The sequence below is a fragment of the Caulobacter radicis genome (assembly GCF_003094615.1).
Lineage (GTDB): Bacteria > Pseudomonadota > Alphaproteobacteria > Caulobacterales > Caulobacteraceae > Caulobacter > Caulobacter radicis.
The window spans coordinates 505,016-614,362 of the sequence record NZ_QDKO01000009.1; the positions used below are offsets into that span (position 1 = coordinate 505,016).

Genomic DNA, 109,347 nt, shown 5'->3' on the forward strand with positions numbered 1-109,347 from the left:
CCGGCAAGATGGGCGCCCAGCTGGCCATCGAGAGCGCCTCGGGCAAGGGCACGACCATAGCGCTCAGCGTCGCCGGCTCGATCGCCTATCCAACCCAGCCGTGGTTCGCGCGACTGGGCAGGAAGAAGTAGGGCTCAGGCCTTCAGCCACACCGCCACGGCCGACAGGGTCACGCAGGCGATGGCGGTGGTCAGGGCCACGGTGCGGGCGCCGCCGCGGGCGAAGACGCCGTAGGCGCGGGTCTGGATGAAGACGTTGACCGCCGTCGGGGTGGCTGCCAGCAGGGTCGCGGCCAGGTGGAAGGTCGCCGGCGCGGGCGTCAGGCCGACCACGAACCAGACCAGCACCGGCAGGACCAGCAGCTTGGCGATGGCGGCCACGGCGACGGGGCTCCAGCGCGGCGGGGCCGCGTCGGCTTCGGCCGGCAGGCCCAGGACCACGCCCAGCGCGACCAGCGCCACCGGGCTGCCCGAGGCGGCGGCCGCGCCGACCGCGCGGTCGAGCACGCCGGGCAGTTGCAGGCCCAGCAGCGCCAGGGCCGTGCCGAACAGGGCGGCGGCGACGATCGGATTACGGAACGCCTGCATGGTCGAGCGCCACACCGAGCGGCCGCCGGCCCAGCCCAGCAGGGCGACGCCCAGGGCGGTGGCGAGCACGAAGTCGATGGCGACCATGCCGGCGCCGACGCGGGCCACTTCGGGTCCGAACACGGCGGCCGCCACGGGCAGTCCCAGGAAGGCGCTGTTGCCGACGCCGGCGGCCATGGCCGCGCCGGCGCGCTCGCCCCGGTTCCAGCGCAGGGCCAGGCCGACGCCGATCATCAGGGCCATGATCGCCGCCAGGCAGCCGGCATAGGCCGCCAGGCCCAGGGTCAGGTCGTGGTCGGGACGGCCCATCCGCGAAAGGGAATGCACCAGCAGGGCCGGAAAACCGATCCAGTAGACATAGGCCGACAGCCCCTGGGCCATGCGGCCGTCCAGCAGCATCAGCCGCGCCAGGGTCACGCCGGCCCCGACCAGCAGGAAGAACGGCAGGGCGCGCGCCAGCACCTCCAGCGTCAGGGCGATCACGCCGGATACGCCTTGGCGGGCGAGGGAAGGGTCATGCGCGGGGGCCTCGGCGGAAAACGCGGGTCGCTGGATAGCACCGCCTTCGCGCCGGGGTCAAAAGCGGCGCTGGGCGGCGAGATCGGCGGGCAGGGTCAGGCGGTAGACCAGCACCAGGCTGTCGTTGTCGGCGGTCGGCGCGCCTTCGGGCGTCTTGGGGGCGGCGTCGAAGGCCAGGTCGCCGACCTTGCCCCTGGCGGTCTGGAAGTCGTTGTCGCTGCCGACCAGCAGGAAGACGTCGTTGGGCGCGGCCGGGTCGAGGGCCGGCACGATGGCCAGGGATTCCAGCTTCTCGGGCAGGGTGGAGGCGTTTGGCGTCGCGTTGTCGAGGTTGACGCCTACGCGCGCCAGGCTCGCGCGGTCGGCGAGGTTGACGAGCTGGGCCTGGCCGGCGGGGACGACGCCCTGGACCAGGACGCCGCCGGGGGCGATGGCCGCGCCCGTCGCGTCGCTCTCGGCGCCGGCGAGGTTGGTGGCGCCGGCGGTGTCGACCAGCAGCACCGAGCGGTAGACGGTGGGCCTGGCCGAGCCGGACCCCAGGCCGGCGCCGTCGCGGGCCAGCACCAGGAACTGGTGGTCGGAAAGCGCCAGGAGTTCGGACTGGGCGGCCACCTTGTCGGGCGCGCCGCCGTCGCCCTTGGCGCGCAGCACCGGCAGCTCGACCGCGTATTCGGCGATCGGGGCGGCGGGCGTCGGGTCCTTCTCGATGTCGTAGACGAACAGGCGGGTGACGGCGCGCTCGGCGTCGCCCTCGCCGCTGTCCTGCACGGCCGCGCTTTGCAGCAGGGCGAACAGCCGCTTGCCGTCGGGCGAGACGGCCACGCCCTCGAAGCCCTGGTTGGGGCGGCGGCCGGACTGGGGCTTGATCTCGCTGGAGAGGGCCGGGCGGCCGTCCTTGCGCGGGGACACGGCCGCCACCGGCGCGATGACGCCCTTCAGCGCGCCGTGGGCGTCGAAGCGGTAGATGTTGGCCGCGTACTCGTCGCCGACATAGAAGCCGCCGTCCGGCAGCCGGGCCAGGGCCTCGCCGTCGAGGCTGATGCGGAAGCCGCCGGGGCCGGTCAGGGCGCTGGGGCAGGCGGCCTGGCCGCAGAACACGACGCCGTCGCCCGGATCCATGCCGGTGAAGGCGTGGCCCTTGTCGTCCTTCAGCAGGAAGCCGCCGGTCGGCGTCAAGGTCAGCTGGTCCGCGCCGCCCGAAGCGCCGTCGGCCAGCGGCCGGAAGGCGAGGTCGAAGGCGTGGATGCGATTGTCGTAAGGCGTGGTGCCGGCCACCGTGCCCACGCCGTTGGGGCCGCGGTCGGGCAGGGTCAGGAGCTTGCCTTCGTAGCCGCCGTCGGCCGTCCGACGCCATTCGGTCACGGCCATGCCCGAGAACGAGCCGAGGGTGTCGCCCTGGAAGTCGCGAGCGCTGGCCGCCAGCCGGCCGGCGCCGACCAGACCGTGATTGACGAAGCCGGCGCCGCCGAGGGTCACCGTCTTCGGGCTGGCCGTATCGGGCGTCAGGTAGACGGCGGGCGCGGCGAAGGACGGCGCGGCGAGCGACAGGGCCAGCAGCGACGCGGCGCAGGCGAACGGTTTCATGACGGCTTCCCCCAGACCATCCGGAACGTGGCGCACGCCGAGCCGCTCCAGACGCTGGGCGGTGCCTAGCAGCGACGTTTGAAGGTTCGGTGACAGCGTTGCGCGGCCGGCGAAAAGCGGATCAGGATGGGTCATGAGCGACGCTATCCGCTTCCTCCGCGCCGTCCCGGTCCTGCGCAGCCCTTCGGCAGGCTGAACGCGTCTCCGTCGATTCTCTACTTACAGAACTTTCAGTTGCGGCGATCCCGCCTGTGCGGTTGAAGTAGCGCTTCATTGCAAGTGAGGGTCGTTTCCATGCTGCATCGTCGTCGCCTGCTCACGCTCGCCGCCGTGACCGGGAGCGCGCCGTCGGCGGCGCTGGCCCGGCAGATCATGGCCCTGCCGACGGTCGATCCGGCGGCGGTGCTGGCCGAGACGGGCGCGCCGGCCGTGGCCGGCCTGGTCGCAGACCCCGAAAAGGTGATCGTGCAGAAGCAGGCCGGCGTGCGCCGCGCGGGCGCGCCCGATCTGGTCGAGGGCTCGGATCCCTGGCACATCGGCTCCAACACCAAGGCCATGACCGCGGCCGTCTACGCCCGGCTGGTCGAGGCCGGCAAGGCCAAGTGGGGGGCGACCTTGGGGTCGCTGTTCCCCGGGGTGAAGCTCGATCCGGCGTGGAGCGACACGACGATCGAGCGGCTGATGAGCCACGTGTCGGGGATCAGCGACAAGCCGGTGATGGCCGGCGGCTGGCTGCCGCGCGCCCATGCCGACAAGCGGCCGCTGACCGTGCAGCGGGCCGAGCTCGCCGCGCAGATCCTGTCCGCGCCGCCCGCCGCCAAGCCCGGCAAGTACGAGTACGCCAACCTCAACTATGTGCTGGTCGGTTCCGCGATCGAGACCATTACCGGCAAGCCTTGGGAGCAGGTGATCGACGCCCAGCTCTTCAAGCCCCTGGGGATCACTACGGCCGGGTTCGGCGCGCCGAAGGGCGCCGCGCCCTGGGGGCACCTGCCCAGGCCGGGCGGCGGCCTCACGCCGGTGGATCCGGCCGGTCCGTCCGACAACCCGCCCGCGATGGGGCCGGCCGGCACGGTGCACATGAGCCTGGCCGACCACGCCCGCTTCGCGCGGCTGTTCCTGAAGGACAACGCCTTCCTCAGCGCCGACAGCATCAAGCACATGACCACGCCGGTCGGCGACGCGATCTATGCGCTGGGCTGGCTGGCGGTGCCGGGACGCCCATGGAGCCGTGGGAAGCTCCTGGTCCACGAGGGCTCCAACACCATGTGGCACGAGGTGATCATGATCGCCCCGGGGCGCGGGGTGGCGATCATCGCCGCCAGCAACGCCGGGCCCGAGGCCTCGAAGGGCGCGGCGACCAAGCTGCTGCAGCAGTTCCAGGGCGCCTACGTCGCCTGAGGCCTTGGGGTCCTACCGCTCGTCGGCCGGCAGGCGGATGTGCACCAGCTTCCAGGTGAAAAGCTCACGGCGCTGGAAGGTGAAGATCGTGGCCTTGGCCTTGTCGCCCGGACGGCGTACGGCGATGCGCACGCGGTTGGGGTCCCAGTAGGCGATGGTCGGATAGGGGCCGCGCACCACGGCCTGCATCCGGCCCAGCACCGTCTCGGGACGGGCCGCCGGCGGCGGGGCCGCGCCGGGGGCGTAGCCGCGGGTCAGCGCCGACAGGCCCTGGACGGTGAGGTAGCGGTCGACCTTGGGCTCGGGCGGGGCGATCGGCTCGATGGCGCGCTTGAAGACGCCCATCGGGTTGGTCCACAGCGACGGGGCCTCGGGCTTGGCGGCGGGGGCTTCCTCGTCCAGCTGGCCGGTCAGGCTGCGGCGCACGACCGGAAAGTCGACCAGCTCGCCCAGCGCCTGCACGTCCTCGTACTGGGCCGCGGCCTTCAGGGCGCGGAAGGCGAACCAGGGCGCTGTGGCGAAGGCGGCGGCGAAGATGAAGATCGCCAGGACCAAGAGGTCCCAGATCCGCTTCTGCAAAGTCATTGCGCCCCCGCACGGTTAACGCCGCCTAGAATGGGCATTCATGCCCCCACTGCAAGGGCGTTCGCTCAGGAAGAGTTCCGTGAGTGGAATCCGCTTTCCCGGAAGGCCTGGCGGCTTTATGGGGTCGCCGCTTACGGCGTGGCCTTAAGCCTTCGCCGCCCCTGAGGAATTCCCGGAGCGCCCATGGCCGGCTCGCGCATCGCCGATCTCTTTCGCTGCAAGCCCGTCGGGGCGATCGCGGCCGAGGGCGACGACAATCCCAACGAGCTGCCGCATGAACTCGAGCGTTCGATCGGCCTGTTCCAACTGACCATGCTGGGCGTCGGCGCCACCATCGGCACCGGCATCTTCGTGGCCCTGACCACGGCCGTGCCCCTGGCCGGGCCGGCGGTCATCGTCTCGTTCGTCATCGCCGGGATCACCGCGGCCCTGACGGCCCTGTGCTACGCCGAGCTCGGCTCGACCATCCCGGTGTCGGGTTCGTCCTATTCCTACGCCTACGCCACGCTGGGCGAGTTCGTGGCCTTTCTCGTCGGCGCCTGCCTGCTCTTGGAATACGCCGTCTCGGCCTCGGCCATCGCCGTGGGCTGGGGGCAGTACCTGAACGAGCTGTTCGTCGACCTGTTCGGCTGGCGCCTGCCCGACGCCCTGGCCAAGCCGCCGGGGGCGGGCGGGGTGTTCAACCTGCCGGCCGTGGTGCTGGTGGGCTCGTGCATGGTGCTGCTGCTGCGCGGGGCCAAGGAGTCGACCACGATCAACGCCGTGCTGGTGGTGGCCAAGCTGCTGGTGCTGCTGTTCTTCGTGGTCATCGCCTTCACCGGCTTCAACTCCGAGAACCTGGCCCCGTTCGCGCCGATGGGCGTGGCCGGGATCGGGGCGGCGGCCTCGTCGATCTTCTTCTCCTACATCGGCATCGACGCGGTCTCGACCGCCGGGGACGAGGTCAAGAACCCGCGCCGTAACCTGCCGCTGGGCGTGGTGCTGAGCCTGCTGATCGTCACCGCCGTCTACGTGCTGGTCGCGATCGCCGCCGTCGGCGCCCAGCCGTGGACGGCCTTTGCCGGCCAGGAGGCGGGCCTGGCGGTGATTCTGCGCAACCTGACCGGCGCGGGCTGGACCTCGCTCGTCTTGTGCCTGGGCGCGATCATCTCGATCTTCAGCGTCACGCTGGTGGTGATGTACGGCCAGACGCGGATCCTGTTCGCCATGAGCCGCGACGGCCTGTTGCCGCGCATCTTCCAGAAGACCGACCCGCGCACCCGCGTGCCGACCTGGAACACGGCCATCGTCGCGGCCTTCATCGCCTTCCTGGCCGCCTTCGTGCCGCTGGACGTGCTGGTCAACCTGACCAGCATGGGCACGCTGATCGCCTTCGCCATCGTCTCGGCCGGGGTGATCATCCTGCGTCGCACCCGGCCCGACCTGCCGCGCGGCTACAAGGTTCCGCTCTATCCGGTGCTGCCGATCGCCAGCGTCGCTTTCTGCGGCTACCTGATCATCGGCCTGCCGTGGGACACCTTCGCCCTGTTCGGCGTCTGGGCGGTGGCCGCCTGCCTGATCTATTTCGGCTATTCGCGGAAGCACTCGAAGCTGGGCTGAGGACGCTCGGGCGGTCCATTCTGGGTCAGGATCGAACACTCGGCCGCCTTCCTGGGGACGGAAGGGCCTGGCGCCTTGCCCGGCCTTCGCGACGCCCCCTAGGGTCGCTGGCGACGTCTCGCGCACGATTGCGCGATCGTTTGGCCCGAGTCGGGTTTAGGATCGCCGCGATGACCCAGATCGAAGTCCAGGGAATGGAAAAGCGCGCCTACCGTCGCTATCCCGCCTCGCGCAAAGCCTACCTCGTGGTGGGCGGCGAGCCCCTGCGCTGCCGGCTGATCGACATCGCCAAGGGCGGGGCGCGCATCGCCGCGCCGGAGTTCGCCGTGCCGCCGGACCTGCTGCACCTCGTGGACCCGGCCCGCCGCATGATCCACCTGACGCGCATGGTCTGGCAGGGCGACGGCCAGATGGGCCTGCAGTTCATCGAGTCGCGGGCCTTCACCGAACCGCTGGGCGGCGCCGAGGGCGCGGGCCGGGTGGTCGAGATGGTCGGCCCCTGGCCGAAGGAACCCCGCGGAAACTAGGTTTTTCGGCTTCCGTAGCGGCAAGCTGAGCCAACCGGAATTGAAGTCGCGCGTTGCTGGCTCTGTCGGAATTCGACAGACGCCAAGGTGAGCGCGTGAACGCGATACTTCGTGCGGCGGCCCTGAGCGCCGCCTTGCTGCTGGCCGGTTGCGGCACGATGGCGAGGCCGCCCGAGGGCGTGGTCCGGGTCGCGCCCGGCGCGGTGATCCCGACGGCCGATCCGCGCATCGTGGCCAGCGACGCAGCCCCCGTGCGGCTGCTCGAACGCCAGATCATGGGCGAGCAGGGCCAGGGGCCGACGGCGATCCTCGCCCTGTCGGGCGGCGGGGCCAACGGGGCCTATGGCGCGGGCGTGCTGGTGGGCTGGACGCAGAGCGGCCGGCGGCCCGACTTCCGCATCGTCACGGGGGTGAGCACCGGGGCCCTGGCCGCGCCCTTCGCCTTCCTCGGCTCGTCCTGGGATCCGCAGCTGGCGGCCGCCTATTCCGACGGCGGGGCCAAGGACATCCTGGCCTGGCGGCAATTGGCCACCTTCGCCTCGCCCAGCCTCTACAGCAGCTCGGCCCTGCGCAAGCTGGTCGACAAGGCCGTGACGCCCCAGATGCTGACGGCCATCGCCGCTGAACACGACAAGGGCCGGCGGCTGCTGGTGGCGACCACCAATCTCGACAGCGAGGAGACGGTGATCTGGGACATGGGCCTGATCGCCAGGCAGGGCGGTGAGCAGGGACTGAAGCTGTTCAAGGACGTGCTGACCGCCTCGGCCAGCATTCCGGGCGTGTTTCCGCCGGTGCTGATCGCCGGCCGGGCCAAGGACGGGCGGATCATCCAGGAGATGCACGTCGACGGCGGGGTCAACACGCCGTTCCTGGCCGTGCCCGAGAGCCTGGTCCTGTGGAGCCGCCCCGTCGGCGCCGTGGGCGGGGGCTCGATCTACGTGCTGGTCAACGGCCAGCTGGGCCGGCGCGACGCGGTCACCGCCGGCAAGCTGACGGCCATCCTCAAGCGCAGCTACGACAGCGGCAGCAAGGCCTCGACCCGCGCGCACCTGGCCGCCAACGCCGCCTTCGCCCAGCGCAACGGCCTGGCCTTCCGCGTCGCCGCCGTGCCCGACGAGGCGCAGGCCAACAGCCTGGACTTCAGCGACGCGGCCATGCGCCGACTGTTCGAGCTTGGCCGCGAGCAGGGCCGTTCGGGCAAGGCCTGGGGCGACTGGAAGCCCGCCGAGGCCGAGAAGGCCGCCGCGACCGGCCTCATCGTCATCGACGCTCCGCCGGCGCGGCGATAGCGCTCAGGCCGTCTCGTGGCGCATGGCCTCCGCGGCCAGCGCCGCGTGTTCGGCGATGCGGCCGCCCGCCTTGCGCTCGCTGTAGCGGTCGACGAGGTAATCGGCGCGGTCGCGGGTCAGCAGGGTGAACTTGACCAGCTCCTCCATCACGTCGACCACGCGGTCGTAGTAGCTGGACGGCTTCATGCGGTCGTTCTCGTCGAACTCCCGGTAGGCCATGGCCACGGACGACTGGTTGGGAATGGTGAGCATCCGCATCCAGCGGCCCAGCAGGCGCAGGGTGTTGACCGCATTGAACGACTGCGAGCCGCCGCTGACCTGCATCACGGCCAGGGTCTTGCCCTGGGTCGGGCGCACGCTGCCGATCTCCAGCGGGATCCAGTCGATCTGCGACTTGATCACGCCGGTGATCGCGCCGTGCCGTTCGGGACTGCACCAGACCTGGCCCTCGGACCATTCCGACAGGGCGCGCAGTTCCTGGACCTTGGGGTGATCGGGCCCCTCGGCGTCGGGCAGCGGCAAGCCGCGCGGGTCGAAGATCCGGGTCTCGCAGCCCAGGGCCTGGAGTATGCGCGCGGCTTCCTCGACCAGCAGGCGGCTGAACGAGCGTTCGCGCAGCGATCCGTAGAGCAGCAGGATACGCGGCGCATGCGACGCGGGCGCTGACGGTTCGAGGCGGGCGGCGTCGATCCTGGCGAGGAACGGGGCGTCGAGGGCGGGGAACTCGGTCACGGGCGTCTCCGGAGGGGCTATTCAAAAGCTCATATTTCGAGAATAATGGAAATATGGAATCGATGTCCGCTGTCAACATGCTCTCGGCCCTGGGCCACGACGGGCGCCTGGCGATCTTCCGGCTGCTGGTGAAGGCCGGGCCGCAGGGCGTGGCGGCCGGCCAGATCGCGCGGGCGCTGGACGTGCTGCCCAACAGCCTGTCGGCCAACCTGAACATCCTGGCGCACGCCGGCCTGATCGCGTCGCGGCGCGAGGGCCGCTCGATCATCTATTCGGCCGACTACGGCGCGATGAGCGGCCTGCTGGGCTTCCTGATGGAGGACTGCTGCAACGGCGCGCCCGAGATCTGCTCGCCCCTGACCGCCGTGCTGGCCCGCGTCGAGGGCTGCGGCCCGGCCTGTGCGCCCAAGGCGCCGGCCTGACCATGGCCGCCTTCGACCTGCGCCGCCGTCTCGTCGCCGAGGGACTGGGCACGGCCCTGCTGCTGGCGGTGGTGGTCGGCTCGGGGATCATGGGCGAGCGGCTGGCGGGCGGGAACGTCGCCATAGCGCTGCTGGGCAACACCCTGGCCACCGGCGCGGCGCTGGTCGTGCTGATCGGGGTGTTCGGTCCGATCTCGGGCGCGCATTTCAATCCGGCCGTCACGCTGGTGGCGGCGCTGCGGCGGGAGCTGTCCTGGCGGCATGCGGCCCTGTATCCGCTGGTGCAGGTCATCGGCGCGGTCCTGGGCGTCTGGGCGGCGCACGCCATGTTCGGCGAGGCGATCGTCCAGGTCTCGACCAAGTCGCGGGCCGGGAGCTCCCAGGCCTTCGCCGAGGTCGTGGCGACCTTCGGCCTGCTGGCCACGATCCTCGGGACGGTGCGGTTCAAGCCGGACAGCACGCCCATGGCGGTGGGGCTCTATATCACCGCCGCCTACTGGTTCACGGCCTCGACCTCGTTCGCCAATCCGGCCGTGACGCTCGCGCGCAGCCTGTCGGACACCTTCGCCGGGATCGCGCCGTCCAGCGCGCCGGCCTTCATCCTGGCCCAGCTGATCGGGGCGCTGCTCGCGGCGGGTCTGTTCGGCTGGCTGCTGAAACCGGAGACCGCCTCGTGACCGACTTTCCGATCACCATCTTCCACAACCCCGCCTGCGGCACCTCGCGCAACGTCGTGGCCATGGTCGAGGCGGCCGGCTATGCGCCGACGGTCGTCGAGTATCTGCAAGCGGGGTGGACGCGGGAGCGGTTGCTCGACCTGTCCGCGCGCGCCGGCCTGCCGCTGCGCGACCTGATCCGCGACAAGGGAACGCCGGCCGAAGCCTTGGGCCTGCTGGCGGCGGACGTGTCCGACGAGCGCATCCTCGAGGCCATGGTCGCCGATCCTATCCTGGTGAACCGGCCGATCGTGGTCACGCCCAAGGGCGTGGCGCTGTGCCGGCCGTCCGAGGCGGTGCTCGACCTGCTGGAGCAGCGTCCCGCCGGCTTCACCAAGGAGGACGGCGAGGTCGTCATCCCCTAGAGGGCGGCCGCGTTCCCGGCGCGAACAGCAGGTCCGACCAGCGCCAGGAGGCGTCGCCCAGCGCCAGGCGCGGGGCGCCGGGGCCGTCGGCCAGGCTGACGACGACGAGGCCGCGCATTGGATCGGCGCGACAGGCGGCCGGCGCGAAGCCGACCTCCATGATGATCGCCTCGCGAACGCCGGCCAGGCCGCGGCCGACCTGGTTGGGACTCTGAAGCCACTTGCCGTTCCAGATCAGGACCGCCTTGCCCGAGGCCGCGGCCTCGCCGTGGGCCGAGGCCAGGGCGCTGCGGACGCGGGGATTGCGGCGCAGGGCGGCCTGCAGCCGGCGGACCATGTCGCAGCTGGCGCCGTCGCCAGAACCGTTCCCCGATCCCGTGCCGACCGTGGTGGCGCCGGCGAGCTCGGCCTCGCCCAGTTCGGCGGCCATCATCGTGGTGTCGGCGGGCGTGGCGGGCAGGGGCTCGACGTCGGGCGGGCGCACGGCGGGGCGGGCGGTGCGGGTCGGCGGCTTCGGGTCCGGTTTCGGCGGGGCGGGCGAGGGCGGCCGCGCGGGCTTGGAGTCGGGTTTCGGCTCCGGCGCGGGCGGCTTGGGCTCCGGCGGCGGGGGAGGCGGCGGCTGGACGAGGTCGACCGCGAAGGGCTCCGGCTCGGGCGGACGCGGCTCGCCCTGAGACAGCATCACGGCGGCCAGCACGGCCGCGTGGGCCCCGACGCTGAACAGGCCGGCCGCCAGCTTCGTCGCGCGCGAGGTGCGGCGTCGCGGAGGGTCGATCAGCGGTCGTGGCATCGGGCGTCCGTCACGGGCGCCGGGACGCCGGCGCAGCGTGCAGGTGAGCACTTCAGCGCGTCAGGATCGTGGCGGGCGCCGCCCCGATGCGGCCACGGGCGCTAACGGGGCGGCGTCGGCGTCAGCCGGAGACGACCTCGATGCCCAGCGGGGCGCCGCCGGCGGCGATGGCCAGCAGGCGGTCGACATTGGGATGGGCGCCGGGGTTCTCACGGGCGTCGGCCGTGTGCTCGGCGAAGACGGCCAGGCCGTGCTCGGCCGCCTTGGCGTCGAGGGCGCCGAAGGCCTGCTTCAGGTACTGGTAGACGGCGACGGAGCCCTTCTTGCCCGGCTGGTTCTCGATGCTGGCGACCACGGTCCCTTCGGAATCGACCAGATCGACGCGGGCCACGCCGTCGATGGCCGGCAGTTGCTGAAGGTTGTCCTTGAAGGTCGCGCTGGGCTGAATCATCGCCGGCTTTCTTGAATTCCAGAGTGGGGCGGGCCTTTAGCACTCCCGGGATGTGCGCCCAAGAAAAAGGCCGTTGGCGTCGGCGGATCTTCTCCTCCCTCGCGTAGCGGGGGAGAGGGACCGCGAAGCGGTGGAGGGGGCGAGACTGGGCGAGGCAGCGGCGGTCGCCCCCTCCGTCACGGCGCGTATCCGCACCGCGCCACTTCCCCCGTTCCACGGGGTAGGAGCCTGTTCGCCACAGCCCGCCCAAAGAAAAAGGCCCTCCCGCGAGGGAGGGCCTTCGTCCTTACCGGAAGGTCGGTCGCCTTAGGCGGCCATGGCCTTCTGCAGGTTCTCGTCGATCTTGTCGAGGAAGCCTTCGGTGGTCAGCCAGCCTTGCTTGTCGCCGACGAGCAGGGCCAGGTCCTTGGTCATGAAGCCGCTTTCGACGGTGTCGATGCAGACCTTTTCCAGGGTGGCGGCGAACTTGGCCAGTTCCTGGTTGTCGTCGAGCTTGGCGCGGTGGGCCAGGCCACGGGTCCAGGCGAAGATCGAGGCGATCGAGTTGGTCGAGGTCGACTCGCCCTTCTGGTGCTGGCGGTAGTGACGGGTCACCGTGCCGTGGGCGGCTTCGGCTTCCACGGTCTTGCCGTCCGGCGTCATCAGCACCGAGGTCATCAGGCCCAGCGAGCCGAAGCCTTGAGCCACGATGTCCGACTGCACGTCGCCGTCGTAGTTCTTGCAGGCCCAGACGTAGCCGCCCGACCACTTCAGCGCCGAGGCGACCATGTCGTCGATCAGGCGGTGTTCGTAGTGGATGCCCAGCGCCTTGAACTGCTCGGCGTAGTGCTCGTCGTAGACCTCTTGGAACAGGTCCTTGAAGCGGCCGTCATAGGCCTTGAGGATCGTGTTCTTGGTCGACAGGTAGACCGGGTATTTGCGGTTCAGGCCGTAGGCGAACGAGGCGTGGGCGAACTCGCGGATCGACTCGTCGATGTTGTACATGGCCATGGCCACGCCCGAACCCGGAGCCTTGTAGACTTCGTGCTCGATGGTCTCGCCGTCTTCGCCGACGAACTTGATCGTCAGGGTGCCCTTGCCGGGGAACTTGAAGTCGGTGGCGCGGTATTGGTCGCCGAAGGCGTGGCGGCCGACGATGATCGGCTGGGTCCAGCCCGGCACCAGGCGCGGCACGTTCTGGCAGATGATCGGCTCACGGAAGATCACGCCGCCCAGGATGTTGCGGATCGTGCCGTTCGGCGACTTCCACATCTTCTTGAGGTTGAACTCGGTGACGCGCTGCTCATCGGGGGTGATGGTGGCGCACTTCACGGCCACGCCGTGCTTCTTGGTGGCCTCGGCGGCGTCGATCGTCACCTGGTCGTTGGTGGCGTCGCGGTTCTCGACCGACAGGTCGTAGTAGTCCAGTTCCAGGTCCAGATACGGGAAGATCAGCTTATCCTTGATGAGCTTCCAGATGATCCGGGTCATTTCGTCGCCGTCCATGTCGACGACGGGATTGGCGACTTTGATCTTGGCCATTGCGGGGTCTTCCTCTCGCGGTGGCGCGCTCTGACGCTCGGCGCACAGGGCCGAAACGTGGCGCGGACGGCGAGCCCTATAGACTGTTGCGGCCGTTGGGGAAAGGCTGCGTGGTGCGGCGTCCGAAGGTCGAGCGCGGCATTCCACCGCAGGCGACATGGACCCCGCGCCGCCCTAATGGGTTGTGGCTGCGCTGGCCGTCCCGCGTGGGGACGAGAGTGGGGAGCGGGTTTGGACACCTTGTGGCGTCATACGGACGTGATGTCGCCCCTGGCCCGTCGCCTGCTGGCCTTCGCCGCCCTGCTGTCGATCGCCGTGACGGGCCTCGTCACGGCCGTGACCTTCTATTTCGTGCAGCAGAGCGCCGCCGAGACCCAGATGCGGCACCTGGCCGAGTATGTCGGAGAGCGGGTCAAGACCGAGGACCGCCTGTTCTCGGACCTGGTGAAGGTGCACGACGCCGCCAGCCTGGCCCTGCTGCGCCGCCTGCGCGAGATCGAGCCCGACATCGACGGCCAGTTCGACCTGCTGTTCCCCGAGTTCGGCGACGGCACCCGCCGCACGGCGCCGCGCCTCTATGACGGCGGCCGAACGGGCAATCACTACGTCTACGGCATCGGCGGCTTCGTGCCGCAGGCCCGGGAGCTGACCCGCGAGGACAAGGCGCTGATGGTGGCGGCCATGGAGGTCGTCGCCAACGCCGGCGAGACCGAGATCGGCCACTACGACAACTTCTACTTCTTCACGCCGCAGACCCGGCTGGTGATGTTCGGACCCAAGCGCAAGGACCGGCTGCTCTACTACCGCCAGGACGCGCCGCCGAGCCTGGACATCTCCAAGGAGGAGATGAGCCAGCTCACCCTGCCGGCCAACAATCCGCAGCGGGTGATGAAGTGCACCAAGCTGCGCAAGCTGATCTCCAATCCCAGCGGGCGGGGGCTGAACGCGGCCTGCGTGACGCCGTTCGACATCGGCGAGCGGCATGTCGGCGCCTGGGGCACCAGCCTGTCGCTGGACTCCTTTCTGCTGCGGGCCGTCGGCGACGCGCTGCCGGGCGGGCAGAACATGATCGTCTCGTCCGACGGCGACCTGATCGCCGCGCCGGGCCTTGCCGCCGATGGGGTGGTCGACGCGGCCCAGCTGGCCAAGGTGCAGTCCCGCGAGCGGGTGTCCGACCTGGTCGCCCAGATCCGCCGGAATGGCGGCGACGTCGGGGCCCTGCGCGACCGCAGCGGCGACCGCGTGGTGGCCTACGGCCGGATGAAGGAGCCCGACTGGTACTTCCTGATGACCTTCCGCTCGGACCAGATCGTCTGGAACGCGGTCAAGACGGCCTCCTGGGTGCTGCTGTTCGGCGTGGTCGGGGTCGTCGCCCAGCTCTTCCTGCTCTACCGCCTGATGGCCCGCGAGGTGGTCGCGCCCCTGCGCGGCCTGGGCGAGGCGCACCGCGCCGACGACGGCGAGGCGGCCGCCCGCATCGAGGCCCGCGGCGACGAGATCGGCGCCCTGGCCCGCGCTCTGCGCAAGCAGCGGGAGGTGCACGAGGACCTGCTGCGTTCGCTGGAAGTGCGCGTGGCCGAACGCACCCGCGAGCTGGAAAAGGCCAACCAGGCCAAGTCGGTGTTCCTGGCCAATATGAGCCACGAATTGCGCACGCCGCTGAACGGGGTCATCGCCGTCGGCGACCGCCTGGCCGAGGAGAACGATCCGGCCCGCCGGCGCGAGCTGGCCGCGCTGGTGGCCTCGTCGGGCCGCCTGCTGGAGCAGGTGCTGGGCGACATCCTCGACGTCTCCAAGATCGAGGCCGGTGAGTTCCAGCTGACCTTCGCGCCCTTCGACCTGGAGGGACTGGTGGCCGGCATGGCCGAGCTGCACCGCGCCTCGGCCGAGGCCAAGGGCCTGGCCTTCTCGTGGTCGGTCGCCCCGGACGCCGTCGGCCGCTACGACGGCGACGCCGGCCGCATCAGCCAGATCCTGTCGAACCTCTTGGGCAACGCGGTGAAGTTCACCAGCGTCGGCGGCGTCGACCTGTCGGTGGAGAAGGTGGGCGAGCTGGTCCGCTTCAGCATCAGCGACACCGGGGTCGGCTTCGACGACGCGGTGCGCGAGCGGCTGTTCAAGCGCTTCGTCCAGGCCGACCAGTCGATCACCCGCCAGTTCGGCGGCACGGGCCTTGGCCTGTCGATCTGCGCGGCCCTGGCCGAGATGATGGGCGGCTCGATCGACGCGCGGGCGGTGGTCGGGCGCGGGGCGACCTTCATCGTCGAGCTGCCGTTGCAGCCCTCGACCGAGAGCCTCGACCACGACCATGCCGACGACGAGGGCCCGGTGTCGCTGGAAGGCATGCGGGTGCTGGTGGCCGAGGACCATCCGGGCAACCGCAAGGTGGTCGAGATCGTGCTGGAGCCGTTCGGGGTCGACCTGACCATGGTCGAGGACGGCGAGGCGGCGCTGCGGGCGCTGGAGGCCCAGCCGTTCGACGCCGTGCTGATGGACATGCAGATGCCGGTGATGGACGGCCTGACCGCCACCCGGGAACTGCGCGCCCGCGAGGCGGCGGCCGACGCCGACCCGATCCTGGTGATCATGCTGACCGCCAACGCCATGGACGAGCACGTCGCCGCCGCCCACGCCGCCGGGGCCGACCTGCACGTGGCCAAGCCGCTCAATCCGGGCCTGCTGGTCCAGGCCCTGGCCTCGGCGCGGCATCGCGCCGCCGCCCACGAGGTCGCCTCCAGGCTTGAAGGCTGAGGCCTTAGCGACTATCTGACCGGCCACAACCGAGCGAGGCCACGTCCTCCACCGTCTTTCCAGGCGGGTTTAAGTCCGGGACGGCCCGGCGTTCTTGCAAAGGGACGCCGTCATGGCTTGGATATTCCTCATCATCGCTGGCCTGCTGGAAGTGGTCTGGGCCTTCTTCATGAAGGCCTCGGAGGGCTTCTCGAAGCCCTGGCCGAGCATCGCCACGATCGTCTTCATGATCGCCAGCTTCGGCCTTTTGTCGCTGTCGATGAAGTCGCTGCCGCTGGGCACGGCCTACACCATCTGGACCGGCATCGGCGCGGTCGGCGCCTTCGTGGTCGGCGTGGCGGTGCTGGGCGAGCAGCTCAGCGTCATGCGCGTGATCGCCGCGGTGCTGATCGTCAGCGGCCTCGTCCTGATGAAGCTGTCGTCGTCGCACTGAGTTCGAAGCCCCGCCTTCCATCCGGCCGCGACCGCGTGCAGATGGAAGGCGCGGAGCTTTGGGGGCGCCATGAAACTGCAGATGGTCGGCTTGACGCTGATGGGCGTCGGCATCGCTTCGACGGTCTTCACCGTTCCGGCGGGCCTGGAGTTGCTTTCCGTAGCGCTGTTCTTCTTCGGCCTGGCGATCCAGTACCTGGCGGGCTTCCTGTTGGTCGGGCGTCTGCTGTGGCCGTGGGTCCGTCGCCTGCCCGCACGGGCGCTGGATTTCGCGCGCCATGTCCGGTGGGCGTTCGACATCGACGTTGGTCCGGCCGCGAAGGCGGACCACGACGCTAGCGACCCGCCTTCTCGGCCGCCTGCAGCACCGTCCGCGTGACCTCGAGCATCAGGGCGTCGCGATCGGCTTCTTCCAGCGGCGAGGCCTTGAGCAGGATCGCCAGGGCGAAGCGCCGGCCGTCCTTCAGGCGGACCATGGCCAGCACGTTGTCGGCCGCCGTCTGGCCCAGGTCCCACGGCGTAGCCGAGGTGATCGCCGCCAGTCGCGCGCCGGCCGGCAGGGCGGGACGCAGGCGCTCGCCGGCCGCCGCTTCCATCATCCGCAGCATCCGGCGGCGACCGTCCTGGCTGGTCAGTTCGGCCTGGTTCAGGGCCTCCAGGAAGCGCACGGCGGCCAGGGGCGTGGTGGAGTCGTGCGGGTCGGCCAGATAGTCCCGCCAGGCTTTGCGGCGGGTCGCCTCGGGCGTGGCCAGCACCGCCTTGCGCCAGGCCTGGCCGCGCCACTCGGCCCGGAACGAGGCCGCGCCCGTCTGTTCGGGCAGCAGCTGGCGGGCGTAGCGGTCGACCCGCAGGTTCTCGACCTTCTTCAGGTCCAGCCAGGCGGTGACCGCGCCAGGACCTCCGATGCGCTTCATCAACACGTCGGCGGCGGTGTTGTCGCCGCCGGCCACGGCGTGCTTGAGCAGTTCCTCGACCGTCCAGCGTCGCCGGCTGGGCCAGGCGTCGGCCACGCCGCTGGGCGGCGGCGACAGGTCGACGTCCTCGATCGTGATCGTCTCGCGCAGCGATAGGGCCTTGGCCTCGACCTCGGCCAGCACCGCCGCGCCCAGCGCCGCCGTCCAGATCCCGGCCAGCGGGAACAGGTGGTCGCCCGCCACCGTGGCCCGTTGGGCGGTGGTCAGGTCCTGCACCGCCACGCCCAGGTCGCCGGGGCGGGCGCGCTCGGCGATGGCGGTCAGCTTCAGGCTCATGGTCTCGTGGTCGAAGGTCGGGTCCTCCTGGCCGGCCAGCGGCGGCTCGCGGCAGGCCGAGAGCGCCGCCGGCAGGGCGGGCATGGCGAGGGCGGCGAGCAGGGCGCGGCGATGCATCGGGGTCGAAAGCCTCCAAGCGTGAGTGGAGGCTAAACGCGCCAGACGACGGTTCGGACTTGCGTCAAAGTGTGGCTCGACGGCAAAGGGACGCCCATGACCGCCGACACGCCTTCAGAAATCGTCCGCACGCCCCCCTGCGTGATCCTCAACGCCCCGCAACTGGCCGAGAACATCGGCTCGGTGGCCCGCGTCATGGCCAATTTCGGCCTCTACGAACTGCGGCTGGTCAATCCGCGCGACGGCTGGCCGCAGGAGCGAGCCTGGGCCAGCGCCTCGGGCGCCAGCTGGCCGCTGGACGACGCCAAGGTGTTCGACACGCTCGCCGAGGCGATCGCCGACCTGCATCTGGTCTACGCCACCACGGCCCGCCCGCGCGAGACGCGCCTGCCGGTCTACACCCCGCGCGAGTCCGCTGGTCACCTGGCGCAGGAAGTCGAGCAGGGCCGCAAGGTCGGCCTGCTGTTCGGTGGCGAGCGCGCCGGCCTGGAAACCGACGACATCGCCCTGTGCCAGGCCATCGTCTCGATCCCGATCGACGAGCGCTTCCGTTCGCTGAACCTGGCGCAGGCCGTGTCGATCAACGCCTACGAATGGAAGATGACGGTCGACGACCGCCCCTGGAAGAAGTTCGAGCTGAACGTCGAGGGGCCGGCCGACCAGGCGGCGATGATGGGCCTGTACGAGCACCTGGAGAACGAGCTCGACAAAGCCGGCTTCTATCATCCGCCCGAGAAGAAGCCGTCGATGGTGCGCAACCTGCGCGTCCCGCTGGCCCGCGCCCGCCTGACCGACCAGGAAGTGCGCACCTTCCGCGGCGTGATCACCGCCCTGTCGAAGGGGCGCGGCCGGGTGCTGGCCAAGCTGGCCCAGAAGGCGGCGGACAAGGGCGAGGACTGACGGCGAAGGGCGAGCATCGAAAGGGCTCGCCGCAGTAACCGGTGTCTCACCTTACGGCGCTTTAATTTCCGCGCTGGCGCAAACGCCGCTATCCAGCCAAAATCTGCAACCATGGTCCAGGTTGTGGGATAGCCGGCGGTTGAACGCCGGGGCTTGGGATAGGGGGCATGGTGATGGCGCTGGGCGGCGTGCTTCTGCAGGGTTTCGCGGCGGCGATGACGGTCGGGACGGTTTCGCCGTCGGAGGCCAAGCCCGCCGAGATCAAGGCTCCCGAGGTCAAGGCTCCTGAAGCCAAGTCAGAAGATCTCAAGCCCGCCCTCATTCCCGTCGTCGAGGCCGAGGACGCCGTCGTTGAGGGCGTGACCGTGCAGTCGGCGCCGCGCGGCAAGACCGAAGGCCCGGTCGAGCCGGAGATCTCGCTCGACGAGGAGGCCATCAAGGCCTACGGCGCGGGCAGCGTCGCCGAACTGATGACCCTGCTGGAGCCGCTGACCGTCAGCTCGCGCGGACGCGGCGGCGAGGGGCCGGTGACCCTGGTCAACGGCCAGCGCATCTCGGGCTTCCAGGAGATCGCCGGCCTGCCGCCCGAGGCGATCCAGCGCCTGGACATCCTGCGCGAGGAAGCCGCGCTGGCCTACGGCTACCGAGCCGACCAGCGGGTGGTGAACCTGGTTCTGAAGAAGGACTTCCGCTCGCTGACCCTGGAGGACGAGTTCCGCTTCGCCACCGAGGGCGGGCGCACCTTCAACGAGCAGAAGGGCAACCTCTTCAAGGTCGACGCCGACGCCCGCTGGACCGTCAATGTCCGCTATCGCCGCGAGACGCCGCTTTACGAGTCCGAGCGCGACATCGTCCGCACCAGCAGCACGCCTTACGACATCCAGGGCAATATCGGCACGCCGACAGGGCCGGAGCTCGATCCGGCCCTGTCGGACCTCGTCGGTTCGGTGGTCACGGTGGCGTCCGTACCGACCCTGGCGGCGGGCGCTGCGCCCAGCCTGGCCGACTTCGTGGCCGGCGCCGGGACGGCGGCCACCGACGACCTGACCGCCTCGCGCACCCTGCTGGCGCGTGGCGAGGAGGGCGCGATCCAGGGCGCCTATACCCGCAACCTGGTGCTGGGCGCGCTCGGCAACGTGACCACCACCGTCAGCGGCAATATCGAGAGCACCAGCCGCATCAGCTTCAACGGCCTGACCGGCGTCAACCTGGCGCTGAAGGCCGACAGCCCGTTCTCGCCCTTCGCCCGGGACGTGACGCTCTATCGCTATCTCGACGTGCCCGACGGCCTGCGCCGCAAGACCGACACCGACAAGATCGAGCTGGGCATGACCGCGCTGGGCATGATGGCCGGCTGGCGCTGGACCTTCACCGGCAACTACGACCTGACCGACAGCGCCACCCGCACCGGCCGGGGCCTCGACACCACGGCCTATCGCGCGGCGGTGGCGGCCAGCGATCCCGACGTCAATCCGTTCGACCCGATCCCGCGCAGCCTGCTGCGCTACGCCGCCCAGGACACGGCCGACTCCATCACCACCAACGTCAAGGCCGAGCTGACCATGAACGGTACGGTGACGGAGCTGCCGGCCGGCCGCTTGCGCGCCACGGTCAAGGGCGGCGTCGACAGCCGTAAGGTCGAGGCCGAGAGCGTGCGCTCCGGCGCCTTCACCCGCCGGACCCTGACGCGCGACCGCGCGACGATCCAGGCCAGCGCCGACGCGCCGATCGCCGAGCGCGACGGGGTGCTGGGCTTCCTGGGCGGCGTGTCGGTGAACGGCAATGTGCTCTACGAACAGTTCTCCGACATCGGCGGCCTGATGACGGCCGGCGGGGGCCTGTCGTGGTCGCCGGTCAAGCGCATGAACCTGTCGCTGAACTACAGCACCGAGGAGGGCGAACCCTCGCCCCAGCAGGTCAACGACCCCGTGCTGCTGACGCCCAACGTGGCGATGTACGACTTCGCCACCAGCCAGACGGTCAACGTCACCCGCATCGAGGGCGGCAATCCCAACCTTAACGCCGACAGCCGCCAGGTCGTGAAGCTCGGCTTCAACTACCGGCCGTTCGAGAAGCGCGAGCTGTCGCTGTGGGGCAACTACACGGCCAGCCGCGTCGAGGACCAGATCGCCAGCTTCCCGGCCGTGTCGCCGGAGCTGGAGGCCGCCTTCCCCAGCCGCTTCGTGCGCGACGCCACGGGCCGCCTCACCTCGGTCGACACCCGGCCGGTGAACTTCGCCCACGCCGATCGCCAGGAGCTGCGCTGGGGCCTGAACTACAATCTGCGCTGGGGCGGCCCGCCGCCCGCCGCGCCTGGCGCGGCCCGACCGTCCGGCGCGCCTCGTCCTGGCGGCGGTGGCGTGCAGGTCAGCGGTCCGGGCGGCATGATGCGATCGGGCGGCCCGCCTGGACAGGCGATCTTCAACGTCTCGCTGAACCACCTGTGGCGATTGCAGGACGAGGTGGTGATCCGCGACGGCATGACGCCGCTGGACCTGCTGGACGGCGCCTCGTTGGGCCGGCGGGGCGGCACCCCGCGCCACGAGGTGAACCTGCAGGCCAATCTGGCCAAGGACGGGCTGGGTTGCGGCCTGCGCAGCGCCTGGCGCTCGGCCACCTGGGTCGACGGCGGCCCGCGCGGCGACGACCTGTTCTTCGCCGACATCCCGACGGTCAGCCTGTTGGGGTTCGCGGATCTGGGGCAGCGCAAGGACTTGGTGAAACGCTACGACTGGCTGAAGGGCTCGCGCGTGACGCTGGCGGTCGACAACCTGTTCGACGAGAAGCAGCAGGTCCGCGACGACCAGGGCCGCACGCCGCAGGCCTATCAGGAGGATTACATGGACGCCATGGGGCGGACCGTGCGCCTGAGCCTGCGCAAGCTGCTGTAAGGAAAGATCCTCCCCCTCTGGGGGAGGTGGCCCAAAGGGCCGGAGGGGGGACGTTTTCAGCTTTCCGGGTGTCGGCCGAATTCGCGGCCACTCCCCCCTCAGTCGCTCCGCGACAGCTCCCCCAGAGGGGGAGCATCTTGCGGCTACCCCAGCCCTCGCTCCAGATGCTCGACCAGCAGCCGCACCTTGGCCGGCAGCAGGCGCAGGTGCGGATAGACCGCCCAGACGCCTTCGTCGGCGGGCGTGTTGTCCTCCAGCAGCGGGACCAGCCCGCCGTTGGCGATGGCCGGGTCGACGTAGAAGTTGGGCAGCTGGCAGATCCCCAGCCCCTGCAGCGTCGCGTCCAGCACCGCCTGGCCGCTGTTGCAGCGAAAGCGGCCCTGGGGCTTGAAGGCGATCTCGCGCTCGCCCTCCCGGAACGGCCAGGTGTCGGATGCGCCCAGGACGCCGGCGTGGGCTTCGAGGTCGGCGATGGTCGTCGGCGTTCCGGCCCGCGCCAGGTAGTCTGGCGAGGCGCACAGGCGGCGCGTGCGCGAGGCCAGGCGCTTGGCGATCAGGCGGCTGTCGGTCAGGCGGCCGAAGCGGATGGCAAGATCGAAGCCCTCGCTGACGATGTCGCGCACCGTGTCGTCCAGCTCGATGTGCAGAGACAGCTTGGGGTGGGCCAGGGCGAAGGCGTTGACCGCCGGCACGACGTAGCGCTCGCCATAGGCCGACGAGCAGGTCATGCGCAGCAGGCCCTTGACCTCGCCGTCCTCCTCGCCGACCGCGGCCAGGGCTTCGTCACGATCGTGGATCAGCTCGCGGCAGCGGGCCAGGAAGGCCCGGCCGGCGTCGGTCAGGCTGACGCGGCGGGTGGTGCGATAGAGCAGGCGGGTCTGCAGCCGCTCCTCCAGCCGGGCCACCTCTCGGCTGACGCCGGAGGTCGACAGCCCAAGGCGCCGCGCGGCCTGCGAGAAGCTCTCGGCCTCGGCCGTCGCCACGAACTCGTCGATCCCGTCCCAGCGGCTCATGGCGCGGTGGTGCGCTCATTGTCCCTGCATGGCAACAATGTTTTGCCTTGTGGGGGATTATCGCCGGGCGCGCATCGGCGTACCACAGGGACCAAGAACCCATCGGAGCCTGCCATGAAGACCCGCGCCGCCGTCGCTTTCGAAGCCAAGAAGCCGCTGGAGATCGTCGAGGTCGATCTGGAAGGTCCCAAGGCCGGCGAGGTCCTGATCGAGATCAAGGCCACCGGCGTCTGCCACACCGACGCCTACACCCTGGACGGCCTGGACAGCGAAGGCCTGTTCCCGTCGATCCTGGGCCACGAGGGCGCGGGCGTGGTGGTCGAGGTCGGCCCGGGCGTCACCAGCCTGGCGGTCGGCGACCACGTGATCCCGCTCTACACGCCCGAATGCCGCCAGTGCAAAAGCTGCCTGTCGGGCAAGACCAACCTCTGCACGGCCATACGCGCCACCCAAGGAAAGGGCCTGATGCCGGACGGCACCAGCCGCTTCTCCTACAAGGGCCAGACCATCCACCACTACATGGGTTGCTCGACCTTCTCGAACTACACCGTGCTGCCCGAGATCGCCGTGGCCCGCATCCGCAAGGACGCGCCGTTCAAGACCGCCTGCTATTGCGGCTGCGGCGTGACGACGGGCGTGGGCGCGGTGACCAACACCGCCAAGGTCGAGCCGGGCGCCAACGCCATCGTCTTCGGCCTGGGCGGCATCGGCCTCAACGTCATCCAGGGCCTGAAGCTCGTCGGCGCCAACATGATCGTCGGCGTCGACCTGAACCCGGACCGCGAGGAATGGGGCCGCAAGTTCGGCATGACCCACTTCGTCAATCCCAAGGACGTGTCGGGCGACCTGGTCGCCCACCTGGTGGCCCTGACCGACGGCGGCGCGGACTACACCTTCGACGCCACCGGCAACACCACGGTCATGCGCCAGGCGCTGGAGGCCTGCCACCGCGGCTGGGGCGAGAGCATCATCATCGGCGTGGCCGAGGCCGGCAAGGAGATCGCCACCCGTCCGTTCCAGCTGGTCACCGGCCGGGTCTGGAAGGGCACGGCCTTCGGCGGCGCCCGCGGCCGCACCGACACGCCCAAGATCGTCGACTGGTACATGGACGGCAAGATCCAGATCGACCCGATGATCACCCACGTCCTGCCGCTGGAACGCATCAACGAGGCCTTCGACCTGATGCACAAGGGCGAGAGCATCCGGACCGTGGTGACGTTCTAAAATCCCTCTCCCAGAGGGAGAGGGAGGGGCCCGCGCGAAGCGTGGGAGGGTGAGGGGTTAAACCCGTCGACGTCTTACCCCCTCATCCTCCCATCCCGACTTCGTCGTGACGGGCCCCTCCTTCTCCCCATGGGAGAAGGTTCAGTTTCGCGAGCCGCCCATGTCCCATGTCGAAACCCTCGCCACCCACCGCACCCAGGGCGGAACGCTGCGCTACTGCCGGCACGACAGCGCCAGCACCGGCACGCCGATGAAGTTCAGCATCTGGACGCCTGATGGGGAGGGGCCTTTCCCCTACCTCGTCTGGCTGTCGGGCCTGACCTGCACGGAAGACAACTTCACCACCAAGGCCGGGGCCTATGCCTGGGCGGCGAAACACGGCGTGGCCATCGTCGCGCCCGACACTTCGCCGCGCGGTGAGGGCGTCGCCGACGATCCGGCCTATGACCTGGGTCAGGGCGCGGGCTTCTACGTCGACGCCACGGAAGAGCCCTGGGCGCCGCACTTCAACATGTATTCCTACGTCACCAAGGACCTGCTGGAAGCCGTCGACGCAGCCTTCCCGCTGGACCCGGCGCGGCGCGGGATTTTCGGCCACTCGATGGGCGGCCACGGCGCGCTGACCATCGCCCTGCGCAATCCGCGGCTCTTCAAGTCGGTCAGCGCCTTTTCGCCGATCGTCTCGCCGCTGAACTGCCCGTGGGGCGACAAGGCCCTGACCGCCTATCTCGGCCCTGACCGCGCCAAGTGGCGGGCCCACGACGCCTGCGCCCTGATCGAGGACGGCTTTGGCGGCGACTTCGACGAAATCCTGGTCGACCAGGGCCTGGCCGACAATTTCCTTGAAAGCCAGCTGAAGCCGCAGCTGCTGGAAGAGGCCGGCGCCGAGGCCCGGCTGAAGGTCACGGTCCGCCGCCAGGAAGGCTACGACCACAGCTACTTCTTCATCGCCAGCTTCATCGGCGACCATATCGACTGGCACGCGGCGCGGCTCTAGCCGCGCCGTCTAGAACTGGCCGGTGAAGTCGAACAGCTGGCCGTTGATCCAGCCCTTGCGGAAGGCCAGCGCGCCCTTGCGGTTCATCACCACGCCCCGGGCCTTGGCGGTGCTGAGCGAGGCGCGCAGGTAGCTGAGCACGAACAGCTCCAGGTCGGCGGCTGCGACCTTGTCGCGCCACAGGCCGGCGTTCTTGATGCAGTCGACACGGCCCCACCAGGCCGCCGGCGCGGCCAGCAGCCAGTCGCACACCACGTCGTCGGCCTTGCCGGGCGTCGAGGTCTTGATGAACTGCTTGACGTCGTCGTGGTCGACGCCCTTGAGGCTGCCGTTCTGGGTGACGAGGTCGAAGAACCAGATCAGCTCCTGCAGGCTGCGCGCGGCCCGGCCCGCCGCCAGGGCCCAGGTCGTGGCCAGGGCGTCGGCCTTGTTGGCCACCGTGCGGATGCGGGCAAGCTGCTGAGCTTTCATTTCGGGCGAGCCCATCAGGTTGGCCAGCTCCTTCTTGGGCGTCACCTTGAGCTGGCTGCCGGTCTGCCACTGGCGCACGATCGTCAGGCCCTGGGAGACGCCGCCGTTGCTGGCCTGCCAGAGCTGGGCCCCGATCGTCGGCGCCTCGCGCAGCACCACCGGCTTGCCCTCGGCCAGCACCATGGGCTGTAGCGAGGCCGAGCCGATGTTCCACTGCAGCACGCCGCAGGAGATGCCCATGCCGTCAAAGTCGCCGGTGACGCCGCGCCATGGATCGCCGGCGTTCTCGAAGCGCCCTGTGACGGCCACGGCCGCGTTGATCTCGGCGTCGGTGACGGCCATGTCGTGATCTCCCCCTCGGCGATAATTCAGAAATACACGTATAAAGGGATTTTGTCATCTGGCGACGCCCCGCGTGCAACGCGCCCCGGTTGTGAACTTTCGGTAATTCATCCCGGGTTCAGCCGCCGGCCGCTCCTCTGCGCCAAGGCCAAGTTCGGCCTCTGAGGGGTGCTCAAACATGCAGAAGAAACTGGCCGTCATGGCCCTGGTCGTCGCCGCGGGCCTGTCGACCTCGGCCTGCGTCATCATCGACGCCGACGACGGCGGCAAGCGCGACGTCTCGGTGAAGATCAACGATGGCAATGATACGCTGGAGCCCCTGTACGGCGTCGCTCTGGAGAAGGGCGAACTGGTGGCGCGGGTGTCGTCGAACGGCTGCACCAAGGCCGAGGACTTCAAGGTCGTGGCCGACCGTCGCGAAAGCGGCGTCGCCGTCACCCTGACCCGCGAACGCCCCGACCTCTGCCGCGCGCTGGCGCCGGAAGGCAAGGAACTGCGCTTCGACCTCGACGCCATGGGCGTGCAGCGCACCGACAAGGTCCGCGTACGCAATCCGCTGCAGGGGGCCTGAAAGGGGCGCGAGCCTGACGGGCGCGTCTTGGCGGCGCGCCCGCGCCGGTTGTAGGGTGACCGCATGACGACGTCGGCGACGCGGCAACCACCCGTGGGAAAGCAGCCACCGTCCTTGGGGACGAGGTGTCTTCGCCTCCTCGAGGCGATCGTCTGGCCGGCGCTGGCCTTGGTGCTGCTGGACTGGACCAGCCTGGCCGCGCCGCTCTGCCTGTTCGTCATCGGCGTCGCGATCGCCGCGCCCATAGGCAGGCCGTGGATCGACGAAGTCCCGCGCGCGGTCACGGCGGGGGCCAGTTGCGTCCTGTTCGTGGGCCTGACGTCCGGAGGGCTCACGACCGGTGGGAGCTGGCATCGAATCCTCGTGGTCTTCGCGCTTTGCCTGGCCGTGGCCAAGGCCGGCGGGTTCAGTTTCCATGCGCGTCCGCGCTGGGGCTGGATCGCCGTCGCCTTCGCCGCGACGCTGGCCCTGTTCGCGCTGGACCATCAGCGGGCGGCCGCGCAAGCCGCCTCGGAGATCCCGCTGGTGGCCGATAACCTGGCCGCCGCCGTCGCCGACGGCAGGACCGACGGGCAGGCGATCTACGCAGAACTGCTCGCCCACTTGCGCCAGCCTGACCGCCTTTGGTGGGTTTGGCCGGTTCTGCTCGCCGGGCTTTTGCCTGTCGGTCGCTTGGTCGCCTGGCATGGCCTGGCCTTCATCCGTCGCCGCGACGTCGGCCGGTCCCGCAAGGCCTGGTTCCCCCATCCGGCCAACCTGTCGTCGGAGTGAAGGGGAGGGCGCATGGCCAGCCGGTTCATGACGAAGTTCGAGGCCAGGCCGCTGTCGACGCCCAATCTCGCGCCGATGATCGGCGTGCTGCTGGCGCTGTTCGGCGGCGTGGCCGGCTTGTCCGGCGCGGCCGGGGCGACGACGCCGCTCGAACTGCCACCCATCGCCTCGATCTATTGCGGGCCCCCGCGCCACGCGACCGTGGCGGTGGTGCTGGCCGACGGATCCCTGACCCTCGACGGACGCCTGATCCGTCCTGACCAGTTGGACGCGGCGTTGGCAGGCTTGGCCGCCGCCGATCGAGACCTTTCCGTGTGGGCCCGCTCCGACGTCGACTACGGCTTCATCGCGCCGTTGGTCGCGGCCGCGGGCAGGGCTGGTGTCGGCGTCGAGCTGATCGACGAGCGATCCTACGCCGAGGCGCCCAACCGCACCGTCCGTTGACTCTCCGGCGCCCCTCCGTCATAAACCGCGCCTTCACGCCGCCGGCTCGCCGCGCGGCGCGATAGCTTCATGACGGATTGACCCGACGCCGCCGTTGAGATCGTCCTCCTTCCGGAGGTCCGGCCCGGATCGACATAAAGAGTGACCTATGTCCAAGCGCCATAGCGCCAAGTACAAGATCGACCGCCGTATGGGCGAGAACCTCTGGGGCCGGCCCAAATCGCCGGTCAACCAGCGGTCCTACGGCCCCGGCCAGCACGGCCAACGCCGCAAGCAGAAGGTTTCGGACTTCGGCCTGCAGCTGCGCGCCAAGCAAAAGCTGAAGGGCTACTACGGCAACCTGACCGAGAAGCAATTCTCGCGCACCTACGAGGAAGCCGCCCGCCGCAAGGGCAACACCTCGGAGAACCTGATCGCTCTGCTCGAATCGCGCCTGGACGCCATCGTCTACCGCGCCAAGTTCGTGCCGACCGTGTTCGCCGCCCGCCAGTTCGTGAACCACGGCCACGTGACCGTGAACGGCAAGCGCGTGAACATCCCGTCGTACCGCTGCAAGCCGGGCGACGTGATCGCGGTCCGCGAAAAGTCGCGCAACATGGCTCTCGTCCTGGAAGCCGTCGCCTCGAACGAGCGTGACTTCGCCGAGTACGTCTCGGTCGACGCCAAGGGCCTGTCGGCCACCTTCGTCCGCGCTCCGGAACTCTCGGAAGTTCCGTACCCGGTGAAGATGGAACCGAACCTCGTCGTCGAATTCTACGCTTCGTAAGACGCGTCGAACTCGCAAGAGATCGGAAAAGGCCCCGGAGCGATCCGGGGCCTTTTTTGTTCATGGCCCTCTCCCCGTGGGAGAGGTGTCGGCCCCCGGGTCCGGCCAAAGGCCGGCCCGAGGATAAACTCCGCCGACGGAGAGGGGAGGACCTGGCGCCCCTTGAAACCCTAAAACCCGCTCCTATCTCCAATGAGCGGGCCGGGCCCCTCTGGCGCAGCGTCTTCACCTCCCCTCTGAAGGACGCGCGTGATGTCGGACCGCATCGGGTGTTCTCGATGTCTGGGTCCGGGTGTCCCTCCCCCTCGTGCCGGATCCGACATCGGGAACCCCGTCTCCATTCTTGGACCAGGGACCCGAACGACCCATGCCTCTCCTGATGTGCCCCAACTGCGATGGCTCCATGCAGGCCGTGCAGCGCGCCGGCGTCGAGTTCGACATGTGCCCCAAGTGCCGGGGCGTGTGGCTTGATCGCGGCGAACTTGAAAAGCTGATGGCGATGGAGCGCGAGGACGCGCAAGGCGCCACGCCGCCGCCGCCGTCCGGTGCTTCGCCGTTCAACCGTCCGCAGCCGACTTATGAGCAGCGGCCCGAACCGCGCCGCTACGACGACAGCTGGCGCAGCGACCACAAGCGCCACGACGACCGCAAGCACTACGACCGCGACGACGACTATCGCCGTCACGGCCACCACAAGAAGAAGCGCTTCGATCTCTTCGACATCTTCGACTGACGATCCCCGCGCCAGAGGACCATGAACCAATTCAAGACCTTCGCCCTGCTGGCCGGCCTGACGGCCCTGTTCGTCGGGGCCGGCTACATGATCGGCGGCCCGACCGGCATGCTGATCGCCTTCGTGCTGGCCGCCGGCATGAACGTGTTCTCGTACTGGAACGCCGACAAGATCGTGCTGCGGGCCTACGGCGCCGTCGAGGTCGACGAGAGCCACCCCGAGCCGCTGGTCAGGAACTACGCCCGCGACGTGGCCGACCTGGCGCAGCGCGCCGGTCTGCCCATGCCGCGCGTCTGCATCATCGACAGCGACCAGCCCAACGCCTTCGCCACCGGCCGCAACCCGCAGAACGCCGCCGTGGCCGCCACCACGGGCCTGTTGGCCATGCTCGACCGCGACGAGATCCGCGGCGTCATGGCCCACGAACTGGCCCACGTGAAGAACCGCGACACCCTGACCATGACCGTGACGGCGACCATCGCCGGCGCGATCTCGGCCCTGGCCAACTTCGCCTTCTTCTTCGGCGGCTCTCGCGAGGACGATGAGCGGCCGGGCGGGATCATCGGGGCCATCGCCCTGGCCATCCTGGCGCCGATCGCCGCCATGCTGGTGCAGATGGCCATCAGCCGCTCGCGCGAGTACGAGGCCGACCGGGTGGGGGCGCAGATCGCCGGCGACAACCGGGGCCTGGCCCGCGCGCTGGAGAAGATCGACGCCTATGCCCGCGGCGGCGTGGTCAACCACGAGGCCGAGCGCAATCCGGCCACGGCGCACATGTTCATCATCAATCCGCTGGCCGGTCGCGGGGCTGACAACCTGTTCTCGACCCACCCGGCCACCCACAACCGCGTCGAGGCGCTGATGAAACTGGCGATCGGGCAGGGGACGCGTCAGCGGCTGGGGACGGCCGTGCCGACCAGTGGTCCGAGCCGCCAGCCGGGGCCCTGGAGCTAGGAACGAAGAAGGCGGCGGGGACATCCCCGCCGCCTTTTCTGTTGCCGATCAAAACACAGCCGTCATCCCGGCCGTAGCGAAGCGGAGAGCCGGGACCCAGGAGACTGGGCGCGGCGCTGGCGCTCCCGCCCACGCAGTCGCTACCGCTCTGCGCCGGCCCCTGGGTCCAGGATAAGCCTTGCGGGCTTTCCGGGATGACGGCCTTTAGTGACCTCAAGACGTGGAGCGTCTAGCGCGCCGTCGCCGGGGCGGTTCCGCGCGCCGGCTCATCGTCCTCGTCCTCGTTGAGGGCGCCCAGTTCGCCGCTCAGCCGCGCCTTGCGGCCATAGACGATCTCGAACAGCGGGCTGGCCATCAGCGTGGTGATGATGGCCATGACCACCAGCATCGAGAACAGGGCCGGGCCGATGATGCCCTTCTGCAGGCCGATGTTAATGATGATCAGCTCCATCAGGCCACGGGCGTTCATCAGGGCCCCGATGCCCATGGCCGTGGCGTTGTCCTGGCCGGTGAGGCGGGCGGCGGCCCAGCAGGCCAGGCCCTTGGCGGCGATCGAGCCGGCCAGGATGACCAGGGCGATGCCGGCCAGGGCCCAGCTGTTGACCATGGTCAGCTGGGTGTTGAGGCCCGAGAAGGTGAAGAACATCGGCACCAGCAGCGCCAGCGCGAACGGCTCCAGCTGCTTCTTCAGCTCGCGGGTCAGGAGGCCGCGCGGCATGGCCGCGCCGAGGATGAAGCCGCCAAACACCGAGTGCAGGCCGGCCGCGTCCATCGCCCAGGCGCTGAGCATGAACAGCACCACGATCACGCCCAGCAGCGTGGGGGTGACCTTGCCTTCGCGCTCGGCCCAGCGACCCAGCGGGGCCAGGAGCTTGGGGCCCACGGTCAGCATGAACAGGGCGAACAGGCCGCCGCCGATGATCGCCTTCAGGGCCACGGCCGCGCCGCCGCCCAGGCTGGCCAGAACGATGGCCAGCACCGTCCAGGCGCCGGCGTCGTCGATCGCGCCCGCCGACAACGACAGCGAGCCGAGCGGGGTCTTGGTCAGGCCGCGCTCCTGGATGATCCGGGCCAGCACCGGGAAGGCGGTGATCGAGATCGCCGCGCCCATGAACAGCGTGGCCTGGAAGGGCTGCACGCCCTTGCCGAACAGGTTCAGGCTCATCAGCCACGGCGTCAGCAGGATCGCCACCAGGAACGGCGCGGTCATGCCCGACAGCGACACGGCCATGGCGCTCTTGGCGTTGGCCTTGAAGTGGTCGCTGCGGAAGCCGACGCCGACCAGGAACATGTAGAGGCCAACGCCCAGCTGGGCGCCGACATAGAGGATCGACTTGGTCTCCTTGGGGAACAGCATGTGCTGGATGTCGGGCGCCAGGAGGCCCAGCAGCGATGGGCCCAGGATCACGCCGGCGATCATCTCGCCCACGACCTGCGGCTGGTCGAAGAACCGCTTCACCACCCAGCCCATCGCGCGGCAGGCCGCCACGATCACCGCCATCTGCAGGAAAAAGGCTACGCTCAACTCAGCCGTCGTCATGCGGCCGTCCCCCTTCGATACGCCGCGTGACGCGGTCGCGTTTCATCCCTGCGCCGACGCTAGCAGCGAACATGGTTCCGGACAACGTTGTCAGAATTGAATGTTACCGCTCACTGTGGAGGCTGGGCCAGAAGCATTCGCGTGGGAGGCCCGATGATGATCCGGAACCTGGCGGCGGCCGTCGCGGCCCTGGCCCTGACGGCGGGCGCGGCGCCCTACACCGTGGCCCCAGGCCTGTTCCGGGCGGGCGAGCCTGACCTGGGCCTGAAGCCCGCGCCGGGGACCGAAACCTTCACGGTCTTCGCGCCGACGGAAGGTTCCGACAAGTTCAGCAACGGCGTGGTGCTGATCCCCTTCAAGGGCCGCCTCTACTCCCAGTGGCAGAGCTCGGCCCGCGACGAGGACACAGCCGACACCTGGGTCGCCTACGCCGTCAGCGACGACGGCCGGACCTGGAGCGCGCCCAAGATGCTGGCGCCGGCCGGGCAGGGCGGGGTCATGCGCTCCAGCGGCGGCTGGTGGACGAACGGCGAGACGCTGGTCGCCTACGCCAATGTCTGGCCCGACGGCTTCCAGTCTGGTGCGGGCGGCTACGCCGAATACCGCACCAGCCGCGACGGCGTGACCTGGAGCCAGCCTCGGCGGGTGACAGGCGCCGACGGCGCGCCGGTCGAGGGCGTGATCGAGCAGGATCCGCACCTCGTCGACGGCCGGGTTATGACCGCCTTCCACCTGCGGCCGGGCATGATCGCCAAGCCGTTCTTCACCGACGACCCGCTGGGCGTCTCGGGCTGGACGGAGGGGCGGCTGGAAAGCCTGCCGCGCGACGCCTCGAACGCCGCGGCCGCGCACGAGCGTCGCCTCAGCCGCGAGATCGAGCCCAGCCTGTTCCGCCGCGCCGACGGCTGCGCGGTGATGGTGTTCCGCGACGAGGAACTGAGTTTTCGGCAACTGGCGTCGGAAAGCTGCGACCGGGGCGCCTCGTGGACGACGCCGGCCCTGACCGCCATGCCCGACGCCCGCGCCAAGCAGAGCGCCGGCAACCTGCCGGGCGGAACGGCCTATCTGGTCAACGCGCCCAACAGCGACCGGCCGCGCCTGCCGCTGGCGGTGACTCTGTCCGCCGACGGTCGGACCTTCGACCGAAGCTTTCGCCTGCGCGGCCAGGGCGACCTGCAGCCGCTGCGTTTCGAGGGCAAGTACAAGCGGCCGGGCTACCACTATCCCAAGAGCGTGGTGTGGAGCGGAGCGCTGTGGGTGGGCTACGCCGCCAACAAGGAGGACGTGCAGGTCACCCGCGTTCCGCTGCCGGCGCTGGAGGGCCGCTGAGATCGGGCGCTAAGGCAGCCTCACCGCGGTGGGCGGCGGAAACTCATCGAGCTGCCAGACCGACGCGCCGGACCGGTCGAGCATGTAGGGAGGCGGCTGGGTCCACTGCGGCTCGTAGCCGTGACTGAGGCGCTGCATCGGGGCCCGTGTCGGCGGCAAGGGGGGCTCATACACCCAACCGACGCGCACCCCGCAGGCCCGGAAGTCGGAGGCGCTGTCGGCGCGGCAGCGGAAGCCGTCGGCGGTCGCCTGGCAGTCGTCGACCCTGACGGCCGGCTTGAAGCAGGTTCCCTTGCGCTTGGCCGTGGCCTGGGCCTTGTCGGTGGCCAGGCGTATGGCTTCTTCCCGAGTGGGGGCCTTGGCCCAGTGCCAGCTCGACGCGACAGCGCCGCCGGCCGCCAGCGACACCGCCAGTCCGATCACGATGATCCGCGCCTTCATGTCGTGTCCTCCCGCGCTTCAGAGGATTTCGACAGGCGAGCTGGAAAGCGTCAACAATCTTCGCGGGCAATTGATGGTGCGTTCCACCTTTGGGGTCACTCCACCAGCGGCGCGCGCGAAGGATCCTGGCGCACGATCTCGCGTATGCCGACCAGGGTGGTGAACGAGCGCACCCGGCGGTCGTCGTTCAGCACCTCGTTGGTGAAGGCCTCGTAGGCCTCCATGGTCGGCACGGTGACCAGCAGGACGAAGTCGGTGCTGCCGGTGACGTGCCAGGCGCTGAGCACCTCCTTGCGCGCGGCCACCCCGGCGGCGAAGGCGTTGTAGATCGCGCTGCCCTCGCGCTCCATCTGCACCAGCACGTGCATGGTCAGGCCGGCGTTGAGGCGGGCGGGATCGACGATGGCCACGTCGGCGACGATCACGCCTTCCTTGCGCAGCCGCCGCAGCCGGCGCAGCACCGCGCTCTCGGAAAGCCCGACCTTCTCGGCCAGGCTGCGGGCCGGTTCCAGGTTGTCGCGGCGGACCAGTTCCAGCAGGCGACGGTCGAAGTTGTCGAGGGTGACGGATTTCGTCATCTGATCTACTCATATCGCCTGTTTTGGGCGGTATACGACGAATTTCGGCGAGAAGCGCCAGTCATCCGGTATTAGGTTGCGCCCATGTCCGCCGCCGCCATCCGCCGTCCCGCGCTCGACGCGCTGTTGCCCTATGCGGCCCTGTTCGGCGGCATGGTGACGCTGGCCGGCGGCACGTCGTTCGCCAAGACCCTGTTCCCGGCGGTGGGGGCCCAGGGCGTTTCGGCCTATCGCGTCGGTTTCGCGGCCGTGCTGCTGCTGCTGCTGTGGCGGCCTTGGCGGTTCCGCCTGACGCGCCAGGACCTCCTGGGCGTCGCCTTCTACGGCGCGGCGACCGGCGTGATGAACCTCTGTTTCTACATGTCGCTGCGGACCATCCCGCTGGGCGTGGCCATCGCCATCGAGTTCCTGGGCCCGCTGACCCTGTCGCTGCTGCATGCGCGCAAGGTCAGCCATTTCCTCTGCATCGGCCTGGCCGCCTTCGGCTTGCTGCTGCTGTTGCCGCTGAAGCTGGGCGGACCGGCGCTCGACCCGGTCGGCGTGGGCTTCGCCCTGGCGGCGGCCGTCTGCTGGGCGCTCTACATCATCGCCGGCAAGCGCATCGGCCACCTGCACGGCGGCCGCTCGGTGGCCATGGGCATGAGCGTGGCGGCGATGATCGTCGTGCCGTTCGGCGTCGTCTCGGCCGGCGCGGCCCTGCTCGATCCGCACCTGATGCTGCTGGGCCTGGTGGTCGCCATCTGTTCCAGCGCCGTGCCCTATTCGCTCGAGATGGTCGCCCTCAAGCGCATTCCCAAGCGCACCTTCGGCGTCATGCTCAGCGTCGAGCCGGCGATCGGCGCCATAGCCGGCCTGCTCGTCCTGTCCGAGCACCTGTCGATGCAGCAGTGGGCCGCCATCGCCTGCATCGTCGCGGCCTCGGCCGGCGCGATCCTGACCACCACGCCCGAGAACGCGGTGGTCGAGGATCCGGAAGAGCTGGAGCGTCCGGGCGCCTAAGGCGCCTCAACCGGCATCAGTCGGCTGTATTCCCAGGCCCAGGGCATGCCGGTCTCGCCCAGCGCGGCCTTGACCAGCGACGGGAAGATCCGCTGGCCGTCGCCGCTGTTGGTGAGGATCACCACGCAGCGCCGGCGCTTTTCGACGCAGACCATCATGTTGTCGGTGATGTCGTTGTGGCCGCCCTTGAAGAAGGCCCGGCCCTGCGGCCCCTCGAAGGCGACGACGCCGACGCCGGCCGCCAGCTTGATCCGGGCGTTGTCGGGGTTGGTCTCCTCGGTGAAGGTCGGGAATTCCGAGCGCGAGACGATCGGCAGCCCGCCGCGCGCGAACTCGGCGCGGGCCTTCTTCGACAGGCCCCAGCCGCCGGCCACGGCCGCCGCCAGCTTGCCCATGTCGTCGATGGTGGTGTCCAGCGAGCCGGCCGCCTTGACGCTGGACCGGTCGTCATGCGGCTGCCACTTGCCGCTCTCCTCGCGGCCGTCGGCGATGTCGGGAGCGAAGTCGTCGCGCCAGACCATGCCCGAGCGGCTCATGCCCAGCGGCTTGAAGAGGCGCCGGTCCATGTCCTCGCCGACCTTGATGCCGAGGCCCTGCTCGATGACGAACTGCATCAGGTTGATGCCTTCGCCGGAATAGGCGTAGCGGCTGCCGGGCTCGAACTTGATGTCCAGCTTCTCGTCGGGGTTCAGCCAGCGGAAGTTGGGAAAGCCCGCTGAGTGGCTGAGCAGGATGCGGGGCGTGATCTTCTTCCAGCGCTCGTCGCCGGCCAGGTCGGCATAGGCCTTGTAGTCGGGCAGGGGCTTGGGAAGGTAGGTCGCGATCGGCGTGTCGAGGTCGAGCCTGCCTTCGTCGACCAGCATCATGACGTAGTAGGCGAACACCGCCTTGGTGATCGAGGCGGCGTACATCACCGTCTGCGGCTGCAGGCGGTCGCCCTTCTCGTTGCGGACGCCCTGGGCCGTCACATGCGCGACCTTGCCGTCCTCGACCACGGCGACGGCCACGCCGGGGACCTTGCCCAGGGCCATCAGCCGGGCGACCTCGGCGTCCAGTTTCCTGTTCTCGGCATGCGCCGTCCCGGCGGCCAGACATAAGGCGGCGACCGTCGCCGCGCCCGCCAACGCTTTTCCAGACATTCCTTGAGGCCCCACGGTTGCGCGCTTACTCGCGCCGAGCGACCTTGGGGGCCATGGGCGTCTTTTTCAACCGCCGCTTGCTGCTGGCCGGGCTGCTGCTTTCAGGATGCGCGACCGTTCCGTCGCGCCCGCCGCGTCTGTTGCCGGGCGATCCGGAAAGGTTCGGTGAGCTCGAGCCGCTGACTTCCCTCAGAAGCGAGCACGAGGGCCTGGTGGTGGGCTTTCGGTCGCAAGGTTGCCTGCGCAAGGAGGACCTGCGGTTCTTCGTCGAGCAGAACGACGCGATACCCGACGTCGCCTTCGCGCGGCGGCGGCTGGAAACCTGCAAGGCGGCCGCGCCGGGCGAGGTGGAGATAAGGTTCGGCTGGGCGGAGCTGGGGATCGCGGCGGCGCCGGCGGTGCGGGTGCTCAATCCGGTGGGCCGCTGAGCCCCCTCACTTCGTCGCGATCGTAACCTTCGCGGGGAGCGGGCTTGCGGGGCTGGCGATAAGGCCGACCTTGTAGATGCCGCGATCCTGCAGCTGGCCCAGTACGCACATGACCTGGCTGTAGGCGGCGCCGGCGTCCGTCCTCAGCATGACCCGACCGTCGTCCTGGAGCGACAGCCAGGAGGCCGGCGCCTTGCAGGCGCTGGCGGCCGAGGTCAGGTCGGCGGGTTGCGCGGCGGCGGGGGCGCCAGCGAGGGCGGCGGCGGCGACAAAAGCGAGCAAGACAATCCTCCTGCGGTCGAACGCTATGTGGCGCGACTTGAGGTTGCGCGTCAACGCCCCCCTTCAGCCCTTCAGCCCTTCAGCCCTTCGGCGTGAAGCGCTCGACCATCCAGGGCAGCACGCGGGCGGGGCGCTTGGCGGCGATGTCGATCAGCACCCAGTCGGTGCGGCTCTGGGCGCACATCTCGCCGTCGGGGCCGTCGATGCGGACATAGCGCTCGAAGCGCGGCCCCTTCAGCTCGCCCACCCAGGTGTAGCCGGTAGCGATCTCGTGCGGCAGCAGCTCGCGGCGGTAGTCGATCTCGTGGCGGCGAGCGACCCAGCTCCAGGGAGCCCGTTCCTCTTCCGAGGCCCAGGCTTCCCAGTGCGCAATGGCCAGGTCCTGGGCCCAGCCCAGATAGACCACGTTGTTGACGTGGCCGTTGGCGTCGATGTCCGACGCCTTCGGCGCGAAGGTCAGGGGGAAGGCGTCGGCCGGCGGCGTGAAAAGCCGGCTCAAGCTTGGATGACGCCCTGCTCGATAAGGAACGACTTCAGCTCGCCCGACTGGAACATCTCGCGGACGATGTCGCTGCCGCCGACGAACTCGCCCTTCACGTAGAGCTGGGGAATGGTCGGCCAGTCGGTGAAGGTCTTGATGCCCTGGCGCAGCTCGTCGTCCTGCAGGACGTCGACGCCGACGAACTCGACGCCCAGGTGGTCGAGGATCTGCACAGCCACCGACGAGAAGCCGCAGCGCGGCTGGTCGGGCACGCCCTTCATGAACAGCACGACGGGGTGTTCGGCCACCGTCTTGGCGATGAATTCGAGGGCGGGGGAGGCGGCGACTTCGGTCATGGGGAGGAATTCCTTGGCGGTAACCCTTCAGCTAGGCGCCGGAAGGCCCCCGGTCAAGCGCGGCGCTTGGTTCCGGCGGCCTGTTCGGCCGAAAACCGCGCCATCTCGATCTGGGCGGCGCAGCCGGTCGGCAGGTCGCGCTCGACCACGGCGGCCAGGGCCTCGAGCTTGTCGCGCTTGGTGGTGATGATCTGCACCGTGGCCAGCGAGGGCTCGGTCAGGGCGTAGCCGAGGCAAAGCTCCTGGCCGGTCCAGCCGGTGGTGTTGTCGAGGAAGTCGTAGCCGCCGAGGTTGGTCAGCGGGTCGGTGCGGCGGCGCCACAGCGACGGCTTCTTGAAGATCGGCTTGGCCTCGCGCTCGCGGATGCTCTGCGGCCAGAAGTCCTCGCCGATCACGGCCACGTCGTGGGCCATGGCGTTGCGGATGCGGTGGCGGTCGGCCCAGCCGGACGACAGGTTGAACGGCGCGGCCAGGGCGTCGAACACACCGCCGGCCAGGTGCCGGTCCTGGCTCTCGCCGCGGCTGGCCAGGCCCAGAGAGCGGATCAGGCCCGACTGGCGCAGGCCCATCAGCGCGGCCATGGCCGTCGGCGGGAAGGCCGAGCCCGGGTCGTCGACCGTGATGAGGTCCACATAGGACAGGCCGCAGCGCTCGACGGCGGTGTCCACCAGGTCGTGGATCGCCTGGGCGCTGAGTAGCTCGCCGCCGCTGCGCAGGCGCCAGCCGACGAACAGCAGACGCCGCTCGATCGTGGTCAGCGACTCGCCCACGCCCTCCAGCAGGGCGTTGGACGAGCCGTGGACCTCGAAGCTGTTGATGCCCGCTTCCAGGGCCGTGAAGATCAGGTTGCGCCAGTCCTTGCCGCTCATGCGCGGGTGGTCGGCGAGCCGCAGCGTCACCGCCGAGATCGCCATGCCCGCCTTGCCGAAAGGACGATAGCGCAAGGTGCGTTACTCCGCCGGAGCCGCGGTTTCGAGCGCCAGGGCGTGCAGCTCGCCGCCCAGCACGTCGGCCAGGGCGCGGTTGACCATCTGGTGCTGCTTGACGCGGGTCAGGCCGCGGAAGGCGGGCGAGACGATGCGCGCCTTGTAGTGATCGCCGTCGCCGGCCAGGTCGGTCAGCACGATCTCGGAATCCGGAAAGGCCGCGTTCAGGCGGGCTTCGAGCACGTCGGGCGACATGGGCATGGGCGGATTCTCCGATCCTCGAAGGGGCTGTATGCCCCGTAAACCTTAAGATCGCGCATATGGCGGGCGTCGCGCCCGGAAGCAATCGTCGAGAGGCGGCGTGGTTGCGCAGGCAACGGCGTGGTGATCAAAACAGGCCAAGCCACGTTCCGTGACGGCGCAGACCGTGCGCGTGGGTAGGGAGTTCCGATGCGTTCGACGTTCGCGGCCAGCCTTCTGGCGACTTTTCTGACCAGCCTCGCCGCGCCCGCCCTGGCCGGTCCCGGCGACCAGGCCCTCGACGACGTGAAGATTCTGTCGGCCGACGCCATGCAGGGCCGCGCGCCGGGCACGCCGGGCTCGCAGCTGGCGCGGACCTACATCCTCGAACGCTTCAAGGGCATCGGCCTTGCGCCCATCGGCGAGGGCTTCGAGCAGCCGTTCCGCTTCACTCGCAAGGACGGCACGACGATCACCGGCGTCAACCTGGTGGCTCGCATCAAGGGGACGGCGCCCGACGGCAAGGCCCTGGTGGTCACCGCCCATTACGACCATGTCGGCGTGAAGAACGGCCAAGTCTACAACGGCGCCGACGACAACGCCTCGGGCGTGGCGGGCCTGCTGGCGGTGGCCGAGGCGTTCAGGGCCGATCCGCCCAAGCATGACGTGCTGATCGTGGCGCTCGACGCCGAGGAGGGCGGCCTGCGCGGCGCCAAGGCCTTCGTCGCACAGCCGCCGATCCCGCTGTCGGCCATCGGCCTGAACGTCAATTTCGACATGCTCAGCAAGAACGCCAAGGGCGAGCTCTACGCCGCCGGCGCTTCGCCGCAACCGGCCCTCAAGCCGATCCTCGAAGCCGTGGCCAAGACCGCGCCGGTCAGGCTGAAGCTCGGCCACGACACCGACGCCGACGGCAAGGACAACAACTGGACCAGCCAGTCCGACCACGGCGCCTTCGCCGAGAAGGGCGTGCCATGGGTCTATTTCGGGGTCGAGGACCACCCCGAATATCACCAGCCCACCGACGACTTCGAGACCATCCCTCAGCCCTTCTTCAAGGCCTCGGTGGCGACCGTCGTCCTGGCGACGCGGGCGTTCGACGAGCGGCTGGAGGAAGTGGGGCGTTAGGGCGGCTCGATCCTGGGATAGCGGACGGCTGAAAACGTCCCCACTCCGGCCCGTCCTCCCAGATGCTCCCCCTGAAGGGGGAGCTGTCGCGGAGCGACTGAGGGGGAAGGGATTGCTGATTTGGGGGATGCACTGACCTCATCAGGACCTTCCCCCTCCGGCCCTCTGGGCCACCTCCCCCTTCAGGGGGAGGATCTTCTCACTCCGCCTCGTCGTTGGCGGCTTCGACCTCGACGCCGAACACCTCGTCGATGATCTCCATGATCTCCTCGAGGTCGTCGAGCGTGACCTTGACGCGCATGGTCTGGTCGTCGTCGGCGGTGAGCGTCAGGAAGATGCCGTGCTCGGTCTCTTCCAGGATGAACTCGTCGAGATTGGCGATGACGGCCATGTTGCGCCTCCCGGGCTTCATAAGGGGGAGCGGCCGGCGGCGGCTTTCGTTCCGCGATCTTGCCGCCGCCGACACAGGGCTTCAGGCCACGCCGTAGCGGGGCGCGGGCCGGTCGCGCGACAGGTTGGGCGCCAGGTTCAACCGGGCCGCGTCATAGGCGGCGAAGTCGCCCGCCTCGGGCAGGGAGGGGATGGTCACCAGCTCGTCCTGGTCGAAGCCGGCCAGGGCCGCGTCGACGAGGTCGCCCACCTCCATCACCGTCGACGGATCCAGCGCGTCGACGCTGCCGCCCGAGCGGTCCCAGATCTCGGTGCGGGTGGCGCCGGGCAGCACCGCCTGCAGCTTGATCGCTTCGGGCAGCTGGCTGCGCAGCCCTTGGGTGAAGTAGGTCACATAGGCCTTGGTCGCGCCGTAGACCGGCGAGCGGAACTCGGGCAGCAGCCCCACCACCGACGAGATGTTGACGATGGCGCCGCGGCCGCGAGCGTTGAAGGCGCCGGCCGCCGCGTGGGCCAGGCGCGTCACCGACACCACGTTCAGCTGGATCAGGTTGTCGACCTTGTCGACGTCCTGGTCGACGAAGTCGCCGCCCAGCGCCGCGCCGGCGTTGTTGATCAGGATGTCGATGCTCGCGTCGTCGCGCAGGCGGGCCTCGACGCGGGACAGGTCGACGGCGTTGGTCAGGTCGGCCTGGAGGATGTCGACCTTGACGCCGGTCTCGCCGCGCAGGCGTTCGGCGAGGGCGGCCAGGCGCGCCGCGTCGCGGGCGACCAGCACCAGGTCGTGGCCGCGCCGGGCCAGGCGGTCGGCATAGGTGGCGCCGATGCCGGTGGAGGCGCCGGTGACCAGGGCCGCGCCGGGAAACTGCTTCTTGCTCATGTCTCGATCCCCTCGGGATGCTGGCCGCCACGCTCGTCGCGGCGGGGTGACTTGCAGATGGCTAGTGACTTTCGAATTGCAAGTGACTGGCTTTCATTTTGCTATCGACCGCCTATCTTCATCTCATGACCACGCGCGCCTTCGATCCCGGACAGTGCCCCGTCGGCCGCACGCTCGAACGCGTCGGCGACACCTGGAGCCTGATGATCCTGCGGGACGCCCTGCAGGGGCTGACCCGTTTCGACGCGTTCGAGAAGAGCCTCGGCGTGGCCCCCAACATCCTCACCAAGCGCCTGGCCGGACTAGTACAATCCGGCTTTCTCGAGCGGCGGCCCTATCAGGAGCGGCCGGTGCGCCACGAATACGTGCCGACGGCGCGGGGGCGGGACTTCGCGCCGGTGCTGACCGCGCTGCTGGCCTTCGGCAACCGCCACTTCGCGCAAGAGGGGATCGCCGGCCAGCTGGTCGACGTGGCCACGGGCGAGGCGGCGCAGCCGATCATGGTCGACGCCCGCAGCGGCCGGCCGATCGATGGCGAGGCCTTCACCTACGCGGCCGGCCCCGCCGCCGGCGAGGTGGTGCGCAACCGCGCAGCCCTGATCGAGGCCCGACGCGGGCGCGGTTGAGGCGATCGCGGCCAAGGTTGTCCACCGTTGCTGACCGCCTTGTCAGGCGGGCGTCAGCCTGACGACCCGATGGCGCCGCTACATCCGTCGCAACCTCTCCGGAACGACGGATTTCTCGATGATCTCGCTTGTGCGGACCGCTTTGGCGCGTCCCTACACCTTCGTCGTCATGGCCGCGATGATCCTCATCGTGGGCGTGCTGGCCATTCTGCGCACGCCCACCGACATCTTTCCGGAGATCCGCGTCCCCGTCGTGGCGGTGGCCTTCACCTATAACGGCCTGTCGCCGGAAGACATGTCGGGCCGGATCCTGACGCCCTACCAGCGGGCCCTGACCACCACGGTCAACGACATCGAGCACATCGAGGCCACCTCGCTGCAGGGCATCGGGGTGGTGAAGGTCTATTTCCAGCCCGGCGCCGACATCCGCCTGGCCAACGCCCAGATCACCGCCGTCTCCCAGACCCTGCTGCGCCAGATGCCGACCGGCACCACCCCGCCGCTGGTGCTGAACTACAACGCCTCGACCGTGCCGATCGTGCAGCTGGCGCTGTCGGGTCAGGGCATGAGCGAGCAGCAGCTGTTCGACTACGGCGTCAACTTCATCCGCACGCGCCTGGTCACCGTACCCGGCGCGGCCGTGCCGTTCCCGTTCGGCGGCAAGACCCGCCAGATCCAGGTCGACATCGATCCGCAGGCCCTGCTGTCCAAGGGGCTGTCGGCCACCGACGTCGGCGCGGCCATCGCGGCCCAGACCCAGATCACGCCCGCCGGCTTCGTCAAGATCGGCGAGTTCCAGTATTCCCTGCGGCTCAACAACGCCCCGGGCTCGGTCGACGAGCTGAACGCCCTGCCGGTGCGCACGGTCAACGGCGCCACTATCCGCCTGGGCGACGTCGCCCACGTCCGCGACGGCTCGGCCCCGCAGCAGAACGTCGTCCACGTGGACGGCCAGCGCTCGGTGCTGATGACGGTGCTGAAGTCGGGCGCGACCTCGACCATCGCCATCGTCGACGGCATCAAGGGCGCGCTGCCCGAGCTGAAGGCCCAGCTGCCGGCCGAACTGTCGATCACGCCGCTGAACGACCAGTCGACCTTCGTGAAGGCCGCCGTCGAGGGCGTGGTGCACGAGGGCGCGCTGGCCGCGGTGCTGACCTCGCTGATGATCCTGCTGTTCCTGGGCAGCTGGCGCTCGACGGTGATCATCGCCGTGTCGATCCCGCTGGCCGTGCTGGCGGCGGTGGCGGCCCTGGCCGCCTTCGGCCAGACCCTCAACGTCATGACCCTGGGCGGCCTGGCCCTGGCCGTCGGCATCCTGGTCGACGACGCCACGGTGACCATCGAGAACATCAATTGGCACCTGGAGCACGGCAAGGACGTCAAGACGGCGATCCTCGACGGCGCGGCCCAGATCGTCACGCCGGCCTTCGTCTCCCTGCTCTGCATCTGCATCGTCTTCGTGCCGATGTTCTTCCTGCCGGGCGTGTCGGGCTTCCTGTTCGTGCCGATGGCCATGTCGGTCGTCTTCGCGATGATCGCCTCGTTCCTGCTGTCGCGGACCCTGGTGCCGACCATGGCGGCCTTCCTGCTGAAGCCGCACGCGCCGCACGACCAGGAGGCGCCGTCCAGGAACCGCCTCGTGCGCTTCCAGCGCGGCTTCGAGCGGGCGTTCGCCAAGGTGCGCGACGCCTATGCCGGTCTGCTGGGCTTTGCGCTCGGCGCGCGCGGCAAGTTCGTCGCCGGCTTCCTGGCCTTCGCGGTGCTGAGCCTGGCGCTGGTTCCGTTCCTGGGCCGGAACTTCTTCCCGGCCGTGGACTCCGGCTCGATCGCCATGCACGTCCGCGCGCCCAGCGGCTATCGGGTGGAGGAGTCGGCGGCGCTGTTCGACCGCATCCAGCGCCAGGTGCGCACGATCATTCCGAACGCCGAGATCGAGACGATCGTCGACAACATCGGCCTGTCCACCAGCGGCATCAACGTCGCCTACAACGCCTCGGGCACCATCGGCCCGATGGACGGCGACATCCTGATCAGCCTGAAGAAAGGCCACAAGCCGACCGACGACTACGTCAAGGCGCTGCGCCAGGAACTGCCCAAGGCCTTCCCGACCGCGACCTTCTCGTTCCTGCCGGCCGACGTCACCAGCCAGATCCTGAACTTCGGCAGCCCCGCGCCGATCGACATCCAGGTGGCCGGCGGGGATGCGGCGACCAACCAGGCCTACGCCCAGAAGATCCTGCGGGCGATCCGCGGCGTCGAGGGCATCGCCGACGTGCGCATCCAGCAGCCCACCGGCTCGCCGCAGCTGCGCTTCGACGCCGACCGCACGCGCATCCACGCCCTGGGCCTGGACGAGCGCGACGTCACCGCCAGCCTGGCCGGGGCCGTGGCCGGCAGCGGCCAGACCGCGCCGGTGTTCTGGCTGAACCCGCAGAACGGGGTGTCCTATCCGATCGTCGCCCAGACGCCGGAGTACCTGATCGACAGCTTCGAGAAGCTGGGCGCCATCCCGGTCACCGGCAGCCGCGTGCCGAACGAGGCGCCGCAGGTGCTGGGCGGCCTGGGCGCGCTGAGCCGCGGGACGACCGCCGCCGTGGTCTCGCAATACAACATCCAGCCGATGGTCAACGTCTATGCGGCCACCCAAGGCCGCGACCTGGGCGGCGTGGCCACCGACGTCCAGAAGGTTCTCAAGAACCTGGAGAAGGACAAGCCGGCCAAGGTGCGCGTCACCCTGCGCGGCCAGTACCAGACCATGAACACCGCCTTCTCCGGCATGGGCTGGGGCCTGCTCGGCGCGGTGGTGATGATCTACCTGCTGATCGTCATCAACTTCCAGTCCTGGCTGGACCCGTTCGTGATCATCTCGGCCCTGCCGGCCGCCCTGGCCGGCATCGCCTGGATGCTGTTCGCCACCGGCACGCCGCTGTCGGTGCCGGCCTTGACCGGCGCGATCATGTGCATGGGCGTAGCCACGGCCAACTCGATCCTGGTGGTCAGCTTCGCCCGCGAGCGGCTGGCGGCCACCGGCGACGCCGTGCAGGCCGCGTTCGAGGCCGGGGTCACCCGCTTCCGCCCGGTGCTGATGACCGCCCTGGCCATGATCATCGGCATGGGTCCCATGGCCCTGGCCCTGGGGGAGGGCGCCGAGCAGAACGCGCCCCTGGGCCGCGCCGTGATCGGTGGCCTGATCTTCGCCACCTGCGCCTCGCTGCTGTTCGTCCCGACCATCTTCGCCATCGTCCACGGCCGCCGCCCGCGCGCCGAGACCCCGTCCACCGAAGGACACGTCCATGCCTGACACCCTGCCCAAGACCGATCCGCGTCGGCTGCGCCGCCTGGCGCTGGTCGGCGCCGCGGGTTTCGCCCTGATCCTGGCGACGGGGGCGGCCGCCCGCTTCATGACCGGCAAGGACCTGGCCGGCGCCAGCCAGGACGCCGGCGTCGTCACCGTCAGCGTCGTGCGGCCCACCGCCGGCGAGGACGGCGCGCTGGTTCTGCCCGGCCGCCTGCAGGCCTGGAACCAGGCGCCGGTCTACGCCCGCACCGACGGCTACCTGCGCCGCTGGTACGTCGACATCGGCCAGCCGGTGAAGGCCGGCCAGGTGCTGGCCGAGATCGACGCGCCGGAAGTCGACCAGCAGTTGGTCGCCGCCCGCGCCGCCCTCGCCACCGCCTCGGCCCAGCGCGACCTGGCCGCCGTCGGCGCGGCGCGCTGGAAGCGTCTGGTCGGCGAGAACGCCGTCTCCCAGCAGGAGGCCGACGAGAAGCAGGGCGATCTGGCCGCCCGCGAAGCCATGCGCAACGAGGCCGCCGCCAATGTGCGCCGGCTGGAAAGCCTGGCCGCCTTCAAGCGCATCGTCGCGCCGTTCGACGGGGTGGTGACCAGTCGCGACACCGACCTGGGCGCCCTGATCAGCGCCGGCGGCGGCGCGCCGTCGCCGCTGTTCACGGTGTCGGACACCCGTCGGCTGCGCCTCTATGTCAGCGTGCCCCAGAGCATGGCCGCCTCGATCCGTCCGGGCATGACCGCCAGCTTCTCGAGCCCCGACCTGCCGGGCCAGTCGTTCCAGGCGCATCTGGTGCGCGCCGCCGACGCCGTCGACGCCCAGTCGGGCGCCATGCTGGTGCAGCTGGAGGTCGACAACGCCGCCGGCCAGCTGAAGCCCGGCGCCTACGCCCAGGTCAGCCTGGACCTCGGCAAGGGCGCGGCGAGCGCGCCGGCGACCCTGCGCGTGCCGGCCAACACCCTGCTGTTCCGCAAGGAGGGCACGGCCATCGCCGTGGTCGACAGCAACGGCAAGGTGCAGATCCGCAAGGTCATGATCGCCAAGGACCACGGTTCGGAGCTGGAGCTGGCCGGCGGCCTGGCCGCCAGCGACTGGGTGGTCAGCAGCCCGCCGGACGCCATCGCCGACGGCGACACGGTGCGCGCCATCCAGCCCAAGCCCGCCCCCGCCAAGACGGCGCAAGCCAACGGAGGCGCCGGTGCGCGCGGCTGACGCTGTCCTGCCCCTGGCGCTGCTGGGCCTGGCGGCTTGCAGCACGGCGCCGGCCTATGCGCCGCCGGCCGTCTCGACCCCGGCCGCCTTCCGCGACACCGGGCCCTGGACCCCTGCCGCCGCCGCCGCCCCACAGGCCGGCGACTGGTGGGCGGTGTTCGCCGACCCGACCCTGGCGGGACTGGAGCAGCGGCTGGCCGGCGGCAACGCCAGCCTGGCCCAGGCCCTGGCCCGCTATGACCAGGCCCGCGCCCTGGCCCGCCAGGCGCGCACGGACCTCTATCCCTCGGTGGGCGTCGACGCCGGCGCCGCCAGCCAGCGCACGATCTCGTCGGGCCGCACCGATCCGGTCGGGATCAGCGCCTCGGCCGCCTACGAACTCGACCTCTGGGGCCGGGTGCGCAACCAGGTCGAGGCCGGCCGCGCCGACGCGCAGGCCAGCGCCGCCGACCTCGCCGCCGTGCGCCTGAGCCTGCAGGCGCAGCTGGCCGACGCCTATTTCCAGCTGCGCGGGGCCGACGCCCAGATCGCCGTGCTGGCCTCGACCGCCGACGCCTATCGCCAGGCGCTGGACCTGACCCGTCGCCGCCAGGTCGGCGGGGCGTCCAGCGCGCTCGACACCGGCCGCGCCGAGACCCAGCTGGCCACGGCGCTTTCGCAGCAGGAGCAGGCCCAGGCCGATCGCGCCCTGCTGGAGCACGCCCTGGCGGTGCTGGTCGGCGAACCGGCTTCCAGCTTCTCCGTAGCCTCCGTCGAAGGATTGTCGGACGCGCCGCGCACGCCGGTGAGCACGCCGTCGGCGGTGTTGCAACGCCGGCCCGACATCGCCGCGGCCGAGCGCCGGGTGGCCGCCGCCAACGCCCGCGTCGGCGTGGCCCGCGCCGCCTGGTTCCCGACCGTCACCCTGGCCGCCAGCGGCGGCTGGCAATCGACCGGCGGCGAGCTGCTGACCACGGCCAACCGCGTCTGGGCCCTGGGCCCGGCGGCCGCGGCCCTGCCGCTGCTGGACGGCGGCGCCCGCAAGGCCGAGGTCGCCCGCAGCCGGGCGGTGTTCGACGAGGCCGCCGCGGGCTATCGCCAGACCGTGCTCGACGCCTTCCGCGAGGTCGAGGACCAGATGGCGCTGGCCAACCGCCTGGCCGCCGCCCAGTCCCGTCAGGACGAGGCCGTCGACGCGGCCGCCCGCACCGCGGCCTTGGCCACGACCCGCTACCGGGAAGGCGCGGCCAGCTATCTGGACGTGGTCACCGCCCAGACCGCCGAACTGGACGCCCGCCGCTCGGCCCTGGACCTGCGCACCCGCCGGCTGGCGGCGAGCGTGGATTTGATCCGCGCGCTCGGCGGCGGCTGGACAGGCGGGGAGGGCGCCTAGGGTTCGGACTCAATTTTCCAGCGGCAAGACTGAAGTTCGAAACTTCCAACGATCGTCATCCCGGCCGCAGCGAAGCGGAGAGCCGGGACCCAGGGGCAACCGCAGTGCGCCGGCCGCTGGGTCCCGGCTCTACGGCCCGCAATGCGGGCCTTCGGCCGGGATGACGGCCTTCTTCACCAGCCCCAATCGAGTCCGGATCCTAGGGCTTCGCCGCCGCCGCCGGCTGGGGCTTGGGATACCAGAGCGCGTTGACGATCACCCAGCGGTCGCCGAACCGGCCAAGGTTCAGGTGGTCGACGAACCAGGGGGTCTCCACCCGCGCCACCGCCACGTTGCCGGCGACGTCGAGCACCCGCACGCTGCGGTCCCACTGCTCGCGCGGGGTCTTCAGGGCGCCCTGCCGGGTCAGGCCCGCCAGCTCGTCGCGGTTCATGCGCCGCAGGCCGAGGGTCTCGTCGGGATCGGGCCGCGAGCGGATGGCGCGCTTGGCGAGGTCCGGGTGCAGCGAGCGGGTGACGCGCGCGACGTCGCCTTCCAGCTGGCCGTCGACATAGTCGTAGGCCACCGCCTCGACCGCCTTCACCGCCGCCGGATCGAGCGCCTGCGGCGCGACGGCCGCCGGTTGGACTGGAGCGGCGGCGGGCGGCGGGGTCGATCCGTCGAGAGCTATGGCGGCGAGCAGGGCGGCGATCATGGGCGTCTCCGAGTTGCGGATGAGAGGGGTGTCACTCGACGGGCCGGGTCCAGACGAGGGCGGCGAGGTCCTTGGACTTCAGGTCGATCTCCTCGCCCTCGGGCGTGCCGTACTGAAAGCCCTCCAGGCAGGTCGGAAAGCCGTCCTCGAGCCAGAGGACGAACCCCATCAGCAGGGTCTTGCCGTCGACCGCGACCTCGGCGGTGGGCCCCTCGAGCGTACGCGTGGGCCAGACGACGGGCGGCTGGCCCCTGTCGACGTCGAAGCAGGTGTAGAAGCCGTGGCCGGTGTTCTCGCGCTCAGGCAGCCGCATCGTCGCCAGCAGCGAGCGCAGCTGCCGCGCGATGGCCGGCCGGCCGTCGCAGATCGCGCCCAGCGCGGCCTTTTCAAGATCCGTGAAACCCGACATGCGCCCCCCTGGGCGCGACCTTAGCGCCAAGGTCGCGGGTCGCCTATGGGGGCTCTTAGGGCTCAGGCCTCGGCCGGCTCGATCCTGCGAGCGGCGGGCTCCTGCGGATCGCCGCTCGCGACCGTCCCGCCGGGCAGGACGAAGCCGATCAGAACCTCGCCGTCCTCGCAGCGGGCGAACACCGTGCCGCCGTGCATCGTGACGATGGCCTTGACCACGGCCAGGCCCAGGCCATGGACGTCGTGGCTGTGCTCGCGGGCCCGGTCGAGGCGATAGAAGCGGTCGAACAGCCGCGCCAGGTGCGCCTCGGGGATCGGACCGCCGCGGTTGCGCACGCCGAGGCACACCTTGCCGTCCTGCGGCTCGATGGTCACCCTCACGGTCTTGCAGTCGACGCCGTGGCGGATGGCGTTGTCGAGCAGGTTGGTCACCGCCCGGCCCAGCAGCGAGGCGTCGGCCGCCACCATGCCGTCGCCGACCACCTCCAGCCGCACGCCGGCGTCCTCGAACAAGACGTCCAGGAAGTCGGCGGTCTTGTGGGTCAGGCCGGCCAGCGACACGGGTTCGAGATTGGCCGCCAGCGCGCCCTGGTCGGCGCGGGCCATGAACAGCATGTCGTTGATGATGCAGCGCAGGCGGTCCAGCTCTTCCAGGTTCGAGTGCAGCACCTCTTCCAGCTCGCCGGTGTCGCGCGGGCGGGACAGGGCCACCTGGGTCTGGCCGATCAGGTTGCCCAGCGGCGTGCGCAGTTCGTGGGCGACGTCGGCGTTGAACGAGGCCAGGCGCTCATAGGCGTCCTGCAGGCGATCCAGCGCGCCGTTGAAGGCGGTCATCAGGCCTACCAGCTCGGTCGGCAGGTTCTGGGTCGGCATGCGCAGGCCAAGGTCGTTGGGATTCAGCGCGCGGGCCCGCTGCGACAGCCGGTCGACGGGGGCCAGGCCCTTGCGGGCGACCCACCAGCCCAGCAGGCTGACCAGCGCGATCGTCACCAGCGAAACGGCCAGCACCCCGACGCCCAGCACCTTGCGCGAGGCGTCGAACGGCGCGGTGTCGGCGGCGATCACCAGCCGCACCTCCGGCCGCTCCAGATAGGGCGGCACGCGGCGGGTCAGCGTCATGTAGCGCCTGCCGTCGAAATGGATCAGGTCGATGCCGTCGCGCGCCCGGGCCAGGGCGTCGTCGGGGGCGAAGCGGAAGCGGGCGTCGGGGCAGTCGACGCGGTAGCGGATGCTGCCGTTGGCCGGGGTGAACGACTGCAGCTTGTCGCCCAGCATCGGCCAGCGCTTGGGATCGCCGGCGTGGCGGATCATCGCGTCGATGATCTCCATGCGGGCGTTCAGCTCCTCGGCCTGGTGGCGGCGCAGCTCCAGGCTCTGGAAGCCGAAGATCGCCACGCCGGCCAGCACCGACACCAGGGTCGTGGCGATGGCGAACATCAGGGCCAGGCGCCCGGCTATGGACTGAGGTCCGATGGCCTTGGGGGCGATGGGGGCGGGGGTCATTCGGGGCTTCCGTCGGGACGGTGCTCGAGCACGTAGCCCATGCCGCGCACGGTGTGCAGCAGCTTGGTCTCGAACATGCCGTCGATCTTGGCCCGCAGGCGCTTGATGGCCACCTCGACGACGTTGGTGTTGGTGTCGAAATTGATGTCCCAGACCAGCTCGGTGATGATGGTCTTGGAGACGATCTGCGACTGGCGACGGCCGAGCACCGCCAGCAGGGCGAACTCCTTGGCCGTCAGGTTCAGGCGGCGGCCGGCGCGGGTGGCGCGGCGGGCCAGCAGGTCCAGGTGCAGGTCGCCGACGGTGATGGTGGTGGCCTCGCCGCGGCCACGCCGGGTGATGGCCTGCAGGCGCGCCAGCAGCTCCAGGAACGAGAACGGCTTGACCAGGTAGTCGTCGGCCCCGGCGCCCAGGCCGCGCAGGCGGTCGTCGACGCTGTCGCGGGCGGTCAGCATGATCACCGGCGTCTGGCGGGTCTGGCGCAGGCGCTCCAGCATGGCCACGCCGTCCAGGCCCGGCAGCATGCCGTCCAGCACGATGGCGTCGTAGTCGAGGGTCTGGGCCAGGTGCAGGCCGTCTTCGCCGTCGCCGACGAAGTCGACGGAATAGCCCTGCTCCGTCAGCCCCTTGCGCAGGTAGGCGACGGTCTTGGGTTCGTCCTCGACGATCAGGATCTTCATGGTGGCGGCGGCCCGGCGGCGCGGTGTTCGTGCGGCGGAGGCGTAAGGCCTCCTCGAACAGCTTTGATACAGCGTCCTCGCGCCGACCGCCACGGCTGGGGCGGGAAGGGGGCTCGGTGGCGGCCGGGCGAGAACTGCAGCCTAGGTGCCAGAGCGCTCCGGTCGCCAGGCTGACGCCAGCATGACATTTCTGACCGGAAGGCTGCGGCGGCGTCGATGCGCGCCATCGCCAATTGCGGAGCTCTTCGATTCATGTCCAGGTTGCGCCCGATTTCGGCGCGGCGCGCGCCATGTACGAGGGGCGAGTGATGGCGATCTGGACGATCGAGGTGGTCAACGAGACCGGGGCGGCCAAGGACTTCTTCGTCTACAGCGAGCCGCCCAAGGTGCGGTTTTCCGGCCAGGCGGTCGCGGTCCATCCCTGCGCCTGGATCACCTATCCGGGGATCCAGCCCGGCGATCGCAGGCGCTCGACCTTCAGCGAGAGCATCGCCATCTACGTAGACCTGAGCGGCGCGAAGCCCGAGCCGGGCGTGGTGCTGGTGGAAAGCGCCAACGTGCCGGTCGACGCCCGGGCGCGCGACAGCGTCAGCCTGCTCAACGACTTCAACAGCGGCATCTTCGGGCCCGTGGAGCATGACCGTTCGGACTACGGCACGGTCTCGCTGCATACGCCCGATCCGCTGTCCCGCAATTCGTTCCCGCCGCCCTCGACGATCGGGCTGGGCAAGTACGGCGACAGCGACCTGCCGTACCCGATCGCCGGTTTCCCGCCCCAGGCCGGCGGCGTGTTCGTCATCGAGCCGTCGCATCGCTTCCATCTGGCGCAGGGACGTCCGCTGCGCGGCGAAGCGCTGGCGCTGCATCCGCCGTCGCTGGTCGCCGTCGACTTCGACCAGGACAAGCTGACGGCGACGATCGTGGCCAAGGCCGACGGGACCTTCGCCGTCACCTACGAGCCCATCTGATCGAGCGGAGGCGAGCATGGCGGTCTGGACGATCGAGATCGTGAACGGCGGCGCCAAGGCCCGCAGCTACGCGCTGCTGCCCGCGCCGCCGGACGTCACCCTGGACGGCGCGCCGGTCGCGGTATGGCCCGCCGTCTGCGCGCCCTTCGATTATGTCGAGCCGAACGCGCCCCGGGCGACCACCTTCAGCGAGGCCGTGCAGGCGCTGTTCGCCTTTCCGGCCAAGGTGGAGGTCGAGCGCGTGATCAAGGCGGCTTTCACGGCGCCGGTGAACCCGCTGGCCCGCGACCTCGTCACGATCACCCACATGGACCACGAGGGCCCCAGCCGGGGCTTTGCAGAGAAACTCACCGCCGGCGCCGCCGAGCCCGGTCACTTCGCGATCGACACCAAGGCCGATTTTCCGGAAGGCGACGGGGTCGTGCTGGGCATGACCAAGCAGATCGACAGCAACGAGCCCGTACCGGCGGCGGTGTTCGACGCCCGGCCGCACGTCACCTACCAGATCCGGCCGCGGCCGGTGTTCCACCTGGTCGAGGGGCGCTACGTGCGCGGCAAGGTGCTGGACCTGTCGGCCAAGGGCGGCGCGGTCATCGACTTCACGGGCCGCGAGCGGGCAAAGGCCACCGTCGTCCAGGCGGCCGACGGCGTCTTCTCGGTGACGTACGATCCGGCCTGACGCGCGTCAGTCGACGCAGATCGCGCCCGTCGCCTTGCCGTTCACGACCTTGGCGTAGCAGCCGAACTGCACGTTCGAGCGCTTGCACTGGCCGGTCACCGGCGCGTCGTTGGGCTCGAGATTACCCTCGACGATGCAGCCGCCCTGGCACTGGGCGTTGTCGGTGCAGGCCTTGCCGGCGTCGGCATAGGGCACGACGCAGGTGGGCAGGCCCCGGCGGCCGACCGTCTCGATCTGGCCGCCGCGCGCGGCGCAGGTCTCGGCGGTGTCGCTGCCCGAAGCCGCTTGCGTCGGCGACGGCGGAGGAGCCGTCGGGGCGCAGGCGGCCAGGGTCAGCAGGGCAGCGGCGATCAGCGGCAGGCGCATCTGGAACACTCTTTCGATACTCTCGCCGCTCGGACGATCAGCCCATGAACGCCGGCAGCCAGGCTTCGTTCGCCTCGCGCAGCCTGGCCAGCGGGATCGAGAACAGGCCCGCGGAGGCGAAGGCCTCGCCGCCGGCCACGCCCGCGATGTTGGCGTGCACGCCGGCGTCCTTGGCCGCTTCCAGCAGGGCGTCCGGATCGGGCGTCGCCACCAGGTAGCGGGCCTGGTCCTCGCCGAACAGGTAGGGGTGGGCATGGGCGTGGCTGGTGGCGTTCAGGGTGACGCCGACCTGGCTGGCCAGGGCGATGTCGGCCGCGGCGACCAGCAGGCCGCCGTCCGACAGGTCGTGCACGCCGGCCACCAGGCCCGAGCCGATCAGGCCGCGGACGAAGTCGCCGTTCTTGCGCTCGACGGCCAGGTCGACCGGCGGCGGGGCGCCGTCCTCGCGGCCCAGGATCTCGCGCAGATAGATCGAGGCGCCCAGTTCGCCGTGCGTCTCGCCGATCAGCACCAGGGTGTCGCCCTCGGCCACATTGCCAAAGCCCGTGCGCAGGTCGTAGTCGGCCAGCAGGCCGACGGCCCCGACGGTCGGGGTCGGCGGAATGGCGACGCCGTTGGTCTCGTTGTAGAGGCTGACATTGCCGCTCACGACCGGGAAGTCGAGCACGCGGCAGGCCTCGGCCATGCCGTCGGTGGCGCGCACGATCTGGCCCATGGTTTCGGGCTTTTCGGGGCTGCCGAAGTTCAGGTTGTCGGTGATGGCGATAGGCAGCGAGCCGGCGGCCGTCAGGTTGCGCCAGGCCTCGGCGACGGCCTGCTTGCCGCCTTCGTACGGGTCGGCCTGGACGTAGCGCGGGGTGCAGTCGCTGGTCACGGCCACGGCCTTGCCGGTGCCGTGGATGCGCACGATGCCGGCGTCGCAGCCGGTGGCGCTGTCTTCCAGGGTGTCGGCCATCACGTGGCGATCGTACTGCTCCCACAGCCAGCGCTTGGAGGCCATGTCGGGGCAGCCCAGGACCTTGAGCACGGCCTCTTCCCAGTTCTCGGGGGCGGGCACGTGGCCGGGGTCGAGGCGGGCGTCGACCTTGGGCTGCGTCCACGGACGGTCATACAGCGGCGCGTCGTCGAACAGCGGGGCCAGCGGCACGTCGCAGACCGTCTCGCCGTGGTGCTTGAGCACCAGGCGGCCGGTGTCGGTGGTGTAGCCGATGACGGCGGCGTCCAGGCCCCACTTCTCGAAGATGGCGTGGCCGTCCTGCTCGCGGCCGGGCTTGAGGACCGCCAGCATGCGCTCCTGGCTTTCCGACAGCATCATCTCGTAGGCCGACATGCCGGTTTCGCGCTGCGGGACCATGTCCATGTTCAGCTCGATGCCGACGCCGCCCTTGCCGGCCATCTCGACCGACGACGAGGTCAGGCCCGCCGCGCCCATGTCCTGGATCGCCGCGACCGCGCCCGTCGCCATCAGCTCCAGCGTGGCCTCGATCAGCAGCTTTTCGGCGAAGGGGTCGCCGACCTGGACGGTCGGGCGCTTTTCTTCCGAGTCCTCCGAGAACTCGGCCGACGACATGGTCGCGCCGTGGATGCCGTCGCGGCCGGTCTTGGAGCCGAAATAGACGACCGCCAGGTTCGGGCCCGGGGCGGCCGAGTAGAAGATGCTGTCGGCCTTGGCCAGGCCCACGCACATGGCGTTGACCAGGATGTTGCCGTTGTAGCCCTTGTGGAAGTTGGTCTCGCCGGCGACGGTGGGCACGCCCACGCAGTTGCCGTAGCCGGCGATGCCGGCGACCACGCCGTCCACTAGGCGCTTGGTCTTGGGGTGGCCCGGCTCGCCGAAGCGCAGGGCGTTCAGAAGGGCGATGGGGCGCGCGCCCATGGTGAAGACGTCGCGCATGATGCCGCCCACGCCCGTCGCCGCGCCCTGGTAGGGCTCGATGTAGGACGGGTGGTTGTGGCTCTCCATCTTGAAGATGATCGCGTCGCCGTCGTCGATGTCGATGACGCCGGCGTTCTCGCCGGGACCGCAGATCACGCGCGGACCGCTGATCGGGAACTTCTTGAGCTGGTTCTTGGACGACTTGTACGAGCAGTGCTCGGACCACATCACCGAAAACACGCCCAGTTCGACGAGGTTGGGCTCGCGGCCCAGGCGGTCGAGGACGACCGCGTATTCCTCGGGCTTCAGACCGAATTCGGCGGCCGTATCGGCCATCGACTTGGCGGGGGATTTGGCGGGGGCGTTGGTCGGTGCGCTCATGGGCGCGCCTTCTAGCGCGGCTGGGGGGATTCCGCTATATTTCTGGTGACCGAAGAGGCGCTTCTCGCATGGGTATCGAGATCAATCGTGGCGAGATCGAGCGTCTGGCGCGCGAACTTTCCGAGATCACGGGGCAGAGCCCCGATGAGGCGGTCCGTAGCGCACTCGCCGAGAAGATCGACCGTTTGGTTCGATCAGCGCCCGGTTCGGCAACTTATGAAGCGCGCAAGGCAGCCTTCTTTGCACGGCTCGATGCGAGGCCGCGAACCGCTGACGCTCGGACGTGGAAGCAGATCGAAGACGAGGATCTCTACGACGAGCGCGGACAGCCAATCGGATGATCATCGATACCTCGGCGCTTGCCGCTATCCTGTTGAAGGAGCCCGAGGCCGGACGATTCTATGATGCGATCATGGCGGTCGCCGAGCCCAAGCTGTCTGCAGCCTCGTTTGTGGAACTTGTCGAGGTCTACGCAAAGAAGATCGAGATCGACGACGTCATGGAGGTCGTGCGCGAGGATCTGGCTATGTTGGGCATTGTCGTCGTGCCGGTGACGTCCCAACAGGCCGTGCTCGCAGGAGCGGCAAGGTTGCGCTTCGGCAAAGGCCGGCACGCCGCCCGCCTGAACTACGGCGACAGCTTCTCCTATGCCTTGGCCAGGTCGCTGAACGCGCCGCTGCTCTTCAAGGGCGACGACTTCACCCATACCGACATCCGCCCGGCGCTCTGACGCCTGGCGGGAAAACTCTCGCGAAAACAGAAGCTAAGCAGGAACTAAGGCAGCTGCGCCGAAGGAACGCGGCGAGTCTTGCGCCCGTTCTTCATCCCGTGCGCATCGCAGCGCGCGGAACGAAGAGGAGTAAGGCCCATGGGCGAGCAAACCCGCAATCCGCAGCAGCAACAGCAGAACCCGCAGCGACAGGCTCCGGGCCAGCAACAGCAGCAGCGCCAGAACGAGCAGGGCCGCAACCCGGGCGGCCAGGAAAATCAGCCGGAGCGCGATCGCGACCGCTGATCTGAAGCTTTAGCGCATTTTCTGACGACGAACCGGTACCCACGTCGTCGGAAAATGCTCTGGCGAGCGTTAGCAGCGCTCCATCGGAGGAAGGGTCGGCGTCGCTCCGCCGGCCCTTTTCCGTGCGAGAAGCTTCAGGCGCTCTGGAAGACGCTGCGGAACAGGATCGCGCCGTCTTCCGAGCCGAGGTCGGCGTCGAACGAGCGGTCGGGGTGGGGCATCAGGCCCAGGACGTTGCCGCCGGCGTTGACGATGCCGGCGATGTCGCGGGCCGAGCCATTGGGGTTGTCCTTGTAGCGGAACACCACCTGGCCTTCGCCCTCGATGCGGTTCAGGGTCTCTTCGTCGGCGAAGAAGTTGCCCTCGCCGTTGCCGACGGTCATCACCGCGTCGCGCTGCTCGCCGAAGGCGGCGGTGAAGCGGGTCTGGCTGTTGACGATGTCGAGTTCGACCGGCTTGCAGATATACTTCAGCTTGGCGTTGCGCAGCAGGGCGCCGGGCAGCAGGCCGACTTCGGTCAGGACCTGGAAGCCGTTGCAGATGCCGACCACGGCCACGCCCTTGTTGGCGGCCGAGACGACTTCTTTCATGACCGGGCTCTGGGCGGCCATGGCGCCGCAGCGCAGGTAGTCGCCATAGGAGAAGCCGCCGGGCAGGACGATCAGGTCCAGGTCGTCCGGCAGCGCCGTCTCCTGGTGCCAGACCATTTCCACGCGGGCGCCGGTGGAGCGTTCGACGGCGACCTTGCAGTCACGATCGCAGTTGGAACCGGGGAAGACGACGACGGCGGCTTTCATGGCGCGGGCCTGTAGCACCGTTCGAAGGCAATGTCAGGCGCCGGACGGGTGGAAACTGGCGAAACCGTCCTGCAGCCGGACCGCTAGATCCTTTCGGCCGCCTCGCGGCAGACGTCCAGCAGCCAGCCGTTGGGCGAGTCGGGGCCGTCGCTGGCCCGCATCACCGCGCCGAAGGGCGTGGGCGGCGGCGGGGCCGGCGGCTCGATCATCACCACCTTGCCGCGTTCGGCGGCGGTTTCGGCCAGGCGCCGGGGCAGGATGCAGATCATGTCCGAGCGGCTGATCATGCTGAGCGCGCTGAACGAATCCTGCACCGAGAACGGCTGGTAGGAGTCGTCGCCCAGGGCGTAGCGCTCTCCCCACGAGGTCACGCGGCGCAGGCCGATATGGCCCGCCGAGGTGCGGTCGGGATCGTCGTTGCCGCCGGTCACGCCCAGGCGGGGCAGGCGGGCCAGAGCCTCGAGATCTATGCCGTCGGCCACGGCGGGGTGCCCGACGCGCACGACCCAGACGCCGCTCTCGTCGAACAGCCGGGTGTGGGTGAAGCGCCCGGGGACCGACTCGAAACAGCCGATCACCATGTCCAGCCGCCCGGTGTCGAGGTCCTCGGTCATGCCGGCGTAGAGGCCGCGGAAATGGACCTGCACCTGGGGGGCGACGGCCATCACCCGCTCGGCGATCAGTGGGCCGAGCACGTAGGAGATGTAGGCGCCGGCCGCGACCGTGAAGGCGTGCTGGTCGACGCGCGGGTCGAAGCGCTGGGCCAAGACCGCGGTCTCGAGCAGCTTGAGCGCCGTGCGGGCGGTGTCGGCGATCTCCATGGCGCGCGGGGTCGGGCGCAGGCCGGTCTGGCCGCGCACGAAGAGATCATCGCCCACCATCTCGCGAAGCCGGCGCAGGGCATGGCTGACGGCCGACTGCGACAGGCCAAGGCGCTCGCCCGCGCGGGTGGCGTTCTTCTCCTCCAGCAGGGTGACGAACACCCGGAAGAGGTTGAGGTCGGCGGTTTTGAAATTCGTTGAATTCATGACTGACGTGAAGAGATATCATTTCCCTCATGATTGGCGGAGTCCTATTTCGCCGGCCAAGGTTCGCGACCGAATGGACCCCCTGGGATTCCCCTGAAACTCGAAGATATGTGGAGCAGCGCGTGAGCGACGCTGAAGGTTACGACGCCATCGCCGAGGCCGACGCCCTGGCTGCCCGCAAGCGAACGGGCCAGACGCTGGGCCAGCGGCTGCGCCTGCCGCTGATGATCGGCGTGCCGGTGGTGATCCTGGCGGGCGTCGGCGTCGTGCTGCTGACCGGCGGCAAGTCGCAGGCCACCGACAACGCCTACATCCAGGCTAGCCGCACGGCCATCAGCGCCAGCATCGACGGCCGGGTGGTCAGCGTCGAGGTTCACGAGAACCAGGCCGTCAAGAAGGGCCAGGTGCTGTTCCGCCTCGATCCGGCCGACTACGAGGTCGCCGTGTCGGAGGCCGAGGCCGCCCTGGCCCAGGCCCGCTTCGACGTCCAGGCCCGCCGCGCGGTCTACGCCCAGCGCCTGGCCGACCTGGCGGCCGCCGAGGAAACCGCCGGCTACGCCAAGCGCGAGGCCGCTCGCCAGCGCGATCTGGCCGCCGCCGGCGTCGCCACCCAGGCCCAGGCCGACGAGGCCCGCCACGCCGCCGACCAGGCCCAGCGCCAGATCGCCGTCGTTCGCCAGCAGATCGCCACCGCCCTGGCCGACCTCGGCGGCTCGGCGGACGCGCCCACCGAGCGCCAGCCCAAGGTGCTGGAGGCCCAGGCCCGCCTCGAACGCGCCAAGCTCGATCGCTCCTATGCCGCCGTGGTCGCGCCGGCCGACGGCGTGGTGGCCAAGGTCGAGCAACTGCAGGTCGGCGCCCGGGTCGGCGCCTCGCAGGCGGTGTTCTGGCTGATCTCGGGCAAGCCCTGGGTCGAGGCCAACTTCAAGGAAGACCAGCTGGCCCACATGCGTGTCGGCCAGCCGGCCAGCATCAAGGTCGACGCCTACGACGCGCCGCTCAAGGCCCACGTCGCCAGCTTCAGCCCCGGCACCGGCTCCAGCTTCGCCCTGCTGCCGGCCGAGAACGCCAGCGGCAACTGGGTGAAGGTGGTCCAGCGCGTGCCCGTGCGCCTGACCCTGGACGACGCCGCCCCGGCCAATCTGGGCGCCGGCCTCAGCGCCAAGGCCACCGTGGACGTCCGTTCGGGTCGCGAGTGATGAGCGCCGCGCGGGCCCTTTCCGGCCACGACCGCGACGTCGCCAACCGCGGGCCGATCACCGTGTCGGTCATGCTGGCGACGATCATGATCTCGCTGGACACCACGATCGCCAACGTCGCCCTGCCGCATATCCAGGGCAGCGTCTCGGCCTCGGCCGACCAGATCACCTGGGTGCTGACCTCCTATATCGTGGCCGCCACGATCATGACGCCGCTGACCGGCTTCATGACCGAGCGCCTGGGCCGCAAGATGGTGCTGAACGTCTGCATCATCGGCTTCACCATCGCCTCGATGCTGTGCGGCATCGCCACCAGCCTGGCCGAGATCGTCATCTTCCGCCTGCTGCAAGGCCTGTTCGGCGCGGCGTTGATCCCGCTGTCGCAGGCCGTGCTGCTGGACATCAACCCACCCCACCGCCACGGCCAGGCCATGGCCGTCTGGGGCGCGGGCGCGGTGCTGGGACCGATCCTGGGCCCGGCGCTCGGCGGCTGGCTGACCGACAATCTCGACTGGCGCTGGGTGTTCTTCATTAACCTGCCGGTCGGCATCCTGGCCTTCTGCGGCGTGTTCTTTTTCCTTTCCGAGAAGAAGGGGACCGAGAAGAAGCGCTTCGACATCCTGGGCTTCGCCAGCCTGGCCATCGCCATCGGCGCCTTCCAGCTGATGCTCGACCGGGGACCCGGCGAGGACTGGTTCGGCTCGGCCGAGATCTGGACCTACCTGATGATCTGCGTGATCTGCGTGTGGATCTTCGGCGTGCAGCTGGCCACGGCCGACAAGCCGTTCATCTCTCGCGCGCTGCTGGCCGACGCCAACTTCGTCACCTGCTGCATCTTCGGCTTCTTCATCGGCATACTGCTCTACAGCACGCTGGCCCTGCTGCCGCCGATGATGCAGACGCTGCTGGGCTATCCGGTGGCCTTCACGGGCCTTGTCTCCATGCCCCGGGGCCTGGGCTCGTTCATCGCCATGTTCGCCGTCGGCCAGCTGGTCGGGCGGATGAACATCAAGCTGATCCTGACCATCGGCATGGCCATCAGCGTCGTGTCGCTGTGGCAGATGAGCCAGTTCAGCCTGGGGATGGACACCCACCTGATCATCGTCTCGGGCTTCCTGTCGGGGGCGGGGACGGGCCTGATCTTCGTGCCGCTCAGCACCATCGCCTTCGCCACGGTGAAGCCGGAGCTGCGGGCCGAGGGCGCGGGCCTGTTCACCCTGGTGCGCAACATCGGCTCGGCGGCCGGCATCTCGATCATGCAGGCGCTGTTCGTCAGCGGCATCGAGAAGCACCACGCCGTGCTGGTCGAGCACGCCCGGCCCGACAACCCGATCTACCAGGCCTACGCCAAGAGCGTGTTCCTGACCCAGAACGCCATGGCCGCGTTCAACGGCGTCATCAACCGCCAGGCCTCGATGCTGGCCTATCTCGACGACTTCCGCCTGATGCTGGTCATCACCGTGGCCTGCTCACCGCTCATCCTGCTCATGCGAACCCCGAAAGCCAAAGGGGGCGAGACCGTTCATGTCGCCGACCACTAAGACCGCCCGCCGTCTCGCCGCTCTGGCCGGGGCCGTCAGCCTCGCCGTGCTGGCCAGCGCCTGCACCACCGTCGGCCCCGACTTCCAGGCTCCGGAAGCGCCCAGGACCAGCGCCTATGTCGGCAAGGACGAGACGCTTCCGGCCACGGCCGGGCTCGACAGCACGGGCGTTGGTCCGTGGTGGACCGCGCTGGGCTCGCCCGAGCTCGACGCGGTGATCCGCCAGGCCCTGGCCGACAACCCGTCGCTGGCCGAGGCTGACGCCACCTTGGCGAGCGCGCAGTCGGCCCTGGCGGTCGCGCGCGGCCAGGCCGGACCCCAGGCCAGCGCCAGCGCCGGGATCGACCGCGAGCGCGCCAACCTGCAGGCCTTCGGCTTCACTGGCTTTGGCGACATCAAGCTCAGCAACCCGACCTTCAGCCTCTATTCGGTGGGGGCGGGCGTCGGCTACGACCTCGACCTCTGGGGCGGAAACAGGCGTCGCATCGAGGGCGCGACGGCGCGGGTCGAGGCCGAAGGCCGCCGCGCCGAAGCGGCCTACCTGTCGCTGACGGCCAACATCGCCCTGCAGGCGGCGACGATCGCCGCGCTGCAGGAAGAGATCGCCAGCGTCGAGCAGATGATCGCCGACGACGAGGCCAATATCGAGTTGGTGCGCAAGGCCGACGCCATGGGCGGGGCGACCCGCCTGGCCGGCGTTACGGCCCAGGTCCAGCTGGAGCAGGACCGCGCCCTTCTGCCGGACCTGCACGGCGAGCTGGCGGCCGCCCGCCACGCCCTGGCGGTGCTGGTCGGCAAGGCGCCCGCAGACTGGACCCCGCCGGCCTTCACGCTGGACACCCTGAGGCTTTCGGCGCCCGTGCCGGTCGGCCTGCCCTCGGCCCTGGTGCGCAGGCGGCCGGACATCCTGGCGGCCGAGGCCGAGCTGCATGCGGCCACCGCCGACATCGGCGTGGCGACGGCGGACCTCTATCCGAACCTCAAGCTCAGCGCCTCGCTGACGCAGGGCGCGCTGAAGCCCAAGGACCTGTTCAGCTACGACGCCAGCGGCTGGGACGTGGGCGCGGGCCTGACCGCGCCGCTGTTCAACGGCGGCGCCCTGAAGGCGCGCCGCGAGCAGGCGAGGGCGGCGGCCCGCGTCGCCTCGGCCCGCTATCAGCAGACCGTGCTGAGCGCCTTCGGCCAGGTGGCCGACGCCCTGGCGGCCCTGTCGGCCGACGAGGCCGCTCTGCAAGCGCAAGGACGGGTGGAGCGCCAGGCGGGCGAGCGCCTGCGTCTGGCCCGCCTGGCCTTCGATCGCGGCGGCGGCACGATGCTGGAGGTGATCGACGCCCAGCGGACCCTGAACGCCGCCCGCCAGTCGCGGGCGCGGATCGAGGGGCGCAAGCTGGCGGACGCCGTGCGGCTGTTCGCGGCGACCGGGGCCGACTGGCGGACGGCCTGAGGGCTCAGACCACCGTCAGCCGGGGCGCGGCGTCGCGCCAGGGCACCAGCAGGGCGTCGCAGCGCTCGACCTCGACGTCGCGCACCCAGTCGCGGAAGCGCCAGTAGACCGGCGCCAGGCGCTCTGGGGTGACGGCCATCGGGGTCATGCCCTTGGCGTCATAGAAGTCGAGCGCCAGTCCCGTTTCGAAATCGACGATCCCGACCGACAGGTTGATCAGTCCGCGCTTCTGGAAGCCGCCGACCGCGGCCAGCAGGAAGGGAGCCAGGGCGTCGGGCGTGGCGGGGGTCTCGACATAGGCGAGGTTCCACCACCAGTCGGGCGCGTCATCGGGATCGGGGCGCAGGCGCCAAGCGGGCTCACGGGGCAGGTCGAAGCCCAGGTGCGACAGGCGCTTGAACGGCGGCTTTTCGTGCGAGCTCCAGCCCAGCTCCAGGGTCACGCGCTCGGAGCGGCCGAACAGGGCGGCGACGACCGCGCGGGCGGTGTCGAGCTCGCGCAGCAGGCGGGCGGACGGCGTGAAGGGCTGGGGAAGACGGTCGGGGGCCGTGGCGTCTGGGATCAGTTCGATCCGCGTCCAGGCCGGCCCCCGGAAGTCGTGCAGGCGCTCGACGCCGAAGACGTCGAGCATCCGCTGGCGGGTGGGATGGAGGCTGGCCTCTCCCACGATCCGCCTCAGGCGATGTCGATGCGGTAGCTTTCGATGACCGTGTTGGCCAGCAGCTTCTCGCACATGGACTTGACCTCGGCCTTGGCGGCCTCGGCGTCCGTGGCGTCGAGGTCGAACTCGATGACGCGGCCGACGCGGGCTTCCTTGACCGACGGCCAGCCCAGGCCATGCAGGGCGTTCTCGACGGCCTTGCCCTGGACGTCGAGCACGCCGGGCTTCAGGAACACGTGGACGGTGGCTTTCAACTTAAATTCCTCCCTCGCGAAGCGGGGGAGGGGGGACCGCGAAGCGGTGGAGGGGGCGTGAGCCGTCCACGGCGATCGGGATCTTCCCCCTCCGTCGCCTTTCGGCGACACCTCCCCCTTCAGGGGGAGGATCAAATGACTAGTGCACGCCGCCTTGGATGACGGTGGGCATTTCCTTCATGATGCCGAGGCGGCGGGCCACTTCGGTGTAGCTCTCGATGACGTTGCCGAGGTCGCGACGGAAGCGGTCCTTGTCCAGCTTCTCGTTGGTGGCGGCGTCCCACAGGCGGCAGCTGTCGGGGCTGATCTCGTCGGCCAGGATGATCCGCGAGAAGTCGCCTTCGTAGACGCGGCCGAACTCGATCTTGAAGTCCACCAGCGTGATGCCGACGCCGCTGAACAGGCCCGACAGGTAGTCGTTCACGCGCAGGGCCATGGCCATCATGTCGTCGATCTCCTGGGTGGCGGCCCAGTTGAACGCGGTGATGTGCTCTTCGGAGACCATCGGGTCGCCGAGCTTGTCGTCCTTGTAGTAGAACTCGATGATCGAGCGCGGCAGCGGCTGACCCTCGGTCAGGCCCAGGCGCGTGGCGATCGAGCCGGCGGCGATGTTGCGCACCACGACCTCGAGCGGAACGATCTCGACTTCCTTGATCAGCTGCTCGCGCAGGTTCAGGCGGCGGATGAAGTGGTTCTGGACGCCGATCGCGTTCAGGCGAGTCATGATGTACTCGCTGATGCGGTTGTTGATCACGCCCTTGCCTTCGAGGACGGCCTTCTTCTGCGCGTTGAACGCGGTGGCGTCGTCCTTGAAATACTGGATGAGGGTGCCGGGCTCGGGGCCCTCGTACAGGATCTTGGCCTTGCCTTCGTAGATCTTCTTGCGACGGGTCATGGCTCTCGTCGAGGCCCTTCCTGCGAATAAGCGCGCCGTCCTTGCCCGGAAGACTCCCGAGAAAACGAAAAGCGCGCGCGGCGGATAGCTGCGCGCGGCGTTCGACTCAAGGCCGCTCACTGAAAAATGTCCGCTGGAACCTACCCGAACGCCGGCTTTTCCGCAAACGCGGCCTGCCATCGTGGTAAACCTTCGCCCTGCGGCGTCGCGGGCGATTGCCCCCCGTCGCTGGGCGGGATATGGAGCCGCCACAAGAACACTTCGTCTCGCGGACACGCCATGTTCGCAGGGGACGAAACCGAACTACTCTCTTACACTGGAGCGCCGTACTACCGCCCTGGGTTGCACCCGTCCGGCGGTAGGCGCTTCGGAAAACTTGGGGCTTTCATGACGACCTTCGACGACCGCGAGCAGGCTTTCGAACGCAAGTTCGCGAACGACCAGGAGCTGGAGTTCAAGGCCACCGCGCGCCGCAACCGCCTGCTGGGCGAATGGGCCGCCGGCCTGATGGGCCTGGCCACGGTCGAGGAATACGCCCGCGCCGTCGTGAAGTCGGACTTCGAGCAGCCCGGCGACGAGGACGTGTTCCGCAAGGTCTTCGAAGACCTGAAGGGCTCGGGCGTCGCGGTCTCGGAAGGCGAGGTCCGCATGAAGATGGCCGAACTGCTGGCCTTCGCCCGCGAGCAGCTGCGCGCCGGCGAATAAGCCGGTCCGCCGAAAGGCGACCACGAAGAGGCCCGGCCCGGTTCGCACCGGCCGGGCCTTTTTCTTTGGCCGCTATCGCGCATCTGTGAACTTGCGCACCTCTGGGTTGTCAAAAATCTGCAATCGTCCTCAGGCTTTATCGGGCGGCGAATTCGCCCGTGAGGCGCATCGTCGACAACGGGGCGGCGATCAAGCGACCGCTCCGATAACCGGAGGACGCAAACATGGCTGACGACGTCGGCAACCTGCATTCCCAATCGGCCGAGATCGGCCCGGTCGGCCTCTACCTGGTCAAGGTCGTGGTCGGTAACGTCGGCACTCCCGGCGCTCCGATCGTCAACCTGGCCCTGACCGTCGACGCGCCCTCGGGCCACGTCAGCGGCATCGCCGAGATCAACCAGGCGGTCATCGGCGGCCAGCACCGCTTCCCGGTGCAGGGCAACATCTACCACACGGGCCTTGGCCAGGATCAGCTGCTGGTCGCCCTGCACGGCCAGTTCGTGGCCAGCGTGCCGCCGCCGGCCATCGGCTCGTTCCTGGTGCAGTTCCGCGCCGGCCTGGTGGTGGACAAGACCTGGAACGGCCACGGCGGCTTCGACTACCTGAACACCCACATCGACAACGTGCCGGTCAAGCGGGTCTGACCCCTTCGGCGCGCTGAGAGGCGGGGTCCGGTCGCATGACGACCGGACCCTGTTCTTGTTCGAGGACCGGCGTTGTGCGAAATCGCACGGCGTATCGGGGACGCGCGCTGTAGCGTTCCCGACGGCGACCAAGGCGGCGCAGGGGGCGACCGCCAGGCGTTGCGGGGGAACACGGCATGGCCGACGATACTGAAGTGTGCGGGGCGGACGCGGGCGTGGTCCAACTGGTCGTCGGCAAGCTGGGCATGCCGGGCGCGCCGATCCTGCGGCTGGACCTGCAGTTCGCCGCCGACCGCGCCAACGGCGTGGCCGAGATCAATCAGGCGGTCATCGGCGGCAAGCACCGGTTCGAGGTCTCGGGCGAGGTTTCGCCGACCGGGGACGCGCCCTTCGGCCTTCGGGTCGCGCTGGAAGGCCAGTTTCCCCATGCCGGGCAGGCCGTCCGCTTCAGCGCCGTCCTGTCGGTGAACGAGGCCTGGGTCGGCGAAGGCCAGTTCGAGTACCTGCAGACCAAGGTCTCGAAGGTCCCGGTCAAGCCCGCGGGCTGACCGCTACAGATAATCGCGCAGCGTCATCCACGCCTCGCGCTTGGCCTCGAACGCCATCGCCGCATGGGCGGGGCTGGAAGAGGGCAGGGGAACCAGCGCCAGGCGTTGGGCCCGCGAGGCCAGCAGGCGCGCCCCGGCCTTGGCCGCGGCGCCGCCGTTGAACGCCACCGCCCGCAGGCGCGGCAGGCCGTCGATCAGGCCGGTAAGGTCGTTGTCGGCGGCGTCCTTGATCGCCGCGTCCAGGCTGCCGGGCCGCACGGCCTCTGCGTGGACGTCCCACAGCCCGACGCCGGCCGCCAGCAGCGTGGCCAGGCGCTCGTCATAGGGCTGGGCGGCCAGGTCGCGCTCGACCGCCGCGCCGATCAGCCGCCAGAAGCCATTGCGGGGATGGCCGTAGTATTGCGCGGCGGCCAGGGAGGCGTCTCCGGGCAGGCTGCCCAGCACCAGCACGCGCACGCCGGCGTCGACGACCGGAGGAAAGCCGCGCTTGCGGGCCTCTCCGGTCACGCCTGGCGGGGCTTGCCGGCCGGCGGGCTGTCCTTGAGCCAGCCGGTGACCATCAGCCGCGGCGCGCCGGCATAGGGCGCCACGGGGGCCACCGAGTGCTGCCTGGGCACCTTGAAGATGGTCATGGTGTTGAAGGCGGGCGCAAAGCCGCGCTCGATGTCGCCCAGGTCGTCGTGGAACAGCAGCTGGCCGCCCCAGTCGCTGCGCCATTCCCGGGTCAGGCTGATGGTGTAGGCGGCGCGGCGGTCGCCCTCGCCGGTGTCGTCGTGGCGGGTCAGGAAGTCGCCCGGCCGATAGAGCGTGGCCTGGGCGTCCAGCTTGGTGATCCCAGGCTCGCCGATCACCTGGGCGCCGAAGGCGATCATCTCCGGCCCGTTGAGGAAGTCGGTCAGGTCGTGGATCGGATGGCCCGGATTACGCCCGGTGAGGTAGGCGTTGATCATCGGGTAGCCGAGATAGACATAGGCGAAGCCGGTGCGGGCCCGCAGGGTGGCGGCCTTCAGCTTCTCGCCGATCGCGGGGCCGCCCAGGCGCTGCACCGTCGCGCGGTCAAGCACCTCGGCCTTGCCGGTCTCGGTGGAGCAGATCACGTCCCACTCGATGCCCTGTTCGAGCATGCGGGCCAGGAGGTCGGCCACGGCCGGCTCGAACAGCCCCGGGATGCGGACCATGCCGTCCCGGGCATAGGCGGCCGCGAGGGCCGCCGGATCCAGCGCCGGATTGAGACGAAGGATCGGCGGCTCGCTCAACGGGATCAGGCCTGTTCGCCGAAGACGCGCTTGAAGATCACGTCGACGTTCTTGGTGTGGTAGCCGAGGTCGAACAGATCCTCGAGCTCGGTGTCGGTCAGGGCCTTGGAGACCACCGCGTCGGCCTTCAGGAAGTCGAGGAAGCGGCCTTCGCCGCGCCACACCTTCATGGCGTTGCCCTGCACGGCGGCGTAGGCGTCTTCGCGCGACACGTCCTTGTGCGTCAGGGCCAGCATGACCCGCTGCGAGAACACCAGGCCCCCGAGCTTGTCGAGGTTCTTGGCCATGTTGTCGGGATAGATGTTGAAGCGCTCGATCACGCCGGCCAGGCGGCGCAGGGCGAAGTCGAGGTGGATGGTGGCGTCCGGACCGATGCCGCGCTCGACCGACGAGTGGCTGATGTCGCGCTCGTGCCAGAGGGCGACGTTCTCCATCGCCGGCACCACGGCCGAACGGACTAGGCGAGCCAGGCCAGTCAGGTTCTCGGTCAGGATCGGGTTGCGCTTGTGCGGCATGGCCGACGAGCCCTTCTGGCCCGGATCGAACGGCTCTTCGGCCTCCAGCACTTCGGTGCGCTGCAGGTGGCGGATCTCGGTGGCCAGGCGCTCGATCGACGAGGCCACGACGCCGAGCGCGGCGAAATAGGCGGCGTGACGGTCGCGCGGGATGACCTGGGTCGAGACCGGCTCGACGGCCAGGCCCATCTTGTCGGCCACGTGCTGTTCGACGCGCGGATCGACATTGGCGAAGGTGCCGACGGCGCCCGAGATCGCGCAGGTGGCGATCTCGAACTTGGCCATCGCCAGGCGCTCCTTGGCGCGCTGGAACTCGGCGTAGTAGCCGGCCAGCTTCAGGCCGAAGGTGATCGGCTCGGCGTGGATGCCGTGGCTGCGGCCGACGCAGACGGTGAACTTGTGCTCCAGCGCGCGGCGCTTGAGGGCGGCCAGGACCAGGTCGACGCCGTCCAGCAGCAGGTCGGTGGCGCGCGACAGCTGCACGGCGAAGCAGGTGTCCAGCACGTCGCTGCTGGTCATGCCCTGGTGCAGGAAGCGGGCCTCGGGGCCGACGATTTCCGACACGTGGGTCAGGAAGGCGATGACGTCGTGCTTGGTGACGCGCTCGATCTCGTCGATGCGGTCGCTGTCCCAGACCGCGTCGCGGCCCTTCTCCCAGATGGTCTCCGCGGCGAGCTTGGGGATGACCCCAAGTTCGGCCATGGCGTCTGCGGCATGGGCCTCGATCTCGAACCAGATCTTGTACTTGGTCTGGCTGGACCAGATGGCGGCGGCTTCGGGGCGGGCGTAGCGGCTGATCATGGGCCGGGGGTTTCGTCGCGTGAGGCCGCTGAGTCAAGGGAAGCGGGTTATTACTTAGGAGGACGGAGATCCTCCCCCTGAAGGGGGAGGTAGCCCGGAGGGCCGGTGGGAGAAGGTTCCGACGAGCTGGCGAACCCGTCGAAGGGAGTGGTCACATCCCCCTCCGTCGGCTTCGCCGCCACCTCCCCTTCAGGGGGAGGATTTCGCACCTCACCCCCGCGACTTCATGTGCTTGACCATGCCGATCGCCGCCAGGGCGTAGTGGACGCCGGCCCAGGCGTAGAAGCAGAGCGAGACGATGATGCCCTGCTGGGTGGCGCGGGCCATGGCGCCGCCGCAGGCCTTGGCCGCCTCGATCGCCGCGCCCTTGGGAGCGATCCCGCCGGGGCAGGCGGCGGCGAAGTCGATCGGGCCGGGCGAGAACATGCCGCCGAGCGCGGTGAAGATGCCGCCGGCCTGCGGGTGGTTGAAGTGGAAGCCGGCCAGGTGGTCGATCAGCCAGCCGGTGAACACCGGCCCGCCGCCCAGCGCGATCAGGTTGAGGAAGAAGAACAGCAGGGCCGTGGCCGTGGCCCGGCGGCGCGGCTCCACCGAGTTCTGCACCACGCCGAAGGTCGGGGCGAGATAGACGTAGTGAAAGACGCCCGGGATCAGCAGGATCAGGGCCGTCATCTGCCACTCGGTCTGCAGGTAGGCGATGATGTAGATCGGCGTGCAGAGAATGAGGCCGATGGCCGGCGTCAGCGCGTACCACTTGGCGCTGCGCTTGCCGGCCCAGTCGCTGAGGAAGCCGCCGACCAGGGTGCCGACGCCGGCCGAGAAGCCGCCGATCAGGCCGACGATCAGGCCGACCTGCGCCAGGCCCAGGCCGAAGGCGCGCACGAAATAGGGCGGCACGAACGCGCCCGAGCCGTAGGAGCCGAACGAGGCGATGGTCACGCCCAGCACCATGTGCAGCACCGGCCACTTGCCGAACAGGATCTTGGTCACGGCCCAGAGCTCGGAGAACTCCTGCTTCAGCGAGAAGGCCGGCTTGGCGGGTTCGACCGGAGTGACGGCCTCCGGCTCCAGCGGCGCCTCGACGACGTCGGAATGGCCGCGCGGCGGTTCCTTGACGACGAGCTTGACCAAGATGGCCAGCAGGATGCCCGGCAGGCCGACGATGACGAAGGCCGCCCGCCAGGACAGTTCCTGGGCCAGCCAGCCGCCGGCCACCGCGCCGAACATCGTGCCCAGCGGAATGCCGAAGCTGTAGATCGACAGGGCCGAGGCGCGCTGCTTGGGCGCGTAGTAGTCGCTGATCAGCGAGTGGCTGGGCGGCGAGCAGCCGGCCTCGCCGACGCCGACCCCGAAGCGGTAGAGCGCCAGCTGGGCGAAGCTGGCCGCCGTGCCGCACAGCGCGGTGAAGCCCGACCAGATGACCAGCGAGATCGAGATGATGCTGACCCGGTTCCAGCGCTCGGCCAGGCGGGCGATCGGAATGCCGAGAATGGTGTAGAGCAGGGCGAAGTAGAGCCCGCCCAGGAGGCCAAGCTGGGTGTCGGTCAGGTGCAGGTCGACCTTGATGGCCTGGCCGATGGTGGCGATGATCGTGCGGTCGATGAAGTTGAAGGTGTAGGTCGCCAGCAGGAGCGCCAGCACCGAGGCCTTGTATCCCTTGGAATAGAGCGGCCGATCGCCGCCCGGCGCACGCGCCTGGCCCATACTGACTCTCTCCCTTCAAACGTTTGTTCTATTTGCGCCGACTGTGACCCAACGGCAGGGGGAGCGCCACCCCCTTTTCGAAGCTTCGGAATGGTGGCGGCTTTGCGGCGCGCGGATGAACCGCAGATAACAGGAGAGGGCGGGAAGGTTCAGGAAAGCGAGCGCCTACTGGCGTCACAAAAGGCCGGTCGAACGGCCGCCGCGTCGGAGGTCTCCCATGCAAGCCGCCCCCCGCAAGACCCAGCAGGAAACGCCCGCCCAAGAGGCGCAGATCGTCTCGCTGGCGCAGTTCAACCACGCCCGCTCCATGAAGGCGCTGGAGCGTTGGGACACGCGCGTTCCCGCCGACCCGTACCCCTTCGCTTACTGTTTCCCGAGGTCGGATCGCTAAACAAGATCCTCCCCCTGTGGGGGAGGTGGCGCGAAGCGCCGGAGGGGGGACGTTCTCAGCTTCCAAGGCGTTGGAAGTCACTCCCCCCACCGATCGCGCATCACCCCACCATGTCCTCGCGGATTGTCTTGCGGGCCGCCCAGAACAGCGCGAACGCCACCAGGCCGAACATCGTCGAGACGATCAGGGCCCAGCGCACGCCCTGCGCCTCGCCCAGGCCCATCGGTCCGGCGAAGAGGTCGCTGAGCGCGCCGACGGCCACGGGACCCAGGCCAAGGCCGATCAGGTTGATGACGAACAGCAGCACGGCCGAGGCGGTGGCCCGCATCGACGGGTCGACGATGCTCTGGGCCGTGGCGTAGACGGGTCCGTACCACAGCGTGCCCAGCAGGATCGGGATGGTCAGGATGCCGATGGCGGCGGTCACCGAGTCCAGGCTGACGGCGGCGATGTAGAACGGCAGGGTGACCAGCGAGGCGATGGCCGGCACGGTGACGTAGGCCCGCAGGTCTTTCGCTCCCAGTTTGTCGGCCAGCTGCCCGCCCAGCCAGGCGCCGATGACGCCGGCCGAGCCGCCGATCAGGCCGAGCGCCAGGCCCAGGAAGCCGGCCGACTTCAGCCCGAACTGCGCGGCCAGGGCGGCGACGTCGGCGCCGTGGTTGCGGAAGAAGTACGAGGCGATGAACGGCGCCTGGCCATAGCCGACGAAGGCCTTGATCGAGGCGGCGAAGGCCACCAGCCAGAAGGTCTTCTTGGTCATCAGAACGGCGAGCGCCGCCCCGAAGCTGACCTGGTGGGCGGCGCGGCCGGCCAGATCGGCGGCCAGCTGCCTGCGCGGCTCGACCAGGGTGAAGGCGGCGATGATCGCGAACAGCACGCCCGGCGCGCCGGCGACCATGAAGGCCGCCCGCCAGCCGTAGGCGTCGGCGATCAGCCCGCCCATGGCCATGCCGGCCAGCGTGCCCAGCGGCGTGCCGATCGAATAGAAGGCGATGGCGCTGGCCCGCTTTTCCTTGGGCACATAGTCGGTGATCAGCGAGTGGGCCGGCGGGGTGCAGCCGGCCTCGCCGACGCCCACGCCGATGCGGGCGGCGATCAGCTGCCAGACGTTCTGGGCGAAGCCGCACAGCACGGTGAAGGCGCTCCAGGCCAGGATCGAGGCGGCGATGATCCTGGGCCGGTTCTTGCGCTCGGCCAGGCGCGCGATCGGGATGCCGAGCACGGTGTAGAAGATCGCGAAGGCCAGGCCCGTCATCATGCCCAGCTGCCAGTCGGCGAGACCGAGATCTCGCTTGATCGGCTCGGCCAGGATGTTGACCACCTGCCGGTCGAGGAAGTTCAGCGTGTAGATGATCAGCAGCACCCAGAGGGCGTAGCGGCGGTAGCCGCTGGACACAGGCGCGATCACCGGCGACGGGGTGGCCGTCTCCGCCATGGGCGTTCCTCCTCGAACAGTTGTTCTAATCGTTGAGGCGACTGTAGACGCGCGTTAAGCCGGAAGGCCAGTCTGCATCGAACAGGAGACCGACATGGAACTCGTCATCGGCACCAAGAAGTGGTCGACCTGGTCGCTGCGCCCCTGGCTGGTGCTCAAGCGGATCGGCGTCCCGTTCAAGGAGATCGAGATCGAGCTGCGGCGCGGCGACGCCACCGAGGCCGACATCGCCAAGCACTCGCCCAGCAAGCTGGCGCCGGCCCTGAAGGACGGCGACCTGGTGGTCTGGGACTCGCTGGCGATCTGCGAGTACCTGGCCGAGAAGTTCCCCGAAGCGAAGCTGTGGCCGACCGATCCCGAGCTTCGCGCCCTGGCCCGCTCGGCGGCGGCCGAGATGCATTCGGGCTTCTCGTCGCTGCGCGGCGAGTGCCCGATGGACCTTGGCCTGATCAAGCACGCCGACCTGTCGGAAGCCACCCAGAAGGACGTGCGCAAGATCACCGAGCGCTGGAACCAGCTCCTGAAGCGTTCGGGCGGGCCGTTCCTGCTGGGCGAATGGTCGATCGCCGACGCCTTCTACACCCCGGTCGCCACCCGCTTCCGCACCTACGGCGTGCACCTGTCGGACTACGGCGACACCGGCGCGGCCGGCGCCTATTGCGAGCGCCTGCTGGAGACGCCGGAGTTCCTGGCCTGGGAGGCCGGGGCCTAGGGGCCGTACTCAATTGCCTTGGCTATAAAGGTCGTCATCCCGGCCGGAGGTCCGCGTAGCGGGCCGCGGAGCCGGGACCCAGGGGCCACCGGCAGTGCGCCGGCCCCTGGGTCCCGGATAAGCGCATCGCGCTTTCCGGGATGGCGATCGGTGAGGTATTGATCCTAAAGGATTTTCTCTCCCGGTCGGACTTTAGGCCGTCGGGAAGAAGTGCATGTAGGGCTCGGCCTCACTCAGCGTCCGCGCATAGGAGGGACGGGCCTTCAGCCGTTCCAGATAGGCCGCCGCGTTGGGGCGCTGCGGCGCCAGCGGCATGACCTTGTCGGCGTAGAACATCGCCGGGGCGGCGGCGCAGTCGGCCATCGAGAACGCCTCGCCGGCGGCCCAGGCGCGGCCTTCCATGTCGCGCTCGACGATGTCGAGGGCGGTGGTCAGGTGGGCTCTCGCCTCGGCTAGGCCATGCGGGTCCTTGGCGTTCGCCGGCCGGATGCGGTCGTTGACGATCTTCTGCATCGGGACCTGCACCGACAGGTCGAAGAACCGGTCACGCGCCCGCACCTCCAGCGCCAGGTCCGGATCCTGGGGGATCAGGGTGGCGGCGCCCGGATGATGGATCTGCAGGTACTCGATCAGGATCGAGCTTTCCGGCACGACCGCGCCGCGCCCGGTGTCTTCCAGCACCGGCATGCGGGCCATCGGCCATAGAGCCCGGAACGCCTCCGCCGAGGCCTGGTCGCCGAAGTCGACCATGCGCAGTTCGAACGGCAGGTCCAGTTCGTACAGCGCCACCAGCGCCTTGTGGCAGAACGACGAGAGTGGGTGGGCGTGCAGGATCAGCGCCATCGGTTTCCTCCGTTGGCGCATTGGCGCGGAAACGGAGGGCGTCGTCTACAGCCCGAACGCCTTCAGCAGCCGGTCGGCGGCGGCCGAGGCGGGCAGGTCGCCGGCCCGCACCGCATTCTCGGTTTCGCCGATCAGAGCGGCCACGGCCGGGGCGGCGCGGAAGGCTTCGGCCAAGCGGTCGTTGACTATGGCCCACATCCAGCGGGCGTCCTGGTCGGCGCGGCGGGCGGCTCTCGCGCCATTGGCGGCCATCACCTCGCGGTGGCGCTGGATCTGGCCCCACAGCGTGTCAAGCCCCTCGCCGGTCAGGCCCGAGGCGGTCAGCACCGGCGGCGTCCAGTCGCGATGGGCCGGCGTGAGGATGTGCAGGGCGTTGCGATAGTCGCGGGCCGAGCGCTCGGCCTTGGCAGGATCGGCGTCGGCCTTGTTGATCACCAGGAGGTCGGCCAGCTCGATCAGGCCCTTCTTGATGCCCTGCAACTCGTCGCCGCCGCCGGGGATCAGCAAGGCGACGAAGATGTCGACCATGTCGGCGACGACGGTCTCGGACTGGCCCACGCCCACGGTCTCGACGATGACCACGTCGAACCCGGCCGCCTCGCACAGCAGCATGGCCTCGCGGGTCTTGCGGGCCACGCCGCCCAGGGCGCCGCCGGACGGGGAGGGGCGGATGAAGGCGTTCGGATCGACGCTCAGGCGCTCCATCCGCGTCTTGTCGCCGAGGATCGAACCGCCGTGGCGGCCGGACGACGGGTCGACCGCCAGCACCGCCACCTTGTGGCCGTCGGCGGTCAGGGCGCAGCCCAGGCTCTCGATGGTGGTCGACTTGCCCGCGCCCGGCACGCCGGTGATCCCCACGCGCTGGGCGCGGCCGGTATGGGGCATCAGGCGCTGGAGAAGCTCGCGCGCCGCGGCCTGGTGATCGGCGCGGCGGCTCTCGACCAGGGTGATGGCGCGGGCCAGGGCCGCGCGCTCGCCGGCCAGCAGGCGGCGTTCGAGATCGGCGATGTCGAGGACGGGCGCAGACACGCCCCCGACTTAGAGGACGACCGCCGTGCCGGAAACCGAAACCATCATCATCTGCCCGTTGGGGCCGACGGTGTTGTAGTCGAGATCGACCGCCAGGATGGCGTTGGCGCCGACCTTCTCGGCTTCCTTGGCCAGGTTCTTCAGGGCGTCTTCCCGAGCCCTGGCCAGCACCCGCTCGTAGGAACTGGAGCGACCGCCGATGAAGTCGCGGATCGAGGCCAGCAGGTCGAGCACGACGTTCGCGCCCAGGATCGCCTGGGAATAGATCGCGCCCTTGTATTCCTTGACCGGACGGCCCTCGATGAACGGGGTGGTCGAGATCAGCATGCCTGCGGGTCCTTCGATCGATGGCGCATAGTTAAGCATAAACGGGGCGCGCCGCGAGGGGCTCCGGCGTTGCGCGCATGGCGATAAGGCGAAGTTTCCCCCCTGGCGGGAAACCGGCTTCCGGCAAGCCTGGCCTTGAGGCAGATTGCCCGCGCTGAAGCTGGGGGGCTGGCCGTTGTTCTTCGCCAAATCGCATCTCGACCTGCACAACATCCGGGGCAGCGTCGAGCGCACGGTCAAGCTGTCCGACAATATCGTCGGCGTCGGGCCCGTGGGCATCGGCCTGGACGGCATCCTGGCCTGGTTCGGCGGGGCGGGCTCGCTCTACTCGCTGGGCGCGGGCGGGGTGCTATTGTTCGACGGCGTGCGGGCCAGGGCCGCGCCGATGGTGCTGATCCAGATGACCGCGGTGCTGCTGATCGACGCCCTGCTGCCGCTGGGGCCGCCGGGCCTGGGCGCGGTGGCCGACACCCTGTTCACCGGCCAGAAGTGGGCCGGCGGCATGTTGATCAAGCACATGGACGACACGATCTACTTCGAAGGGACGCGCAAGGAAGCCCAGGCCACGGCCGAGTATCGCGACCTGCTCGAGCGGATCCGGTCGGGCAAGGAAAAGCGCCGGGTGGTGTTCCTGGGCTGACAACCAAGCTTGCGGCGAGGCGTTGAGACCACATGACCGACGATGCCGTCCTGCAAGGCGAAGTAATCGATGAGGGGCCCGCCGGCCATCGACAGCGGGCGCACAAGGCTTGGCGCAACGCCGAGACGATCAAGCGATTGTCGGACCGGCTGATCGGCGTCGGCCCGATCGGCATCGGCCTCGACGGCGTGCTGGCCTGGGTGCCGGGCGCCAACACCGCCTACAGCCTGGGCGCGGCGGCGGTGCTGGCCTATCACGCCTACCAGGCCCGCGCGTCGCTGCCGACCGTGGCGCGGATGGCCGCCTACATGCTGTTCGACAGCTCGACCAGCGCCGTGCCCGTCGTCGGCTGGGCGATCGACACGCTGTTCCCCGGCCACCTGATGGCGGCCAAGGCCCTGCAGAAGGACATCGAGGCCCGCCACGGCGCGCCCGAGGACGTCGACCTCAAGCGTCGGAAGAAGAAGACGAAGGCTGGAAAGCGCTAGTTGGTCAGCGGATCGGCGGCAGGTCGGCCAGGCAAAGGCTGAGTTGCGGCAGCACCACCGAGGTGATCGTGTCGCGCGCCGAATAGCGCACGACGTCGCGATAGACGCCGCCGCTGAGGCTGCGGTGCACGACGATCTCGGCGCTGTTGACGTCCACGACCCAGTAGTCTCGCACGCCATGCTCGGCGTAGAACTCGGCCTTCACCGAAAGGTCCTTGGCCATCGTGCTTTGGGCGACTTCGATGACCAGGCCGACATTGCGCCCGTCGATCGTGTTCAGCGGTAGTCGGGCGTCATAGACATAGAGATCGGGATCCGGCGCATAGGTCGCCGAAAGCCGCAGCGTCGAGTCCACGATCACTTCGATCGCCTGTCCGGCTTGAGCCAGGAACGCCTTGGCGATCTGCATCTTGACGCGCGTGTGCTCGGCGCCTTCCGAAGCCATCTCGACCAGCCCCCCGTCGATCAGCTCCACCCTGGCGTCGGCGTCGAGGATGCCGGCGTCCTGCATGCGCAGGACGTCTTCCAGCGTGAACCGGTGCGGTTCGGAGGTTTCGAGCGCGCGGGCCAGGGCGTTCATGTACGCGACGATAGCACGGCCTCGGCGGCGCGTAACGCTGTGCGGTCAGAGCACCAGGCGGCCGCGGGGCGACGGGGGCGCGGGTTTCAGCATCCATTGCCGGCCGTAGGCGATCCACCAGACGGTCAGGCCGTTCAGCAGGCCGACAATGGTGCAGAGCGGCCAGGCGATCGGCAGGCCGAAGAAGAGCCCGTCGCGGAAGGCGAACCAGGCGACGCCCGCGCCGATGGCCAGGCCGGCCAGGGCGGCGGCCCACGGATGATGCTGGTCGATCTGGTCGAGGATAGCCCAGGTCGCCAGGCCGGCGGCGACGTAGGGCCAGCCCAAGATCAGGCCGAACACCGGCGCGGCCAGCATGGCGTTGAAGGGCTCGCCGTCGATCTCCGAGCCGCCGGGGACGAACAGGCCGTACATCGCGCCGAGGGTCATCGATGGCGCCAGATGGCTGAACAGGGCGCCCACGATCACCCGTGGCATGGTCGTCCGCGTCTTCGCCCGTCGCATGTCGCCCTCCTCGCTGTTGGCGAGGGCCAGGGGAAGGCGCGGCCGTGCAGCCCGCACGGCGCCTGCGATGGAGAAGCGATGCAGGCCGTCGCTAGGCCGCCTCGCCCTGGGTGTAGCCCAGCTGCTTGTTCAGCTTGTCGAGCAGTTCGATCACGGCTTCGGCGATCACCGTGCCGGGCGGGAAGATCGCCGCGGCGCCGGCGTCGCGCAGGGCCTGGAAGTCCTGCGGCGGGATCACGCCGCCGACCACCATCATGATGTCGGCGCGGCCCTGCTTGCCGAGCTCCGCCTTCAGTTCCGGGGCCAGGGTCAGGTGACCGGCCGCGAGCGAAGACGCGCCGACGATGTGGACGTCGTTCTCTACCGCTTGGCGGGCGGCCTCGGCCGGCGTCTGGAACAGCGGGCCGATGTCGACGTCGAAGCCGAGGTCGGCGAAGGCGGTGGCGATCACCTTCTGGCCGCGGTCGTGGCCGTCCTGGCCCATCTTGGCGACCAGGATTCGTGGGCGGCGGCCGTCGGCCTGGGCGAAGGCCTCGACCATCGCCTTGGCGCGGGCGGTGGTGGGGTCGGAACCGGCTTCCTTCATGTAGACGCCCTGGATCGACTTGATCTCGGCCCGGTGGCGGCCGAACACCCGCTCGAGCGCATCGCTGATCTCGCCGACCGTGGCCTTGGCGCGGGCCGCGTCGACGGCCAGGGCCAGCAGGTTGCCGGTTCCCCGCGCGCCGTCTTCCAGCGCCTTCAGCGCCGCTTCCGTGGCCGCCGGATCGCGCTCGGCCTTCAGGCGGGCCAGCTTTTCGAGCTGCTGGTTGCGCACCGAGCTGTTGTCGACCTTCAGCATCGGGATGACGTCGGCCACTTCGGGCTTGTAGCGATTGACCCCCACCACGCTCTGGCGATTGGAGTCGATGCGGGCCTGGGTCTTGGCGGCGGCTTCCTCGATGCGCAGCTTGGGGATGCCCTGCTCGATGGCCTTGGCCATGCCGCCAGCGGCCTCGACCTCCTCGATGTGGGCCAGGGCCTTGACCGCCAGGTCGTGGGTCAGGCGCTCGACATAGAAGCTGCCGCCCCAGGGGTCGGCGACGCGCGTCGTGCCGCTTTCCATCTGCAGGAACAGCTGGGTGTTGCGGGCGATGCGGGCCGAGAAGTCGGTCGGCAGGGCCAGGGCTTCGTCGAGCGCGTTGGTGTGCAGGCTCTGGGTCTGGCCGTTGACGGCGGCCATGGCCTCGACGCAGGTGCGCGAGACGTTGTTGAACACGTCCTGCGCCGCCAGCGACCAGCCCGAGGTCTGGCTGTGGGTGCGCAGGGAGAGCGAGCGGTCGTCCTTGGGCTCGAACTCGCGCTTCATCAGGCGGGCCCATAGCAGGCGCGCGGCCCGCATCTTGGCCACTTCCATGAAGTAGTTCATGCCGATGGCCCAGAAGAAGCTCAGGCGCGGCGCGAAGGCGTCGATGCTCATGCCGGCCGCGACGCCGGCCCGGGCGTACTCGATGCCGTCGGCCAGGGTGTAGGCCAGCTCCAGGTCGGCCGAGGCCCCGGCTTCCTGCATGTGGTAGCCGCTGATCGAGATCGAGTTGAACTTGGGCATGTTCGCCGAGGTGAAGGCGAAGATGTCCGAGATGATCCGCATCGAGGGCGCGGGCGGATAGATGTAGGTGTTCCGCACCATGAACTCTTTGAGGATGTCGTTCTGGATCGTGCCCGAGAGCTTGTCGGGCGAAACGCCCTGTTCCTCGGCGGCGACGATGTAGAGCGCCAGGATCGGCAGCACCGCGCCGTTCATGGTCATCGACACGCTCATCTTGTCGAGCGGGATGCCGGAAAACAGCGTGCGCATGTCGAGGATCGAGTCGATGGCGACGCCCGCCATGCCGACATCGCCCTTCACCCGCTCATGGTCTGAGTCATAGCCGCGGTGGGTGGCCAGGTCGAAGGCCACCGACAGGCCCATCTGACCGGCCGCCAGGTTGCGGCGGTAGAAGGCGTTCGAATCCTCGGCCGTGGAGAAGCCCGCGTACTGGCGGATCGTCCACGGGTTGGTGGCGTACATGGTCGGGTAGGGGCCGCGCACGAAGGGCGCGACGCCGGGGCGGCCGTCGGTGAAGTCCAGGCCAGCCGCGTCCTGCGCGGTGAAGGCGGGGGCGACGTCGACGCCTTCGGGCGTGCTCCAGGCCTTGCCGGCGGCGGGCGCGGCGGCGGGCTGGGGCGCCTCGAAGGCGATGTCGGCGAAGTCGGGGAACTTGCTCACGGCTCAGGCTCCCTCGAAGGCGGCGGCGAAGCGGATGGGCGTCAGGGCCGGGCAGCGGCTGTCGGGGCCGGGCAGGCGTGGGTCGGGACCGTCGACGGCGAAGGCGGCCGGATCGGGCGTCTCGACGTCCGGCGTCTTGTCGTCGGCGTTGGGGAAGGCGGTGACGCCCAGGATCTTGCGGCTCTTGTCGGCGAAGGCCGCCTCTTGCCCCTCACGGGTTTCGGCGACCATGTCGGCGATCAGGCCGCTTTCCAGCGCCTTGACGATCCCGCCGTCGGCCTCGATGGCCTGGAAGCCGCCCCAGGCGGCGCGGGCCAGCTGGTCGGTCAGGGTGTCGAGGTACCAGGCGCCGCCGGCCGGGTCGGCGACGCGGCCCAGGTGGCTTTCTTCCATCAGGACGAGCTGGGTGTTGCGGGCCTGGCGGCGGGCGAAGGCGGTCGGCAGGCCGATGGCGTCGGTGAAATTGCCCAGCACCACCGTGTCGGCCCCGCCTACGGCGCCGGCGAAGCCGGCGGCGGTCAGGCGCAGCAGGTTGGTCCAGGCGTCGGCCCGGGCCAGCATGCGCCGCGACGAGCGGGCCTCGATGCGGGCGGGGAGGTCGACGCCGCAGGCGCGGGTCAGCTGCGCCCACAGCGAACGGACGGCGCGCACCTTGGCCACGCCCGTGAAGTATTCGCCGTCGAGGCTGACACCCAACGCGATGCGCGACCACGCGTCTTCCATGGACAGACCCGAGCGGACCAGGGCCTTGGCGTAGGCGACGGCGCTGGCGGCCATGACCGCCAGTTCCTCGGTGTTGGAGCCGCCGGCCTCGTGCACGGCGCGGCCGCTGGCCAGGAACAGGCTGGCGACGGCGTAGGTTTCGGCCAGGCGCGCGCCGACAGTGGCGGCGCTAAACAGGTGGCTCTCGATCGGGCCGGGGCTGACGCCGGCCTGCATCCAGGCGGTCAGCGGGTCCATGTGGAAGGAAAGCGGCGCGTTGGGCGCGGCCTTGGCCAGGCTCGCCAGCCAGTCGGCGGCCTTGGGGCCCAGGAACCCGGCGTCCAGCGCCACGGGGGCGAGGTCGAGCAGCACGCCGTCCAGCACGCGGGCCAGGTCTTCGCGGGAGCCGACCGCGACGCCGGCCTGGCCGCTCGGATCCAGCGCCAGAAGCACCGAGGCCGCGCCGTTCTCCAGGTCCTTCAGGATCTCGGCGTTGGCGTGCTTGGCGTCGGGGTGGGCGACGCGGGTGCGCAGGTCCCAGGGACGGTCGACGTCGCGGGCGCGCAGGTCGCGGGCCACGGTCACGGCGTCTTCGGCGGTGTAGAGCGGGCGGATGGCGACGCCGTCCGGCGTGGCGCGCGTCAGGGTCTCGTCGAAATCGGCCCCCTTCAGGGTCTTTTCGACCAGTTTCAACCACTTGGCCTGGGCCAAGGCTTCGTCGGGCGGGCCGAAGTCGTCGGCCAGTTGGGCGGGCGCCTCGCTCACGACGGGGTTCTCCTGCGGTGCGGCATTCTTGTATTTTGACGCAGTTGCGCGCCTGCCGCCACGGAGGTCAAGCGCTTGCAAGTCCCATGAACAGGCGTTTAAGCTAACGCTGTTAACATGCGCGGCGCGTGACGTCGCGGAACGAGGAGACCCCCGTCCCATGGCTCTGCCGCCCATCCTGCGTGACCGTCTGCGCCTGCCGGTGATCGCCTCGCCGCTGTTCATCATCAGCAATCCGGACCTCGTGATCGCCGAGTGCAAGGCCGGCATCGTCGGCTCGTTCCCGTCGCTGAACGCCCGCCCGCTGTCGCAGCTGGACGAATGGCTGGCCCGCATCACCGAGGAACTGGCCGCCTGGGACAAGGCCCATCCGGACATGCCTTCGGCCCCGTTCGCCGTGAACCAGATCGTCCACAAGACCAACAACCGGCTCGAGCAGGACATCGAGCTGTGCGTGAAATACAAGGTGCCGGTGGTGATCACCTCGCTGGGCGCGCGCGAGGACCTGAACCAGGCGATCCACTCGTACGGCGGCATCACCCTGCACGACGTCATCAACGACCGCTTCGCCCGCAAGGCCATCGAGAAGGGGGCCGACGGCCTGATTCCCGTGGCGGCCGGGGCCGGCGGCCACGCGGGGGCGATCTCGCCCTTCGCCCTGGTGCAGGAGATCCGCACCTGGTTCGACGGCCCGGTGGCCCTGTCGGGCGCCATCGCCAGCGGCCGCTCGATCCTGTCGGCCCAGGCCATGGGCGCGGACCTGGCCTATATCGGCTCGGCCTTCATCGCGACCGAAGAGGCCAATGCGCCCGAGGCCTACAAGCGGACGATCACCGAGGCCAACGCCAGCGACATCGTCTACTCGAACCTCTTCACCGGCGTGCACGGCAACTATCTGCGCCAGTCGATCGTCGCCGCGGGCCTGGACCCCGACAACCTGCCGGAAAGCGATCCTTCGAAGATGAGCTTCGGCTCGGGCGGCAACCAGGACGCCAAGGCCTGGCGCGACATCTGGGGCTCGGGCCAGGGCATCGGCGCGATCAAGGAAGTGCTGCCGGTCGCCGAACGCATCGCGCGCCTGGCGGAGGAATATGAGGACGCAAAGGCCGAACTGGCCGCCAAGACCGCGCTGACGGCCGGCAACCGCCTGGCTTTCGCCGCCGAATAGGACGGGGACAGACCCGGGGACGAAGGCGGCTTCGTCCCCGGCGACTCCGGCGCGGCGATCCTTGGCGGGTTCGAAACCCGCCAGGAGCGCCTCATGTCCGACGCCGCCACGCCCCGTCTTTCGCTGCCCTACGTGGCCGCGGGGCAAGCCCAGAAGCACGTCACCGTCAACGAGGGTCTCGCGCGCCTCGACGGCCTTGTGCAGCCCTGCGTCATCAGTCGCGTGACCACGGCCCAGCCGGCCAACCCTGCCGACGGCGCCATGTGGATCCGTCCCGCCGTCGCGACCGGCGCCGACTGGGCGGCCGCGCCCGCCCACGGCCTGATGCGCTTCGAGGCCGGGGCCTGGGAGGCGATCACGCCCGCCGCCGGCTTCACCGCCTGGATCGCCGACGAGGGGCAGCTGGCCGTGTTCACCGGCTCGGCCTGGGTCGCGCTGTCGTCGACCTTCCGGAGCCTGACCGCCGCCCGCTCGCCGTTCGGCGCCGACGTCCGCGTCGAGATCGTCGAGGCCGAGGCGACTTTGAGCGGCGCGTCGGTGAACACGGGGGCCGTCATCCCCGCCCGCTCGATCGTGCTGGGCGTTTCGACCCGCACCAGCGCGGCCGTCACCGGCGCGATCTCCTACAGCTGCGGAATCGCCGGCGAGACCGGCAAGTTCGGCAGTTCGCTGGGCGTCGCCTTGAACGCCAGCAACATCGGAGTCGTTGGCCCCACGGCGTACTACGCCGACACGCCGGTGGTGCTCACCGCGGCCGGCGGCAGCTTCGTTTCCGGCAAGGTGCGGGTGGCGATCCAGTTGCTGCGGTTCGAAGCGCCGGCGGCGGTGTAGCGGGCTCGCCCCTTACTCCCGTCATTCCCGCCCTTGTGGCGGGAACCCCTGGTTCCGCTGACACGTGAGATGCAAGCGGCGTGCTAAGCACGCCGCCACATCCGCCCTTGCGCGGCTGATAGAGGGGTTCCCGCCACAAGGGCGGGAATGACGGGAGTTGAGAGGAGAGCGGATCCGCCCGTTGCTCCCCGCCAGCCGACCACTCCGCAACTTGCGAATGGCTCTCTGCTTGATCCTGAGGGCGGCTCCGGCTAAACGCCCCGCATCCCTTGGGGAGTAGCCGCCCGCGCCTATCAGCGGGGCCCGCCGTCAACATACTTGGTCTTCTTGCCTTTCGAGGGAAGAGCCATGGCGCGGGCGAAGGAAGCACCGACAGCTTTCTTGGCGAGACCAATGGCGTCGTTTTCCGTCCGGGCTGGGCGGGGAAACGGTCGCTGTTGTCTTGTCTGCGCTCGGCCCCGCAACGGTGTTTCAATGGAATCTCTGCTCGTCTCGACCCTGGTCGTGGCCATCGCCGAAATCGGCGACAAAACCCAGCTGCTGGCCATCATCCTGGCCACGCGGTTCAAGAAGCCGGTCCCGATCATCCTGGGCATCCTGGTCGCCACCCTGCTGAACCACGCCCTGGCGGCGCTGGCCGGTTCGCTGGTCGCCCAATACCTGCAGGGCGCCTGGTTCCAGTGGCTGATCGCCATCTCGTTCATCGCCATGGCCGCGTGGGCGCTGATCCCCGACAAGGCCGACGACGAGGACGGCGGGGCCGTGGGCCGCTACGGCGTGTTCGCCACCACGGCGGTGGCCTTCTTCCTGGTCGAGATGGGCGACAAGACCCAGATCGCCACCGTGGCCCTGGGCGCCCAGTTCCACAACGTCACCCTGGTGGCCGCCGGCACGACGTTGGGCATGATGCTGGCCAATGTGCCGGCCGTGTACCTGGGCGAGGCCGCCACGAAGATCGTGCCTCTGAAGTATGTGCGGATCGGCGCGGCGCTGATCTTCCTTGGCTTGGGCCTGTGGGGGATCGCGAGCCTGCTGGGCCTCTTCGGGTAATGACGTAGGCGGGGGCGGGAGCTATTCACGGGTCGAACGATCCGGAGTCTCCCGCCCCATGACCCAAGACACGCTGTCCGCGACCGGCTGGGAATTCTGGATCGATCGCGGCGGCACCTTCACCGACATCGTCGCGCGCCGGCCGGATGGTCGCCTCGTCACCCACAAGCTGCTGTCGGAGAACCCCGAGCAGTACGAGGACGCCGCCGTGGCCGGGGTTCGCGCCCTGCTCGACCAGGGCGGCGGCGGGAGCGTCGAGGCGGTGAAGATGGGCACCACGGTGGCCACCAACGCCCTGCTCGAGCGCAAGGGCGAGCCGACGGTCCTGGCGATCACCAAGGGCCATGCCGACGCCCTGCGCATCGGCCAGCAGGCCCGGCCCAGGCTGTTCGACCGCAACATCATAAAGCCCGAGGCCCTCTACACCCGCGTCGTCGAGATCGACGAGCGCGTCGGCGTCGACGGCGAGGTGGTGCGGCCGCTGGACGAAGCCGCCGCGCGCGAGGGGCTGCAGGCCGCCTTTGACGCCGGCTTCCGCACCGTGGCGATCGTGCTGCTGCACGGCTTTCGCTTCACCGACCACGAGGCCAAGGTCGCCGCCATCGCCCGCGAGGTGGGCTTCACCCAGGTCTCGGCCAGTCACGAGGTCAGCCCGCTGATGAAGCTGGTCGGGCGGGGCGACACGGCGGTGGTCGACGCCTACCTGTCGCCGATCCTGCGCCGCTATGTCGACCAGGTCGCCTCGCGCCTGGGCGCGGAGACGCGGCTGTTCTTCATGCAGTCGAACGGCGGCCTGACCGACGCGCGGGCCTTCCGCGGCAAGGACGCCATCCTATCGGGTCCGGCCGGCGGCGTGGTGGGCATGGCCAGGACGGCGGCCGAGGCGGGCTTTTCCCGCGTCATCGGCTTCGACATGGGCGGCACCTCGACCGATGTCTGCCACTATGCCGGCGAGTACGAGCGGGCCTACGAGACGGTGGTGGCGGGCGTGCGGATGCGCGCGCCGATGATGAACATCCACACGGTGGCGGCCGGCGGCGGCTCGATCTGTTCGTTCGACGGCGCGCGGCTGCGGGTGGGCCCGGCCTCGGCCGGGGCCAATCCGGGTCCGGCCTGCTACCGGCGCGGCGGACCGCTGACGGTGACCGACTGCAACGTCATGCTGGGCAAGCTGCAACCCGAGTTCTTCCCGTATGTCTTCGGTCCGAACGCCGACCAGCCGCTGGACCGCGACGTGGTCGTGCAGCGCTTCGAGGCCCTGGCCGTCGAGATCGAAGCGGCGACGGGCCGGGCGATGAGCCCGGCGCAGATCGCCGAGGGCTTCCTGACCATCGCCGTCGAGAACATGGCGAAAGCCGTGCGGCAGATCTCGATCCAGCGCGGCTACGACGTCACCCGCTATGTCCTGGCCTGCTTCGGCGGGGCGGGCGGGCAGCATGCCTGCCTGGTGGCCGACGCCCTGGGCATGAAGACGGTGATGATCCACCCGTTCGCCGGCGTGCTCAGCGCCTACGGCATGGGCCTGGCCGACCTGCGCCTGCTGCGCGAGACCACGGTGGAACTGCGCCTGGACGAAGCCGCCGCCGTGCTGCCGGCCCGCGCCGCCGCCCTGGCGACCGAGGCCGAAGCCGCCCTGCGCGCCCAGGACGCGCCGCTGGTGACGGTCGAGACCGAAGCGGCGCTGCTGGTGAAGTACGCCGGCACCGACACGCCGCTGCGCGTTCCGCTGACCGACGCCGACGGCGTCAAGGCGGCGTTCGAGGCGCTGCACCAGCGGCGCTTCGGCTTCGTCTCGCCGGCGACCCCGCTGGTGGTCGAGACGCTGAGCGTCGAGGCGATCGGCCATGCCGACGCCGGGGCCGAACCGGGTTTTGAGTCCGGCGCGTCCAAGGGGGCGCCGGTCGCCCTGACCACGGCCGACATCCGCATGGCCGGCGAGGTTCACGCGACGCCGGTGTTCGACCGCGAACGGCTTGCCGTCGACGCCGAAGTGTCGGGTCCGGCCATCATTCGCGAAGCCACCGGCACGACGGTGGTCGAGCCCGGCTGGCGGGCCAAGGTCGATCCGCACCTGAACCTGATCCTCGACCGGGTCGAGGCCCTGGCCCCCCGCCGCGCGGCCGGAACCAAGGCCGATCCGGTGATGCTGGAGGTGTTCAACAACCTCTTCATGGCCGTGGCCGAGGAGATGGGTTTCGCCCTGCAGAACACCGCCTATTCGGTGAACATCAAGGAGCGGCTGGACTTCTCCTGCGCCCTGTTCGACCGCGACGGAAACCTGATCGCCAACGCTCCGCACATGCCCGTGCACCTGGGCTCGATGGGCGACAGCGTGCGGGCCATCCGCGATGGCCGCAGCCATGACGGCCGGGGCATGAAGCCCGGCGACGTCTACATGCTGAACGCCCCCTATGCCGGCGGCACGCACCTTCCGGACGTGACGGTGGTCATGCCGGTGTTCGACACGGCCGGATCCTTGCTCTTCTACGTCGCAGCGCGCGGCCACCAGGGCGACATCGGCGGGATCACCCCCGGCTCGATGCCGCCGGGCAGCCGGACGGTCGAGGAGGAGGGGGTCCTCATCGAGAACTTCCTGCTGGTCGAGGGCGGCCGGTTCCTGGAGGCCGAGACGCGGGCGCTGCTGGCCTCCGGCAAGTGGCCGGCGCGCAATCCCGACCAGAACATCGGCGACCTCAAGGCCCAGGTCGCCGCCTGCGCCCGCGGCGCCGAAAGCCTCACCGGCCTCGTCGCCGAGTTCGGCCAGGAGGTGGTCGAGGCCTATATGGCCCACGTGCAGGACAACGCCGAGGAGGCCGTGCGCCGCGTGCTGGCCAGGCTGTCGGACGGCGCCTTCGCCTATGAGCTCGACGACGGCAGCGTCGTGAAGGTGGCCGTCACCGTCGATCAGGCCGCCCGCACGGCGCGGGTCGACTTCACCGGCACCAGCGACCAGGTCCCGACCAACTTCAACGCCCCGGCCTCGATCTGCCGGGCGGCGGCTCTGTACGTCTTCCGCACGCTGGTGGACGACGAGATCCCGATGAACGACGGCTGTCTGCGGCCGGTCGAGCTGGTCATTCCCGAGGGCTCGATGCTCAAGCCGCGCTATCCGGCGGCGGTGGTGGCCGGAAACGTCGAGACCAGCCAGGTGGTGGTCGACGCCCTCTATGGCGCGCTGGGCGTGATGGCGGCGGCGCAGGGGACGATGAACAACTTCACCTTCGGCGACGAGCGACGGCAGTATTACGAGACCATCTGCGGCGGGGCGGGCGCGGGGCCCGACTTCGACGGCGCCGACGCCGTGCAGACCCACATGACCAACAGCCGCCTGACCGATCCGGAAGTGCTGGAGAGCCGCTATCCGGTGCGGGTCGAGGCGTTCGAGATCCGCCGCGGCTCGGGCGGCGCCGGCGAGCATCGGGGCGGCGACGGCGTGGTGCGCACCATCGGCTTCCGCGAGCCGATGACCGTGACCTTGCTGTCGAACCGCCGCCGCGTGCCGCCGTTCGGCCTGCATGGCGGGGCCAGCGGAGCGCTGGGCCAGGCGCGGATCGAGCGGGCGGACGGCGGCGTGCAGGCCTTGGCGGCCACCGACGAGGCCCAGGTCGCGGCCGGCGACCGGGTGGTCATCGAGACGCCGGGCGGCGGGGGCTGGGGCAAGGGCTGAGCCTTTCGCCGCCTCATCCCGCGCGCTAAGCATCCTCGAACGCAAGAGAGGCCCCGCCCATGACCGACATCGCCCGCCGCACCCTGATCGGCGCCGCCGGCCTGGTGGTCGCCACGCCCGGCCTCGCCTTGGCCGCCGGCAAGCCGAAGGTGGCCATCCAGACCAGCGCCGGCCTGATCGTCGTCGAGCTGGAGGACAGGAAAGCGCCGGTCACCTCGGCCAATTTCCTGCGCTATGTCGACGCCAAGAAGTACGACGGCGGGACCTTCTATCGCGCCTCGCGCACCAAGGGCGTGAAGGGCGCGGGCTCGATCCAGGGCGCGCCGCCGCCACGCGCGCGCCGCTTCGCGCCGATCGCCCACGAGAGCACGGTCAAGACGGGCATCCGCCACAAGCCGGGCGTGATCTCGATGGCCCGCAACGCGCCGGGCACCGCCACGTGCGACTTCTTCATCTGCGCCAGCGCCATGCCCTATCTCGACGCCCATCCGGGCGCCAAGGGCGACAACCAAGGCTTCGCAGCCTTTGGCGCGGTGGTCGAGGGCCTGCCGATCGTGAAGAAGATCCTGGCCATGCCCACCGGCGGGCCCGCCTATACCGAGGCGATGAAGGACGAGATGCTGAAGGCGCCGGTCCAGATCCTGAGCATGAAGCGCGTCGGCTAGTCGCGCTTGGACAGTTCGGCGAGGCGGGCCTCCAGCCGCGCCAGCGTCGTCTTGATCTCTTCCTGTTCGGCGTGGCTGAACTCGTTGGCGTCCTTGATGCAGCGCGAGCAGATGGTGCCGATCAGCAGCGGCAGGATCAGCAGCAGGGTGACGTGCATCAGCACGACGGCGACGACGCGCCCGCCGGGCGTCGCCGGATAGAAGTCGCCGTAGCCGACGGTGGTGGCCGTGACGCAGGCCCACCAGACGGCGTCGAGATAGGATTTGCCCTCGAAGAACGCATAGGCGCCGGCGGCGGCCAGCAGGATGACGACATAGACGATCAGCAGTTCGCGGACCGTGTCGAGGTACTTCATCATCGGCGAGGATCCCGGTTGCAGCGGCCTAGGGTCCGACCACCCGTCGGGCGCGGATGGCCGTCTGGCCGTCGATGTTCATGAGGTAGCTGCCGGCCGCGGCCTTGCGGATCTCGACCTTCGAGCCGGCCTTGGGCGGCGAGGACAGGTCGCGATCGTCGGCCTGGCGCCAGGTCGCGCCGTCGGCCAGGGTCAGGATCCAGCGGCCATCCGCGCCGCGAACGGCCTTGGTCACCTCGCCGGCGATGCGATCGACCTCCTCGGGCTTGTCGCCGCGATCGAAGACCGACAGGGCCGAGAGGTCGAGGCCGAAGGCCTGGCGGCGTGCGGCCTGGGCCTGCTGGCGATCGACGATGATCACGTCGCCTTTCTTCTCGGCGGTGGTGATCGAGTCGACGGCCGCGTCGTAGCAGGCCAGGCGCTTGTCGCTTTCGGCGATCCCCCGGCAGTCGAGCAGGGCCTTCAGGGCGGGGGCGACGTCGCGGACGACGGGCGCGGCGGCCTGGGCGGCGCCGACGGCCAGGGCGGCGGCGAGGCCGGTGGCCGCCAGGGCGCGGCGCGAGGGAAGGCGGAAGGTCGTCATCACGGCGCTCCAGGTTCGTCGATCAGCCAGCCGGTGACCGACAGGCGCTTGGCGGCGGCGTAGGCGGCGACCGGCGCCACCGAGTGGGGACGGGGCACGCGGAACAGGGTCAGCACGTTGAAGCCGGGCATGAAACCCCGTTCGATCTGGCCGTCGGCGTCGTGGAACAGCAGTTGCCCGCCCCAGTCGGGACGCCAGCCCTGCGTGAAGCCCAGCGTGAAGGCGGCCAGGCGCGTGTCGCGGCCATGCTTGTCGTCATGCAGCGTCAGGAAGTCGCCGGGGCGATAGTTCGAGGCCTGGGCCCGGACGCCCGCCACGTGGGGCGTCCCGATCACCTTCGCCCCGAAATCGAGGAAGGCTCGGCTCTGCACCAGTTCGGTGAGGGCGTGGATGGGCGGGGAGGGGTCTCGCGCGTACTCGTCCTGCATCGGATAGGACAGGTGGATGAACGAGAACCCCCGCGAGGCGCGTTTCAGCGCGCCTTGCAGGAACTGGCGCACCGCCGCGTCGCCGAACTTGCGGATGGCTTCGTTGGTGATGACCAGCGTCTCGTTCTTCTCGTCGGGCGCGACGATGGCCCAGGACGAGATCCCCTCCAGCAGATCGCCGGCGGCGGTTGCGTCGATGGGCTCGAGGAAGACCGGAATCTGGACGACGCCCTCGCGGGCGAAGGTGTCGGCGAAGGTCGCGGGATCGAGATCGGCGCGGATACGCAAGGTCGGTTTTGCGGCCGTCATCGGGCGACGTGGTTCACGGCGAATCTCCCCCGTCGCGGCGGAGGCGGCGACGGGTTCTAGCTAACAGATCGATGTTCGACGGTTCAATCGCCCCTGGCTGGGGGCAGGGTGTCGGCGCCGAAAAACCAGGCGCCGGGTCGCGGCGCATGGCGCGCGGCGTATCGGATGCTGTCCATTCGTCGCCAAATCGCAATGTTCTGCGACTGGTCGGCTTGAGTTTAAATCTGGCGAACCGTAGTTTTCGTATACCGTCGACTACGCAAAGTTTGACCATTCAGCGGCTAGTTAAGCTGCAACAAACACCCATCGATGCTTGAAACGCCTTGAGCCTGGGCGTTTTCGATTATCGATAAGAAATGTTTCACTTCCAGCAACAATTCAACGACCTTTTCGACCAGAATGGGCGATAAGGTGGCTATATATGGCGCATTTGGGGCAGAGTGCGTCCCTTTTGTTACAGTGTGAACCAAATGTAATCTGCCTGCCTCAGGCAAGATTGACCCCGGTTCGTCAAACGCCGTTCATGCGGACAGACCCGCTTCGAGCCCGATGCGGGGGGGCAAAATGCGCCGCACGGGGGAACACGAGCGGCGCCGCTATAAGTTTTTGGAGGTCTGATGTTGCACGCCTTGTCCACGCGTAAGCGTTTGCTTGCGTCCACCCTGCTTTGCGGCGTGATCGCGCCCGTCATGGTGGCCTCGCCGGCTTTCGCGCAGGAAGATCCTGCCGCGGTCGAGGAAATCGTCGTCACCGGTTCGCGCATCGCGCGTCCTGACCTGACCTCCAGCAGCCCCGTCGCCTCGGTCGGCGAGAAGGAACTGCAGCAGTCGGGCGTGGTGAACACCGAAAACCTGATCAACACCCTGCCGCAGGCCGTTCCGGGCATCACCTCGACGGTCAACAACGGCAGCAACGGCACGGCCACGGTCAGCCTGCGCGGCCTGGGCTCCAACCGCACGCTGGTGCTGGTGGACGGCAAGCGCCAGACGCCGACCACCCAGGCCGGTTCGGTCGACATCAACCTGATCCCGCCGGCCCTGATCAAGCGCATCGAAGTGCTGTCGGGCGGCGGTTCGGCCGTGTACGGCTCGGACGCCATCGCCGGCGTCGTCAACTTCATCCTGAAGGACGACTTCGAGGGCATGGAAGTGTCGGCCGGCTACCAGGCCACCGACAAGGGCGAAGCCCCGATCTATTCGGGCTCGATGACCTTCGGCGCCAACTTCGGCGGCGACAAGAAGGGCAACGTCGTCCTCAGCCTGGGCTACAACAAGCGTGAAGCCCTGACCCAGGGCGAGCGCGGCGGCATGCTCAGCACCGCCTGGGGCGACAACGCCACCCGCACGGGCCTGGTCCCCAGCGGCTCGGGCTCGAACGAGCCGGGCCAGGTCGGCGCCTTCGTCTCGGGTCGCTTCGTGACCCTGCCGGGCGTGGCCAACAACACCGCCAACACCGCGCTGTTCCTCAGCAACGGCAACGTGCGCCTCTACAACGCGGCGACCGACACCTACAACTTCGCGCCGGTCAACTACGTCCAGACCCCGCAGGAGCGCTACTCGGTCACCTCGCTGGCCAGCTATGAGCTCAAGCCGGGCCTGACCGCCTACGCCAAGGGCAACTTCGTCAGCAGCAAGGTCGTCACCCAGCTGGCGCCGACGCCGATCGGCAACCGCACCTTCCGCTTCACGCTGGACAACAACCCGTTCCTGACGGCCGCCGCCAAGACCGCGCTGAACAGCCTGGGCTCGAGCACCGCCTACACGATCCCGTCGAGCGCCTCGTGGACCGCCGGCACCTTCACCGACGTCGACAGCGACGGCGACGGCATCTACGACACCGTCACCGGCGTCTTCAACCGCCGCCTGTCGGAAGTCGGCCCGCGCGTCTCGCGCTTCGACTTCAGCGGCTTCCAGGTCCAGCTGGGCCTGAAGGGCGAGATCGAAGCCATCAATGGCGGCTTCGACAGCTACTTCCAGTACGGCAACACCCACGGCAGCAACTCGCTGCTGGGCGACACCAGCCTGGCCCGCATCCAGCAGGCCCTGCTGCTGAACGCCGCCGGCACCGGCTGTCTTGATCCGTCGGGCGGCTGCGTGCCGATCAACCTGTTCGGCCAAGGCAACATCTCGGCCGGCGCCGCGAACTTCATCAAGACGCGGATCAACTCGTCGCAGGACTACGAGCAGCTGTACGCCGGCCTGGTGTTCAACGGCGACACCAGCAACGCCTTCTCGCTGCCCGCCGGCCCGATCGGCTTCGCCGTCGGCGCCGAGTACCGCGCCGAAGACTTCGCCTTCAACCCCAGCCAGGACCTGGCCACCGGCAACCTGACCGGCTTCAACGCCAGCCCGCCGGTCTCGGGCCGCTTCGACGTCTACGAAGCCTACGCCGAACTGGCCGTGCCGATCCTGAAGGACCTGCCGTTCGTCAAGTCGCTGGACCTGGAACTGGCCGGCCGTATCTCGGACTACACCACCCAGCCGGACCCGGTTAAGACCTACAAGGTCGCCGGCACCTGGAAGCCCATCGACGACGTGATGGTTCGCGTGTCGTACAACAGCGCCATCCGCGCTCCGTCGATCGGCGAACTGTACGCTCCGCAGAGCAACGGCTTCCCGACCTCGACCGACCCCTGCTCGGCCCGCGCCAACCCGAACGCCCAGGTCCGCCAGGCCTGTATCAATTCGGGCGTCGCGGCTGCTCAGGTCGGCGTTCTCAACGCCAACCAGCAGACCCAGACCCTGTCGGGCGGCAACCCGAACCTGAAGCCGGAAAAGGGCGAAACGACCACGGTCGGCGTCGTCTACACCCCGTCCTTCGTGTCGGGCCTGTCGTTCACCCTCGACTACTTCAAGATCGAACTGAAGGACGCCATCGACACCTTCGGCGGCGGCACGGCCAACCTGATGGCGGTCTGCTACGGCCCGATCGTCAACGGCAACCCGAACTCGCCCTACTGCCAGGCCATCAACCGCCTGGGCAACGGCTCGATCGACTACGTCTCGTCGATCAACCAGAACGTCGCGGCGCGTAACCTCGAAGGCTTCGACTTCGGCGTCACCTACCGCACGCAGCTGGAAGACATCGGTCTGCCGGACTGGGGTTCGCTGGCGGTCCGCTCGCTGTACACCAACACCTGGGAATACACGATCATCCCGGACGAGATCTCGCAGCCGATCAAGTGCGCCGACAAGTTCGGCACGCGTTGCTCGGGCGCCGGCGTCAACCCGATCCCGCGCCACAAGCTCAGCACCTCGGCCAACTGGCGCTTCAAGCAGTTCGGCGTGAACCTGGTCTGGAACTATCTGGACGACGTGATCGACGACGCTCCGGCGACCCGTTACACGGTCGAGGAAATCGGCGCGAAGAACTACTTCGACCTGTCGGCCGACTGGGACGTCAACGACAACCTGGCCTTCACCGGCGGCGTCAAGAACCTGACCCAGGAAGCCTATCCGATCCTGGGCGGCAACGCCTCGCCGTCGAACAGCGGCTATCCGGCCGTCTACGACGTGCTGGGCCGCGTGTTCTTCCTGAACGCGCGCCTGCGCTACTGATCAGGACGGCGCGCTCCGAAAGGGGCGCGCCGGACCTTGGTCCCTACGAAAGCCGGCGGCCTCGCGGTCGCCGGCTTTCCGCGTTTCGGGCTCAGCCGCGCCGACGGGCGGCGTCGGCGAGATAGAGCTCGAGGTTGGTGTGGCCCGAGCCGTCCTTGGCCGGGGCCGCCCCGTCGGCGGGGGCCTTCGGGTCGAGGCCGTGGGCCTTCTCCCAGGCGTCGGGCATGCCGTCGCCGTCGCTGTCCCGGGCGGGCTTGCCGGCGGGCAGGGCGGGCCAGCCGCCGACGTCCTTCTGGCTGTTGATCACCGTGCCGGTGCGGTCGCGCACGCCGGCGACGATGCGCGCGTCGACGCTGTCGCGGAACACCGAGGCGCCGGCGTCGGCCAGCACGCGCTCATAGGCCAGCGGCGCCGGATCGGACTTGACCGGGGCGACATCGACCGGGGCGGGCAGGCGATAGCCGGCCGGCTCGGCAATGGTGAAGGCGACCAGGCTCCAGGGATCGGCCGGCACGTTGGTCAGCATGCTGTTGCCGGCGAAATAGGCGCGGGCCAGGCTGTTGCTTTCCTGGAAGGCCACCGCCTTGGTGCTCTGCGGGCCCATGATGTAGGCGTTGTCGACGAAGTTGTAGGCGACGACCGCGGCCTTGTCGGCGTCATAGCCGGCATGGCCCTTGCCCCAGTTGTAGAAGACGTTGGAGCGGAAATCGAACAGGGCCCCGACCGGGTCCTTGTCGGCGCCGTCGTAATTGCCGGGGCGGGGCATGCGGGCCATGTGGTTGGCCCACAGATTGTGGTGGAAGCTGATCTTCGAGCCCCTGCCGCCGCGGATCAGGCTGCCATAGCCGTGGTCGCCCTTGGCGTGCAGCGAACGGGCCATGGACTCGGCGATGATCGACCACTGGACCGTCAGGTCGAAGAAGCCCTGGCCTTCCTCGCCGTAGCGGGCCGAGGCCGACAGGGTCTCGTCCACCGACCAGCTGGCCGAGACGTGGTCGAGGATGATCCGCCGGCCGTTGTTGATCCAGATCGCGTCGCTCTCGGTCTTGCTCTCGTCGCCCAGGCGCGAGCGGATGAAGCGGATGACCACGTCGTCGGCCGAGACGACGAGGGTATGGTCGCGCAGGGTGATCCCGCCGCCGGGCGCGGTCTGGCCGGCGATGGTGATGCGCGGCTCGCTGATCTTCAGGTCCGACTTCAGCTGGATGGTGCCGGCGACCTCGAAGACCACGGTGCGCGGGCCCTTGGCCTCGACGGCGGCGCGCAGCGAGCCGGGCCCGGCGTCGTTCAGGTTGGTCACCTTGATCACCGCGCCGCCACGGCCGCCCTGCGAGAACCGGCCGGCGCCCTCGGCGCCGGGGAAAGCCAGGGTCTGGGCGGCCGCCTGTCCGGCGAGGCCGAGCAGGGCGAGAGCGGCGGCGCCGGCCAGCAGGCGGCGCGAGCGAGGGCGGATCATGACGCGGTTCTCCCCGAGGCCGGCGAGCGTCGTGCGCGCATCGTCCGGATGGCGCGACCCTGCCCTTGGGATCGGAGAATGTCCACCGGTGTCATTTCGCGGCCGGCCGCGGCGCTTCGTGACGGTAACCCTACACCACCGAGGGATTTGCCGCGCTTGTGATCAATTCCTGCTCGATATCCGGGCGAAATCGACTGCTGCATTGCGGCGAGACGCCGACAGGCGAAGTTTTCTTCCGAAAACGGGCGGCCGAACCTGACGCTGGTGTCAACCTTACCGGATTGCCGTCGATTCGCGTCCCGGGGGGGAAGCACGCCATGTCCGCCGAAGAAGCCAGCCTCCGACCGGAGCGCATCCTCGACCTGTCCGAACGCCTCAGCGTGGTGGCGGGGCAGAAGATCGGCGAGATCTCGACCGTCAACCGCGCCGCCAAGATGCTGGCGATCAACGCCCTGATCGTCGCCGCTCGCGCGGGCGAGGCCGGCAAGGGCTTCGCCATCGTGGCCGAGGAGTTCAAGAAGATCTCGACCCAGATCGACGAGGTGGCCGGGGCCCTGGAAAGCCAGGTGCGCGCCGACCTCGACGAGCTGACGGCGATCGGCGGGGCGATCCTGTCGCACCTGCGCGGCCAGCGCCTGGCCGACCTGGCCCTGAACGCCATCGAGATCATCGACCGCAACCTCTATGAGCGCACCTGCGACGTGCGCTGGTGGGCCACCGACAGCGCTGTTGTCGACTGCGCGATGGCCCCGTCGCGCGAGGCGTCCGACTACGCCAGCCAGCGGCTCAAGGTCATTCTCGACGCCTATACCGTCTATCTGGACCTGTGGATCTGCGACGCGGCCGGGCGGGTGATCGCCAGCGGCCGGCCCGACAAGTATCGCGGCGTGCAGGGCGCGTCGGTCGCCAACGCCAGCTGGTTCCAGGAAGCCCTGCGCACCAAGAGCGGCGACGATTTCGCCGTGGCCGACATCGCCCGCCAGCGGCTGCTGGACGAGGCGCCGGTGGCCACCTACGCCACGGCCATCCGCGAGGGCGGCCAGGCCAGGGGCAAGGTGATCGGCGTGCTGGGCGTTCATTTCGACTGGCGACCCCAGGCCCAGGCCATCGTCGACGGCGTGCGCATGACCGACGAGGAAAAGGCCCGCTCGCGCGTGCTGCTGCTGGACCAGAACCACCGGATCCTGGCGGCCTCGGACGGGCAGGGCGTGCTGACCGACAGCTTCAAGCTCGACACCTCGCATGGGACCATGGGCAGCTATGCGCAGGGCGACCGCACGATCGGCTACGCCCTGACCCCGGGCTACGAGACCTACAAGGGCCTGGGCTGGTACGGCTGCCTGGTGCAGCGCCAGGCGGTGGATACGCCGCTGCCGGTGGCCGAGCGGGTAGTGGACAATGTGCTGCGGCTGAAGGCTTGAACAAGATGCTCCCCCTGAAGGGGGAGCTGTCGCGAAGCGACTGAGGGGGAAGTTGTAGCGGCGTGTCAGCAGTCGCTTCCCCCTCCGGGCCTCCGGGCCACCTCCCCCTTAGCGGGGGACCCTCTATTCCACCCCCGCCAGCACCTTTCTGATCGTCTCGACGATCTGGTCGATCTGGCCTTCCGACACGATCAGCGGCGGCGACAGGGCGATGATGTCGCCGGTGACGCGGATCAGCAGGCCCTGGTCGAAGGCGGCTTCGAAGGCTTCCATCGCCCGGGCGGTCGGGGCGCCGGCGCGGGGAGAGAGCTCGACGCCGGCGATCAGGCCAAAGTCGCGGATGTCGACGACGTGGCGGGCGTCGGCCAGCGAATGGACGGCGGCGCGCCAGTAGGGCTCCAGCGCCAGGGACCGTTCGAACAGGCCCTCGCCCTGGTAGATCTCCAGCGTCGCCAGGCCGGCCGCGCAGGCCAGCGGGTGGCCCGAATAGGTGTAGCCGTGGAAGAGCTCGATTGGCGCGTCGGCGCCGTCGAGCATGGTGTCGTAGATCGCCGTGCTGGCGGCCACCGCGCCGGCCGGCACGGCGGCGTTGGTCAGGCCCTTGGCCATGCAGATCATGTCGGGCGTCACGCCGAAGCGGTCGGCCGCGAACGGGGCGCCGACCCGGCCGAAACCAGTGATCACCTCGTCGAAGATCAAGAGGATGTCGTGGCGGTCGCAGATCGCCCGCAGCTTCTGCAGATAGCCCTCGGGCGGCACCAGCACGCCGGTCGAGCAGGCCACGGGCTCGACGATGACGGCGGCGATGTTGGAGGCGTCGTGCAGAGCGACGATGCGTTCCAAGTCGTCGGCCAGGTGGGCGCCGTGCCGGGGCAGGCCCTGGCTGAACAGGTTTTCAGCCAGGCCGTGGGTGTGGGGCAGATGGTCGACGCCGGCGAGCAGGGAGCCGAAATACATCCTGTTCTTGGGAATGCCGCCGACCGAGATGCCGCCGAAGCCGACGCCGTGATAGCCGCGTTCGCGGCCGATCAGCCGGGTCTTGGTCCCCTTGCCGCGGGCGCGGTGATAGGCCAGCGCGATCTTAAGGGCGGTGTCGACCGCCTCCGAGCCTGAGTTGGTGAAGAAGATCCGGTCGAGGCCCTTCGGCGTCACCTGGGCCAGGCGCGAGGCGAAGGCGAAGGCCAGTGGATGGCCGAGGTTGAAGCTGGGCGCATAGTCCATCTCGCCAGCCTGCTTGCGGATGGCCTCGGTAATCGCCTCGCGGCCGTGGCCGGCGTTGACGCACCACAGGCCCGAGGTGGCGTCGAGGATCTGGCGTCCCTCGGGCGTCGTGTAGTGCATGCCCTTGGCGCCGCCCAGCAGGCGCGGATTGGCCTTGAACCGCCGGTTGGGCGTGAACGGCATCCAGTAGGCGTCGAGGTCGTTGGCGGCCATGGCGTCTCTCTTCGCTAGGCTTGCATTGTGATCGCAATTATCGACTAGCTGGCAACCCCTGAATGCATCGAGGAGAGGAGGGGAGATGGCAGAGCAGAAACCGCGCCGCTCCCTGGCCGATTCCAGGGCGGTGCATGACCAGGTCTACGACTCCATTCGCCAGGCCCTGATCACCGGCAAGATCGCGCCGGGCGTGGGCGTTTCCCTGCGCAGCCTGGCGGCCGAGCTGGGGGTTTCGCCGATGCCTGTGCGCGACGCGGTGCGCCGTCTCGTGGCCGAGCGGGCCCTGGCGATCAACCCCGCCAACAAGCGCCTGTCCGTGCCCTCGCTGAGCGCCGAACGCCTGGAGCAGCTGGAGCTGGCGCGCCAGTGGATCGAGCCGGAGCTGGCCGCCCGCGCCGCGCCCCGGGCCGACGAGGCCTTGGTGCGCAAGCTGAAGGCCATCGACCAGGACCTGGAAGAGGCCCTGCGGGTGGGCGACGTCGACCGCTACATGGTGGCCAACCACGCCTTCCATTTCGCCATCTACGAGCGGGCCGGGGCCGAGGTGCTGCTGGCCATGGCCGGCGGGCTGTGGCTGCAGATCGGGCCGTTCATGCGGGTGGTGTTCGGGCGCGTGGGTACCGGCAGCCTGCCGGCCGACCGCCACGCCGAGGCCATGGACGCCCTGAAGACCCGCGACGCCGAGGGCGCCCGCCGGGCCATCGCCGCTGACCTGTCCGAAGGCATGGACAAGATGCGCGCGGCGGTCGAGGCCGGCGCCGGCTTGACAGTCGCTCCGGCGGGGCAAACTGTGATCACAGTTTTATGAGGCAGGACGTGAGCGTTCCCGCATCCATCTCCGAACAGCTTAGCCGCCTGGTCCTTCCCGGCCGGGCGGTGATCGACGGCGCGCTGGTCGGCGCGGCCTCGGGCGGAACCTTCGACAATGTCGGGCCGCGCGACGGGGCGGTGCTGAACGCCGTGGCCGCCTGCGACGTCGCCGACGTCGAGCGGGCCGTGGCCGCCGCCCGCGCCGCCTTCGAGGACGGCCGCTGGCGCGACCTGCATCCGCGCCAGAAGAAGAAGGTGCTGTTCCGGCTGGCCGAACTGATGGAGCGCGACGCCGAGGACTTGGCCCTGCTGGAGAGCCTGGACGTCGGCAAGCCGATCCGCGATGCGCGGGCCGTCGACGTGCCGCTGGCGATCAACACCACCCGCTGGTACGCCGAGGCGCTGGACAAGGTCTATGGCGAGGTCGGCGCCTCGCCGGCTGATCGCCTGAGCTTCGCCACCCACGAGCCGCTGGGCGTGATCGGGGCCATCGTGCCGTGGAACTTCCCGCTGCACATGGCGATGTGGAAGGTCGCTCCGGCCCTGGCCATGGGCAATTCGGTCGTCCTCAAGCCCGCCGAGCAGTCGCCGCTGACGGCGCTGAAGCTGGGCGAGCTGGCCCTCGAGGCCGGGCTCCCGGCAGGGGTGCTGAATGTCGTACCGGGCTTCGGGGCGATCGCCGGCCAGGCCCTGGCGCGGTCGATGGACGTCGACATGATCGCCTTCACCGGTTCGGGCCCCACCGGCCGGCGGCTGATGGAGTACGCGGCCCAGAGCAATCTCAAGCGCGTGTCGCTGGAGCTGGGCGGCAAGTCGCCCCAGATCGTCTTCGCCGACTGCCCGGACCTGGACGCGGCCGCGCAAGCGGCGGCCTGGGGCGTGTTCTATAACCAGGGCGAGGTCTGCACGGCCGCCTCGCGCCTGTTGGTCGAGGCCTCGATCAAGGACGCGTTCCTGGAGAAGGTGGTCGCGGTCGCGCGCACCATCCAGGTCGGCGATCCGCTGGACCCCGATACCGGCTTCGGGGCCATGGTCAGCGAGCGGCAGATGCAGACCGCGCTGTCCTATATCGACAAGGCCCGGGAAGAGGGCGGCGCGCCGGTGCTGGGCGGGGCCCAGGTGCGCATCGAGACCGGCGGCTTCTATGTGGAGCCGACCATCTTCGACGGCGTGAAGCCGAGCCACAAGCTGGCCAGGGAGGAGGTGTTCGGGCCGGTGCTGGGCGTCATGACCTTCACCGGCGAGGACGAGGCCTTCGCCCTGGCCAACGACACGGTCTACGGCCTGGCCGCCGGCCTGTGGACCAGCGACATCAATCGGGGCCTGAAGGGGGCGCGGAAGCTGAAGGCGGGCCTGGTCTGGGTCAACGGCTGGGACGCCTGCGACATCACCATGCCGTTCGGAGGCTTCAAGCAGTCGGGCTTCGGCCGTGACCGCAGCCTTCATGCGTTGCACAAGTACGCCGACCTGAAGTCGGTGTCCGTAACGCTGAGGTAGCCCATGACCGCCCTGAACCTTGTCGAAACCGAAGCCTTCATCGACGGCCTGTGGATCGAGGGCGAGGCGACCTTCGACGTGACCAATCCGGCGGACGGCGCGCTGATCGCCAAGGTGGCCGACCTGGGGGCGGGCGAGACGCGGATCGCCATCGAGGCGGCGCACCGGGCGTTCCCGGCCTGGGCGGCCAGGACGGCCAAGGAGCGGGGCGCGATCCTGCGCCGGTGGAGCGACCTGATGCTCGCCCACGCCGACGATCTGGCCCGGCTGATGACGGCCGAGCAGGGCAAGCCGCTGGCCGAGTCGAAGGGCGAGGTCGCCTACGGCGCCAGCTTCATCGACTGGTTCGCCGAGGAGGCCAAGCGCGGCTACGGCCACACCATCCCGACGCCCGACCCGAAGAAGCGGCTGGCCTCGATCAAGCAGCCGATCGGGGTGTGCGCGGCGATCGCGCCGTGGAACTTCCCGATCGCCATGATCACCCGCAAGGTCGGCCCGGCCCTGGCGGCCGGCTGCACTGTGGTGGTCAAGCCGGCCGCCGAGACGCCGCTGTGCGCGCTGGCCATCGCCCGCCTGGCGGTGGAGGCCGGCGTGCCGGCGGGCGTGCTCAACGTCGTCACCGGCACGGACGCCAGCGCCATCGGCAAGGCCCTGTGCGAGGACGGCCGGGTGCGCAAGCTGTCGTTCACCGGCTCGACCCCGGTGGGCAAGGTGCTCTACGGCCAGTGCGCCGGCACGATGAAGAAGCTCTCCCTCGAACTGGGCGGCAACGCGCCCTTCATCGTCTTCGACGACGCCGACCTGGAGGCCGCCGTCGACGGCGCGATCGCCAGCAAGTACCGCAATACCGGCCAGACCTGCGTTTGCGCCAACCGCCTGATCGTGCAGGCCGGCATCCACGACGCCTTCGCCAAGCGCCTTTCCGAAAAGGTGGCGGCGATGAAGGTGGGCGCAGGCACGGGCGAGGGCGTGGTGATCGGCCCGCTGATCAACGACAAGGCCATCGTCAAGGTCGAGGCCCTGGTCAAGGAGGCCGTCGCGGCCGGCGCGCGGGTCGAGGTCGGCGGCGAGCGCCACGAACTGGGCGGCCTCTTCTACCAGCCCACGGTCCTGACCGGCGCCACGGCGGACATGCGGCTGTTCAACGAGGAGATCTTCGGACCCGTCGCGCCGATCGTGAAGTTCGAGACCGAGGACGAGGCGATCGCCCTGGCCAACGCCACGCCCTTCGGCCTGGCGGCCTATTTCTACAGCCGCGACGTGGGCCGCTGCTGGCGGGTGGCCGAGGCCATCGAGGCCGGCATGGTCGGGATCAACGAAGGCCTGATTTCGACCGAGGTCGCGCCCTTCGGCGGGGTCAAGGAGTCGGGCCTGGGCCGCGAGGGATCGTCCGAGGGCCTCGATGAGTATTTCGAGACCAAGTACCTGTGCTTTGGCGGGGTGGGATGAGCAACGTTCTTCCGCATCCCTCAAATAGCCCGTCATTCCCGCCCTTGTGGCGGGAACCCCTCTGTCCGCCGCAAGGTCAGTCGAGGCGGACCGCTGGCGGTCCGCTGGCGGCGCATCTGCGGGCTGAACCAGGGTTTCCCGCCACAAGGGCGGGAATGACGGGAGTAGGGGGAGGGCGCGGATGATCGCCGAACTCTCCCGCCCATCGACCCTCGCCGACCTGATCGCGACCGAACGCGCGCGGTTCCTGGCCGAGCATCCGCGCAGCGTGGCCATGGCCAGGGCGGCTTCGGCCGTGTGGCGGGGCGGGGTTCCGATGCACTGGATGGGCGACTGGGCCTGCCCGAGCCCCATCTTCGCCGCCCAGGGCGTGGGGGCGCAGATCACCGACGTCGACGGCCGGCTGTATGACGACTTCTGCCTGGGCGACACGCCGTCGATGTTCGGCCATGGCGAGCCTTCCGTGGCGGCGGCCGTGGCCGACCAGGCCCGGCGGGGCGCGGGGTTCATGCTGCCGACCGCCTCGGCGGTGATCGTCGGCAAGCTGCTGGCCGAGCGCTTCAGCCTGCCGCTGTGGCAGGCGGCGACCACGGCCAGCGACGCCAACCGCGCGGCCATCCGCTGGGCGCGGGCGGTGACGCAGCGGCCCGTGATCCTGGTGTTCGACGGCTGCTACCACGGCATGGTCGAGGACGCCTTCGTGGTGCTGAAGGACGGCCAGGCGGCGATGAAGCCCGGCCTGCTGGGCCAGGTGCAGGACCTGACCGCCACGACCCGGATCGCGCCCTTCAACGATCTTGAAGCGCTGGAAGCGGCACTGGCCCCCGGCGACGTCGCCGCCGTGCTGGCCGAGCCGGTGATGACCAACTGCGGGATGATCCTGCCCGATCCCGGCTTCCACGACGCCCTGCGCAAGCTGACTCGCGAGGCAGGGACGCTGCTGATCATCGACGAGACCCACACCATCTCGACCGGTCCCGGCGGCTACACGAAAGCGCATGGCCTGGAGCCCGACGTCTTCGTGCTGGGCAAGGCCGTGGCTGGCGGCGTGCCCGCGGCCGTCTGGGGCGTGACGGCGGAACTGTCGGCGCGGATGGACGAGGCCCAGGCGCGCATCGGTCCTGGCCAGTCGGGGATCGGCACGACGCTGTCGGGCAATGCGCTGGCCATGGCGGCCATGCGGGCCATGCTGTCCGAGGTCATGGCCGAGACGGCCTATGCGAAGATGCTGGCCGGGGCGCAGCGGCTGGTGGCGGGGCTGGAAGGCGTGATCGCCGCGCGGGGCCTGCCGTGGTCCGTCGTGCATGTCGGGGCGCGGGTGGAGCTCGTTTTCGCCGACCCGCCGCCGCGCGACGCCGCCGCGATGCGGAAAGTGCTGGACCACGAGGCCGTGGAAGCGCTGCATCTGTGGCTGATCAACCGAGGGGTGCTGATCGCGCCCTTCCACAACATGATGCTGGTCTCGCCCGTCACCGAGGACGCGGCGGTGGACCGGCTGGTCGCGGCGGTCGATGCGTTCGCCGTGGCCGTCGGGGAGGTGAACTGATGGTGAGGTCGCTTATTGGGACCCTCTCCCATAGGGAGAGGGAGGGGCCCGGCGCGAAGCGCTGGGAGGGTGAGGGGTTACGCTCTCAACCGGCGCGCCGGCACGCCGTCGGGCGCCTTACCCCCTCACCCTCCCATGCTTTGCATGGGCCCCTCCCTCTCCCCATGGGAGAGGGGTCATGGTGATGGTCGCCTCACCCGACGAATGCCGCGATTTCCTGGCGGCCCATCCGCAGGTGAAGTTCGTCGAGGTGTTCTTCACCTCGATGACCGGGGTGCCGCGCGGCAAGCGGCTGCGGGTGCACGAGCTGCACGCGATCTATGACTACGGCCGGTTCCTGCCGGGCTCGATCCTGGTGGTCGACACCGTGGGCGCCGACTGCGAGGAGACGGGACTGGTGTGGGAGGACGGCGACGCCGACCGTCGCGCGCGGCCCGTGCCGGGGACGCTGACCCTGGCGCCGTGGCTGGGTCCCGACGTCGCCCAGGTGATGCTGTCGCTATACGAGCTGGACGGAACGCCCAACGACCTGGACCCGCGCCACGTGCTGCAACGGGTGCTGGACCGCTACGCCGCCGACGGCCTCACCCCGGTCGCGGCCTGCGAGCTGGAATACTATCTGGTCGACATCGAGCGCGGCCCGAACGGCGAGCTTCTGCCCGCCAGGTCGGTGCTGACCGGCCAGCGGCCGACCGGCATCCAGGTCTATGGCCTGCCGGAACTGGAGGCCAACGCCCCGTTCCTGCGCGAGCTGTGGGACACGGCCGACACCATCGGGGTGCCGCTGGAAGGCGCGATCTCGGAATTCGCTCCGGCCCAGGTGGAGCTGACCCTCAAGCACAAGCCAGACGCCTTGCGGGCCGCCGACGACGCGGTGCTGTACAAGCGCGCCGCCAAGGGGGTGGCCCTGCGGCACGGCTGCGAGGCGACCTTCATGGCCAAGCCCTGGGCCGACAAGGCGGGCAACGGTTTCCACGTGCACGTCAGCTTCAACGACGCAGGCGGCGACAACCTGTGCGCCGCCGAGGATCCGGAAGGTTCGGAACTGCTCAAGCACGCCATCGGCGGCATGAAGGTGCTGCTGGGCGAGGGCATGGCGATCCTGGCGCCCAACGCCAACAGCTATCGCCGCTTCAAGGCCAACTCTTACGCGCCCGTCGCGCCGACCTGGGGCGTCAACAACCGCACGGTTTCCCTGCGCGTGCCGGCGGGCCCGGCGCCGACGCGGCACGTGGAGCACCGCGTGGCCGGGGCCGACGGCAATCCATACCTGGTGATGGCCACGCTGCTGGCGGCGGCGCACCACGGCATCACCAACCGGATCGATCCGGGCCCGGCGGTGGTCGGCGACGGCTATGCCGCCGCGGCCAAGGAGAACGTGCGGCTGCCGTCCAACTGGTTCGCCGCCGTCGACCTCTTCGAGAAGTCGCAGGTGCTGGCCGACTACCTGGGCGAACGCTTCGTGGAGATGTTCGTGTCGGTGAAGCGCACCGAGCAGGCGCGGTTCTTCGAGGTGGTCGGGCAGCTCGACTATGACTGGTATCTGCGCAACGCCTGACGGCATGGCGCTGGGAGTAAGCTTTGGGTTGAACCGGCGGCGGGGAAGGGGCCTCGTCCGCTTCATGCGAACGAAAGAGGGAGTTTCGAGGCCATGAGCACCAACCACTTCCGGGGGGCCTCGCGCCGCTCGCTGCTGACCGCGTTCGGCGCGGCGGCCATCGGCCTGTCGTTCACCGCCTGCGGCGAGAAGCCCGCGCCGTCCGAGGGCGGCGAAGAGGCCAAGCTGAACTTCTACAATTGGGACACCTATATCGGCGAGACCACGCTGGGCGACTTCAAGAAGGCCAGCGGCGTCGACGTGAACATGAGCCTGTTCGCGACCAACGACGAACTGTTCGCCAAGCTGAAGGCGGGCAATCCGGGCTTCGACGTCATCGTGCCGTCCAACGAGTTCGTCACCCGGATGGCCCAGGCCGGCATGCTGGAGGCGCTGGACCACGCCAAGGTTCCCAACATCAAGAACATCGACCCGACCTTCATGAACCCGGACTTCGACCCGGGCCGGAAGTTCTCGCTGCCCTACACCTGGCTGGTGCTGGGCATCGGCTATCGCAAGAGCAAGGTCAAAGGCGTTCCCGACAGCTGGAAGTACCTGTTCGACAGCAACCAGTACGCCGGCAAGATCGCCCTGCTGTCGGAAAGCGCCGATCTGGTGCGCCTGTCGGCCAAGTACCTGGGCCATTCGGTCAACGACATCCCGGCCGACATGCTGCCGAGGATCGAGCAGATGCTGATCAAGCAGAAGCCGTTCGTGAAGGCCTTCCACGACGACAACGGCCAGGACCTCTTGCTGTCGGGCGAGGTGGACGTCGTGCTCGAATACAACGGCGACATCGCCCAGGCGATGAAGGACGACGACGACGTCGACTTCGTGGTGCCCAAGGAAGGCAGCCTCATCAACTCGGACTGCCTGTGCATTCCGAAAGGCGCGCCGCGGCCGAACAACGCCCACAAGTTCATCAACTACCTGCTGGACGCCCAGGCCGGCGCCGAGATCAGCAAGACCATCCTCTATCCGACGCCCAACGCGGCGGCCAAGGCGCTGATGCCGGACGACTACAAGAACAACCCGGTGATCTTTCCGCCCGCCGCCATCATGGCCAAGTGCGAGTACGGGGCCTTCGAGGGGGCGGAAAAGGCCAGCCTCTACGAGGAGATCATCACCCGCGTGCGGGCGGCTTAGAGCTGGAAATCCTCCCCCTCTGGGGGAGGTGGCCCGGAGGGCCGGAGGGGGGACGTTTTCAGCTTCCGCTGAGCGTCTCGCCCTCGCAGCCACACCCCCCTCCGTCGGCTTCGCCGACACCTCCCCCAGAGGGGGAGGATCTTGGAGCGCCAAATGGAACAGAGCTGGAAGAAGGCCAAGGCGGTGTTCGCCGCCGCGCTGGGACCGCCGCTGGTCTGGCTGGTGGTGTTCTTCGTCGCGCCGATGGCGATCGTCTGGGCCTACAGCTTCGGCCATAACGTGGGTCTGACCGAGATCTCGTTCACCGGCACGATCGCCAACTACGCCCGGGCGCTGGAGCCGCTGTACCTGAAGATCTTCGTCAAGTCGGCCTGGGTGGCGGCGCTGACCACGGCCCTGTGCCTGGTGATCGGATTCCCGGTGGCGCTGGCCATCACCTTCGCCTCGCAGAAGGCCAAGACCTGGCTCTTGCTGCTGGTCATGCTGCCGTTCTGGACCAACCTTCTGGTCCGCACCTATGCCCTGATCGCTGTGCTGCGGACCGAGGGCTACGTCAACCAGACCTTCGAGTGGTTCTGGAACATCGGCGGCAAGGTCGCGCCGCTGGGCGCCTACCAGCCGCTGGAGCTGCTGCACAACAACTTCGCGGTGATCCTGGGCCTCGTCTACGTGCACCTGCCGTTCATGGTGCTGCCGCTCTACTCGGCGTTGGACCGGCTGGACAAGTCGCTGCTGGAGGCGAGCCTGGACCTCGGCGCCGGGCACCTGCGCACCCTGTTCCGCATCGTCGTGCCGCTGGCCCTGCCGGGCATCGCGTCTGGCGTGCTGATCACCTTCATCCCGGCGCTGGGCGCCTATCTGACGCCCGACCTCTTGGGCGGTCCCGACAGCCAGATGATCGCCAACGTCATCGAGCGCCAGTTCAAGCGCGCCAACGACTGGCCGTTCGGCGCGGCCCTGTCGTTCCTGCTGATGTACCTGACCTTCATCGCCATCGCCGTGCAGGCGATGTTGTCGAAGGGCAAGAAGAAGGAGGGCGTGGGATGATCTCGCCGCTTCTTTCTTCTCCCTCCCCCTTTGATGGGGCAGGGGTGGGGGTGACGCCGTCGGCGGGCCTGGGCCCGGCCGCGCTACATCCTGAACCGCTGTCACCCCCATCCCCGGCCCTTCCCCCATCGAGGGGGAAGGGGGAGGCTTTCCGATGAGCCGCAAGTCGCCGCCCGGGCCCCTGGAGTACCTGCGCCGCTGGCCGATCCGGCTGTGGCTGCTGGCGGTGGGGGTGTTCCTCTATGCGCCGCTGATCGCCCTGATGGCCTTCAGTTTCAACGACAGCCGGCGCAACATCGTCTGGAAGGGCTTCACGCTCAAATACTACGAGAAGGCCTTCAACAACGACGGCCTGATCGAGGCCTTCGCCAACAGCCTGACGATCGCGGCGGTCTCGACGGTGCTGAGCGTCGTGCTGGGGGCGCTGGTGGCGCTGGCCCTGTGGCGCTTCCGGTTTCCGGGCAAGACGGCGGTGGACGGGGCGCTGGCCCTGCCGATCGTGGTGCCCGAGATCTGCATGGGCGTGGGCATGCTGGTGTTCTTCGCCAAGGTGCTGCCCTGGCCGCAGGGGCTGGTGTGGCCGCTGAATCTGGGGGCGATCATCATCGCCCACGTGACCTTCTCGTTCCCGTTCGTGGCGGTGGTGGTGCGCGCGCGCATGGCCAGCTTCAACCGCGAACTGGAGGAAGCCGCGCGCGACCTCGGGGCCGGCGAGTTCCGCACTATCAGGGACGTGATCCTGCCGCACATGACCCCGTCGCTGGTGGCGGGCGCGTTGCTGGCCTTCACGCTGAGCCTGGACGACTTCGTCATCACCTTCTTCACGGCCGGGCCCGACACCGTGACCTTCCCGGTGAAGGTCTATTCGATGGTGCGCTTCTCGGTGACGCCCGAGGTCAATGCGGCCTCGACCATCCTGATCGTGCTGACCGTGATCCTGACCGCCGTGGCGCTGAAGCTGCAAGGCGACCCTGCGGCGGCGGCCGGGGCGCATGGGGGGGAGAAGGCATGAGGTTCTTCCGATTGGAACCTCCCCCCATGGGGGAGGCGGCCGAAGGCCCGCGGGGGGACGTTTTCAGCCGCCGCAGTCTTGGAGGGTTCGCAATAACGCCCCCCACCGATCGCTGCGCGATCGCCTCCCCCAGAGGGGGAGGTTCCTCGTGGGCCGAGGAGCCCAGGCCGCTGACGTTTTCGGGGGGAATGACGAAGTGACCGAAGCCAAACCGATTATCACCTTCGAGAACGTCACCAAGCGCTTCGGCAAGCTGGCGGCGGTCGACAACGTGTCGCTGAGCATCCGGGAGGGCGAGTTCTTCGCCCTCTTGGGGCCGTCGGGCTGCGGCAAGACCACCCTGCTGCGGATGCTGGCCGGGTTCGAGACGCCCACCGAGGGGCGGATCCTGATCGACGGCCAGGACATCTCGAACGTGCCGCCCAACAAGCGGCCGGTGAACATGGTGTTCCAGTCCTATGCGGTGTTTCCGCACATGACCGTGGCCGACAACGTCGCCTACGGCCTGAAGGTCGACCGGGTGAGCAAGGCCGAGCGCGACCGTCGGGTCGAGGAGGCGCTGGAGCTGGTGCAGCTGGGCGGCCTTGGTCAGCGCAAGCCCGATCAGCTGTCGGGTGGTCAGCGGCAGCGGGTGGCCCTGGCCCGGGCGCTGGTCAAGCGCCCCCGGGTGCTGCTGCTGGACGAGCCGCTGTCGGCCCTGGACGCCAAGCTGCGCGAGCAGATGCGCACCGAGCTGTGCACCCTGCAGGAGAAGGTAGGCATCACCTTCATCATGGTCACCCACGACCAGGACGAGGCTCTGGCCCTGGCGTCGCGCTGCGCGGTGATGAGCAAGGGGCTGCTGCAGCAGGTGGCCACGCCCAACGATCTTTACGAGTTTCCCAACAGCCGCCTGGTGGCCGACTTCATCGGCAGCGTGAACCTGTTCGAGGGCGTGCTGGCGGTGGACGAGCCGAGCCATGCGGTGATCCGTTCGCCGGGCCTGCCGACCGACATCTTCCTCGACCACGGGGTGACCGGCCCGCGCGGCGGCACGGTGTGGGCGGCGATCCGCCCCGAGAAGATCGAGCTGCACAAGCGTCCCGACGACGGCGAGCCGCCGAACATGGGCGACGCGCCCAAGGGCACGAACGCGGTGGCGGGCGTGATCAGGCACGAAGCCTATCTGGGCGGGGTGTCGACCTATGAGATCGAAATCGAGGGTGGCCGCCGCGTGAAGGTGCAGCGCCCCAACCTGACGCGCTGGGACCAGGAGGACTTCCGGCTGGGCGAGGCGGTGTGGATCGCCTGGCACGCCTGCTCGCCGGCGGTGCTGCTGTCGTGATCACGCTTCCTTCCGTTCCAAGCTTCGTCATCCCGGAAGCGCGCAGCGCTATCCGGGACCCAGGGGCCGCCGCATTGCAGGTGGTCCTGGGTCCCGGCTCTCCGCTTCGCTGCGGCCGGGATGACGAGCGGGGGAGTGCGAAGGGAGGAGACTGCTGATGCGTCCCGTCGCCGGCGTCATCTGCTGCACCCGCACCGTCGGGATCGAGCCGGCCCAGGCGGTGATGAACCGCTATGTCGAAGGCGCGATGCGGTACGCCGACGCCGCGGCCCTGCTGGTTCCGTCGATGCCGGGGCTGATGAAGGCCTCGGAGGTCGCCGCGCGGCTGGACGGGCTGATGCTGACCGGCAGTCCGTCGAACCTGGATCCGGCCTTTTACGACGAGGCGGTGGAGGATGCGCCGGGGCCCTTCG

109 protein-coding genes and 4 pseudogenes (2 of these 113 only partly in view) are annotated in these 109,347 nt (G+C 69.5%); 63 read left to right on the forward strand and 50 right to left on the reverse strand.

The genetic code is table 11. The features are described 5' to 3' along the window. On the forward strand, positions 1–131 hold the end of the coding sequence (locus DDF62_RS04565) for a sensor histidine kinase (protein ID WP_116487998.1). The gene continues 2,881 nt to the left of window position 1, outside the view; only the last 131 of its 3,012 coding nucleotides appear in the window; its start codon lies off the left edge, out of view; the stop codon is at positions 129–131. A gap of 3 nt (positions 132–134) precedes the next feature. Here the strand turns inward: DDF62_RS04565 and DDF62_RS04570 are convergent, their stop codons facing one another. Both DDF62_RS04570 and DDF62_RS04575 read right to left on the reverse strand, forming a co-directional pair. Next, complete coding sequence (locus DDF62_RS04570) at positions 135–1,070, reverse strand: AEC family transporter (RefSeq protein ID WP_244286702.1); 936 nt, start codon at positions 1,068–1,070, stop codon at positions 135–137. 93 nt (positions 1,071–1,163) lie between these two features. Continuing rightward, positions 1,164–2,690, reverse strand: coding sequence for an esterase-like activity of phytase family protein (locus tag DDF62_RS04575; protein ID WP_165832172.1), 1,527 nt, complete (start codon positions 2,688–2,690; stop codon positions 1,164–1,166). A 294-nt stretch (positions 2,691–2,984) separates the two neighbouring features. Between DDF62_RS04575 and DDF62_RS04580 the strand changes: the two genes are divergently transcribed. Beyond that, positions 2,985–4,091 (forward strand): serine hydrolase domain-containing protein, encoded by a 1,107-nt coding sequence (locus tag DDF62_RS04580; protein ID WP_116488000.1) that lies wholly within the window; start codon positions 2,985–2,987, stop codon positions 4,089–4,091. 12 nt (positions 4,092–4,103) lie between these two features. Here DDF62_RS04580 and DDF62_RS04585 read toward each other — a convergent pair whose 3' ends face one another. Further along, positions 4,104–4,676 (reverse strand): DUF2939 domain-containing protein, encoded by a 573-nt coding sequence (locus tag DDF62_RS04585; protein ID WP_116488001.1) that lies wholly within the window; start codon positions 4,674–4,676, stop codon positions 4,104–4,106. Between the two features lie 183 nt (positions 4,677–4,859). Between DDF62_RS04585 and DDF62_RS04590 the strand changes: the two genes are divergently transcribed. The 3 genes from DDF62_RS04590 (at position 4,860) to DDF62_RS04600 (ending at position 8,091) form a co-directional block, all read left to right on the forward strand. Beyond that, positions 4,860–6,275: an amino acid permease gene (locus tag DDF62_RS04590; RefSeq protein WP_116488002.1), complete on the forward strand. Its 1,416-nt coding sequence runs from the start codon at positions 4,860–4,862 to the stop codon at positions 6,273–6,275. Positions 6,276–6,445: 170 nt separating this feature from the next. After that, on the forward strand, positions 6,446–6,802 hold the full coding sequence (locus tag DDF62_RS04595; RefSeq protein ID WP_116488003.1) for a PilZ domain-containing protein: 357 nt from the start codon (positions 6,446–6,448) through the stop codon (positions 6,800–6,802). A 95-nt stretch (positions 6,803–6,897) separates the two neighbouring features. Then, positions 6,898–8,091, forward strand: coding sequence for a patatin-like phospholipase family protein (locus tag DDF62_RS04600; RefSeq protein WP_244286703.1), 1,194 nt, complete (start codon positions 6,898–6,900; stop codon positions 8,089–8,091). 3 nt (positions 8,092–8,094) lie between these two features. Here DDF62_RS04600 and arsH read toward each other — a convergent pair whose 3' ends face one another. Continuing rightward, on the reverse strand, positions 8,095–8,823 hold the full coding sequence (arsH, locus tag DDF62_RS04605; RefSeq protein ID WP_116488004.1) for an arsenical resistance protein ArsH: 729 nt from the start codon (positions 8,821–8,823) through the stop codon (positions 8,095–8,097). Positions 8,824–8,876: 53 nt separating this feature from the next. Between arsH and DDF62_RS04610 the strand changes: the two genes are divergently transcribed. The 3 genes from DDF62_RS04610 to arsC are packed head-to-tail and all read left to right on the forward strand — an operon-like array spanning position 8,877 to position 10,326. Beyond that, a complete protein-coding gene (locus tag DDF62_RS04610) occupies positions 8,877–9,245 on the forward strand; it encodes an ArsR/SmtB family transcription factor (RefSeq protein WP_116488005.1) in 369 nt (122 codons plus the stop codon). A gap of 2 nt (positions 9,246–9,247) precedes the next feature. Beyond that, the gene (locus DDF62_RS04615) at positions 9,248–9,922 is read left to right on the forward strand and encodes an MIP/aquaporin family protein (RefSeq protein ID WP_116488006.1); all 675 of its coding nucleotides are present in this window, start codon (positions 9,248–9,250) and stop codon (positions 9,920–9,922) included. Next, positions 9,919–10,326, forward strand: coding sequence for an arsenate reductase (glutaredoxin) (gene arsC, locus DDF62_RS04620; protein ID WP_116488007.1), 408 nt, complete (start codon positions 9,919–9,921; stop codon positions 10,324–10,326). Before DDF62_RS04615 ends, arsC begins: the two co-directional genes overlap by 4 nt. On the opposite strand, the gene DDF62_RS04625 is transcribed toward arsC, so the two are convergent. From DDF62_RS04625 to DDF62_RS04635, 3 genes are all read right to left on the reverse strand, one after another. Continuing rightward, on the reverse strand, positions 10,316–11,116 hold the full coding sequence (locus tag DDF62_RS04625) for a hypothetical protein (RefSeq protein ID WP_116488008.1): 801 nt from the start codon (positions 11,114–11,116) through the stop codon (positions 10,316–10,318). The genes arsC and DDF62_RS04625 overlap by 11 nt on opposite strands. Positions 11,117–11,237: 121 nt before the next feature. Continuing rightward, the gene (locus DDF62_RS04630) at positions 11,238–11,567 is read right to left on the reverse strand and encodes a DUF2322 family protein (protein WP_116488009.1); all 330 of its coding nucleotides are present in this window, start codon (positions 11,565–11,567) and stop codon (positions 11,238–11,240) included. A gap of 306 nt (positions 11,568–11,873) precedes the next feature. Further along, the gene (locus DDF62_RS04635) at positions 11,874–13,088 is read right to left on the reverse strand and encodes an NADP-dependent isocitrate dehydrogenase (protein WP_058350047.1); all 1,215 of its coding nucleotides are present in this window, start codon (positions 13,086–13,088) and stop codon (positions 11,874–11,876) included. A 261-nt stretch (positions 13,089–13,349) separates the two neighbouring features. Between DDF62_RS04635 and DDF62_RS04640 the strand changes: the two genes are divergently transcribed. The 3 genes from DDF62_RS04640 to DDF62_RS04650 all read left to right on the forward strand — a co-directional run bounded on the left by DDF62_RS04640 (position 13,350) and on the right by DDF62_RS04650 (position 16,650). Beyond that, on the forward strand, positions 13,350–15,839 hold the full coding sequence (locus DDF62_RS04640; RefSeq protein WP_244286721.1) for an ATP-binding protein: 2,490 nt from the start codon (positions 13,350–13,352) through the stop codon (positions 15,837–15,839). Positions 15,840–15,951: 112 nt separating this feature from the next. Beyond that, entirely contained in the window at positions 15,952–16,272 is a 321-nt protein-coding gene (locus DDF62_RS04645; protein ID WP_116488011.1) for a DMT family transporter, read from the forward strand. Between the two features lie 69 nt (positions 16,273–16,341). Further along, the gene (locus DDF62_RS04650) at positions 16,342–16,650 is read left to right on the forward strand and encodes a hypothetical protein (protein WP_116488012.1); all 309 of its coding nucleotides are present in this window, start codon (positions 16,342–16,344) and stop codon (positions 16,648–16,650) included. Here DDF62_RS04650 and DDF62_RS04655 read toward each other — a convergent pair. Then, a complete protein-coding gene (locus tag DDF62_RS04655; RefSeq protein ID WP_244286704.1) occupies positions 16,607–17,638 on the reverse strand; it encodes a serine hydrolase in 1,032 nt (343 codons plus the stop codon). The genes DDF62_RS04650 and DDF62_RS04655 overlap by 44 nt on opposite strands. A 96-nt stretch (positions 17,639–17,734) precedes the next feature. Between DDF62_RS04655 and DDF62_RS04660 the strand changes: the two genes are divergently transcribed. Both DDF62_RS04660 and DDF62_RS04665 read left to right on the forward strand, forming a co-directional pair. After that, entirely contained in the window at positions 17,735–18,538 is an 804-nt protein-coding gene (locus DDF62_RS04660) for an RNA methyltransferase (RefSeq protein ID WP_165832173.1), read from the forward strand. A gap of 167 nt (positions 18,539–18,705) precedes the next feature. After that, the gene (locus DDF62_RS04665) at positions 18,706–21,429 is read left to right on the forward strand and encodes a TonB-dependent receptor (RefSeq protein WP_116488013.1); all 2,724 of its coding nucleotides are present in this window, start codon (positions 18,706–18,708) and stop codon (positions 21,427–21,429) included. 143 nt (positions 21,430–21,572) lie between these two features. On the opposite strand, the gene DDF62_RS04670 is transcribed toward DDF62_RS04665, so the two are convergent. Beyond that, a complete protein-coding gene (locus tag DDF62_RS04670) occupies positions 21,573–22,442 on the reverse strand; it encodes a LysR family transcriptional regulator (protein ID WP_116488014.1) in 870 nt (289 codons plus the stop codon). A 114-nt stretch (positions 22,443–22,556) separates the two neighbouring features. Here DDF62_RS04670 and DDF62_RS04675 point away from each other — a divergent pair, with 114 nt between their 5' ends. Both DDF62_RS04675 and fghA read left to right on the forward strand, forming a co-directional pair. Further along, entirely contained in the window at positions 22,557–23,666 is a 1,110-nt protein-coding gene (locus DDF62_RS04675) for an S-(hydroxymethyl)glutathione dehydrogenase/class III alcohol dehydrogenase (RefSeq protein WP_058350041.1), read from the forward strand. A gap of 160 nt (positions 23,667–23,826) precedes the next feature. After that, positions 23,827–24,663 (forward strand): S-formylglutathione hydrolase, encoded by an 837-nt coding sequence (gene fghA, locus DDF62_RS04680; protein WP_116488015.1) that lies wholly within the window; start codon positions 23,827–23,829, stop codon positions 24,661–24,663. A gap of 9 nt (positions 24,664–24,672) precedes the next feature. Here fghA and DDF62_RS04685 read toward each other — a convergent pair whose 3' ends face one another. Next, positions 24,673–25,476, reverse strand: coding sequence for a peptidoglycan-binding domain 1 protein (locus DDF62_RS04685; protein ID WP_116488016.1), 804 nt, complete (start codon positions 25,474–25,476; stop codon positions 24,673–24,675). Positions 25,477–25,654: 178 nt separating this feature from the next. On the opposite strand from DDF62_RS04685, the gene DDF62_RS04690 reads away from it, so the two are divergent. The 7 genes and pseudogenes from DDF62_RS04690 to DDF62_RS26575 all read left to right on the forward strand — a co-directional run. Further along, positions 25,655–26,047 carry a hypothetical protein gene (locus tag DDF62_RS04690; protein ID WP_116488017.1) on the forward strand — a complete coding sequence of 131 codons (393 nt, stop codon included), beginning with the start codon at positions 25,655–25,657 and terminating at the stop codon, positions 26,045–26,047. Positions 26,048–26,215: 168 nt separating this feature from the next. After that, entirely contained in the window at positions 26,216–26,818 is a 603-nt protein-coding gene (locus DDF62_RS04695) for a hypothetical protein (RefSeq protein WP_116488018.1), read from the forward strand. 12 nt (positions 26,819–26,830) lie between these two features. Next, positions 26,831–27,262, forward strand: coding sequence for a hypothetical protein (locus DDF62_RS04700; RefSeq protein WP_116488019.1), 432 nt, complete (start codon positions 26,831–26,833; stop codon positions 27,260–27,262). A 148-nt stretch (positions 27,263–27,410) separates the two neighbouring features. After that, positions 27,411–28,028, forward strand: a complete 618-nt coding sequence (gene rpsD / locus DDF62_RS04705) for a 30S ribosomal protein S4 (RefSeq protein WP_101712483.1) — start codon at positions 27,411–27,413, stop codon at positions 28,026–28,028. A 367-nt stretch (positions 28,029–28,395) separates the two neighbouring features. After that, positions 28,396–28,761 carry a TFIIB-type zinc ribbon-containing protein gene (locus tag DDF62_RS04710; RefSeq protein WP_116488020.1) on the forward strand — a complete coding sequence of 122 codons (366 nt, stop codon included), beginning with the start codon at positions 28,396–28,398 and terminating at the stop codon, positions 28,759–28,761. Between the two features lie 21 nt (positions 28,762–28,782). Then, entirely contained in the window at positions 28,783–29,715 is a 933-nt protein-coding gene (htpX, locus tag DDF62_RS04715) for a zinc metalloprotease HtpX (RefSeq protein WP_116488021.1), read from the forward strand. A 51-nt stretch (positions 29,716–29,766) separates the two neighbouring features. Beyond that, a pseudogene (locus tag DDF62_RS26575) lies at positions 29,767–29,890 on the forward strand (hypothetical protein); the annotation flags it as partial. 54 nt (positions 29,891–29,944) lie between these two features. On the opposite strand, the gene DDF62_RS04720 reads toward DDF62_RS26575, so the two are convergent. After that, positions 29,945–31,240: a cation:proton antiporter gene (locus tag DDF62_RS04720; RefSeq protein WP_425267012.1), complete on the reverse strand. Its 1,296-nt coding sequence runs from the start codon at positions 31,238–31,240 to the stop codon at positions 29,945–29,947. Positions 31,241–31,408: 168 nt separating this feature from the next. Between DDF62_RS04720 and DDF62_RS04725 the strand changes: the two genes are divergently transcribed. After that, positions 31,409–32,584: a sialidase family protein gene (locus tag DDF62_RS04725; protein ID WP_244286705.1), complete on the forward strand. Its 1,176-nt coding sequence runs from the start codon at positions 31,409–31,411 to the stop codon at positions 32,582–32,584. Between the two features lie 9 nt (positions 32,585–32,593). On the opposite strand, the gene DDF62_RS04730 is transcribed toward DDF62_RS04725, so the two are convergent. Continuing rightward, the gene (locus tag DDF62_RS04730) at positions 32,594–33,025 is read right to left on the reverse strand and encodes a hypothetical protein (protein ID WP_116488023.1); all 432 of its coding nucleotides are present in this window, start codon (positions 33,023–33,025) and stop codon (positions 32,594–32,596) included. Positions 33,026–33,120: 95 nt separating this feature from the next. Further along, positions 33,121–33,603 (reverse strand): Lrp/AsnC family transcriptional regulator, encoded by a 483-nt coding sequence (locus DDF62_RS04735; protein ID WP_116488024.1) that lies wholly within the window; start codon positions 33,601–33,603, stop codon positions 33,121–33,123. Between the two features lie 84 nt (positions 33,604–33,687). Between DDF62_RS04735 and DDF62_RS04740 the strand changes: the two genes are divergently transcribed. Next, positions 33,688–34,602, forward strand: coding sequence for an EamA family transporter (locus DDF62_RS04740; RefSeq protein WP_116488025.1), 915 nt, complete (start codon positions 33,688–33,690; stop codon positions 34,600–34,602). Here DDF62_RS04740 and DDF62_RS04745 read toward each other — a convergent pair. After that, positions 34,599–35,741, reverse strand: a complete 1,143-nt coding sequence (locus DDF62_RS04745; RefSeq protein WP_116488026.1) for a serine hydrolase domain-containing protein — start codon at positions 35,739–35,741, stop codon at positions 34,599–34,601. The two genes, DDF62_RS04740 and DDF62_RS04745, sit on opposite strands and share 4 nt — an antisense overlap. A 53-nt stretch (positions 35,742–35,794) precedes the next feature. On the opposite strand from DDF62_RS04745, the gene DDF62_RS04750 reads away from it, so the two are divergent. After that, positions 35,795–36,169 carry a hypothetical protein gene (locus tag DDF62_RS04750; protein WP_116488027.1) on the forward strand — a complete coding sequence of 125 codons (375 nt, stop codon included), beginning with the start codon at positions 35,795–35,797 and terminating at the stop codon, positions 36,167–36,169. A gap of 6 nt (positions 36,170–36,175) precedes the next feature. Here DDF62_RS04750 and DDF62_RS04755 read toward each other — a convergent pair whose 3' ends face one another. From DDF62_RS04755 to DDF62_RS04775, 5 genes are all read right to left on the reverse strand, one after another. Next, positions 36,176–36,451 (reverse strand): hypothetical protein, encoded by a 276-nt coding sequence (locus tag DDF62_RS04755; RefSeq protein WP_133244890.1) that lies wholly within the window; start codon positions 36,449–36,451, stop codon positions 36,176–36,178. Between the two features lie 79 nt (positions 36,452–36,530). Beyond that, entirely contained in the window at positions 36,531–36,950 is a 420-nt protein-coding gene (locus tag DDF62_RS04760) for an acyl-CoA thioesterase (protein WP_116488029.1), read from the reverse strand. Then, the gene (gene grxD / locus DDF62_RS04765; RefSeq protein ID WP_116488030.1) at positions 36,947–37,288 is read right to left on the reverse strand and encodes a Grx4 family monothiol glutaredoxin; all 342 of its coding nucleotides are present in this window, start codon (positions 37,286–37,288) and stop codon (positions 36,947–36,949) included. The genes DDF62_RS04760 and grxD overlap by 4 nt, the downstream gene beginning before the upstream one ends. A 53-nt stretch (positions 37,289–37,341) precedes the next feature. Next, complete coding sequence (locus DDF62_RS04770; protein ID WP_116488031.1) at positions 37,342–38,232, reverse strand: aldo/keto reductase; 891 nt, start codon at positions 38,230–38,232, stop codon at positions 37,342–37,344. Between the two features lie 6 nt (positions 38,233–38,238). Then, positions 38,239–38,475, reverse strand: coding sequence for a BolA family protein (locus tag DDF62_RS04775; RefSeq protein WP_101718828.1), 237 nt, complete (start codon positions 38,473–38,475; stop codon positions 38,239–38,241). Between the two features lie 189 nt (positions 38,476–38,664). Here DDF62_RS04775 and DDF62_RS04780 point away from each other — a divergent pair, with 189 nt between their 5' ends. Further along, entirely contained in the window at positions 38,665–39,582 is a 918-nt protein-coding gene (locus tag DDF62_RS04780; RefSeq protein WP_116488032.1) for a M20/M25/M40 family metallo-hydrolase, read from the forward strand. Between the two features lie 199 nt (positions 39,583–39,781). Here the strand turns inward: DDF62_RS04780 and DDF62_RS04785 are convergent, their stop codons facing one another. Further along, the gene (locus DDF62_RS04785) at positions 39,782–39,973 is read right to left on the reverse strand and encodes a hypothetical protein (protein WP_116488223.1); all 192 of its coding nucleotides are present in this window, start codon (positions 39,971–39,973) and stop codon (positions 39,782–39,784) included. A gap of 81 nt (positions 39,974–40,054) precedes the next feature. Next, positions 40,055–40,852 carry an SDR family NAD(P)-dependent oxidoreductase gene (locus tag DDF62_RS04790; protein WP_116488033.1) on the reverse strand — a complete coding sequence of 266 codons (798 nt, stop codon included), beginning with the start codon at positions 40,850–40,852 and terminating at the stop codon, positions 40,055–40,057. Between the two features lie 125 nt (positions 40,853–40,977). Here DDF62_RS04790 and DDF62_RS04795 point away from each other — a divergent pair, with 125 nt between their 5' ends. The 5 genes and pseudogenes from DDF62_RS04795 to DDF62_RS26035 all read left to right on the forward strand — a co-directional run. After that, positions 40,978–41,478, forward strand: coding sequence for a winged helix-turn-helix transcriptional regulator (locus DDF62_RS04795; RefSeq protein ID WP_116488034.1), 501 nt, complete (start codon positions 40,978–40,980; stop codon positions 41,476–41,478). Positions 41,479–41,596: 118 nt separating this feature from the next. Further along, on the forward strand, positions 41,597–44,779 hold the full coding sequence (locus DDF62_RS04800; RefSeq protein WP_116488035.1) for an efflux RND transporter permease subunit: 3,183 nt from the start codon (positions 41,597–41,599) through the stop codon (positions 44,777–44,779). Further along, on the forward strand, positions 44,772–45,980 hold the full coding sequence (locus tag DDF62_RS04805; RefSeq protein WP_116488036.1) for an efflux RND transporter periplasmic adaptor subunit: 1,209 nt from the start codon (positions 44,772–44,774) through the stop codon (positions 45,978–45,980). The genes DDF62_RS04800 and DDF62_RS04805 overlap by 8 nt, the downstream gene beginning before the upstream one ends. Then, positions 45,967–47,352, forward strand: a complete 1,386-nt coding sequence (locus DDF62_RS04810) for an efflux transporter outer membrane subunit (protein WP_116488037.1) — start codon at positions 45,967–45,969, stop codon at positions 47,350–47,352. The genes DDF62_RS04805 and DDF62_RS04810 overlap by 14 nt, the downstream gene beginning before the upstream one ends. A gap of 56 nt (positions 47,353–47,408) precedes the next feature. Then, positions 47,409–47,516: pseudogene (locus tag DDF62_RS26035) on the forward strand (hypothetical protein); the annotation flags it as partial. 35 nt (positions 47,517–47,551) lie between these two features. On the opposite strand, the gene DDF62_RS04815 reads toward DDF62_RS26035, so the two are convergent. The 4 genes from DDF62_RS04815 to DDF62_RS04830 all read right to left on the reverse strand — a co-directional run bounded on the left by DDF62_RS04815 (position 47,552) and on the right by DDF62_RS04830 (position 50,637). Further along, positions 47,552–48,046 carry a nuclear transport factor 2 family protein gene (locus tag DDF62_RS04815; RefSeq protein ID WP_116488038.1) on the reverse strand — a complete coding sequence of 165 codons (495 nt, stop codon included), beginning with the start codon at positions 48,044–48,046 and terminating at the stop codon, positions 47,552–47,554. Between the two features lie 31 nt (positions 48,047–48,077). After that, a complete protein-coding gene (locus DDF62_RS04820) occupies positions 48,078–48,455 on the reverse strand; it encodes a hypothetical protein (protein WP_116488039.1) in 378 nt (125 codons plus the stop codon). A 62-nt stretch (positions 48,456–48,517) separates the two neighbouring features. Continuing rightward, complete coding sequence (locus DDF62_RS04825; protein WP_244286706.1) at positions 48,518–49,957, reverse strand: heavy metal sensor histidine kinase; 1,440 nt, start codon at positions 49,955–49,957, stop codon at positions 48,518–48,520. After that, entirely contained in the window at positions 49,954–50,637 is a 684-nt protein-coding gene (locus DDF62_RS04830) for a heavy metal response regulator transcription factor (RefSeq protein WP_116488040.1), read from the reverse strand. Before DDF62_RS04830 ends, DDF62_RS04825 begins: the two co-directional genes overlap by 4 nt. Positions 50,638–50,945: 308 nt before the next feature. Between DDF62_RS04830 and DDF62_RS04835 the strand changes: the two genes are divergently transcribed. Next, the gene (locus DDF62_RS04835) at positions 50,946–51,605 is read left to right on the forward strand and encodes a hypothetical protein (RefSeq protein WP_116488041.1); all 660 of its coding nucleotides are present in this window, start codon (positions 50,946–50,948) and stop codon (positions 51,603–51,605) included. Between the two features lie 16 nt (positions 51,606–51,621). Then, positions 51,622–52,284, forward strand: a complete 663-nt coding sequence (locus tag DDF62_RS04840) for a hypothetical protein (RefSeq protein WP_116488042.1) — start codon at positions 51,622–51,624, stop codon at positions 52,282–52,284. Positions 52,285–52,290: 6 nt separating this feature from the next. Here DDF62_RS04840 and DDF62_RS04845 read toward each other — a convergent pair whose 3' ends face one another. After that, positions 52,291–52,650: a hypothetical protein gene (locus DDF62_RS04845; protein ID WP_116488043.1), complete on the reverse strand. Its 360-nt coding sequence runs from the start codon at positions 52,648–52,650 to the stop codon at positions 52,291–52,293. A gap of 37 nt (positions 52,651–52,687) precedes the next feature. After that, positions 52,688–54,907 carry a phosphoribosylformylglycinamidine synthase subunit PurL gene (purL, locus tag DDF62_RS04850; RefSeq protein WP_116488044.1) on the reverse strand — a complete coding sequence of 740 codons (2,220 nt, stop codon included), beginning with the start codon at positions 54,905–54,907 and terminating at the stop codon, positions 52,688–52,690. Between the two features lie 68 nt (positions 54,908–54,975). Between purL and DDF62_RS04855 the strand changes: the two genes are divergently transcribed. From DDF62_RS04855 to DDF62_RS25505, 3 genes are all read left to right on the forward strand, one after another. Continuing rightward, a complete protein-coding gene (locus DDF62_RS04855) occupies positions 54,976–55,248 on the forward strand; it encodes a type II toxin-antitoxin system VapB family antitoxin (protein WP_116488045.1) in 273 nt (90 codons plus the stop codon). Beyond that, positions 55,245–55,637 (forward strand): type II toxin-antitoxin system VapC family toxin, encoded by a 393-nt coding sequence (locus DDF62_RS04860; RefSeq protein WP_116488046.1) that lies wholly within the window; start codon positions 55,245–55,247, stop codon positions 55,635–55,637. Before DDF62_RS04855 ends, DDF62_RS04860 begins: the two co-directional genes overlap by 4 nt. Positions 55,638–55,775: 138 nt before the next feature. Beyond that, positions 55,776–55,922, forward strand: coding sequence for a hypothetical protein (locus tag DDF62_RS25505; RefSeq protein WP_164467334.1), 147 nt, complete (start codon positions 55,776–55,778; stop codon positions 55,920–55,922). A 134-nt stretch (positions 55,923–56,056) separates the two neighbouring features. Here DDF62_RS25505 and purQ read toward each other — a convergent pair whose 3' ends face one another. Continuing rightward, positions 56,057–56,719, reverse strand: a complete 663-nt coding sequence (purQ, locus tag DDF62_RS04865; protein WP_101712516.1) for a phosphoribosylformylglycinamidine synthase subunit PurQ — start codon at positions 56,717–56,719, stop codon at positions 56,057–56,059. 83 nt (positions 56,720–56,802) lie between these two features. Beyond that, a complete protein-coding gene (locus DDF62_RS04870; RefSeq protein ID WP_116488047.1) occupies positions 56,803–57,747 on the reverse strand; it encodes a LysR family transcriptional regulator in 945 nt (314 codons plus the stop codon). A gap of 122 nt (positions 57,748–57,869) precedes the next feature. Between DDF62_RS04870 and DDF62_RS04875 the strand changes: the two genes are divergently transcribed. The 3 genes from DDF62_RS04875 to DDF62_RS04885 are packed head-to-tail and all read left to right on the forward strand — an operon-like array spanning position 57,870 to position 61,931. Further along, positions 57,870–58,946, forward strand: coding sequence for an HlyD family secretion protein (locus tag DDF62_RS04875; RefSeq protein ID WP_116488225.1), 1,077 nt, complete (start codon positions 57,870–57,872; stop codon positions 58,944–58,946). Beyond that, positions 58,946–60,487: an MDR family MFS transporter gene (locus DDF62_RS04880; protein WP_116488048.1), complete on the forward strand. Its 1,542-nt coding sequence runs from the start codon at positions 58,946–58,948 to the stop codon at positions 60,485–60,487. Before DDF62_RS04875 ends, DDF62_RS04880 begins: the two co-directional genes overlap by 1 nt. Further along, complete coding sequence (locus DDF62_RS04885; protein ID WP_116488049.1) at positions 60,471–61,931, forward strand: efflux transporter outer membrane subunit; 1,461 nt, start codon at positions 60,471–60,473, stop codon at positions 61,929–61,931. The genes DDF62_RS04880 and DDF62_RS04885 overlap by 17 nt, the downstream gene beginning before the upstream one ends. A gap of 4 nt (positions 61,932–61,935) precedes the next feature. On the opposite strand, the gene DDF62_RS04890 is transcribed toward DDF62_RS04885, so the two are convergent. From DDF62_RS04890 to purC, 3 genes are all read right to left on the reverse strand, one after another. Beyond that, complete coding sequence (locus DDF62_RS04890; RefSeq protein ID WP_133244891.1) at positions 61,936–62,598, reverse strand: DUF3885 domain-containing protein; 663 nt, start codon at positions 62,596–62,598, stop codon at positions 61,936–61,938. Positions 62,599–62,606: 8 nt separating this feature from the next. Continuing rightward, complete coding sequence (purS, locus tag DDF62_RS04895; protein WP_116488051.1) at positions 62,607–62,846, reverse strand: phosphoribosylformylglycinamidine synthase subunit PurS; 240 nt, start codon at positions 62,844–62,846, stop codon at positions 62,607–62,609. 139 nt (positions 62,847–62,985) lie between these two features. Further along, positions 62,986–63,741 (reverse strand): phosphoribosylaminoimidazolesuccinocarboxamide synthase, encoded by a 756-nt coding sequence (purC, locus tag DDF62_RS04900; RefSeq protein ID WP_116488052.1) that lies wholly within the window; start codon positions 63,739–63,741, stop codon positions 62,986–62,988. Positions 63,742–64,128: 387 nt separating this feature from the next. On the opposite strand from purC, the gene DDF62_RS04905 reads away from it, so the two are divergent. From DDF62_RS04905 to DDF62_RS04915, 3 genes are all read left to right on the forward strand, one after another. Then, positions 64,129–64,446 (forward strand): DUF1476 domain-containing protein, encoded by a 318-nt coding sequence (locus DDF62_RS04905; RefSeq protein WP_101712524.1) that lies wholly within the window; start codon positions 64,129–64,131, stop codon positions 64,444–64,446. 224 nt (positions 64,447–64,670) lie between these two features. Then, complete coding sequence (locus tag DDF62_RS04910; protein ID WP_116488053.1) at positions 64,671–65,090, forward strand: DUF1842 domain-containing protein; 420 nt, start codon at positions 64,671–64,673, stop codon at positions 65,088–65,090. A gap of 176 nt (positions 65,091–65,266) precedes the next feature. Further along, complete coding sequence (locus DDF62_RS04915; protein ID WP_116488054.1) at positions 65,267–65,638, forward strand: DUF1842 domain-containing protein; 372 nt, start codon at positions 65,267–65,269, stop codon at positions 65,636–65,638. A gap of 3 nt (positions 65,639–65,641) precedes the next feature. Here the strand turns inward: DDF62_RS04915 and DDF62_RS04920 are convergent, their stop codons facing one another. The 4 genes from DDF62_RS04920 to DDF62_RS04935 all read right to left on the reverse strand — a co-directional run bounded on the left by DDF62_RS04920 (position 65,642) and on the right by DDF62_RS04935 (position 69,914). Beyond that, positions 65,642–66,145 (reverse strand): DNA-deoxyinosine glycosylase, encoded by a 504-nt coding sequence (locus DDF62_RS04920; RefSeq protein WP_116488055.1) that lies wholly within the window; start codon positions 66,143–66,145, stop codon positions 65,642–65,644. After that, the gene (locus DDF62_RS04925; RefSeq protein WP_116488056.1) at positions 66,142–66,894 is read right to left on the reverse strand and encodes a 2OG-Fe(II) oxygenase; all 753 of its coding nucleotides are present in this window, start codon (positions 66,892–66,894) and stop codon (positions 66,142–66,144) included. The genes DDF62_RS04920 and DDF62_RS04925 overlap by 4 nt, the downstream gene beginning before the upstream one ends. Positions 66,895–66,899: 5 nt before the next feature. Next, positions 66,900–68,210: an adenylosuccinate lyase gene (gene purB, locus DDF62_RS04930; RefSeq protein ID WP_116488057.1), complete on the reverse strand. Its 1,311-nt coding sequence runs from the start codon at positions 68,208–68,210 to the stop codon at positions 66,900–66,902. A gap of 210 nt (positions 68,211–68,420) precedes the next feature. After that, positions 68,421–69,914 carry a spinster family MFS transporter gene (locus DDF62_RS04935; RefSeq protein ID WP_116488058.1) on the reverse strand — a complete coding sequence of 498 codons (1,494 nt, stop codon included), beginning with the start codon at positions 69,912–69,914 and terminating at the stop codon, positions 68,421–68,423. 217 nt (positions 69,915–70,131) lie between these two features. Between DDF62_RS04935 and DDF62_RS25510 the strand changes: the two genes are divergently transcribed. Then, positions 70,132–70,305 (forward strand): hypothetical protein, encoded by a 174-nt coding sequence (locus DDF62_RS25510; RefSeq protein WP_165832174.1) that lies wholly within the window; start codon positions 70,132–70,134, stop codon positions 70,303–70,305. A 100-nt stretch (positions 70,306–70,405) separates the two neighbouring features. Here the strand turns inward: DDF62_RS25510 and DDF62_RS04940 are convergent, their stop codons facing one another. Further along, a complete protein-coding gene (locus tag DDF62_RS04940) occupies positions 70,406–71,740 on the reverse strand; it encodes a spinster family MFS transporter (RefSeq protein ID WP_116488059.1) in 1,335 nt (444 codons plus the stop codon). 94 nt (positions 71,741–71,834) lie between these two features. Here DDF62_RS04940 and DDF62_RS04945 point away from each other — a divergent pair, with 94 nt between their 5' ends. Next, positions 71,835–72,452 carry a glutathione S-transferase family protein gene (locus DDF62_RS04945; RefSeq protein WP_116488060.1) on the forward strand — a complete coding sequence of 206 codons (618 nt, stop codon included), beginning with the start codon at positions 71,835–71,837 and terminating at the stop codon, positions 72,450–72,452. 192 nt (positions 72,453–72,644) lie between these two features. On the opposite strand, the gene DDF62_RS04950 is transcribed toward DDF62_RS04945, so the two are convergent. From DDF62_RS04950 to DDF62_RS04960, 3 genes are read right to left on the reverse strand one after another with little or no spacing between them, the layout of a single operon-like run. Beyond that, on the reverse strand, positions 72,645–73,295 hold the full coding sequence (locus DDF62_RS04950; RefSeq protein ID WP_116488061.1) for a glutathione S-transferase family protein: 651 nt from the start codon (positions 73,293–73,295) through the stop codon (positions 72,645–72,647). Between the two features lie 45 nt (positions 73,296–73,340). Then, the gene (gene meaB / locus DDF62_RS04955) at positions 73,341–74,324 is read right to left on the reverse strand and encodes a methylmalonyl Co-A mutase-associated GTPase MeaB (protein WP_116488062.1); all 984 of its coding nucleotides are present in this window, start codon (positions 74,322–74,324) and stop codon (positions 73,341–73,343) included. 9 nt (positions 74,325–74,333) lie between these two features. Next, complete coding sequence (locus tag DDF62_RS04960) at positions 74,334–74,651, reverse strand: heavy metal-binding domain-containing protein (protein WP_116488063.1); 318 nt, start codon at positions 74,649–74,651, stop codon at positions 74,334–74,336. 175 nt (positions 74,652–74,826) lie between these two features. On the opposite strand from DDF62_RS04960, the gene DDF62_RS04965 reads away from it, so the two are divergent. Both DDF62_RS04965 and DDF62_RS04970 read left to right on the forward strand, forming a co-directional pair. After that, on the forward strand, positions 74,827–75,291 hold the full coding sequence (locus DDF62_RS04965; protein ID WP_116488226.1) for a DUF4112 domain-containing protein: 465 nt from the start codon (positions 74,827–74,829) through the stop codon (positions 75,289–75,291). Between the two features lie 32 nt (positions 75,292–75,323). Beyond that, a complete protein-coding gene (locus DDF62_RS04970; RefSeq protein WP_116488064.1) occupies positions 75,324–75,779 on the forward strand; it encodes a DUF4112 domain-containing protein in 456 nt (151 codons plus the stop codon). 4 nt (positions 75,780–75,783) lie between these two features. On the opposite strand, the gene DDF62_RS04975 is transcribed toward DDF62_RS04970, so the two are convergent. The 4 genes from DDF62_RS04975 to DDF62_RS04990 all read right to left on the reverse strand — a co-directional run bounded on the left by DDF62_RS04975 (position 75,784) and on the right by DDF62_RS04990 (position 80,557). Then, a complete protein-coding gene (locus tag DDF62_RS04975) occupies positions 75,784–76,359 on the reverse strand; it encodes a Uma2 family endonuclease (protein ID WP_116488065.1) in 576 nt (191 codons plus the stop codon). A gap of 45 nt (positions 76,360–76,404) precedes the next feature. Beyond that, entirely contained in the window at positions 76,405–76,863 is a 459-nt protein-coding gene (locus tag DDF62_RS04980) for a hypothetical protein (protein ID WP_133244892.1), read from the reverse strand. Positions 76,864–76,954: 91 nt separating this feature from the next. Next, entirely contained in the window at positions 76,955–79,111 is a 2,157-nt protein-coding gene (gene scpA / locus DDF62_RS04985) for a methylmalonyl-CoA mutase (RefSeq protein ID WP_116488067.1), read from the reverse strand. A 3-nt stretch (positions 79,112–79,114) separates the two neighbouring features. After that, the gene (locus DDF62_RS04990; protein WP_116488227.1) at positions 79,115–80,557 is read right to left on the reverse strand and encodes a methylmalonyl-CoA mutase subunit beta; all 1,443 of its coding nucleotides are present in this window, start codon (positions 80,555–80,557) and stop codon (positions 79,115–79,117) included. A 181-nt stretch (positions 80,558–80,738) separates the two neighbouring features. On the opposite strand from DDF62_RS04990, the gene DDF62_RS04995 reads away from it, so the two are divergent. The 5 genes from DDF62_RS04995 (at position 80,739) to DDF62_RS05020 (ending at position 87,959) form a co-directional block, all read left to right on the forward strand. Further along, a complete protein-coding gene (locus DDF62_RS04995; RefSeq protein ID WP_101712541.1) occupies positions 80,739–81,746 on the forward strand; it encodes an NAD(P)H-dependent flavin oxidoreductase in 1,008 nt (335 codons plus the stop codon). 93 nt (positions 81,747–81,839) lie between these two features. Continuing rightward, positions 81,840–82,577 (forward strand): DUF2793 domain-containing protein, encoded by a 738-nt coding sequence (locus DDF62_RS05000; RefSeq protein ID WP_116488068.1) that lies wholly within the window; start codon positions 81,840–81,842, stop codon positions 82,575–82,577. A 474-nt stretch (positions 82,578–83,051) separates the two neighbouring features. Next, positions 83,052–83,627, forward strand: coding sequence for a TMEM165/GDT1 family protein (locus DDF62_RS05010; protein WP_116488070.1), 576 nt, complete (start codon positions 83,052–83,054; stop codon positions 83,625–83,627). A gap of 73 nt (positions 83,628–83,700) precedes the next feature. Next, the gene (locus tag DDF62_RS05015) at positions 83,701–87,294 is read left to right on the forward strand and encodes a hydantoinase B/oxoprolinase family protein (protein ID WP_116488228.1); all 3,594 of its coding nucleotides are present in this window, start codon (positions 83,701–83,703) and stop codon (positions 87,292–87,294) included. Between the two features lie 59 nt (positions 87,295–87,353). After that, entirely contained in the window at positions 87,354–87,959 is a 606-nt protein-coding gene (locus tag DDF62_RS05020; RefSeq protein WP_116488071.1) for a peptidylprolyl isomerase, read from the forward strand. Here DDF62_RS05020 and DDF62_RS26455 read toward each other — a convergent pair. Genes DDF62_RS26455 through DDF62_RS05035 form a run of 3 tightly spaced genes read right to left on the reverse strand, consistent with a single transcriptional unit; the run spans position 87,956 to position 89,614 of the window. Beyond that, the gene (locus DDF62_RS26455) at positions 87,956–88,318 is read right to left on the reverse strand and encodes a potassium channel family protein (RefSeq protein WP_116488072.1); all 363 of its coding nucleotides are present in this window, start codon (positions 88,316–88,318) and stop codon (positions 87,956–87,958) included. The two genes, DDF62_RS05020 and DDF62_RS26455, sit on opposite strands and share 4 nt — an antisense overlap. A 25-nt stretch (positions 88,319–88,343) precedes the next feature. Beyond that, on the reverse strand, positions 88,344–88,898 hold the full coding sequence (locus DDF62_RS05030) for a hypothetical protein (RefSeq protein WP_116488073.1): 555 nt from the start codon (positions 88,896–88,898) through the stop codon (positions 88,344–88,346). Beyond that, positions 88,898–89,614 (reverse strand): 2OG-Fe(II) oxygenase family protein, encoded by a 717-nt coding sequence (locus DDF62_RS05035; RefSeq protein ID WP_341871559.1) that lies wholly within the window; start codon positions 89,612–89,614, stop codon positions 88,898–88,900. The genes DDF62_RS05030 and DDF62_RS05035 overlap by 1 nt, the downstream gene beginning before the upstream one ends. A gap of 638 nt (positions 89,615–90,252) precedes the next feature. Between DDF62_RS05035 and DDF62_RS05040 the strand changes: the two genes are divergently transcribed. Further along, positions 90,253–93,192: a TonB-dependent receptor domain-containing protein gene (locus tag DDF62_RS05040; protein ID WP_116488075.1), complete on the forward strand. Its 2,940-nt coding sequence runs from the start codon at positions 90,253–90,255 to the stop codon at positions 93,190–93,192. Between the two features lie 91 nt (positions 93,193–93,283). Here the strand turns inward: DDF62_RS05040 and DDF62_RS05045 are convergent, their stop codons facing one another. Next, positions 93,284–94,648: a pectate lyase gene (locus DDF62_RS05045; RefSeq protein WP_116488076.1), complete on the reverse strand. Its 1,365-nt coding sequence runs from the start codon at positions 94,646–94,648 to the stop codon at positions 93,284–93,286. A gap of 317 nt (positions 94,649–94,965) precedes the next feature. Here DDF62_RS05045 and DDF62_RS05050 point away from each other — a divergent pair, with 317 nt between their 5' ends. Continuing rightward, positions 94,966–96,069 carry a methyl-accepting chemotaxis protein gene (locus DDF62_RS05050; protein WP_116488077.1) on the forward strand — a complete coding sequence of 368 codons (1,104 nt, stop codon included), beginning with the start codon at positions 94,966–94,968 and terminating at the stop codon, positions 96,067–96,069. A gap of 123 nt (positions 96,070–96,192) precedes the next feature. Here DDF62_RS05050 and aptA read toward each other — a convergent pair whose 3' ends face one another. Further along, positions 96,193–97,503 carry an omega-aminotransferase AptA gene (gene aptA, locus DDF62_RS05055; protein WP_116488078.1) on the reverse strand — a complete coding sequence of 437 codons (1,311 nt, stop codon included), beginning with the start codon at positions 97,501–97,503 and terminating at the stop codon, positions 96,193–96,195. 85 nt (positions 97,504–97,588) lie between these two features. Between aptA and DDF62_RS05060 the strand changes: the two genes are divergently transcribed. The 4 genes from DDF62_RS05060 to DDF62_RS05075 all read left to right on the forward strand — a co-directional run bounded on the left by DDF62_RS05060 (position 97,589) and on the right by DDF62_RS05075 (position 102,808). After that, entirely contained in the window at positions 97,589–98,314 is a 726-nt protein-coding gene (locus DDF62_RS05060) for a GntR family transcriptional regulator (RefSeq protein WP_116488079.1), read from the forward strand. Between the two features lie 8 nt (positions 98,315–98,322). Next, entirely contained in the window at positions 98,323–99,813 is a 1,491-nt protein-coding gene (locus DDF62_RS05065) for an aldehyde dehydrogenase (protein WP_116488080.1), read from the forward strand. Positions 99,814–99,816: 3 nt separating this feature from the next. Beyond that, the gene (locus DDF62_RS05070) at positions 99,817–101,262 is read left to right on the forward strand and encodes an NAD-dependent succinate-semialdehyde dehydrogenase (RefSeq protein WP_116488081.1); all 1,446 of its coding nucleotides are present in this window, start codon (positions 99,817–99,819) and stop codon (positions 101,260–101,262) included. A gap of 181 nt (positions 101,263–101,443) precedes the next feature. Continuing rightward, positions 101,444–102,808, forward strand: a complete 1,365-nt coding sequence (locus DDF62_RS05075; RefSeq protein ID WP_116488082.1) for an aspartate aminotransferase family protein — start codon at positions 101,444–101,446, stop codon at positions 102,806–102,808. A 21-nt stretch (positions 102,809–102,829) separates the two neighbouring features. Here DDF62_RS05075 and DDF62_RS26580 read toward each other — a convergent pair. Then, positions 102,830–102,925 (reverse strand): annotated as a pseudogene (locus DDF62_RS26580) (hypothetical protein); the annotation flags it as partial. A gap of 61 nt (positions 102,926–102,986) precedes the next feature. Here DDF62_RS26580 and DDF62_RS05080 point away from each other — a divergent pair. The 6 genes and pseudogenes from DDF62_RS05080 to DDF62_RS25515 all read left to right on the forward strand — a co-directional run. Beyond that, positions 102,987–104,366: a glutamine synthetase family protein gene (locus DDF62_RS05080; protein WP_116488083.1), complete on the forward strand. Its 1,380-nt coding sequence runs from the start codon at positions 102,987–102,989 to the stop codon at positions 104,364–104,366. A gap of 93 nt (positions 104,367–104,459) precedes the next feature. Further along, a complete protein-coding gene (locus DDF62_RS05085; protein ID WP_116488084.1) occupies positions 104,460–105,551 on the forward strand; it encodes an ABC transporter substrate-binding protein in 1,092 nt (363 codons plus the stop codon). A gap of 141 nt (positions 105,552–105,692) precedes the next feature. Further along, a complete protein-coding gene (locus DDF62_RS05090) occupies positions 105,693–106,598 on the forward strand; it encodes an ABC transporter permease (RefSeq protein WP_165832177.1) in 906 nt (301 codons plus the stop codon). A 154-nt stretch (positions 106,599–106,752) separates the two neighbouring features. Next, complete coding sequence (locus DDF62_RS05095) at positions 106,753–107,610, forward strand: ABC transporter permease (protein WP_116488086.1); 858 nt, start codon at positions 106,753–106,755, stop codon at positions 107,608–107,610. A gap of 196 nt (positions 107,611–107,806) precedes the next feature. Further along, positions 107,807–108,934, forward strand: a complete 1,128-nt coding sequence (locus DDF62_RS05100; protein ID WP_116488087.1) for an ABC transporter ATP-binding protein — start codon at positions 107,807–107,809, stop codon at positions 108,932–108,934. Positions 108,935–109,091: 157 nt separating this feature from the next. After that, positions 109,092–109,347: pseudogene (locus DDF62_RS25515) on the forward strand (gamma-glutamyl-gamma-aminobutyrate hydrolase family protein) (its annotated part continues 476 nt past the right edge of the window); the annotation flags it as partial.

Bases quoted from the DNA above. Each gene is read 5' to 3' on its own strand.
- DDF62_RS04575 (WP_165832172.1), bottom strand. From the start codon at position 2,690: ATGAAACCGTTCGCCTGCGCCGCGTCGCTGCTGGCCCTGTCGCTCGCC.
- DDF62_RS04580 (WP_116488000.1), top strand. From the start codon at position 2,985: ATGCTGCATCGTCGTCGCCTGCTCACGCTCGCCGCCGTGACCGGGAGC.
- DDF62_RS04585 (WP_116488001.1), bottom strand. From the start codon at position 4,676: ATGACTTTGCAGAAGCGGATCTGGGACCTCTTGGTCCTGGCGATCTTC.
- DDF62_RS04590 (WP_116488002.1), top strand. From the start codon at position 4,860: ATGGCCGGCTCGCGCATCGCCGATCTCTTTCGCTGCAAGCCCGTCGGG.
- DDF62_RS04595 (WP_116488003.1), top strand. From the start codon at position 6,446: ATGACCCAGATCGAAGTCCAGGGAATGGAAAAGCGCGCCTACCGTCGC.
- DDF62_RS04610 (WP_116488005.1), top strand. From the start codon at position 8,877: ATGGAATCGATGTCCGCTGTCAACATGCTCTCGGCCCTGGGCCACGAC.
- DDF62_RS04615 (WP_116488006.1), top strand. From the start codon at position 9,248: ATGGCCGCCTTCGACCTGCGCCGCCGTCTCGTCGCCGAGGGACTGGGC.
- DDF62_RS04625 (WP_116488008.1), bottom strand. From the start codon at position 11,116: ATGCCACGACCGCTGATCGACCCTCCGCGACGCCGCACCTCGCGCGCG.
- DDF62_RS04630 (WP_116488009.1), bottom strand. From the start codon at position 11,567: ATGATTCAGCCCAGCGCGACCTTCAAGGACAACCTTCAGCAACTGCCG.
- DDF62_RS04635 (WP_058350047.1), bottom strand. From the start codon at position 13,088: ATGGCCAAGATCAAAGTCGCCAATCCCGTCGTCGACATGGACGGCGAC.
- DDF62_RS04640 (WP_244286721.1), top strand. From the start codon at position 13,350: ATGTCGCCCCTGGCCCGTCGCCTGCTGGCCTTCGCCGCCCTGCTGTCG.
- DDF62_RS04645 (WP_116488011.1), top strand. From the start codon at position 15,952: ATGGCTTGGATATTCCTCATCATCGCTGGCCTGCTGGAAGTGGTCTGG.
- DDF62_RS04650 (WP_116488012.1), top strand. From the start codon at position 16,342: ATGAAACTGCAGATGGTCGGCTTGACGCTGATGGGCGTCGGCATCGCT.
- DDF62_RS04655 (WP_244286704.1), bottom strand. From the start codon at position 17,638: ATGCATCGCCGCGCCCTGCTCGCCGCCCTCGCCATGCCCGCCCTGCCG.
- DDF62_RS04660 (WP_165832173.1), top strand. From the start codon at position 17,735: ATGACCGCCGACACGCCTTCAGAAATCGTCCGCACGCCCCCCTGCGTG.
- DDF62_RS04665 (WP_116488013.1), top strand. From the start codon at position 18,706: ATGGTGATGGCGCTGGGCGGCGTGCTTCTGCAGGGTTTCGCGGCGGCG.
- DDF62_RS04670 (WP_116488014.1), bottom strand. From the start codon at position 22,442: ATGAGCCGCTGGGACGGGATCGACGAGTTCGTGGCGACGGCCGAGGCC.
- DDF62_RS04675 (WP_058350041.1), top strand. From the start codon at position 22,557: ATGAAGACCCGCGCCGCCGTCGCTTTCGAAGCCAAGAAGCCGCTGGAG.
- fghA (WP_116488015.1), top strand. From the start codon at position 23,827: ATGTCCCATGTCGAAACCCTCGCCACCCACCGCACCCAGGGCGGAACG.
- DDF62_RS04685 (WP_116488016.1), bottom strand. From the start codon at position 25,476: ATGGCCGTCACCGACGCCGAGATCAACGCGGCCGTGGCCGTCACAGGG.
- DDF62_RS04690 (WP_116488017.1), top strand. From the start codon at position 25,655: ATGCAGAAGAAACTGGCCGTCATGGCCCTGGTCGTCGCCGCGGGCCTG.
- DDF62_RS04700 (WP_116488019.1), top strand. From the start codon at position 26,831: ATGGCCAGCCGGTTCATGACGAAGTTCGAGGCCAGGCCGCTGTCGACG.
- rpsD (WP_101712483.1), top strand. From the start codon at position 27,411: ATGTCCAAGCGCCATAGCGCCAAGTACAAGATCGACCGCCGTATGGGC.
- DDF62_RS04710 (WP_116488020.1), top strand. From the start codon at position 28,396: ATGCCTCTCCTGATGTGCCCCAACTGCGATGGCTCCATGCAGGCCGTG.
- htpX (WP_116488021.1), top strand. From the start codon at position 28,783: ATGAACCAATTCAAGACCTTCGCCCTGCTGGCCGGCCTGACGGCCCTG.
- DDF62_RS04725 (WP_244286705.1), top strand. From the start codon at position 31,409: ATGATGATCCGGAACCTGGCGGCGGCCGTCGCGGCCCTGGCCCTGACG.
- DDF62_RS04730 (WP_116488023.1), bottom strand. From the start codon at position 33,025: ATGAAGGCGCGGATCATCGTGATCGGACTGGCGGTGTCGCTGGCGGCC.
- DDF62_RS04735 (WP_116488024.1), bottom strand. From the start codon at position 33,603: ATGACGAAATCCGTCACCCTCGACAACTTCGACCGTCGCCTGCTGGAA.
- DDF62_RS04740 (WP_116488025.1), top strand. From the start codon at position 33,688: ATGTCCGCCGCCGCCATCCGCCGTCCCGCGCTCGACGCGCTGTTGCCC.
- DDF62_RS04745 (WP_116488026.1), bottom strand. From the start codon at position 35,741: ATGTCTGGAAAAGCGTTGGCGGGCGCGGCGACGGTCGCCGCCTTATGT.
- DDF62_RS04750 (WP_116488027.1), top strand. From the start codon at position 35,795: ATGGGCGTCTTTTTCAACCGCCGCTTGCTGCTGGCCGGGCTGCTGCTT.
- grxD (WP_116488030.1), bottom strand. From the start codon at position 37,288: ATGACCGAAGTCGCCGCCTCCCCCGCCCTCGAATTCATCGCCAAGACG.
- DDF62_RS04775 (WP_101718828.1), bottom strand. From the start codon at position 38,475: ATGCCCATGTCGCCCGACGTGCTCGAAGCCCGCCTGAACGCGGCCTTT.
- DDF62_RS04780 (WP_116488032.1), top strand. From the start codon at position 38,665: ATGCGTTCGACGTTCGCGGCCAGCCTTCTGGCGACTTTTCTGACCAGC.
- DDF62_RS04785 (WP_116488223.1), bottom strand. From the start codon at position 39,973: ATGGCCGTCATCGCCAATCTCGACGAGTTCATCCTGGAAGAGACCGAG.
- DDF62_RS04790 (WP_116488033.1), bottom strand. From the start codon at position 40,852: ATGAGCAAGAAGCAGTTTCCCGGCGCGGCCCTGGTCACCGGCGCCTCC.
- DDF62_RS04795 (WP_116488034.1), top strand. From the start codon at position 40,978: ATGACCACGCGCGCCTTCGATCCCGGACAGTGCCCCGTCGGCCGCACG.
- DDF62_RS04800 (WP_116488035.1), top strand. From the start codon at position 41,597: ATGATCTCGCTTGTGCGGACCGCTTTGGCGCGTCCCTACACCTTCGTC.
- DDF62_RS04805 (WP_116488036.1), top strand. From the start codon at position 44,772: ATGCCTGACACCCTGCCCAAGACCGATCCGCGTCGGCTGCGCCGCCTG.
- DDF62_RS04815 (WP_116488038.1), bottom strand. From the start codon at position 48,046: ATGATCGCCGCCCTGCTCGCCGCCATAGCTCTCGACGGATCGACCCCG.
- DDF62_RS04820 (WP_116488039.1), bottom strand. From the start codon at position 48,455: ATGTCGGGTTTCACGGATCTTGAAAAGGCCGCGCTGGGCGCGATCTGC.
- DDF62_RS04825 (WP_244286706.1), bottom strand. From the start codon at position 49,957: ATGACCCCCGCCCCCATCGCCCCCAAGGCCATCGGACCTCAGTCCATA.
- DDF62_RS04830 (WP_116488040.1), bottom strand. From the start codon at position 50,637: ATGAAGATCCTGATCGTCGAGGACGAACCCAAGACCGTCGCCTACCTG.
- DDF62_RS04835 (WP_116488041.1), top strand. From the start codon at position 50,946: ATGGCGATCTGGACGATCGAGGTGGTCAACGAGACCGGGGCGGCCAAG.
- DDF62_RS04840 (WP_116488042.1), top strand. From the start codon at position 51,622: ATGGCGGTCTGGACGATCGAGATCGTGAACGGCGGCGCCAAGGCCCGC.
- DDF62_RS04845 (WP_116488043.1), bottom strand. From the start codon at position 52,650: ATGCGCCTGCCGCTGATCGCCGCTGCCCTGCTGACCCTGGCCGCCTGC.
- purL (WP_116488044.1), bottom strand. From the start codon at position 54,907: ATGAGCGCACCGACCAACGCCCCCGCCAAATCCCCCGCCAAGTCGATG.
- DDF62_RS04855 (WP_116488045.1), top strand. From the start codon at position 54,976: ATGGGTATCGAGATCAATCGTGGCGAGATCGAGCGTCTGGCGCGCGAA.
- DDF62_RS04860 (WP_116488046.1), top strand. From the start codon at position 55,245: ATGATCATCGATACCTCGGCGCTTGCCGCTATCCTGTTGAAGGAGCCC.
- DDF62_RS25505 (WP_164467334.1), top strand. From the start codon at position 55,776: ATGGGCGAGCAAACCCGCAATCCGCAGCAGCAACAGCAGAACCCGCAG.
- purQ (WP_101712516.1), bottom strand. From the start codon at position 56,719: ATGAAAGCCGCCGTCGTCGTCTTCCCCGGTTCCAACTGCGATCGTGAC.
- DDF62_RS04870 (WP_116488047.1), bottom strand. From the start codon at position 57,747: ATGAATTCAACGAATTTCAAAACCGCCGACCTCAACCTCTTCCGGGTG.
- DDF62_RS04880 (WP_116488048.1), top strand. From the start codon at position 58,946: ATGAGCGCCGCGCGGGCCCTTTCCGGCCACGACCGCGACGTCGCCAAC.
- DDF62_RS04885 (WP_116488049.1), top strand. From the start codon at position 60,471: ATGTCGCCGACCACTAAGACCGCCCGCCGTCTCGCCGCTCTGGCCGGG.
- purC (WP_116488052.1), bottom strand. From the start codon at position 63,741: ATGACCCGTCGCAAGAAGATCTACGAAGGCAAGGCCAAGATCCTGTAC.
- DDF62_RS04905 (WP_101712524.1), top strand. From the start codon at position 64,129: ATGACGACCTTCGACGACCGCGAGCAGGCTTTCGAACGCAAGTTCGCG.
- DDF62_RS04910 (WP_116488053.1), top strand. From the start codon at position 64,671: ATGGCTGACGACGTCGGCAACCTGCATTCCCAATCGGCCGAGATCGGC.
- DDF62_RS04915 (WP_116488054.1), top strand. From the start codon at position 65,267: ATGGCCGACGATACTGAAGTGTGCGGGGCGGACGCGGGCGTGGTCCAA.
- purB (WP_116488057.1), bottom strand. From the start codon at position 68,210: ATGATCAGCCGCTACGCCCGCCCCGAAGCCGCCGCCATCTGGTCCAGC.
- DDF62_RS04935 (WP_116488058.1), bottom strand. From the start codon at position 69,914: ATGGGCCAGGCGCGTGCGCCGGGCGGCGATCGGCCGCTCTATTCCAAG.
- DDF62_RS25510 (WP_165832174.1), top strand. From the start codon at position 70,132: ATGCAAGCCGCCCCCCGCAAGACCCAGCAGGAAACGCCCGCCCAAGAG.
- DDF62_RS04940 (WP_116488059.1), bottom strand. From the start codon at position 71,740: ATGGCGGAGACGGCCACCCCGTCGCCGGTGATCGCGCCTGTGTCCAGC.
- DDF62_RS04945 (WP_116488060.1), top strand. From the start codon at position 71,835: ATGGAACTCGTCATCGGCACCAAGAAGTGGTCGACCTGGTCGCTGCGC.
- DDF62_RS04950 (WP_116488061.1), bottom strand. From the start codon at position 73,295: ATGGCGCTGATCCTGCACGCCCACCCACTCTCGTCGTTCTGCCACAAG.
- DDF62_RS04960 (WP_116488063.1), bottom strand. From the start codon at position 74,651: ATGCTGATCTCGACCACCCCGTTCATCGAGGGCCGTCCGGTCAAGGAA.
- DDF62_RS04970 (WP_116488064.1), top strand. From the start codon at position 75,324: ATGACCGACGATGCCGTCCTGCAAGGCGAAGTAATCGATGAGGGGCCC.
- DDF62_RS04975 (WP_116488065.1), bottom strand. From the start codon at position 76,359: ATGAACGCCCTGGCCCGCGCGCTCGAAACCTCCGAACCGCACCGGTTC.
- DDF62_RS04980 (WP_133244892.1), bottom strand. From the start codon at position 76,863: ATGCGACGGGCGAAGACGCGGACGACCATGCCACGGGTGATCGTGGGC.
- DDF62_RS04995 (WP_101712541.1), top strand. From the start codon at position 80,739: ATGGCTCTGCCGCCCATCCTGCGTGACCGTCTGCGCCTGCCGGTGATC.
- DDF62_RS05000 (WP_116488068.1), top strand. From the start codon at position 81,840: ATGTCCGACGCCGCCACGCCCCGTCTTTCGCTGCCCTACGTGGCCGCG.
- DDF62_RS05010 (WP_116488070.1), top strand. From the start codon at position 83,052: ATGGAATCTCTGCTCGTCTCGACCCTGGTCGTGGCCATCGCCGAAATC.
- DDF62_RS05020 (WP_116488071.1), top strand. From the start codon at position 87,354: ATGACCGACATCGCCCGCCGCACCCTGATCGGCGCCGCCGGCCTGGTG.
- DDF62_RS26455 (WP_116488072.1), bottom strand. From the start codon at position 88,318: ATGATGAAGTACCTCGACACGGTCCGCGAACTGCTGATCGTCTATGTC.
- DDF62_RS05030 (WP_116488073.1), bottom strand. From the start codon at position 88,898: ATGACGACCTTCCGCCTTCCCTCGCGCCGCGCCCTGGCGGCCACCGGC.
- DDF62_RS05040 (WP_116488075.1), top strand. From the start codon at position 90,253: ATGTTGCACGCCTTGTCCACGCGTAAGCGTTTGCTTGCGTCCACCCTG.
- DDF62_RS05045 (WP_116488076.1), bottom strand. From the start codon at position 94,648: ATGATCCGCCCTCGCTCGCGCCGCCTGCTGGCCGGCGCCGCCGCTCTC.
- DDF62_RS05050 (WP_116488077.1), top strand. From the start codon at position 94,966: ATGTCCGCCGAAGAAGCCAGCCTCCGACCGGAGCGCATCCTCGACCTG.
- aptA (WP_116488078.1), bottom strand. From the start codon at position 97,503: ATGGCCGCCAACGACCTCGACGCCTACTGGATGCCGTTCACGCCCAAC.
- DDF62_RS05060 (WP_116488079.1), top strand. From the start codon at position 97,589: ATGGCAGAGCAGAAACCGCGCCGCTCCCTGGCCGATTCCAGGGCGGTG.
- DDF62_RS05070 (WP_116488081.1), top strand. From the start codon at position 99,817: ATGACCGCCCTGAACCTTGTCGAAACCGAAGCCTTCATCGACGGCCTG.
- DDF62_RS05075 (WP_116488082.1), top strand. From the start codon at position 101,444: ATGATCGCCGAACTCTCCCGCCCATCGACCCTCGCCGACCTGATCGCG.
- DDF62_RS05080 (WP_116488083.1), top strand. From the start codon at position 102,987: ATGGTGATGGTCGCCTCACCCGACGAATGCCGCGATTTCCTGGCGGCC.
- DDF62_RS05085 (WP_116488084.1), top strand. From the start codon at position 104,460: ATGAGCACCAACCACTTCCGGGGGGCCTCGCGCCGCTCGCTGCTGACC.
- DDF62_RS05095 (WP_116488086.1), top strand. From the start codon at position 106,753: ATGAGCCGCAAGTCGCCGCCCGGGCCCCTGGAGTACCTGCGCCGCTGG.